The following is a 110,546-nucleotide window of genomic DNA, read 5'->3' as shown; positions in this document are numbered from 1 at the left end:
CCGCAGCGACCGTGCTAACAAAAGATTCAGTCGGCGCTGCCGATGACGGTGCGCTGATCCGAAAGCTGGGGACCGTAACGGCCATGGCTTGCGGCATTGGCAGATGCGGCGTGGCGGCGAGCAGGCGAGCGGGCGGCCTGCGTTCGAGAACGGCGGGTGCCGCAATCAAGCGCACGGCGGTTGAGACTTCGCGATGGGGCGCCTTGCTCCCGCGCAAGCCCGCACCGAGCAGCAGGGCCAGGAGCCCGCCATGCAGGACCACGGCGAAGCCAAGCGCCAGTCGATTCATAGCCGCTCTACCTACTTGCTAGCCACTCAGTAGTCCGCCCGCATCGACAGCTGCAGCTGTCGCCCCGGCGCGGTGTAGGCGTCGAGCACCGGGCTGGTGGCCGCAATGCCGCGCACATCCGACCAACGCCAGTACTTCTGGTCGGTGAGATTGCTCACATAGGCTGCGATGCGCAATCCCGGCTGGATGCGGTAGGCCGCACCGACATCAATCACGTCATAGCTGGGCGTTAGGAAGTTGCTGGCGGAGCTGGTGGCGGAAGCTTGTTTGGCCGCGCTGTGCAGCCAGGCGGCTTGCAAGTCCCAGTCGCCCAGCTCCCAACGCGCGGCCAGATTGGCGCGCAGCGGCTGCACCGTGTCCAAGGGCTTGCTGACACCGTCTCGCTCGGTCTTGCCGCTGGCCTTGGCGATGGCGCCGCTCAGATGGAGGCCACTGAGCGGTTGCCACATCAAACGCGCTTCGACACCGCGGATGCGCGCCTTGGCCAGGTTGACGTATTGAAAAACCAGCGGATCGGCCGGCGTGCCGCTGCCGCTCACCGTTTCCTGACCAATAAAGTTGCGATAGCGGTTCTCATAAGCGCTGAGCTGCCAGCGCAGGGCCTCGGCCAGCTTGCCGCGCAGCCCCATCTCCAAGCTGTTCGCATGCTCAGCCTTCAAGTTGGCATTGCCTATGCTTCGATAGCCTTGGGCGGGGTTGGCAAAACCGTTGTTGACCTGGTCGGGTGTGGGGGCGCGAAAGCCCAACGCCCATTGCGCATAGGGCTGAAAGCCAGCGCTTGCGCGCCAGATCAAACCCAAGCGAGGGGTCAGCGCCTGGTCCGAGAGCGACACCACCTGGCCGCCGCTATAGCCCGCTGTTTTGGGCTTGAGCGAGTAGTGCTCGAAACGCAGGGCCGGGATGACGCTGAAGTTGCCAGCTTCGATCTCGTCTTGCACAAAGGCGCCGCCCAGCGTGTAGTCGGTATCGGGGAAGGGCTTGCTGGGGAAGCTTTCGCCGGCCGGCGGCACGGTGCCGTCGCGCAGGCCGTTGATGCGGTTGCGGCTCAGATCGATGCCGTAGCTGAGGCGGTGCCCACTCAGCTGCGTCTGTGCTTGGCTCGACAGGCCGATCAGTTGCTCTTCATACAGCCCGTCGCGAATGCGGTCCGGCGAGACATAGCGGTCTTCGCTTGAGTACTGGCGCGTCTTGCTGCGCTGCACATAGACCTGGGTCTTCAGCGATTGCAGCCAGTCGGCGTTCAGATCCTCCCATTTGTGCTCCAGCGAGACCCGGGTGCGATCGATTTGGTCCTGCGCATCCAAGTCCACCACAGCCGTGGGCGTGCTCGGGCTGAAGCTCGCCGCCCGTGCGCTGAGCACCTCGGTGTCCACCTTGCGGCGGCGCGCGTCCACAGTGGCCAGCAAGTGTTGGCTGGCGTCAATCTTCAGCGAAGCCTTGGCCATCACGCTTTCGCTGCGAATGTCGCTGGGGTTGGCTCGCGTGCGGCTGCTGTTGGCGGCCTCGTTCTCGCCGCTATTGCGCGTCTCATGGCCGCGGCGCACGGTGGCCATCACCAGGCCCTGCCAGGCACCGGCCGCGCCGGCGAAGGCGCCCGTGAGTTTGGTCGAGCGATCGACCGACAAAGCGCTGGCGCTCAAGAAGCCGGCTTGGGTTTTGCCTTTCCCCAAGAGATCTTCGGGTGACAATGTGCGCAGGCTCAGCGCACCGGCCAGACCGTCGCTGCCAAACTGCGTCGAAGCCGGGCCGCGCAAGACCTCTGCACTGACCAGCATATCGGGGTCGATGAAGTCAACACGGCCGCTGGAGAAGGCCCCGAAGCTGAAGCTCTGCGGCATGCGGATGCCGTCAATCATCATCAGCACCTGATTGCCTTCCAGGCCGCGGATATTGATGCCTTCATTGCCGCCGCGCCCGGTGGAGGAGCCGGCAGCGGTGAAGCGCGGTGCCACGGCCCGCACGGCCAGGTCCACCTCGCCTTCCAGCAAGTCCTTCAGATCACGCGCATCGCGTTGCTGCAGGCGTTTCTTGTCGTAGACGGTGACCGTGTTGGGCACCGCGTCACCGGCCCGCTCGGTGCGGGTAGCGCTGACGGTGATTTCGCCGAGGCGTGTGGCCTCAGGGCTGGTGGACGGGGATTCTTGGGCTTGCCCGGTGATCGGGGCAAAACAGGCGACGAGCGCCAGCGCGACCGGAGTCTTGCGCAGCAGCATGAGTGAGTCCTTTGATGACTGACACGGGCTGGCAAGAGAGCTGGCTTGTGCGGGGGGAAAGAGAGTTAGAAAAACTTAGTCGATGAATCCGGGCAAGCCCGTTTCCCACTGAACACCAAAATTATAAACAAGAATCATTCTCAATTGATGCAAGTTCATCAATTTTGATAGTCAGCACGGCCAAGGCCCTGCGCTAGGGCTTGCTTGCGCTCCAGTAAGACAGAAAGTCTCGCCCGGTGGAGTTGCTCAGGCCCTCCAGTCGGCCATTCGGCATCAACACCGCCGAGTGGTGATAAGCGCCCGATTGATCGGAGGTCACAAAGGCGATTCGAACTGCGCCCCAATCGGTGTTGATTCGCGCTTGCTCAATCGGCGCGCCGTAAAAGGTTCCGCTAAAGGTCTTGTCGCGCACCGCAGTGACAACCAAGTTTTGGTAGTAGCCCGGCGCGCTCGGCAGCGGCCGCAGGTCAACCTGCCAATTGCCAATCAACTGTGCGGCGTCCACAGTCGTTTGCGCTTTCTCAGGTGCGGCCGTGCTGGCACATCCCGCTGCAAACAAGAGAGCCAGCAGCGACAAGGAAATCCGGATACGGGGGCTTGATGTGGGCATGTGAATGAGCTTTCTGCTGGGCAGAGTTGGGTGTGCGAGAACCGTGGTGTATGGAAGAATGAAATCCGTCTGAATCAATCGTTATTCAGCTGTCTCTTGACCTTGAAGCACATCTGCGATTGTGGCGTGGTCCAGCCGAGTTATGAACCCTCGATTTGCCCTGGAACGGAACGCGATCCGAGGCCATCCAATGCCCAGCTCAAAAACCAAGTTGCAGCGTTGCCAACCAGCGCTGGCCCGCGCGGCCCGCCTGGGAAAATCCTTGAGACTCGGCATTGCTGGCGATATGGCTCAGATGGCATTGCCAAGGTCCGCGCGTCCAACTCAGATCCACGCTGCCGAAGGCATAGCTGCGCGCAGGATCGCTTCGGTGCGAATAAACACCCAGGCCCGCATCGAGCGCCAGACTCAGCGGCAAGTTCTGATGCAGGCCCAGGCTGGCACTGAAGGCGGGTGCGTTGAGCAGCGAGTTTTGCGCAGTGCGTCGGCTCATCTTCGGAAACCAACTGCCACTGATGAACCAACGCCCTTGCCAAACCATTCGCCCTGAGACCTCGTCGTAATTGAAGTTGCGGCGCTGCGTGCTGCCCGGGTAAGCGGCGTGGGTGTAGCTCAGGTCGCCGCTCCAGTCTTGATCCCATTGCCAGCCCTGAGCGACACGCGCCGAGGCCTGCAGCAAGCGCCCTTCGGCGTCCTGATGCAGGGCGACTAGGCCCAGGTCCACAGCCCAGCCGCTGTTGTGGCGCCAGCCGTAGTCCAGGCTTTGGCTGCCCTGGCCCATACTGCGCGTGATGCCGCGCACAACATAGTCGCTGGACAAAGCCAGGCTCAGGCCCCAGTCATCGGCCTGCGCTGGGAGGGAAGACAAGCCTGCGGCCAGCCCAGTGATCACACAGGGCATCGAGAAGCAAAAAGCCAAGCGAGAAGCAAAAACGTCTTTTTTTCGAAAACAGGCAACCATCGTCTTCCCTCTTGGAACATACGGCCATGACTCCCAAACCCTTTGCCGTCGACACCTCGCTCGCAGCGGAAGCTTTGGACCGGCAGGAACTGGCCGCAGCAGCGACGGGGGATCGTGCCGCATTCGAGCGACTGTACCGGCGTTACTTCGGGCGACTCAGCCGCTTCCTGCGGCGCTTCAACCGCAGCCCCGAATTGATCGAGGATGTGGTGAACAAGACTTTGTGGGTCGTCTGGATTCAGGCGGCCGACTACCGGGGCGAAGCCAAGGTCAGTACCTGGATCATGGGCATCGCCTATCGAACCCTGATGAAGGCGCTGCGCGATGGCGAGCCCTTCGCCACCGAGATCGCAATTGCGCAAGCCGAGGAGCGAAGTGCCGGTTCCGCTAGGAGCGACCCACTGATGGACCCGCTGGCCCGCAGCGACCCCCGCCCCGAACAAGAGTTGCGGGACTGGCTGGCCAAAGGCCTGCAGCGCCTGCCCGAGGACCTGCGCATGACCTTGGAGCTGGCTTATTTCGTCGGCCTGTCCTGTGCCGAGATCGGCCAAGTGATGGGCTGCGCCGAAGGAACCGTCAAAGCGCGTATGTTCAATGCCCGGCTGCGCCTCAGAAACCTGATGCCAGGCTTGGGCGGTCTGGACGCCAAGTCGGCGTCCGCTATCCGAAACCAACAAGCTTGATCGCCATGGATGCTTCAACTCACTCGCAGGAATCTGCACATGTCCAAGCTTGGGAGCTGATCCCATGGGTGCTCAACGGCAGCGCTGATCCAGCTCAGCGTCAGAGCCTGGAAGCTCATCTGCATCAGTGCCCGGATTGCCGTGAAGAGATGCAGTTCCAGCAAAAGCTCCGACAGGCCATGCAGCAGGAGTCCGCGGAGCGCGACGATACCGGGGACGCGGATGCGGCGCTGCGGCGTTTCTGGGCGCAAGAGCATGCGCCCAGCGAAGCGGCCGCGCTTCCTAAAGGAGGCCGGCCTCGTTTCCTGGGTTTGGACTGGCCGCGCGCCATGGCCGCCGCGCTGCTCGTCCAGGCCCTGGGCCTGGGTCTGCTGTGGCAGCGCTACTCGGGTCTTGCCCAGGACTACCAGGTGCTGAGCCAGCCGGCAGCGCCCACCACGGGGCTGACGCCTCGCATCCGCCTGGTGCCCTCGCCGCACTTGCAGTTGGGGGAGTTGCAGTCCTTGCTGCAAAGCCATGGTTTGCTCTTGGTGCAGAGCAGTCCTGAGGGCCAATTCTTCGGCCTCGCACCACACCCGGACGCAAGAAAGTCGGTGCCCGAATTGGTGAAGGCCTTGAGGGCCGAGCCCGGCGTCTTGTTGGCCGAGCCGCTGGGGCCGACCGAGCCCGCGGCCACTCAACCATGATGCCTCGCCGTTTGCTGCAACTCTTGGTGGCGCTCTGCCTGGGATGGGTCTGCTCCTGCGCTTTTTCGGCCCCGCCTGAAGCTCCGATGGCCGAGCATGAGAGCGAGTCCCTGCTGATCGTGGCCTTGGCCGAGAAAGGCTACAGCCTGCCCGCCGTGGGCGGCACACCGCGTGCGGCCTACGGGGCCACACAGTCCTACGCCTTGAGCCCAGCCACGCAGAGGGTCGCCGCTGAAATTGCACGCAGCCATGGTTTGGAGTGGCGCGCCGCCTGGACGATTGCGCCCCTGAAGCTGCATTGCATTTTGTTCCGCATCACCTCCGGTGAAGACCGGGACCAACTGCTGGAGCGATTGAAGGCTGACGCTCGCATCGAGTTGGCCCAGCCACTCCATCAGTTCGAGACCTTGAGCGAAGCCGCTGCAAGCACCGATTACAACGACCCGTACTGGGCACTGCAGCGCGGTTTCACACGCATGGAGGTGAGTGAAGCGCAGCGTTGGACACGCGGGGAAGGCGTGAAGGTGGCCCTGATTGATACGGGCTTGGACGCCGCCCATCCCGACCTGCAAGGGCGGGTGCAAGTGCAGCGGGACTTTGTCGGCCCCAGCCATCCGGCGCCGCCCCAGGGTGAGCGGCATGGCACGCAGATGGCGGGCGTGATCGCCGCCGTGGCCAATAATCAGATTGGCATCGTCGGTGTGGCGCCGCAGGCCCGTTTGCTGTCTTACCGGGCCTGCTGGGAACGCGACTCAGCCTCCGCTCGTTGCGACAGCTTCACACTGGCCCAAGCCCTAGGCGCCGCCATCGCGGCGGACGCGGACATCATCAATCTCAGCCTGGGCGGTCCTGCCGATCCGCTGCTGAGTCTCTTGACCCGGTATGCCTTGAACCGAGGCATTTGGGTCTTGGGGGCCTTGCCGGTCAATGGCAGCTTGCAGGGCTTTCCAGCCAATGTGATGGGCGTTCAGATCGTGGCCATGGAGCCCGGCGGCTTGGATGGCCCCCTTCCCCCTTCAGCGATTTCAGCTGCACTTCTCGCGCCAGGCCGAGATGTGCTGACCTTGAGTCCCGGCGGACGTTTTGACTACGCCAGTGGCAGTTCCTTGGCCGCCGCCCATGCCACCGGCTTGGCGGCCCTGATGAGAGCCCTGCCAACGCCGAGCGGCAACGCACGGCGCCCTTTGCGTGACTTGCTCGCGCCCCAGGGAGCAGGCTCGACGCTGAATGCTTGCCAGGCTTTGAAGGCCTTGCAGCCCCAGCAACAATGCCGCGCCTTGAACACACCCCCTAGTTTGACGAGCTTGTAAGGCAACCTTTTCTAGTCCCCGGGGTACTCATCCAAAGCCAACGCATTTGGCGTCGGCTCTATCGGATATTTGTCATTCAACCGGGAACTACAAATGAAGCAAAGCGCATTGAAGAAAGCCTATGCAGCCAGTTCGGCCCTCATCCTGAGTGTGGCTGGATTGGCGGCCGCACCGGCTCAGGCGGTGACCGTGGGAGACCCCTTGGGGGACTTTTTGAGCACCTACAAAGGTGCACAGACCGGCGAGTTTGATGTCGTCGCCAGCTGGGTGAACTACGACGCCAGCCGTGACGTCTTTGAACTCTCGGCCACCATGGCGGGCAATATCTCGCCGAGCTCTTTGGCGGCCTACGTCTGGGGCTTCAATCGGGGCCAAGGCACCGCCGCCTTCGGCAGCAGTCTTGGCTTGACTCAAGTGTTGTTCGATCGAACGGTGGTGGTGAATGCCAATGGCTCTATCGTCAGTGGCGGTGCCAATGTCGGTACGGCCACCATCTTCGGCTCCACCATCTCGGCCACCATCGCAGGCTCTGTCTTGCCTGAGAACGGCTTCAGCAAGGCCAACTACACCTGGAACCTGTGGCCGCGCTTCACGGGCAGCAGCTTCAATGGCGTGTCGGTCTCGGGCGTGGCAGCGATTCCAGACTTTGCGCCCAATGCCGTCAATGCCGCGGTGACGGCCGTGCCCGAGCCCTCCTCTACGGCCTTGATGTTCCTGGGGCTTGGCGCCTTCGCCCTGCTGCGTCGTCGCCCGCTGCGCTGAAAGCTCAGCCTTGCTGAGTCAGCCGCTCGCGTAGCGGCTTGGCTCTGGCCCCTGCCTCGGGCCGGAGCCAGGGCCAGCAAAGCTGGCCCGCTTCACGCAAAATAGCCGCATGGACTGGCTACGCAAACTCCCCGGTTATCAGCAACGTGCACCTGCCGGCTTGGAATGGCGGCTGTTGAAGGCTTTGCCGCGTTCGCTGGCGGCGGGGACCTTTGGGCCCTTGCTGGCGGCCTTGCTCATGCATGGCTGGCAGGCCTTGCAAGCCAGCCCCGACACGGTACTGGCCCTGAATGCGCAGCTGCGCCAGCTGCAGCTGTTTGACTACGCCATGTGGGGCCTGGTGTTCACTGTCTGGTCCCTGGCGCTGACGGTCACCTGCGGCTGCGTCATCGTTTGGATGATGAAGGGGCCGGCCTATGTGGCCGATGGCTATGAGGTCTCGCACAGCGACCATCCGCTGCCCTGAGCGGCCCTGAGCGGCAGAATGCCAGCCCACGCTAAGGCTTAGTGCGCAACTCTCGCAAAGCGTCGGCCGCAATCCAACGGGCGCTTTTCTCCGGCCGCAGCCGCAATTGCTCGGCCAGGGCGATGGCCTCGGGGCGCAGCAGGGCCGAGCGCTTGCCGATCTGGCGCAACGCCCAGTTGACTGATTTCTTGACGAAGTTACGTTCATCATCAGCGGCTTGTGCAATCAGCGGAAGCAGTGCAATGAAGTCGGCGTCGGGCCGCTTTTTGTCATGCACCGCCATCACGGCCAGCAAAGAGAACGCGCAGCGCTTGACGAACTCGGGCTGCTGCGCCGCCCACACAGGAATGCGCGCCCAGGCTTTGGGGCTGCGCCGAAAGGCGTTCAGGCAGGCTTGGTCGCAGACATCCCAGGCTTGCATGCCTTGGGTCCAAGAATCCATCTGCGCCAGCGTCAGACGCTCAGGCTCGGCCACCAAGCTGGCGAGGATTTGCGCGTCGGGAATGGCGCTGTCCCACAAGGCCAGGGCCAGCTCATGGTCGGGCCCAATTTGCTTGCCCAAGGCACGCAAGCTGGGCACCGACAGACCCAGGCGCTGCGCGCCGGTAAGGCCAAAGCGAGCCATGGCGTCCAGCTGATCCGGGCGCGCCTGCGCCTGCAGCAGCGCCAGCACCCCGGGCAAATTCTTCGCCATAGCCCACCCTCCCGTTTTCATTTCCCACAAACGCGACTGTAGGGCTGCGCGCACTGATACAGCGCAAGTCTTGTATGCCACGCCTGTACCTTGGTCAAAACGCGCTGGGCGATGACAGTGGAGGCCTTGTTGTTGGAGCTGCCCTCATGCCTTTCTTGTCCCCCACCGATTTGCTGCCTTTGGCGAGTTATTGCTTTGTGATGTCGGGCACGCCGGGGCCTAACAATGTGCTGCTGGCCAGCTCGGGCGCCAATTTCGGCTACCGCCGCGCGCTGCCCTTGATTCTGGGCATTCAGGCGGGCGGGGCCTTGCTGACCTTGCTCACCTGTCTGGGCCTGGGCAGCTTGTTCGCCGCCTTCCCGGTCTTGCACCAAATCCTGCGGGTGACTGGCGCGCTCTATCTGATCTGGCTGGCCTGGAAGCTCAGTGCCATGTCGGTCGCCGAGGCCGGCCAGCCGATGACGATGCTGCAAGCGATCTTGTTCCAGGCCATCAACCCGAAGAGCTGGGTCAAGGCCATCACCCTGGCCTCGGTCTTCATGCCGACGGGCCTGAGTGTGCCGCTCGGCGCCCTGCTGGTGACCTTGACCTCCATCATGGTCGGCTTGCCGGTCTCGTCCACCTGGGCGCTGTTCGGCGTGGCGATTCGGCGCTTTTTGCAAGACCCGCTGAAGCGCCGCCTCTTCAATCTGAGCATGGGCGGCACCCTGGTGCTGCTGGCCATCAGCTTCTTGCGCTAATCTTGGCCTGTGTTTTCTCTCCACCGCGACTCCCCCACCCCGCTGTCTGACCAGATCGAGCTGCGCTTGCGCGAGCTGATGGCCGATGGCCGCCTGCCCGCTGCGGCACGCTTGATGTCGATCCGCCAGCTCGCCACCCAGCTGGCGGTGAGCCCCAACACCGTGGTCAGCGCCTATGACAGGCTGGTGGCACTGGGGCTGATCGAGTCGCGCGGCCGGGCCGGCTACTTTGTGTGCGAAACCCGCAGCGCTGCCCTGCCCGATGCGGCGGCGCTGGAGGCGGGCGAGGAGCAAGAAGGCGTGTGGCTGGCCCAGCAGGCCAATGACCAGCGCGCCGGCGTCTTGCTGGCCAGCAGCGGCGCGCTGCCCCCCAATTGGCTGGACGACGCCGTGCCGCTGGCTGCCCTGCAACGCGGCATGGCCCGCGCCAGCGCCGGCATGGCCACGCGCTGCCCCGCGCAAGGCGTGCCGGAGTTGCGCGAGCGGATTGCGCTGGTTTTGCGCGGCATGGGCATTGCCGCTGACGCCGGCCGCATCCTCACCACCTATGGCGGTACCCATGCCATCGACCTGATCTGCCGCGCCTTTTTGCAGCCGGGTGACACGGTGCTGGTGGAAGACCCGGGCTACTTTTTGATGTTCGACCGGCTGCGCAAAGACGGCATTCGCATCCTGCCCATCAAACGCCGCCCCGATGGCCTGGACCTGCAAGAGCTGGAGGCCGCCTGCCTGGCGCACCGCCCGCGCCTGCTGTTTGTGCAAACGGTGTTGCACAACCCAACCGGCTGGGGCAGCAGTGCCGCCAATCTGCACAAGCTGCTGGTGCTGGCCCAGCAGCATGGCTTGCTGATCGCCGAAGACGATGTGCAGGGCCACTTCCACCCCGGCCACGCGACCCGCCTGGCCAGCCTCTCGGGCCTGGACCGGGTGATCTACTACTCGAGCTTTTGCAAGGCGCTGAGCCCGGCGCTGCGCCTGGGCTATATGGCCGCCGAGCCTGCGCTGCTGAAGGCGCTGATGCGCGAGAAGATCTACTCGGTGCTGACCACCTCGGCGCTGCAGGAATATGTGATGTTGGAAGTCTTGGCCGCCGGGCGCTGGCGCAAGCACCTGGACCGCTTGAATGCCAAGTTAATGGCCGCTCGCCACAGCAGCGCCAAACAGCTGAGCGAGGCCGGCATCCGGCTGGACCACCCCGGCGAGGGCGGCCTCTTCCTGTGGGGCTCGGTGCCGCCCGAGGTGGACCTGAACCTGCTGGTGCAAGACGCCTACCGCAACAAGATCTTGCTGGTGCGCGGCGCCACCTTCTCGGCCGACCGCGCCTTTGATTCGCACATCCGCTTCAACGCCGCCTTCAGCCAGCAGCCGCGCCTGGCCAACTATCTGCGCGAGCGGCTGCAAGGAGTTGCCGGCGCCAAGGCGGCGCTGGCGCGCGCTGGGGCTGGGGCGGGGGCTGGAGCTGGGGCAGACGCCGAGCGCTAAGGCGCAGCCACCCGGACGCCCCCCCTGCCCCGCTCTTTCGGCCTCACTCCGCCGCTGAGATCTCAAACCAGTTGAGCTTCCAGCCCTCGGCCAGAGAACGGATGCGCAGCACATGGCGGCCCGCTTCCAGTCGCAGTGGCGCGGGCGCAATCACCGTTTGCCATACCTTGTTGCCACCGCTGCTGGGCGCAGCCTGGGTGGCCACGGTTTGACCGTCCAGCGACAGCTCCAAGCCCTCGCTGCCCTCCTTGCTCGCCACACGGTAGGAGAGTCGGTAATTGCCGCTGCGCGCGACATCGATGCTGTACTCGGTCCAACTGTCTTTGGCCATGCCGGTCGGGCCGGTCAGGTTCAGGCCGCCCTGACCATGGGCGTCTTCCTGGTCCTCCCCAGGCGCCACCTTGCCGACGGTGACCTGCTGCATCTGGTTGAAGTCTTCCGCCTGAATCAGGCCGGGCACCGGGTGCACCTGGTCGGCCGTCAGCACCGGAGCGCTGAAACCACTGAATCGATCGCGGTTGGCGGCCACCACCGCATAGCGGTGTTTGCGCGCTGGTGAACTTTTGTCGACATAACGTAATTCCTTGACGTCACTGGCGATGCGTGTGAAGTCGCCGCCCAGGCTGTCACTGCGATAGACGTGGTAACCCAACACCGTCGGTTCGGCGCTGGCCGACCAAGACAGCTGCACCGCGCCGGGCTTGGCCGGGTCAGCCAGGCTTTGCGTCAGCTGCAAGCCCTGCGGCGGCTGCGGGAAGGGCTGCAAACTCTTGCGCCTTGCCCGCTCCACTGCCTGGACGCGGGCCAGTTGCTTCTCGAAGGCCTGCGCCGTGGGCGATGCGTGCAGGTCGGCCGGGCCATCCAAGCTCTGCGCCAGGCGAAAGCCCTCAATCACACCCACCCAGTCAAGCGGCATCGCGCCGCGCATGGTGACGGAGTTGCCGCGCCAATGCCAGGCGCCGCCGCGCAAGACTCGCATCTGGCAGTCACCTGTTTTCCGTGCGCTGCCATCGGCGGGTGCGCCCTCGTAGTTCTCGACCCAGCAGTCCTGCAGATACTCGGAAGCATTGCCAATCAGGTCGTGAATGCCCAGAGGGTTGGGCTTGTACATGCCGACGATGCTAGCGAAGCCGGCGCCGTCATCGCAGTCCGAAATGCCCCCCATAAAGCCGGTGTAGGTGGCGCCATAACGGACCATGCCGGCGTGCTCGGCCGATTGGTCGGACACATTGGCGTACTCACAAATGCGCTTTTCGTCGAGGTCCTCGCCAAAGGGGAAGCCGGGCTTGCCACGGCCGGCACTGGCGACATATTCCCACTCGGCCTCGGTCGGCAGGCGGTAGCTCTTGCCGGTTTGCTGCGACAACCATTGGGCATAGGCATCGGCACCGGCCCAGCCGACGCACACGGTCGGCTGAAACTCACTGTCGGTCAACTCGTTCTTGTCCCAGGAGCCAGGCGTAGCGCCTTGACCAAACCAACCCTGAATTGGCTGATGTATGCATTTGTCCGGCGCTTTGTAGCCGGTGGCCTCGACAAAGCGCCTGAACTCAGCCACGGTGACTTCGTACTTGGCGAGCTTGAAGGCTTTGAGTTTGACCTTGTGAATGGGCAAGGACTCTGGGGCGGGCGAGGCATCGCCACCATAGGCTTTGCCGCCGCCCATTTGGAACTCGCCGCCCGGTACGCTGACCATGGGCGGTTCGATATAGGCAGTGGGTGCCGCGAAGGCTTGGGTGCTCAGGCCAAGGAGCGAAAAGGCCAGGATGTGGGGTGTGTTCATGCCCGCATTCTGCGAAGCGGGCTGCCGTCTCGCTGCGGCTTGCGACGAAGCCGGCGAAAGCGCGGATGAGTTCGGTCAGCGCGCGATGGAATCTGGCGCTGCGGTGGACGAATCCAGCAGCCGCTCATAGCCCGCCTCGCCGCCGAACTGCGGCAGCGCATCGGCAATCTCATGCCAGGCCGCCTTGTGCGAGACAAAGAAATGCTGGCTGGGTGCCAAGCTCAGAGGATCACCTTGAAGAATGCCGGCCGGCACGCCAAAGATCTGCGGCATGCGCAAGTCTTCGGTGAACACATGACTGCCACAGTGCTTGCAGAAGTGGCGCCGCCCATTCGGCGTGGGGCTGAACACCGCCAGCGACTCGGCGCCGCTAAAAGCACAGCTCTCACGCGCCACGCTCACCCACGTGGTGAAGGCCGCGCCACTCAATCGGCGGCACTGCCCGCAATGGCAGTGGATGACGCCTTTGGGCGGGGCGGCGGCGCGCAAGGTGACGGCGCCGCAGTAGCAAGCGCCGAACAGTTCAGCGATCAATGGCCTGTTCATCGGAGAGGCGGCCCGTTGAGTTACCGCGTCTGCGCAGATAAGAGCTCATGAATCCAAACCCGGCGCAAAACAAGATGCGCCCATAGAACCAGGCGACTTCGCCCTGCTGCAGGTCCGCGAAATAGCCCCAAACAGCGCCGACCAAGCCCGTAAGCAAGGCCGAGATCAGGTGATGTTTCATCAGGTCATGCCTCCCTCTTGTGTTCAGTCCGAACTCGATGACAGCGAGTCTGGACCTCAGCCCTGAGCTGCCACCACATGCCGGGCAAAGCTGTCGAGGATGGCTTGCCAGCCGCCGCGCTGCTGCTCTTCGGTATGTGTCTCTTCACCGTCGAAGCTGACGGTCACGGTGACGCCTTGCGCGCTTTCAGAGAAATCAACACTCGCCTGACGCTCGCCAAAGCTGTACTCAATGCGCTGCAAAGGCAGGATGCGGGTGTACTCGCCCGCAAAGTCAAAACCGAAGGAGCCGTCTTTGGCCTCCATGCGCGAGGAAAACTTACCGCCCTCGCGGAAGTCCACCGTGGAGGCCGTGGTGTGCCAATCCGGCGAGGCCGTATTCCAGACCTTGATGTCCTCGGGCGAGTTGTAGGCGCGCCAGACCTCGGCCAAGGGGGCGGCGACCAGGGTCGAAACGAAAATTTTCATGAGGCCTCCGAGTGCTTTGTTGGAGAAGTGTAGAGGCCTCGCCCGCTGCAAAAACTACGGGCGGCTGGCCAGCACCCGCCGATTTCCAAACGGCATCAAGCGGCCTCAAGCGGCAGCTGCTGCCGGCTGGGCGCCAGCCTTTTGCGTGCCGGCATCGTCACCATCATCATCGGGCAGCAACATGCGTCCAAAAATGAACTTGATGGTCAGCAGTAGCAGCCCTGCGGAGGCCACCAACACGGCATGCAAACCCCAAAACTGGGTGCCGGGCATTTCTTCCAGCAGACCTGCCAACCAGCCGACGAAGGAGTTGCCCAAGAACAGGTGCAGGTAGTACACGCCAATCATCAAGCCGGCCAGTTGCCGCGGCGCGGCGCGAGAGTACAGCGCCAAGCCGACCGGCAGGATGTTGGCAAAGCCCAGGTTGTTCAGCAAGGTATAGCCAATGGTCCAGATGAAGCTGACCTTCTGATCGGTGCCAGCAATCGAGGCGGCGGCCAGCACCAGCAGAACCGGGCCGGAGGCGGCGATCAGGGAGCCGTAGGCCATCTTGGTCAGCTCATCGGGCTCGCGCCGGCGGGTCGCCCACCAGCGCCAAAAAGCCAGCGAGGCCAGCATGGTACCGGTGCTGGTCAGCGCGTCCACCGCCTGCAGCCAGGTCACGGGCACCTGCCAGCCGAACAGCAGCAGGTCCATGTGCTTTTGCGACCAGAGCGGGAAAGCGTTGTTGTATTGCTGGTTGCCGACGATGGACAACATCAATACCGGGATCATGGCCAGCAGCAGCACCAAGCGCGCCTTTTCGGCGCGGCCCATCGGCTCTTTGGCCAGGGCCGTGGCATCGTTCTTCTTGACCAGAGGCGCCTCGGGCGGCAGATAACGGCGGCCGGCCAAATAGACGATCAGGCCAATCACCATGCCCACGCCGGCGGCACCAAAGCCCCAGTGCCAACCCACTTTCTCGCCCAGGGTTCCGCAGACGATGGGCGCGGCGATCACCGCGATCTGAATCGCCAGCATGAAGATCTGAAAGGCGCTGGCGGCGCGCTTGTCGCCCGGCCCGTACAGCGCCCCGACCTGAGCCGCGATATTGCCCTTGAAGCAACCCACGCCCAACAAGAGACAGGCCAGCGCCGCCAGGAAGCTGCTCTCAAATGCCATCAAGAAATGGCCCAAGGCCATCAAGCTGGCGCCAATGACCACGGTCTTGGTACGACCCAGCAGCCGGTCGGCCAAGAGGCCGCCAAACAAGGGCGTCAGGTAGACCAGGCCGGCATACAGGCCAAACACCACCGAGGCCAGTTGTTGTGGCGAACGTGGGCCGATCAGGCGCTCGATCTGGGCGCGCAAGGCGTCCATGCCAGCGACGTTGCCGATGTTCTCGGGCAGAAACAGGTAGTTGCTGAGGTAGATGACCAGCAGCGCCTGCATGCCGTAATAGGAGAAGCGCTCCCAGAGTTCACAGAAAGCCAGCCAGCCGAGGCCGGCCGGGTGGCCCAGAAAAGCGCGGTCACTGCGGGCGCGGACGGCATCAGAGGTCGAAGAGGTCACGGCAAGCGTCTAAATATATTAAGAAGCCGCGACTGTCTCCGAAAATGCCGTTCTCCACAAGCGGTGTTGTCCGGGGTGTCTGAAGGCACGTCAAAAAACTTGGCGCCTTGGCTTGAGCGGCACTGCGGGCGGGGCCGCCGGAGCGAAGCAGGTCTCATCGCTAGCTGCCGACAGACGCGCAGAAGGGGCGCTGCGCCCTTGCAGTCCGGCCAGAGCTACTTCAACTGCCCTAACTGCTCAATCACCTGACGCAAGCGGCCTTCGGTTTCCTGGCTCTTGGCGAGCGACTGCACCGCCGATTCCTTGTAGTTCTTGACCAAACCGCTCAGAAAGTCTTCCTGCTGCGGCATCAAGCCCAGATGGATGTAGCTGTCTTCCATGTCTTTGGCCAGCGCCTCAAACAAGAACTTGACCTCGCTGGCTTGATCTTGGTTGCGCACCGAAATATCGGTGAGCGCCAAGCGGGTCATGGCCATCATCTTGATGACTTTGTCGTTCAGCTGGCGGATGGCCACTTCATTGTCCAAGGCCACCACCTTCGTACAAGCGCCCTCGATCAGCAAAGCGACGTTGTCAATGGCGCGCCCGTAGCGCTCGGCCAGCTCGGGGTCCATGCCGGCCGGCCGCGTCATCGGCAGGTCGCGCAAAAACAAAATCACGCTGTCGAAATTGAAGCCGGTGTGCGGGCCCAACGGGCGGATATGCGGGTCCAAACCCTGCGCGGCCAAATGGTCCAGGATGGACTGCTCCAGCGCCGTGCACGTCCCCTTGCTGTTCAAGGAAATCGCGCCCACTTGACCGCTGATGCGGATGCAACCCTCCAGCCCGTAACGCTCCAGCGACTCAAACAAATTGGCGGCAATGCCGGCGTAATCCGAACAACTGTTCAACTTGCGCTGAAAGTCCAGCACCACCCCCACCTCGCCCACCATATCGGCGCTGCTCATCACCGCATTGACGGCTTCATTGAGTTGCTGGCCGAGCTCGCGCTTGGCGGCGGAGGCGGCCAACTGCCGCTCAATCTTGGCCAGCAGCTCGGGCATGTCAAAGGGCTTGCAGACGTAATCGTCGCCTCCGGCCGAGTAGCCCAAGAGCCGCTCGTCGATCGAGGTCAGGGCCGACAAGAAAATCACCGGCGTGGCCGCCGCGCTGGAGGCGCGCAGCTTGCGGCAGGTCTCGTAGCCATCCATGCCAGGCATCAAGCAGTCCAGCAAAATCAAATCCGGCGGCGTGGAACTGTCCACCAGCTCCAAGGCTTGGGCGCCGCTGGGCGCCGTCAAGATCTTGTAGCTGTCGCTGAGCAAGGCCTCCATCAAGTCCAGCATTTCGGAGGAGTCGTCCACCAGCAGGAGGGTCGGCCGGGATGCGTTGAGATTTTGCGCGTTCATGCGGGCTTTCAAGCGGAGGAACTTGAGTGGCAAAGGACTCAACAACAGCATGCGTTTGCTCACGCGCCGCGCTGCAAGCCCCATCGACGCGAATAAGCTTAGCGCAGATTGATTGAAAGCCCGCGGGCCAAGTCGGCCGCGCGCCAAGCGCGGAGATGGCTGGCGCGAAAAAAGGCCGAATCACGCGGATTCGGCCCAAGCCCAAACGGGACGAGATCAGAGATAGGTGGTCTTAGCTCACATCAAATCAAGCACCGCGACGGCGGCGCACAAGGCCCAAAGCCAAGAGCGCCACGCCGGTCAAGGCAAAGCTGGCCGGCTCGGGAACGGCATTGCCAAAGGCTTGAACGTTGATGTCGCTGACCTTGTCCCAGCCATTGCCCAGCGAGGACCACTCGCCACCCACGGCGAAGCTGCCGCCATTGATCGTGCCCCAAAGCAATTTGCCGTCGGCCCCGTCTTGCGGAGAACCGCTCAGCGCGGCGTTGGAGGCATGCGAGAAAGGCGAGGGGTAGTCACCGCCAGTGCCGTCCAGGAAGAACTGGAAGGTTTCCCCGGCGGCCAGGGTGATATCGACGGCGAAGTCGATCTGCTGGATCTTGTAGGTGTTGCCGGAGTAGCCCTGGTAATCGAGGCCGCCCACATAGCTGGTGTTCGAGATGCTGCCCGCGCCTGGTAGCAGCGACACGGTGGACCCAGCGACGCCGCCCCACAGCGAAGCCGTGGCGATGTTGGGCTCGACCGCCCAAACGCGGATGGTGGACAAGCGCCAGGTCTGCGCGCTCGTGTTGGTGAAGCTGTCGCCATCTACCCAATGTTCTCCGTTCGAGCCCGTGGGCTCGGTCCAGCTCACATTGCTGCGGTCCGCGCCGGCCACATTGTTCAGATTGATGGTCGGCAGTCCCCGGTCCACCAGCAAGGTGGGCGCAGCCTGAGCGCCTGCCGTTGCCAGCACGGCGGCCACGGCCACGCCGGCAAGTTTGAAATGCTTCATGGTCTTATCCCTTTATTGGTTCAATTCGTTCAGCAAAAAGCCAATGAACGCCGGTGGCCCTGAGGAGGGTCGCCAGCGGCGAAACAATGCTTCTCATCGCTTGCAAGGCGCTTGACGCACGATTTCAGGAACCAGAGTAAGACGAGGAGGCAAGAGCTGACCCCCTTGGTTCAGGGGGAATGCAGGTGAATCCGGGGTTAGTACCGCATTGGCAATCGCACAAATCGCCTGCTTGTGCCGTTCTGAAACAGCCCGAGATCCTCGGGCTTGACCCAAGTCAAGGCCCGCGATGCAGCATCAAGCCGGCCAAGGCGCAGCTCATGACTTCACGCTTGGCGGCCGGTAGTCGCTCGTGCAACCAGACGGTGCCGGGATAGCTCAGCCCGAGGGCGGCAACCGGGCCTGAGGGGCCGTCGACGCGGTAGCCAGCAAAGGGTTCATCGTCAGGCACGGTTCGGCCATTGGCATCAAAACGGCCCAAGGGATATTCGACCTCGTCCAGCGTGATGCTCAGGCGCACCGGGTTCGATCCGGCGGCCCCCTGCCAGCCGGAGTCGCTGGCAATGCTCAGGGTGGAGCTATGGCCATCCTGAGTGCGGCAGTCACAGCTGAAATTGACTTTGTAGCGTTGCAAGGTGACGGCGCTGAAGACCGGCAGCGTGGTTTCATTCGACTTGCTGGCGCATTGCGCCGCGACATCGGTGCGACCGGAATTGCCCCCCACCAAGTGGTAGCTGAAGGCACTGCGTCGGTTCTCCACCTTGAGCCCGCCGATCTGGAACGAGCCGCCCGTGCTGCTGTTCTTGCCTTCGATGCCGGTGACTCGATAAGCGCCGAGGTCAAAAGACTCATCCACCAACAGACCCGTGGCGCGGCTGCGATTGGCAGCCGGCAGCGTCAGGCTCTGGCCTTCAAAGCCGGCGGGTGGCCGCATCTCCATCGGTGTGCTGCTGCAAGCGGCCATGCCGCCCAAACACGCCGCGGCCAGCAACAATCCGGCGCCCGTCGCCAGCAGGGAACGCTTGTTTGAATTGAAATTTGCTTGCTTCATTGTCTTTTCGCCTGCGAGAGGCTATGCATGATGGGCCGCACTGTAGTGGCGCCGCGGCCAGGCAAGGGCTAGGCTCGACAGAGTCTCGGCTTTCAATACCCGGGGTAGCGTTTCTTGAAGCAGCCCCTTTGGAATTGCCCGGAATGGCTCCAGGTGAAAGACAAGCGCTGCTGAACGCTGACCCGCAGTTTCAGCGCATGCGGCGAAAGAAAGCGCCAAAGGTCTTAGTGCAAGTCAAGGTGGAGCGCCGCAAGCTCTGCTAAGGTGGACCCGTGACGCAGCGCCTGAAAGCCTGAAAGCGAGCCCTCATCGGAGGGGCTGGACGACTGATTCACTTGAAGCAAAGGAAAGTCCGCATCATGCAAGTTCTTCTTCATTCCGACACCCATATCGCCGCCACTCAACTGACCAGCGATCACCTGAGCGCCTTGGCCAAAGAACAGTTGGATCGTTTTGGCGACCGCATCACCCGTGTTGAAGCCCATCTGTCGGACGTGAAAGGCCATGCCAAGACCGCAGACCAGGCCGTGCTGTGCAGCCTGGAGGCTCGCCTGAAAGGCATGGAGCCGCTGGTCGTGAAAGAAGAAGCCGGCAATATCCACCAGGCCATCGACGGCGCCATGCGCAAGCTCAAACGCGCCCTGGCCACGGCGCTCGAAAAGCAGGAGCCGCGTGGCAACGGCAAGCCCGGCCTGGTCGCCGATTTGGATGCCGAGCCCAGCGCTTGAGGCTTAGCCTGGACATCCCATGTTGAACGAGGTCCCCAGCGACGTCCCCAGCCCCATCGACCTGCGCCAACTGACCGACGCGCAGGCCTGGGCGGAGACGGCCTTGGCCAAGCGGCCCGACCGGCCGCTGTTCTTTGCTCGCTTCGCCCAAGGCTTGCGCGAGGCGCCTGCCCTGCCGAACCGTCGGGTGCTGGAGTTAGGCTCAGGCCCGGGATTTCTGGCGAATCATCTGCTGCAAGCCTTGCCAGATTTGGAGTTCGGCTATGTGGCCCTGGACTTTTCCCCGGCCATGCATGCCCTGGCGCGCGAGCGTCTGGGCCCGCTGAGCGACCGGGTGCAGTTCATCGAGCGCAGCTTCAAAGCGCCGGACTGGACTGCAGGCCTGGGGCTTTTTGACCAGGTGCTGACCCACCAGGCGGTGCATGAGTTGCGCCACAAGCGCTATGCCACCGAGCTGCACGCCCAAGTCAAAAGCTTGCTGAAACCGGGCGGCAGCTATTGGATTTGCGACCATTGGGCCGGCCCTGGCGGCATGAGCAATGATCAGCTCTATATGACCGTCGCCGAGCAGGCCGCCGCCTTGCGCGAGGCGGGCTTCAATCAAGTCGAGCCCTTGCTGAACCAGGGTGGCATGGTCTTGCACCGGGCGTCCTGAGCTGTGATGCAAGACGACACCAGCAGCAAGCTGCTGGACCCATTGATCGCGCTGGAGCGCCTCTTGCACCAGCCCGCCGTCCGCGCCGACGCGGCCGCCGTGGAGCGCCTGCTGCATCCGCAGTTCCGCGAGTTCGGCCGCTCCGGGCGCAGCTACAGCCGCGCCGCCATGCTGGAGCTGCTGGCCGCCGAAGACCCGGCGGACACCTCGATCGAGGTGGTTTCGCAAGACTTCGCACTGCAAATGCTGGGCGACAACGCCGCGCTGCTGACTTACCGCAGCGCCCATCGAAGCCCGGATGGGCACTTAAGTCGCCCCAGCTGGCGCTCCTCAATCTGGCGCCTAGAAGCCCTGGGCTGGCAGATGATTTTTCACCAGGGCACGGCCACCGCAGCCTTTTGAGCGCTGCCCCCGGGCAGAACGGCCCAGGGTCGTCACACAAAGGAAACAAAGTCGGCACATCATGGGTTTGCTGCGGTGCAGCATTTCTAGTATCTTTGCTGAACCGGGGCGTGGCCCCGACAAGAGAGCCGCCCATGTTTCCCTTCCAATTGCCTCAGACCACCCTTTTGAACTTCTTTCAGCCGGCGGGACAGAGCGCATCGGCAGGGGCTGCGGCCGCTGGCGCCCCGCTGACTCCTTTGGCCCAGCAAGCGATGGACTATTGGGTGGATGCGGCGCAACGCTCCGTCTTGTTCTGGGATGTGCTGCGCGAGCGCGGCAATGTCTACGCCCAGCATGCCAAATCGGGCAAGCCGCCGGTGCTGGTGTTCGAGTTCGAAACCGTCTTGGACGCCCGCGAATTTGAGTTGCCGGCCAATTACGCGCTGGTGCGCATCAAGCCCCCGGCCGACCGGCCAAGCGACCCCAACAAGCGCGCTTTTGTGGTGATCGACCCGCGCGCCGGTCATGGCCCAGGCATCGGCGGCTTCAAGCCCGATAGCGAGATCGGCATCGCGCTGGGCGCCGGCCACCCCTGCTATTTCTTCACCTTCTTCCCCGAGCCCATGCCGGGCCAAACCATCGAGGCGGTGGCGCGCGCCGAGGTGCAATTCTTGGAGAAGGTCAATGACTTGCATCCGCAAGCCGAAGGCAAGCCCTTTGTGATCGGCAACTGCCAGGGCGGCTGGGCCTTGATGCTGATTGCGGCCGCTCAGCCCGAGTCGGTTGGCCCGATTCTGCTGGCCGGCGCGCCGGTGTCTTACTGGGCGGGCGTCGAGGGCAAGAACCCGATGCGCTACTCGGGCGGCCTGCTGGGCGGCTCCTGGTTGGCCTCGCTGACCGGCGACCTGGGCAATGGCAAGTTCGACGGCGCCCATCTGGTCAGCAATTTCGAGACCCTCAACCCCGCCAACACCTACTGGAGCAAGCTCTACAACCTCTACGCCAAGGTGGACACCGAGCGCGAGCGTTTCTTGGACTTTGAACGCTGGTGGGGCGGCCACTACCTGATGAACAAGGCCGAGATGGACTGGATCGTGCAGAACCTGTTCGTCGGCAACAAGCTCTCGCGCGGCGGCGTGCAAACCGCCGACGGCAGCCTGCAAATCGACCTGCGCGCGATCCGCTCGCCCATCGTGGTGTTTGCCTCCTGGGGCGACAACATCACCCCGCCACAGCAGGCGCTGAACTGGATCGCCGATCTCTACGACAACACCGACGAGATCCGCGCCCATGAGCAGACCATCGTCTACTGCCTGCACGAAAGCGTGGGCCACTTGGGCATCTTTGTCTCGGCCGGCGTGGCCAAGAAAGAAACCACCGAGATCGCTGGCGCGCTGGACCTGATCGACCTGCTGCCGCCAGGCCTCTACGAGATGGTGATTGAAGACACCCACCCCGAGATGGACCACAGCGAGTTGATCCACGGGCGCTATCTCTCGGTCTTCAAGCCGCGCGAGGTCAGCGACATCTTGGCTCTGGACGATGGCCGTGAAGACGAGCAAGACTTCGAAGTGGCGCGCCGTGTCGCCGAGATCAACCAGGCCAACTACGACAAGTTCCTCTCGCCGCTGGTGAAGACGGTGGCGAATGAGCCCAGCGCGCAAGTGGCCCGCGCCATCAACCCGGCGCGCATGGAGCGCTGGATGGTGTCTGACGCCAATCCGGTGGTGTGGCCGATCAAGAGCCTGGCCGACACGGTGCGCAAGCAACGCCAGCCGGTGAGCGCGGACAACCCCTTCCTGGCCGCCGAGCAAAACGCTTCCGAATGGATTGTGCGCAGCCTGGACCAGTACCGCGAGTTGCGCGATGCGGCGCAAGAGCGGCTCTTCATCAACCTCTACCGCTCGCCCTGGCTGAAGGCCGCCGTGGGCATGCATGAGCTGAGCCTGAGCCAACAGAGCAAGGTTCGAGACAAAAAGACCGGCTGGGCCCATGAAGAACTGCTGCGCATGAAACAGGCGCAGGCCGAGGCCGCCATTGAGCAAGGCACGGCGCTGGATGCCGGCATGCGCATGCTGATCCACATCGCCTCCGACGGCGCCGGTGTGGATGAGCGGCCCTTCCGCATGATTCAGCAAATGCTGCACGAAGCCCACGCCGCCGGCCAAAGCAAGCTGACGCTGGCCGACCTGAAGCAAAGCGCCAAGACGCAACACCTGGCCCTCTTGCTGGACCGACCGCGCGCTTTGGCCGCCCTGCCCAAGCTGCTGCATGACGCCGAATCTGCACGGGACGCTTTCGACCTGGTGAAGCGCATCGCCCGCGCCCAAGGCCCGCTCAGCGAGCAAAGAGCCGAGCGCCTGTGTGAGATTGCCGAGGTCTTGGATCTGCCGGTGATTGCCGACGCAGAGAGCGAAGAGCACACCATCGCCGCGACCGCCGCACCCAGCAAACCCCGCACGCCAGCCCGGCCGGCAGCTCGCCCAGCGGCCAAGCGCACCAGCCCCGCCAAGACGGCCCGACCCAGCAGCAAGAGGAGCGCCCCATGAGCGAGGCCCCAAAGAAACGCGAAAAGTACGAGCGCCTGGTTGCGGCCGTCAAAGACCTGCCGCCAGCGCTGACCGCCGTGGCTCACCCCTGCGACGCCGCCTCGCTGACCGGCGCGCTGGACGCGGCTCGGCTGGGCATCATCACGCCCATCTTCGTCGGCCCGCGCGATCGCATCCTGGCTGCGGCCGCCGAGGCTGACCTCGACATCTCGGCCTATGAGATCGTCGACGCCCCCTTCAGTCACGCCGCCGCCGAAGCCGCCGTGGCCCTGGTGCGCGCCGGCCGCGCCGAGCTGCTGATGAAAGGCAGCTTGCACACCGACGAGTTGATGGCCGCCGTGGTCAAGCGCGACACCGGCTTACGCACCGAGCGGCGCCTGAGCCACTGCTTCATCATGGACGTGCCGCACCACGCCAGCGCCCTGTTCATCACCGATGCGGCCATCAACATCTTGCCGACGCTGGAAGACAAGGTCGACATCGTGCAAAACGCCATCGGCCTGGCGCATGCCCTGGGCATCCCCTGCCCCAAGGTGGCGATTCTGTCGGCGATGGAAACGGTCAACCCCAAAGTGCCCTCGACACTGGAGGCCGCGGCCCTGTGCAAGATGGCCGATCGCGGCCAGATCACCGGCGGCGTGCTGGACGGCCCGCTGGCCCTGGACAACGCCATCAGCCCCGAGGCCGCCGCCATCAAGAAGATTGGCGGGCCGGTGGCCGGCCAGGCCGACATCTTGGTGGTGCCCGATCTGGAGGCCGGCAATATGCTGGCCAAAAGCCTGTCCTTCCTGGCCGAGGCCGACGCGGCCGGCATCGTGCTGGGCGCGCGCGTGCCCATCATCCTGACCAGCCGTGCCGATTCGGCCATTACGCGCATGGCTTCTTGCGCGGTGGCGGTGCTGCTGGCCCAGCACCGCAAGAAGCTGGCGGCCAGCACCGGTCCCAATCCATGAGCAGCACGCCCGCCCCCAGGCTGCCGCACGGGAGCAGCCACGAAGCGCTGCTGGTGCTGAACGCCGGCTCCTCGAGCCTGAAGTTCAGCGTCTACCGGCTCAGCGAAGCCGAGAACAGCGCTGAGCGTGGTGTATCCCCGCGCAAACTGCATTTATTGGCCAGCGGCGTGCTGGAAGAGTTGGGCCATGCGGCGCGCTTTCACGTCAAAGACAGCCACGGCCATCTGCTGGACGAGCTGGCCTGGCCCGAGCCTGCGGCCGCGCCTGGGCCCGGCCCGCTGGGGCATAGCGGCGCCATCGATTTCTTGACCCAATGGCTGCGCGAGCACAACGGCGGCGGACTGCGATTGATCGGCGTGGGCCATCGGGTGGTGCATGGCGGGGTCAGGTACGCGAACCCGGTCTTGATCACGCCCGAGGTGCTGGCCGAGTTGCAAGCCCTGAGCCCGCTGGCGCCGCTGCACCAGCCGCACAATTTGCTGCCGATACGGCTGATTGAGCAGCGCCTGCCCGGCCTGCCGCAAGTGGCTTGTTTTGACACCGCCTTTCACCGCACGGCGCCCGAGGTTTCGCAAGCTTTTGCCCTGCCACCCAGCATCACCCGCAAGGGCCTGCGCCGCTACGGCTTTCATGGCCTGAGCTACGAGTACATCGCCCGCGCCTTGCCGGCTTTTGATGCCCACGCGGCCACCGGCAAGACGGTGGTGATGCACTTGGGCAATGGCGCCAGCATGTGCGCGATTGAGGCCGGCCAAAGTGTCGCCAGCTCCATGGGCTTCACCGCGGTGGACGGTCTGATGATGGGCACCCGCTGTGGCACCCTGGACCCCGGTGTGGTGCTCTACCTGATGGACGAGCTGAAGATGGACGCCCGCGCCATCGAGCGCCTGCTCTACAAGGAGTCGGGCCTGCTCGGCGTCTCCGGCATCTCCAGCGATATGCGTGCCTTGAGCGAGAGCGAAGACCCGCGCGCCCAGGCCGCCATCGAGCTGTTCGTCTACCGCATCAGTCGCGAGTTAGGGTCGCTGGCCGCTGCCCTGGGCGGGCTGGATGCCATCGTCTTCACCGCCGGCATTGGCGAGCACAGCGTCAAGATCCGCGAGGCCATCTGCAAGCACGCCGCCTGGCTGGGCGTGGAGCTGGACAGCCTGGCCAATGAAAGCGGCGGCCCCTTGATCAGCCGCCTGGGCAGCCGCTGCGCCGCCTGGGTCATCCCCACCAATGAAGAACTGATGATCGCAAGCCACACCCTGGACTTGCTCCAACATCCGCAGGAGTCCGAATGAGCGCGAGCGAGCACAACAAGCACCAGCCCCTGCTGGGCAAAAAGGCCCTGGTCGTGGGCGTGGCCAATGAAGCCTCGATTGCCTGGGGCTGCGCCAAAGCCTTCCAGGAACTGGGCGCCGAAGTGGCCCTGACCTATCTGAACGAGAAGGCCAAGCCGCATGTGGAGCCCTTGGCACAGAGCATTGAAGCCGCTTTGCTGCTGCCCCTGGATGTGAGCCAGCCAGGCCAGCTCGAAGCCGTGTTCGAGCAGATCACCCAGCGCTGGGGTCAGCTGGACATCCTGGTGCACTCCATCGCTTTCGCTCCCAAAGACGATCTACAAGGCGGGCTGCTGAACTGCTCGGCCGAGGGCTTTGGCAAAGCCATGGATGTGTCTTGCCACTCCTTCGTCCGCATGGCCCGCCTGGCCGTGCCGCTGATGGCGAATGGCGGCTCCATGTTCGCCATGAGCTACTACGGCGCCAACAAAGTCGTGCCCAACTACAACGTGATGGGCCCGGTGAAAGCCGCGCTGGAAGCCAGCTGCCGCTACCTGGCCTATGAGCTGGGCCACCAAGGCATACGGGTGCATGCCATCTCGCCCGGCCCGCTGAAAACCCGCGCCGCCTCTGGCTTGAAAGACTTCGACGCCCTGCTGCACGAGACTGAAGCCCGCACGCCGCTGGGCGAGTTGGTCGACATCATGGACGTGGGCTACACCTGCGCCTATATGGCTACGCCCTATGCGCGCCACCTGTCGGGCAACACGGTCTATGTGGACGGTGGGGCCAACATCATGGGCTGAAGCCCGAGGACAAGGTCCGCCTAGTCGAGGTAAGTCCAGCTGTCCGCGCCATCAAAGCGGCGCACCGGCACGGTCTGCACCCACTCGGGATCAAAGTTATTCAGATTGACCCCGTGTCTGCTTCCGGCTTGCCCATCCAGCGGCTCCCAATGCGTGACCACGCCGCAGGTCTTGCAGCGAAGGGTGCGCAGCGTTTTGTCGCCGTGCACATAATCCATCGTGTTCTCCGGGTGGCCCTCGACGAGCACGCTACCGAACTCAAAATAGGCCCATTGCGCGCCCAGCCTGCGGCAGATCGAGCAGTTGCAGCGCAAGCTCTTCTCGGGCTTTGACGGCAAGGTGAGGCGCACCGCGCCGCAGTGGCAAGTGCCCTGAAGTGAGGAGTCTGATGAAGTAGACATGATCGTTGCTGCCTCGCTCATTGGCCAGGGGGCGGTTCCCACAACTCGACCCTATTGCCTTCCGGGTCGATCACCCAGGCGAACTTGCCATATTCGCTGTCGTCGAACTTGTCGAGCACCTGGCAGCCCTCTTCTTTCAGAACCGCCCTCAATGCCACCACGTCGGCGACCCGGTAATTGATCATGAAGGGCGCGCTGCTCGGCGCGAACTGATCGCCGTCCACAGGGCCCACAGACCAGATGGTCGTCCCGGCGCTTGGCTTGCCCTCCGCATCGGCCCAAGTGAAGGCCGCGCCGCCCCAGTCCTGCACATCAATGCCCAGATGGCGCTTGTACCAAGCATGCATGGCCTTGGGATCTTTGGCCTTGAAGAAGATTCCACCAATACCTGTGACGCGCTTCATCGGAGTGACCTCGGCTCGGGTGTTGAAAGCAAGGCGACTATAGGTTCAATGCCCTGTTCTGTGCCCTGGGGTCACTGGGGATTGAGTACGGCGGCATAACGCTGCGCATAGTGCTCGGCCCGGGCGAGATCGCCCGCCTTGCGGTAGAGCGCCTCCAACTCCTCGAACACAAAGCGATCGGGCTTAGCGGCAGCCTCTGCTGACTTCTCAAGTGCCAGCTGCATCTGCAGCGCTTCATCATCTCGGCCCAGGTAGCGCAGCGTCCGCGCCACCATCCAACGCGCGGCATGCGTGGCCTCGGCATTTGTCCCGCGTTCTCGAATCAAAAGCGCCTTCTGAAACTGGACCAAGGCCTCCTCATAGCGGCCCATTTGGTGCAAGGCGTAACCCACATTGTTCCGAATCGACGCCTCCCAGCGCTGGGCCTGCGGCTGCGTGGAAGACTCGACCAAGGCCAAGGCCGCCTCGCCCCACTTCAGCTGATCGGCGGGCGCGGTGTCGATGAAGGCGAACATATGAATCGCATCAATCGCCAGGCCATCCAACTGGGCCGCACGCGCCAAGTCCAGCGCGCGCTGAATCTCCTGCCGGGCCTGCGCCTTGGCATCCGCCGTCACCAGCGCAGCCGGGTGCGCCGCCGAGGCAAAGCTCCGCCCCAGTTCCAAATGAAAGCGAACCTGAGCTTCGGGGCCGACCGAGGCCAGGCCCGGTTCCAAATCGCGCAGGAGCTTGCGAGCCCCGTCAAAGTCTTTTCTCAGCCCCAAGGTGCGGGCGATCTGGGTGCGCAGGATGAAGGCATCCTCAGCACTGGCCGTCTCCAGCGCAGCGCGGAAACGCTGCTCGCTGAGCTCGGGCCGAGAGAAGTCCCACAAGGGGGCGAGGTCGATGGCTTGGGCCTGCGGGGCCGCAAGGCCGGTCAGCAGGGTGGCGAGGATCAAATGGCGCATGGCCGCAATTTAAGGCCTGCCCCATCTGCGGGCAAGACATCGTCTTGGGGGGAGGTGGGCTAACAGCCGCCTCAAACGGCCTGAGGCACTGGCGCGAGGCGCTCCAGATAGGCCACATCAGGCCCATAACTGCTCAGCTTCTCAGACAGTGAGGCCGCCAACGGCGAGGGCTGGAAACCCCAGCGCCCCCAAAAGTCGGACGAATTCTGCACCGCAATCAGGCAGGCGCGGTCCAGGCCGCTGGCTTCCAAGCGATCCAAGAATCGCTGCACCAAGGCCTGCGCCAGCCCACGGCCCCTCGCTTGCGGATCGACCGAAAGGTCATGCAGATACAGGCAGTCGGGTTGCGCGGGTAGGCTGCAGTCCGGCGCATCCAGCAGCGGCGGGGATTCGGCCTGCCAAGGCAGCGCGAAAAGATAGGCCGCCAAAGGGCTGGCCGGCTCGACGCTCGCCGCCGCCACCCAGCAGTGCTCTGGCGCGGCACGCAGCTTGGCCGCCAGCGAGGCCTCGGACTCGGGCACCAGTTCGGTGAAGCAAGCGGCTTGGATGCGCAGCACTTCGGCCAGATCGGCGGGCTGCATGGGGCGGATCAAACGGGACAGGGACACAAGAAGCAAGAACAACAACAAATCAATCAGGCCAGCGGCGCTGCTGCGCCGCCACGGCCTACGCGGGGGGCACTATTGTCCCCGACCGCGCCCTGCCCTGCCCTGCAGCAAGGCTGCGTCTCGAACGCCTGACTCCGGCCTGAAATGGTTTTTGTGCTCGGCGACTGGCTATCGAGGACGACTGACCGGGTCGACGAAACCAGCGGCGAGCGCCGATGCAGCACGCAGATTGCCAGCGCGAAACGCGTCTGCGTCGCCAGCGGCCAGTGCGCGGTTCTCGAAGCTGTGGTCGCCGCCCACAACGGCCACGCGCAGGGCCTTTTGCCCGCCGGCAGCCAAGGCGTAGAGCGCGACCGAATCACACAGAGGGTCCGCGTCGCCCACGATCCACAAGGACGGACGACGCTCAGACTCCAGGCCAGGATAGTTCTCTCGACCTTCCGGCATTGGCGTGGTTTCACCCTTCTGTACACGGCTACAGATGGGCGTCAGCAGCAAGGCGCTTCGCAGCTTCTGATCAGCCGTAAAAGCGCGCCACGCCACGACAGAGCCCAGCGACTTACCGCCCACCGTGATGTTCTGTGAGTCCACACGCGGATGAGCCCGTGCGGCCGCAAGCACGGCCTGCAGGTCTTGCAGCTCAAGCGCCAAATCTGGCGAGGGTTGGCCTTTGGGTTCCGCCGTAAAGTAGGTCCAGTTGAAGCGGAATACCGCAACGCCGCGCTCGCTGAGCGCTCGGGCCGTTGCCTCCATGGCCGGCAAGCTCATGTGGTAACCCTGACCCGGCGCCAACACCAGGGCAGGCACCTTCGCAGTGCCCGCAGGGAGATCCACCATGGCTGAAATCTGAGTGCCGTCCGTGCGATGCACGACCGTGGCTTGAGCCAGCGCGCCGCTTGCTGCAGAAAGCAAAAGGGCAGCAAATGTGAGCAGGGTTTGGGGATGCATATGGAGCTGCGGAGTTGCTAGCGAATGTCGAACAGAAGCTCAGATCTTGAGCTCGCAACTGTAGGTGCCTTGACCCCCAGGTTCATGACCATTGGGTTACCGGTTCGTGGAACGAGCGGGATCGAGTTTTAAGTGTTGAGTCGCTACTCGAGTCGAACGAGTGACATCTTCAAACGGTGTGCTTGACACTTGCGACCAAGCCCCGGATTTTGCGGGTTCGCATCAACGGCCTAACCCCAAGCCCGCACTACTTGATGAAGTAGCCCGAGACACGCCAGGTCCCGTCCTTGTCCTTGAGTGGCGTCACGGTCTCAAGTGCACTGGCCTTGTTCTCAAACTGGGTTTCGAACTGAACGATCACATACTCACCGTCTGGAGCGCCCGGCAGAGATCGGGTGAACTGAGTTGACTTCAATGTCCTCAACTTGATCGCACCCAGTGGGGCTCGGACACCTTGAACTGCGGCCTCCCAGCTGGCTTTGCTGACGGCCGCCTTGAATAGACCTGCCGCGCTATCCCAACTCGCCCCGTAGTTCGCCGAGTCCGTCAACGAAAGCCACTCGATGGCGGCGGTTTTGGCTTTGGCAATCGCCTCGCTTTCTTGAGCTTGGCCTTGGGCTTGGGCTGATGTGCCAATGAAGACGCTGACGACGAAGGCAACAAGTGCAAAAAGTTTCATATAGAGCTCGTGGGGTTAGACAGCTTGCGTTAGGAATTCGACGCAACTGACGTTTGAGATGAGAGGCTTAACCCGGTTTGCCGGGGCAAGGCCTCTCGATTGCAGGCTCGCCATCAAGTCGTCGAACACAGCGAACCTCTTGAAGTTGAATGCCCCCAAACTCAAAAGTCTTGCGAGAGCCATTGTCGACCGTGAAACCCGCCTTTTGATAGAACCTGATTGCGCGCTCGTTGTCTGCGAACACCCAGAGACTGACGCTTGATGCGCCACGATTCGCCGCAACGGTGCGCGATGCTTCCCATAGCTCTCGACCTAAGCCAAGTGACCAATGCGATGGGCTCAAATAAATGGCCCAAATCTCAAAGTCTGAAGAACTAGATCCTTCATCACGGCATGGACCGATGGCCGAAAAGCCAACGACCTCCCCGTCGAGCTCGGCGACAAGGACATGCGGGAGATCTTCGGCAACTGATTTGGCCCACATGGATCGCCTCTTCTCGACAGGGAGCTTGGCGAGGAATTCGGCTGGAAGAATGTGGCTGTACGCTTGCTTCCAAGTCGCGACGTGGACGCGGGCGATGGCCTCCACGTCAGAGGGAATGGCAGTGCGGATCAACATCAGGGCTAGGAAAAATGACTTCGTGACGCCGGGCGCCCCGACTCCTGCGATACCGTAGGCTGCAGGCACAAGGCCGGTAGAGCGACGCCGTTGTACCCGCTCGAGTTTGCTCAAGCTCTTGGGTGCCGCATGCGCTGGAATGACTCATTATGTCTACAACTTTGGACGATCGATCTTTGGCTTCCAGGGCGGTTGCACGATGTTGCCGCGCCGAACCGCGAGGATCAGCATTGGGGAAGCGCGAGGGCGGGCTTTGAATTTCAAGTCTTCGCGGATCCTAGTCAATTGCCTTGTGACCGATTGGGGACTTCAGATTTAAGGCCTGACCCTCTAGCGCTGGCCTTGAATTTCAAGTCTTCGTGGATCCTGGTCAATTGCTTTGTGGCCCATTGGGGGCTTCAGATTTAAGGCCTGACCCTCTAGCCCAAACTTGGCGCGCCACTTGTAGAACGTGGCATCCGAGAAGCCGCCCTTACGGCAGATCTCAGCCACCGCCATGCCGGCCTCGGCCTGCTTGAGGAACCCAATGATTTGTTCCTCGGTGAACTTGCTCCTTCTCATGTCCGCGATTCTCCTGAAAAGCGGACCCCTACCACTTTTGCATGGTACGGCTGGAGGGGTGCAGGTCAATGTCCAGCGCCGCCTTGTAGACGGGCAGGTGTTCGTGGCGGGCCATGACCGACCATCAGAAAAAATCGTGCGGTTCAGGGGCTACCACCCCTAAACCCTCGAAAGGGTCAAAGGGCTCAAAGCGTCAAAGCCTCAATGTGAACGCCTTCTGCGAGCCACCAGCGTCGCGCCCAACGCCAACAACGCCAACGCCAGCGACTGTGGCTCCGGCACAGAGGCGGTCAAATCGTCGGGGCGCACAGCCACGGCATAGCGCTCGCTGATCTGGAACATGGTGTTCTGCATACCGTAATCGGGGTGGAACTCAAACGCGACGAGACCCGGGGCGACCTCCGTACCGGACCAGTAGTGGTCGTACTGCACATTCCTGAAATTCGCCTCCGCCCGCAAATTACCGTAGGCGGTGAAGAGTGCTGCGTACTCGCTGATCTCGGGCAGCCGCCAGTCGGTGCTGCCGGCGAAACTAAAACCTTCGGCCCAGGCCCTCTGCGAGCCCCAGTCCGCCGCGCCGTTGACGTTCCAGTCCGCCAACCAGATCAGGTTGGTGTTGGTGTCCTTGACCGTGCCGTTGGCCAGGTTGACCAGCGCGGCTTGCGCCGTGCCGGTCAGCGCCACGATGGCGGCCGCGGCTGCCCAAATTTTCAAAGCCCTCATCCTCTTTGCTCCTTCGGTTGATCAAACAATCACCCGCCCAACAAGCAATTTTCGCACCACCCTTCAGCGTGCCTAAATGCCATTGAAATTCAATGACTTAGTCTTGAATCGGCGTTGCGCACCCAGAGCAGCTGTAAAAAAATCCGACAAGTGCGTCCTGGCAAGACCCGCAGCGCGCGATGCGCCAGCCTAGGTGGGCGGCTGCTTCAGGGCGGCGAGCCCATTCGATGGGCTCACCCATTTGCCCCCCCCCCGCGTGCCGCCAATCGGTGATCGGGATTAGGCGACCGACAAAGTCATGAAAATCAAGAAGCGCGGGGTCACAAGAAGCGCGGGGTCAGGCCTTGAATTTCAAGTCTTCGTGGATCCTGGTCAATTGCTTTGTGGCCCATCGGGGGCTTCAGATTTAAGGCCTGACCCTCCAGCCCCCGCAGTTGAAGCGGAACACCGCAACGCCGCGCTCGCTGAGCGCTCGGGCCGTTGCCTCCATGGCCGGCAAGCTCATGTGGTAACCCTGACCCGGCGCCAACACCAGGGCAGGCACCTTTGCTGCGCCCGCAGGGAGATCCATCAGGGCTGAAATCTGCGTGCCGTCCGTGCGTTGCACGACCGTGGCTTGCGCCAGCGCGCCGCTTGCTGCAAAAAGCAAGAGGGCAGCACATGTGAGCAGGGTTTGGGGATGCATATGAAGCTGCGGAGTTGCTAGCGTATGTCGGACAGAAGCTCAGATCTTGAGCTCGCAACTGTAGGTGCCTTGCCCCCCAGGTTCATGACCATTGGGTTACCGATGCATGGAACCAGTTGGGGTTGGGTGTTATTTCGCCAATCGAGCCGAACGAGTGAACTCTTCAAAAAGTGTGCTAACTATTAAAGACCTGACCCCCGGAGTTTCCCCGGAGTTTCCGCCCCCCGAGTTTCCCCTGAGCCTGAGTCTGCTGTAAGCTATGGATACAACTCTCAGGGACGGGATTTTCGAATGATTGTTACGGGACATATCAATTTCTTCTCCATCAACGAATGCGGACTCTATAAACAAGGTAGCGACAAGCCTCACGACCTAAAGCTCGTAGAGACATTGTCATTGGTAGCGAAGTGGTTTCATGGAAAGCCACTCACTGACACACTACCGTGGGCACCAGACCAAACAAAAACTGGGCTTTCCAAGTGCTACTGCAGGGATTTGTATCACGATGAAGAAAGTGGCGAATACCTATTCGTCCTATGGAAATCGGATACTGATGCGGCTGGTTCTCTTCTGGGGGCACCAGAAGACCAACCTGCAGGAAAAGGCACAGTTGTTGAATACACAAACAACTACCAGGGAAATAAGGTGATTTGGGGGCGCCCCTGCTATTACTGGTTCATCCCCAATCAAAATATCGTCGCATCAATCAAATTTGACCATTCAGTTTGTGATTCCAACTTGATGCAAGAGTGGATGTTGCGGGTGATGACAAACAAGATTGACCATCCTACTAAGCGCAAAGAGAGAACCGAATCCGGTCAAGTTCGCTTTTCTTACACCGACAAGATCAGTGCACTGCTAGGGCGGTTTTCTTACCGTTTCTCAGCCAAGCTTATTGCGATAGATACAGCCTCCTCCGAATTGGCCGCACTCGCCTCGCGGGTAGTCGGAATTATTCATCGGGAGACCATTCGATTGGACAAGCCTAAGGACGAGCGCGCTCGTTGGCTCAAGCTGTTTGACCACATCGAATATTTAAACCCTAAACCTCAAACAAAAACTCGACAAATCGAAATTCGGGCTGAGGCGAAACCCACGGTCGTTGAACTGAAACGGATTATTGAGAAATTCGCCAAAGAAAATCGCAAACGCAGCGAATGGGACAACGTCGGATTTCAGACTGAAGACGGTGCGATGGTCTGGGCTGACCGCTATCGCTTACATGAACAAATCAACATGAACCAAGAAAGCACTAAAGTCTTCGCAGCAGCCGAGCTTCATGAGCGTCTCTCGAAGAATAGAGCCCGTTTGCTCAAAGGCCTAACAGCTGCGAAGAAGCCAGGGGTAAGTCAAGTTGCGAAGTCCGTAGGCCAAAGTACGCCCTTAAAGAAGAGTGCTTAACGAGGCCAGCATGTTAGTAAGAACACTCATCTACCTAGGTTTTTACTCCACAATGGTGGGCGCCGCCCATACATTAAAAATAGAATATAAATACGATGATCTAAAAGATTTTATTGGACTATTAATTCAAATTGCTGGGATGGTCTTTACCATAATGGGAATATGGATTGCCTTCCTTTATCCTAATGCCCTGAGTCGACTAGTAAATCCAGAAAAAATTGAAACCGCCGACTTTAGCGAAACGCTCTCGGAAACTAGAAGACTGGAGAAAATTGTTGCTGCAGTATTAATGTCAGCCGCAGTAGCAGTCGGATTATCACTGGTTATTTTTTTCAAGGTAGTACTATGGAAGACTGGCATATACTTTGAACACCGATTAGCAATCAAGAGCGCGGCATTGGCCTTCGTTGGACTTTGTACGATTATTCAACTAGAGGCTGTAGGAAGCGTTATTCTTGCCAATGTCATATTCATTAATGATCTGCATCGCAAACGTCAAGATCGGAAGGCAGAGGTAGATATATAAATTACTTATCTGAGCAAGCTATTTCATCCAGCATTGGCACTTTGATTGGTAACCTGCTGCAATCAAGCCTGTTTAGCCACCTGCGAACCCTTTGTCTTTGCCGGAAAAACCAAATTAACTGCATTGGTAGATTTTAGAGCACCACCGGGCACAAATTTCTGCGGCGAAGCAAGTTCATTATTGTTGAATATGGGGGTGGATTAAAAGAGAGGACAACACATTTGGCGAGGATACTTACTATTTCAAATGTGATGCCGGTTTGATTTGCAGAACAATACGGAATACAAGTCAGATCCAAACTTACTTCCGCAAACCATCAAGCGGAATCGAGCGCAACTCTTGAATGCTCTCCCCCTCCCACAGCCAAGCCCGGTCAGTTCGCACCGAATCAAAGACCCCGAGCCCAAGTCATAAGCTCAGTTATCTTCCTCATATCGCCGCCTTTGACTTGGCCGCACAATGCGGCACCGCCATTTTTTGAAATTCAGCCTCACTCGGGCTGAACCGAGACCGGAACGACGCTCACCATGAAGAAACCGAACCGCACTGCTTTCACCATTGCCACCTTGAGCTTGGCTGCCGCTCTTTCTATGGGCCTGCCGCACGCGGCGTTTGCAGCCAGCGCCACGGCCAGCGTGGCTTGGCAGGCGGCCAGCGCCGATGCGGATATCGATAAAGCTTTTGCCCAGGCCAAGGCCGAGAAGAAGCCGGTGCTGCTCTACTGGGGCGCTAAGTGGTGCCCGCCTTGCAATCAATTGAAGGCCACGCTATTCAACCGCCAAGACTTCATCGAGCAAACCCAGGCCATCGTGCCGGTGCATATCGACGGCGACTCGCCCGGCGCGCAAAAGCTGGGCACCCGCTTCAAGGTGCGCGGCTACCCGACCATGATTTTGTTCAGCGCCGATGGCCGCGAGATCACCCGCCTGCCGGGCGAGATCGATGCGCCGCAAGTCATCAAGGTGCTGCAACTGGGCCTGGCCGGTGGCCGCCCGGTGGGCGATGTCTTGGCCGACGCCAAGGCCGGCAAGAAGCTGAGCGCCAATGAATGGCGCTTGCTGGGCTTCTACTCCTGGGAAACCGGTGAGTCGCAGCTGGTGCCCGCCGCCGAGTTGCCCGCCCTGCTCTCGCAGCTGGCCGGCGCTTCGCAAGGCGTGGATGCCGAAACCACCACTCGCTTGTGGCTCAAGGCAGTGGCCGCCAATAACGATGGCAAGGGCGGCTTGAAGGTGGACGCCAAGCTGAACGAGCTGGTGCACCAGGTGCTGGCCAGCCCGGCCGAGTCGCGGGCGCAGATGGATGTGTTGACGAATGGCGCTGGCGATATCGTCAAGACCCTAACGCCTGAAGCCGGCGCAGCACGCAGCAAGCTGATTGCAGCGTTTGAAGTGGCGCTGAAGCGCTTGGAGGCGGACGCCAGCTTGTCGCGCGCCGACCGTTTGGGTGCCCTGGGTGCCCGCGTTGATCTGGCGCGTTTGGACGTGGCCAAGACCGAGCTGGCGCCTAAGCTGAACCCAGCCCTGGTCAAGGAAGTGAAAGACGCTGCCGCCAAGGCTGACCGCGAGATCACCGATGGCTACGAGCGCCAAGCCGTCATCAGCTCGGCCGCACATTGGCTGGGCCAAGCCGGCCAGTGGAAGGACAGCGACGAGCTGCTGAAAAGCAGCTTGGCCAAGAGCCACTCGCCCTACTACCTGATGAGCCAGCTGGGCGGCAACGCCAAGAAGCAAGGCCGCAAGGACGAGGCTCTGCGCTGGTACGAAGACAGCTTCAACAAGAGCGAAGGCCCGGCCACGCGCTTGCAATGGGGTTCGGGCTATGTGGCCGCGCTGACCGAGCTGGCACCGCAAGACGCCGCCCGCATCGAGAAGACCGCCGCCCAACTGTTCAGCGAAGCCGCGCAAGACAAGGGCAGCTTCTACGAGCGCAGTGCCCGTTCGCTCCAACGCGTGGGCAGCTCGCTGCAGAAGTGGAACGCCGATGGCAAGCATGACGCCTCCATCGCTCGCCTGAAGACGCAGCTGGACGGCATCTGCAGCAAGGTGGACACCGCCGACAAGCAGCGCGCCACTTGCGAAGGCTTGCTGAAGGCGCCGGGCAAGAAGGCCTAATCCTGAGGCTGAACGGCGGGGCTGGACTCAGCCTCGTTCTTCAACCCAAGGCGCCCATCAAGGTCTCGACCGACTCCTGGCTCAGGTCTGGCGCACGCCAGGCCTGCAGCCAGGCGGCCAGCTGCTCTTGCGGCATGGGCTTGGCGATGAAGTAACCCTGACCCTCATCGCAACCCAGTTCGGCCAGCATCTTCCAGGCCTTGCCGGTTTCCACACCCTCGGCCACCACGCTGAGGCCCATATTGTGGGCAAGCTCGATGGTGGAGCGCACGATCTTGGCGTCGCCCACATCGCTTTCCATCGCCAGCACAAAGCTCTTGTCGATCTTCAGCTCATCGACCGGCAGGCCCTTCAAATACGCCAGCGAGGAGTAGCCGGTGCCGAAGTCGTCAATCGACAGCTTGAAGCCCATGGCGTGCAGCTCATTGAGGGTGTCGAGCGCGCGCTGTGGGTCGTCCATGATGGCGCTCTCGGTGATCTCCAGGCACAGCGCCTCGGTGGGCGCTTCATGCGCGGCCAGCAAGGCGGCGATCTTGGCCGGCAGGTCGATGTCCATCAAATCGCGGGTGGAGAGATTGACGCTGATGCGCAGCGCCAGCTCTTGCTGCCGCAGCTGTGCCCAGGCGCGCACCGACTCGGCCATGACCCAGCGGCTCAGCTCACGGATAAAGCCGGTCTGCTCCGCAAAGGGGATGAACTGCATGGGCGGCACCAGGCCGCGCTCGGGGTGCTGCCAGCGCACCAAGGCCTCGGCGCTGATGACGCGGCCGCTTTGCAGGTCCACCTTGGGCTGCAGATACAGACGCAGCTGGCCGCCCTCCACCGCGCGGCGCAAGTCACCCAGCAGCGACAGCGATTCTTGGCTGCCCACATCCAGCTGCGCGGTGTAGACCACACAGCCGCTTTGCCGCTTCTTGGCGGCATACATGGCCAGCGCGGCGCGGCTCAGCAGCTGTTTGCCTTCTTGCCCATGCTGTGGAGCCAGCACGATGCCGATGCTGGCACTGAGGTCCACCATCTGGTCTTGCAAGGACACAGCGGTTTCAAAGTCTTTGCGGATCTGCTCGGCTGCGGCCCGCGCCGCCGCTTCATCGGCCTGGGTGAGCAGCAGCACAAACTCATCGCCGCCCAAACGCGCCAAGGTGTGGGAGCGGCCCGCGAACAGGCGCTGCAAGCGCGCGGCCACCGCACACAAGAGCTGGTCGCCGAAGTCATGGCCCTGCACATCGTTGACATGCTTGAAACGGTCCAGGCCCAGCAGCAAGACGGCCAGCGGCTGCGCTTCGCCGCGCAAGCGCTGTTGCAGGCCTTCGCTGAAGCCGGAACGATTCGGCAAGCCGGTCAAGGCGTCGGTAAACGCGAGTTTGTTCAGCCGCGCATCGCGGGCCTGAATGCCTTGGCGCATGGCCTCAAAGGCGGCGGCCAGGTCGCCCACCTCATCGCCCGAGGCGCGCTGCACCGGCGTTTGATAGTCACCCCGGCCGAGTTGTTCGGCGGCGCGTGCCAGGTCTTTGACCGGCCCGCTGATGCGCCGCGCCATCAGCACCGAGCCGAGCGCGAACACAGCCACGCCAATCAGGGTCAGGGCCAGCAGGGTCAGCTGCAAATCACGGTAAGGCGCCACCGCCTCGTCAAAAGAGCGCAGCAGCAGCACGCCCAGGCGCTGCTGAGCGCCTTGCACTGGGTCCAGCAAAGGCGCCAAAAAGCCGCGCATGTTTTCGCCACCGGCGGAGGCGGCAAACAAGCCGCTTTCAGCAGGGATCTGCGCCACCAGTGTTTGCGCCATCTCGGCGGGCAGCAGGCTCAGCAAGCGCAGCCAATGGCCAGGTTGGTCTTGTCGCACCAGCACCGCTTGCAGCTCGGAGAGCTGCTGCAAGTCCTGCAGCACCACGTTCTCCAGCGCAAAGCCCATCAGAATCCAGCCGACCTGGGCCGGCGTTTTCACCGGCGCCCAAGCCAGCTGATAGACCTGGCCGCCCAGCAGCGCCAGCCTTGCGGTTTCGGCATCGGGCTTGGCTTCTGGCTTGGCTTCTGGCTTGGCTCCGGGCTTGAGCTCGGTCTGCAACTCGGAAATCAAGGCCGCATCGTCGCGGGTGGCGGCCACCAGCTTCAGATCATTGTCAAAGTAAGCCACCAAGCTGGCGCCGATGCGATCGCCTTGGTTGGCCAGCGCGTCTTTGATGGTCTCGACCGTGCCTTGCTCGGCCAGCGGCAGGCCCACCGCGTCGATGAAGCCATAGTCCTTGGCCAGCAGCTCGGCGGCGTCATGCAGCTTGTCGGCGCGCTGGCTCAGCAGGCGGCGGAAGATGCGCTCGCCGGTCTTCAACTCGGAGGCAATGGAGGCATCGGCATTGCGAGCGATGCTGGAGCGAATCAGTCCAAAGCTGGCGAACTGCACCACCAGCAGCAAGGCCAGGAACAGAGCGACGATGCGGCCCTCAAGCCGGCGCAGGTTCAGGTAGTCAGGCATCTTCCGTTCGATCTTCGGTCTTTGGTCCTAGGCCTTTCGCGCCAGCTCTTCATTCGCTTAACACCAGCTTGCTGGCCGCGCCGCTGGCCTGGGCCTCTGAGCCCACGCTCAAGGGCTGCGGCAAGGCCTGCAAGCTGGGCGTCTTCAGGCTGGCATGCCAAGCCTTGATGCGGTGCTCGCCGGCCGGCAGCTCAAACTTGGCCAGGCCATTCGCGTCGGTCACGGCAAAGACCGGGGTGTCCACCACCACGATGTGAGCGCTCATGCGGTCATGGATATTGCAGCCTAGGGTGGCCACGCCGGGCTTGTCAAAAACAATAGGCTCGGCCGGCGTGCCGGAATACAGCTTCAGGTCGATGACTTTGATCGGCGAGAAGGAATAGACATGGTGGCGCACCACGTCAAAGTTAGGAAACGACACCGCCGTGCCGGTCTGCACCACCAGCACCGCCGGCTGAAACTGCCGCTCGCGCTGGCCCATCTCGGCCTTGGCCGTGCTGGTTTTGCTGCTGCGCCCCGAGACCTCCACCGCCACGGCGGCGCCGGCCAGCGGCTTGCCGGCGGCGTTGGTGAGCTGCACGGTCCAAGGCAGGGCTTGCAAGGCCGGGCTGCCCAGGGCGGCCGCCATACAAGCACCGCCTTGCAGCAAGCGCAAAACTGATGTTTTCATCGTCTTCCGTTCCAGCAGGCCGGGCGGCTTGCTCAAGGCTTGACGATAGCCGGTTTCATCGGCGCCAGCAGGCGCAGCAGCTCATTCTTCTCGCGGGCAGCGACGCCAGCGGCGTCCATTTCCTGGCGCAAGATCTCCACAAAAGCGTCGAATTCCGAATGGCTGATGCGCAGATCACGGTGCACCGGCTCCATGGCCTGGCCCTGGTACTTGCAGCCGCCGCCGGCCAGCGCGCAGATCTGCTCGGTCAGGCTTTCTTCCAAGGCCGCCAGCTTGATGCCGTCAAAGCTGCGCTGGGTGCGGGCGTCCTTGGCGGCGCGGCTGAGGGTCTTGCCCATCAAGGCCGACACGCCGGTCTGGCCGCCCAGGCGCTCGTACAAGCTGCCGGCAGGTGGCGTCAGCGCACAGGCCGACAGGGCGAAAACAGCAAAGCAAAGCAGCAGGCGTTGGCAGATGGCGAACATGGCAAGAACCGTGAATTGAGCTGAAGTGGATTTTTAGCTTCAGCCGCGTAGAAAAAGTCCGATGACGGAGGAGGCGCGGGGCTGACGATGGTGGCCCATCACCCCCCAGCCCCCTCTTATCGACCTTCGCCCCCTTGACTTGAGACATGCGAGCCATGCTTGTGACTTCTGCCCTTCCCCTCCGCCTCCTCAGCGCTTTGAGCCTCACTCTGCTGGCCTTGCTCCCCCAAGCCAGCCGTGCAGGCGACCGCTTGCTGGGCAGCTCCGGCGTCAGCCAGGTGGAAGGCGCGGCCGGCGGGGGACTCAGCCCCTGGGCGGTGATTGCCGGCAGCGGCAGCCGCGACCAGATCGGCGCCTCGGCCTTTGTCACCCGGGTGGAGACCCGCGGCGGCTATGTGCTGGAAGCCGGCGGTGCTGCCGTGGGTTTTTATGACCGGCTGGAACTGTCGCTGGCGCGCTGGCGCTTTGGCCTCTCGGACACCGTACCCGGCCAAAGCCTGGGCCTGGAGGTGCTGGGGCTGAAGTGGCGCGTCTTGGGCGACGCGGTGTATGAGGCCGACAGCTGGCTGCCGCAAATTGCCCTGGGCCTGCAACACAAGCGCAACCGCGACCCGGCCGTGCCGCGTTTGCTGGGCGCCCGGCAAGACCAAGACACCGAGCCCTATATCGCCGCCACCAAGCTCTGGTTGGGTGCGGCCGGTGGCTTCAATCTGCTGGGTAATCTGACGCTGCGCGGCACGCGGGCCAACCAAATGGGCTTGCTCGGTTTTGGCGGCGACCGCGGCCAGTCTCGCCAGCTGCATGCCGAGGGCTCACTGGTCGTGCTGCCGCGCGACAACCTGGGCTTGGGGCTGGAGTGGCGCAGCAAGCCCAGCCTGCTGAGCGCCGCGCCCGAAACCCGCGCACTGGATCTTTTTGTGACTTGGTGGCCCCAAGCGAACCTGAACCTGACCGTGGCCTATCTGGACCTGGGCCAGATTGCCAACAAGACCCAGCAGCGCAGCAGCTACGTCTCACTGCAAGCGCAGTTCTGAGCGCAGCGAATAAAACCCTTCTGGCGGCGTTGGCCCGGCTTGCCGTACGCCAGTACTGTCTACGCCGGGCCGCCTAGGCAGAATCGCTTAGCTGGGTTTTCTTCGCTGCTTTCAAGTCGTTACTTGTTACCAGCGGGTATCGACCGTCAGCGCCAGCAGGCGGCCGGGTCGCTCGGCATAGCTGCCGCTGCCGCGCAGCTCATAGCTGCGGCGATTCAGCGCATTGCTGAGCAGCAGACGCAGGGCCGAGGGCTGGGCGCCTAACTGGAAGGGCCAACGCAGGCCCAGATCCAGCTCGGTGATGGCAGGCAGCTCGACGCGGTTGTCGCGTGTGGCGGGCATGGCGCCGTTGTGCGTCAGGCCGGCATCCAGGCTCAAGCCGCCCAGAGCCGCGGGCCGCCAGACGGTGTTGAGCTTGAAGACTCGTTCCGGCTGGCCCACAGGCTTGGCGCCAACACGGCCCAGGCTCACGCCCTCGCCCAGCACGCGCGGCTGCATCAGCACAGCGCCGCCCACCAGCTGCCACTCGGGCGCCGGCTGGCCGTTCAGCGAAATCTCAATGCCGCGGTGCTGCACATCGCCCAGCTCGCTGTAGAGCTGCTTGGCGTCGAGGTTGTAATAGGGCTTGCGCACCTCAAACACACCGGCCACCAGCTTCATCTTGGGGTGCAACTGCCAGCGCAGACCGGCATCGTGTTGCGAGGTCTTGATGGCCGGCATGGCTTGATTGCGGTTGCTGGCGTTGCCCGGGGCCACGCCGCTTTCTTCCAGGCCATGGGTCAGGCCGGCGTAGAAAGCCAGCGTCGGGCTCCAATGCCAGGCGGCGCTGAGGTTGTAGAGCAGCGGCGCGTCGCTGGTTTCGGCCATGGGCTGATCGGGGCGGCTGACGCGCTTGCGGTAATGGGTTTGCTGCACGCCGAGGTTCAGCTCCAGCTGCTGCGCCCAGCGCAACTCATAAGCCAGGCCCAGCCAGGACTGGCGCACCTCGTCCAGGCTTTGGCGTGGGTCGAAGCTGAACACCGGCTCGGGCGGCTGGAAGGTCTCGGTCTGACTGACGCGACCGTAATCAAAGGTCTGCGAATCGCCCAAACGCCGATCGCGCGCGCGGCCGGCCAACTGCAGATGCACCCGCTGCGCCCAGGGCGCCGGGCTGAAGGCCCAGCTCAGGCGGAGCTCGCCGCTGTCAGACGCCACTTTGCTGGGCGCATCGGCAATGATCAGGCGCTGCGCCGTGCCGTCCGGCCGCATATTCAAGAGCAGATTACTGAAGCCCGACCGGTCATCGGACTCCGAGTGGAAGAGCCCAGCGCGCAGCTGCCATTGCGCATCAAAGGCATGGCGCAACAAGCCGCCATAGTTGCGGCCGGTACCACGGTAGCTGGCCCAGTCGGGCCCTTGGAACTTGCGCTGCTCGCCCAAAGGCGGCAGCTCGGCGTCGGCGCTGGAGACCTGCGGGCCGGTGCGGTCAAAAGGCGTGTCGATGGCCGAGACGAAGACCATGGCTTCGGTGCTGGCCTGCGGCCGCCACCAGAAGGCCAAGCTGCCAGTGCCGTACTGGCCCTTGGTGCCGTTGGTGTACTCGGGCAGGCCCAGCGACAGGCCACCGGTCACGGCGGCCTTGCCCTCGGCCAGGCTTTGGTTGAAGTCCAGGTCCAGAAACTGGCCGCCCCAGCTGTCGGTGGTCAGCATCAACTGACCATTGCTGCGGCCCTCGTCGAGCGGACGACGCAGGCTGTGGTCCACGATGCCGGTCGGTGCGGGGAAAGCAAAGCCTTGTGCCGACAGGCCGACACGCACCTTGCTGGACTCGCGCAAGCGTGCGCTGATGCCCCAGACCTGGTCGAAATACAAACCTTCGAGCCGCACATTGCCTGCCGCCGTGGGCGAAAAACCGCGCACGCTGCTGCTGGTGTAGAGGCCAATGGTCTCGCGGCCGATGCTGGTGCCAAAGGCATCGCTGGCGGCTTGTACAGCGGCGTCATTGGCCTGGGCGGAGCCCAGTGCGGCCAGGCACAGAGCGAGAGTCGTCGGCAAAGCCGGGGCTGAAAATCGAAGCTTCATGTCTGCGAGGCCGCTCTTGAGATGGCCGCCCTGAGGTCAAGCGCGCCGCTCGTGCAAAAGCAAGCAAGAGCGCGCAAAGCCGCGCAGTCTAGGCGATCCAAATGACCCAAGCGAAAGTCAGGGGGCGGTGGTGAGCCCCAAGCGCGACAGCTTCTCCCCCAGAAGCCGCATGCGCTGATCCGGCAGCTGCGCCAGCTCGGCCAAGGGCAGCCAGGCCGCCGCATGCACCTCGGCGATTTGCGGGCTCAGACTCTGCGCCGCATCGGCCAAGAGCAGATAGGCATAGTCATGATGCCAATGCGGGCCTTCTTGCTTGCGCGGGTTGGCCGGAATCGGATGGCTGTCGATGTCAAACGGCAGCGCCAAGCCCGAGACCGGGTCGCGCCACTCGGGGTGCGGCAGCAGCTGGCTGACGCCCGTTTCCTCGCTCGCCTCGCGCTGGGCCGAGGCCAGCAAAGGGTCGGCCGCCTGATTCGGCTCGAAATGCCCGCCGGGCTGCAACCAGCGGTCCAGGGTCTTGTGGTGAATCAACAAGAGCTGCTGCGCCGCCGGGTCCAGCACCACCGCGCTGGTGGTGATGTGGCCGCGCAGATTGCTGCGGCAAAACGGGTCTTGTGCATCTTCAGCGAGTTGTTGGGACAGGGCCTGCAAACGCGCAGACTCATCGGGGAATGCTCGCGCCAAATAGACAGTCAGGATCTGCTGCGCCTGCGCTCGAAGTGAAGGGGTCGACATGCGCCGGATTCTCCCAGCAAGCCCAGGCTCACCTGGGACCGATGCGCCAAAACAGCAAGGCAGGGGCACGGCTTGGGCCACTGCGGCAGGCTTGATCTAGCGCAAGACGCGGCCAGCCGCACGCGCCGAGACTGACTGCAAATTCACCATGGGCTGCCTTGCATGAAATTGAACCCCGCGACCTGGCTTCACGGCCTGGGATGGAAGTCCCGCTGGGCGCTGGTGGCCGTGTTGCTGGGCGGCCTGCTGATCGGCTGGCGGCGCTGGCAAGGGCCGGAGGTTGCCACCGAGCAGGTGCTGCGGCGTGATTTCGTGCAGTCGGTGGTGGCCAGCGGCCGGGTCGAAACACCGCACCGGGTGGACATTGCCGCGCAGATCACCGGCACCGTCGCTCGCGTGCCCGTGGCCGAAGGGCAAATGGTCGAGGCCGGCGCCGTCTTGGTGGAGCTGGAGTCCACCGAGTTGCGCGCCAGCCAACGCCAAGCCGAGCTGGCCGTGCGCCAGGCCCAAGCGCGTGTGAGGCAGGTGGCCGAATTGCAAGCGCCCGTGGCCGAACAGCAGCAGCGCCAAGCCCAAGCCAACTGGACGAATGCGCAAGCGCAGCTGCGCCGCCAACAGGCCTTGTTCGAGCAAGGTTTCATCGGCGAGGCCGCGCTGGACCAAGCCGGCACCGCCCTCGTGCTGGCCGAGTCGCAGTGGCGTCTGAGCCAAAAACAAAGCGAATCGCTGCGCCCCAGCGGCAGCGACCATGCCCTCGCCGAAGCCGCGCTGGCCCAGGCCCAAGCCAGCGCCGAGGCCGCCGCTGCGCGCAGCCGTTATGCCCGCATCCTGGCTCCCAGTGCCGGCACCTTGATCACCCGCGATGTGGAGGTGGGCGATGTGGTGCAAGCCGGCAAGCGCTTGATGACCCTGTCGCCCAGCGGCCGCAGCCAATTGGTCTTGAGCATCGACGAGCGCAATCTGCGCCTGATCGCGCCGGGCCAAAAAGCGCTGGCCTCAGCCGACGCCTTCCCCGAGCAGCGCTTTGCCGCCGAGTTGGTCTTCATCAACCCCGGCGTGAATGCGCAGACCGGTGCCGTCGAAGTGAAGTTGGACGTACCCCGCCCGCCGCCGCAGCTGAGCCAGGACATGACGGTTTCGGTAGACATCGAGGTGGCTCGCAAGCCGAAGGCCTTGCTGCTGCCGCTGATTGCGGTGCATGAGGCCAACAGCGCCACGCCTTGGGCACTGCGAGTCGACGCCGACCAGCACCTGAGCCGCCGCGAGCTGCGTCTCGGTTTGCGCAGCGGCGGCTATGCCGAGCTGCTCTCAGGCCTGGCCGAGGGCGACACCGTGGTGCTGAGCCATGAGCCGGTGGCCGCTGGCGCGCGGGTGCGTGTCAAACCGACAGCAGCCCAGGCCGGCGCGCCGTCGTCTGTGGGCAGCAGCGCCAGCGCCGCGCCTCAAGCCACCCTGCCCTGATGCGCCGTATGAGCAGCAAATTGCCGCCCTACCTGCCCTTCGAGTGGATCGTCGCCCTGCGCTTTTTGCGCGAAGGGCGCTTGCAAACGCTGTTCATCATCGTGGGCGTGGCCATCGGCGTGGGCGTGATTGTGTTCATGTCGGCCCTGCTGTCGGGGCTGCAAGGCAATTTCATTCGGCGCGTTTTGTCGGCGCAAGCGCACATCCAATTGCTGCCGCCGCAGCAAGTGACCCGCGCCCTGCGAGCGGCCACAGCGCTCGAGCAGCCGGGCGCCATCGTCCAGCCGCCGCTGCAAAAACTCAAGTCGATCGACCAGTGGCAGGCCGTGGCCGCGCAGGCGCGCAGCACGCCCGGCGTGGTGGTGGTGTCGCCGCTGGCCAGTGGCTCGGCCCTGCTGCTACGCGGCAATGCCAGCCGGGCGATCTCGGTCAATGGCATCGAGCCCGAGCTCTACTACCGCATCGTGGACCTGCAAGACAAGCTGGTGCGCGGCCAAGGCCAGATCAATGCCACCGACATCTTGATTGGCCTGGACCTGGCCCATGACCTTGGCGTAGCTGTGGGCGACAAGCTGCGCCTGACCACGGCCAGCGGCGGTGGTAGCAATGGCAATAGCAATGGCAACAGCGCCGCCACACCCGCCAGCGTCAGCACGCTGAGCATCGCCGGCATCTTCGACCTCGGCAACAAAGGCGCCAATTTGCGCAGCACTTTTGTCACCTTACACACGGCCCAGAGCCTGCTGGGCCTGCCCGGCGGCGTCACCAGCCTGGATGTGACGGTGGCCGATGTTTACGCGGCCGAACGCATCGCGCAGCTGATTGCCGCCAGCACCGGCGTTGAGGCGGACAGCTGGATCAAATCGAGCGCGCAGTTTTTCTCAGCGGTGAGCGCGCAGACCACGGCCAATACCGCGATCCGCTTCTTTGTTGGCCTGTCCGTGGCCTTTGGCATTGCCAGCGTGCTGGTGGTGGTGGTGGTGCAGAAGTCGCGAGAGATCGGCATTCTGCGGGCCATGGGTATTTCACAGGCCCAGATCCTGCGGGTGTTTTTGCTGCAAGGCGGCCTGCTGGGCCTGGGCGGCTCGCTGGCAGGCAGCGCGATCGGCGCCCTCGCCTTAGGCTTGTGGCAGCGCTATGCACGCAATGCCGATGGCACGCCGCTGTTCCCGCTGGTGTTCGACCCGCGTTTGTTCGCCGCCGCCCTGCTGCTGGCGACGCTGACCGGCTTGATCGCCGCCTTTGCGCCGGCGTTGCGCGCGGCGCGGCTGGACCCGGTGGTGGCGATCCGTGCTTGAGATGCAGCCCCTAAGGCGCACTGTGGATGCCGCCACAGCGCCAGCCCGCGAGGAGATCGTGCGCCTGCACGAGGTGCGCAAGGTCTTCAACCCCGGCACCTCCATCGAGGCCGAGATCCTGCACGGCATCGACCTGACGCTGCACCGCGGCGAATTCTGCGCGGTGATGGGCCCCTCGGGCTCGGGCAAAAGCACGCTGCTCAATATCGTCGGCTTGCTGGACCGGCCCAGCAGCGGCACCTTGGCCATCTGCGGCGAAGAGACCACTCAGCTGGACGACCCGGCCTTGACCCGCTTGCGCGGCCACAACATCGGCTTTGTGTTCCAGTACCACCACCTGATCACCGCCTTCACCGCGCTGGAGAACGTGATGATGCCGATGCTGGGCGCGGCGGGATTCCCGAATGCTGAAATGTATGAGCGAGCCCAGACGCTGATCGCCAGCGTCGGCCTGACGCCCTGGCAAGACCATCTGGCCGGCAATCTCAGTGGCGGTCAGCAGCAGCGCGTCGCCGTGGCCCGCGCGCTGGCCATGAAGCCGGCGCTCTTGCTCGCCGATGAGCCCACCGGCAATCTCGACACCAAGAGCGCCGACGCCGTCTTTGAGCTGCTGCGCCGCGTCAACCAAGAGCAGGGCACGGCCATCCTCTTCGTTACCCACAACCCCGAGTTGGCGCAGCGCTGCGACCGCACCATTCAGGTGATTGACGGCATGGTCAGCGGCTGAGCACGCAGCACCGCGCAATTAGGGTAAACAAGCATGCCAAGGATGGCGTGGTCTCTTAACGTTAGACCATTCATGCGCCACATCGCCCAGCCCCCCTTTTTCATCCCGGGAGCCCTCATGTATCGAAGCCTCGCATTGAAGTCCGCCATGACGGGCGCTGCTTTGGCTCTCGGCTCAATTGCCGCCGTGGGGACACTGGCTCATGCCGCCAACCCGGCCGCCAGCGAGGAATCGGCCGCACAATGGTTTCAGTTGCAAATCCGCGGCGATGACCACCGCTTTGAGCTGCGACTGAAAGAGGGCGAGCCGGCCTCCCTGGCGTTTCAAGAAACCGGGATTCAAGGGCCGGAGCGGCGTTACACCTTTCGCGTCAGTCGTCCGCTACCAGGGAAGCTCCCCGCTGCCGCCCAGCGCCTGAACGACCCAGTGGCGGTGGCCGTACGACTTGATTCAAAAACCAGCCCGCAAGACTGGCAGCTGGAGTTTGAACAAAACTATCTGATCCCCAACGGAACTTCAATTGCCGTGGAGGCGCAGTCCCCGGACAAGGCCATCAAGTTCAACCTTGGTGTTCGCGGCCTAACGCCCGAGGCTACCGCGCCAACTCATAAGCAAGCCGCCATCTGAGGCTCAGCGGGCGGCCTACGATCCGCCGCTTCAGCGAATCAGGCCTTCCGCCTTCATCGCCTCGACCACCGCCGGGCGCGCAGCCACACGGGCACGGAATGCCACCAGATTCGGATAAGCGGCCACTTCCACGCCAACGTATTGGCCCCAGTTCGACACCACGAACAGGTAGGCGTCAGCCACGCTGAACTGTTCGCCCAGCAGATAAGTCTTGCCCTCGAGTTGCGCGTCCACCCAAGCGAAACGCTCGGCCAGCTTGGCGCGCACTTGTGGCTTGTACTCTTCAGTCGTGGCCGGGTTGAACAGTGGCGAGAAGCCTTTGTGCAGCTCGGAGGTGATGAAGTTCAACCACTCTTGCAGACGGTAGCGGGCAAAAGTGCCGTTGGCCGGCGCCAGGTTTGAAGCCGGGGCCTGGTCGGCGATGTATTGCACGATGGCCGGGCCTTCGGTCAGGCGCTCGCCATTGTCCAGCTCCAGCACAGGCACCGAGCCCTTGGAGTTGATGGTGAAGAAGTCGGTGCCGTCTTGCAGCTTCTTGGTCTTGGTGCTGGCCAGCACCAGCTCGAAAGCCAAGCCCGCTTCGCGCAGCGCGATGTGGGGAGACAGGGAGCAAGCGCCGGGGCTGTAATAGAGCTTCATGGTTCAGGGTTCCTTGCAAACAGACAAGCGCGCAAGCCTACGCGCATTTGCAAAAGTCCGCGTGACAACGGCTTATTGGTCTTCGGGTACGAAGATCCACAGCAAGACGTAGACGAACAAGCCCGTGCCCACACACAAGACCAGCAAGGTGAACAAGAGACGCCAGATCCAGGCATCGATGCCGGTGATGCGCGAGATGCCGCCGCACACACCGCCCAGCCAACGGTCCTCGCGGCTGCGGCGCAGTTCGTTGATGGCGGCCATGCCCGGAATCTCGCCGGAAGCCGCATGGGGCTTGGCGGTTGAGCCACTCAGCAAGCGCTCTTTGGCGCGGGCGAACTCTTCCGCGCTCAAAACGCCGCGCTGGTGCAGTTCGGCCAGTTTTTCCAATTCGATGCTGTCTGACATGGCAATTTCCTCCGGCTTTGAGTTTGCGGCGTATCCCGTAAACACGGTCACGATGCTGAGAGCTTAACCCGGTACCTGCACGCATTCACGGCCTTGCGATGAAGCGGCAAATGAGCCGCCTGAAGGTGGCACTTGCCGTGATGGTTGGCCAAGGCTTTTGTCCGCCGTGCCCTTGAGCGACTGACTTGACTCGCTGGGCTGACTTTCAGCATCCCGCAGCTCAGGGAGTGCCGTATCCGACTGAGCTAGGTATAACCCCGAGCCTTGTTGCCACTCTTTTGAATCGGACGCCCGTGACTCCTACCCAAGTCTGCCTTGCTGCCCTGTTGAGCTGCGCCGCCCTGAACGCCCAAGCAGCGGCCTCGCTGCAGTTCGGTGCCAGCGCCGAGAACCAAGCCACCCAGCAGTTTGTCTACAACTTCCCCGACAGCGTGACGAGCGGCAACTTCAGCAGCCAGGGGCCGATCAGCGCCGTGGCCGGCGGTGTGGCCGCCACGCTCAATGTTTGGGCCGACCCCAGCACCGGCATGTTCAAGTCGATCACTCAGGTCCAGATGAGCGGCTTCACCGAGCAAACCAATATTGCCGATGCCTACACCCGCCTGGACATGAGCGACCGCCTGCGCTTTGAAGGCCCGGGCGATCATGTGGCCGTCAAGTGGACCTTGAACTACGACACCGTGTTCGCCGGCCTGGGTTTTGAGGCCTTTGCCCGCGTGGGCGGTTTGTCTCACTTCATGCAGGCCAACTCTTTCCGCGACTTGTCGCTGAGCTACGAGGTCGCCAACCCCACTTACGACCCGGGTGCGACCTGCACCAATCTGGGCAGCGACGGCATGTACTGCCCACCGGAAACGCAGCAGTTCATCACCCAGCGCGAGAACTTGTCCAAGTACTTGTTCCGTGAGGTTGCCCTGGGCGGGCCGGACGGCATCTACACCAATGGAAACGAAGACAACGGCCGCTACACGGGCTCGCTGGAGTTGTCACTGCTGCTGCCGACGCGCACCGATATTCAGCTGAGCTACACCGCTTACAACAGCGTGCGCTGCTTCCATCTGGCCAATTGCTCGCTGAGCAGCGATGCCTCGCACTCGGACTATCTGGGCCTGCAAGTGGCCGATGGTGCCAGCTTCAGCTCGGACAGCGGCTATCAGTACCTGGGCGTGGCGGCAGCCGTGCCCGAGCCGGCCAGTGCTTTGCTGGCCTCGCTGGGTCTGATTGGTCTGCTGGGCTGGACGCGCCTGCAAAAGCGCGGCTGAAGTGAAGGGCCGGGCCGAATCGGCTCAGATCGCGCGGTAAAACAAGGTGGTGCCGCAAGCACCACCTTCCGGCCAGAGCGCAAAGCCCGGGATGACGCCCACCGGCGTCCAGCCCAAGCGCGTGTAGAGCCGCTCGGCCTCGCCGCCGGTGGCGGTGTCCAGCACCACGAGCGTCTTGCCGCAGTCGCGCGCCAGATCTTCGGCGGCCCGCATCAAGGCGGCGCCCAGGCCCTGCCGGCGCGCGCGGCGGTGCACCAGCATCTTGGACAAATCGGCCCGGTGCGGCTGGTTGTCCGGCTGATCCAGCACCAGATGCACCGTGCCGACAATGCCTTGCGCGTCCTCGGCCACCAGCAAGGCACGGGCACCCGTTGACACGTCGGCGGCAATGCGGCGCCAGAAGGCGCGTGCTTTTTCAGGGGCCAAGGGCTGCATAAAGCCGACCGAAGCGCCGCCGGCCACACAGTCCAGCAGGACTTGGGCCAGTTGCTCGATCTGGGCGTCTTCCACGGCTTCAAGCCGGCGAATCGTCAATGGGGGGGTCGATACGGTGGCGTTCATTTACTTCTTCCCTGGCTTGGTTTCAGCCACGATGACCACGGCATAACGAGCGCTGTGTTCGCCCGGGTTGTAAAAGAAGGTCGGCCGGTCCAGCGTGAAGGCCAGGCAGTCACCCGCCTTCAGACGATGGCTGGCCTCACCGATGCCAAACTCCATCTCGCCGGCCAACATCCAAATTTGCTGATGCTGGGCCAAGGCGCCGGGCGCGTTCTCAAACGCCACCCTTTGGCCGGCCGGAAACTGCACCTCCACGATCTGAATCGGCGAGCCCACAGCGGCCGGCGAGACGCTGCGCCGCAAATAGCCGGTGAGCGGGTCTTGCCAAACAAATTGTTCTTCTAGGCGGGCCAGCGGAGAAGCCGGTACTGACTTCGCAGTGTCAGCGGCGTCCAAAGTCTCTTCTTCCAGCAAGGAAGACAAGGTCACGCCCAAGCCTGCGGCCAGTTTGTTCAAGACCACCGCCGTGGGGCTGCTCTCGGCCCGCTCGATCAAAGACAGGGCGGAACGGCTGACGCCGCAGCAGGTCGCCAAGGCCTCCAAGGACAAACCCCGCTCGGCCCGCAGCTTGCGCAAGCGGGTGGCAATGCGTTGGTTGATGGGACTGTTTTCGGTTGATTCCAGCATGATGGAATCAGTATCCATAAAAATGGATGGCATGACAAGTGCTGCAATCTCTGGCGACCACCCCGATCAGTGCCCCAAACGACGTTTCGCCCAGCCTCCAGGCAAAATCCAGCTGATCGGGGCGAGCCTGGCAGCAGTCCTGCCGGCAAGCCCCCCTTGAAGAATGGAGCAGCATCAATGGCACTGACGAAAAAGGGCGAGTTCTGGTACGGGACGACGTCGGGCGACACCCAAGCCGAGCTGCGCAGCTACAGCCTTGCGAATCGCCATGAGGCCGTCCGGTTTGCCGCGTCCAAATGCGACTGCGGCTGCCGGACCTTCGCGCTGCAGAGCGATGAAGAAGCCGGCGTGGCGATCCGCACCTGCACCGACTGCGGGCAGGAACACCTGATGGGCAATAGCGCGGACCACCTTGAAGGATCCGTGCCCGAGACGCACGAGTGCGTGTGCGAGAACGAGGTGTTTGAGCTGATGTCCGGCGTCTCCGTGGTCGAGGGCACCCACAAGGTGCGCTGGTACTACATCGCTTGCCACTGCGTGGAATGCAATCTGGTCGGGGTCTTTGCCGATTGGAAGTGTGAAGCGGATGATGCGGCGGCCTTCCTCGCCAAGGCATGAAGAAGGGCTGATCCCCGCAAAGAAGTGGTCGGGGGACTGGGCTGTATCAAGGACCGCAGTGGCCGAGCTGCGGGGTGATGGGCCATTGAGTCAGGGGCCAGCCTCCCCCTAGATTGAGAGCGCGACCTGCGGTGGCCAGGCCAGGTCGGCTCCTAGAATCCGGCCCCAGACTCGCTCAACAGGAATCGCTTCATGCTTCGTTCGTGGCACCTCTCGGCCCTGGCCCTCGCTGCTTTGTACAGCGCTTCGCCCGCCGCCTCTGCTCAAGTCAGCGTACCGGGATTTCTGCCGGGCAGCTTCGCGCCCTACCTGGCCACCGGCGCAGTACCCGATGGTTGGTATCTGGGCAGCAACTTGGCCACCGCTGGCACGGCGATCGATGCGATCTACGACACCCAGCAGCAGTTCCATGCGGTCCCCAACCCGGCCCAGTTTGATCTGCGCGCCGAAAGCACGCTCATGTCGGGAGGCAGAACAGCCTCAGCGCTGGGGTTGACCCACATCGACGGCGTGGGCGCCGCCGCCAGTGCCATCGACCGACTGGATCCCGGCAGCACGCTCACTGCCGCTGTAGCGCAGGCCCAGGTCTGGTACTGGGGCTATTCCTCGAGCAACTTGCCGGTGAGCTTCGACATCCGCCTCAGCGGTCATCTCGGAGCGACAGGCTCACGCGGCCTGGGTGTTGATCCTTCGGGTGCCGCCGTGGCTGCGCTTGCCATGGGCTCCCTCAGCAATGGCAGCACGGAGGGCTACAACAGCCTCGTCAGCGGCGCAGGCCTGAACCCTGCAGCCGAAGGCGCGGCGCTGCTGGCCGAGCTGCAAAGCATGCCGGTCACCCATCAGCGCAATCTCGCGACCTTTGGCGCGCAGGCCTCGGTCTTGGACACCACCAAGAGCGTGGACACCGTGCTGCACGTGACCGCCGACCCCACGCAGATCACTTGCGAAACCCTGGTGTCGCCCATGTGCGGCAAGTACTTCTACTTCCTGTCGGTCTACCTCTTCAACGGCGCCGAGAACGGCGGCTTTGCCGATTTCTCGCATTCGTTGAAGGTCGAAACCTTCAGCGTCGGCACTGGCGCTCCTCAGGTGTTTTCGGCCCAGACCTTGTCGGCCGTGCCCGAGCCGACCAGCGCGCTCCTGCTAGCGGCCGGTCTGAGCGTGCTGGCCGTCGCGCGTAGAAAGCGCGGCTGAGCCCCGGCGCCTGCAAAGCTTGGGCCTGCCGGGGCTGCCCGGCACCGCCATAGCCCTGGCATTGGCGCCCTCAGGCTTCTCTATAGTCCTCACCCATGAGCGACTCGCACAAAACCTACGCCTTCGAAGACTTCAGCCCCGGTCGCGTGTTCGACCTGGGGAGCAAGCAGGTCAGCCGCGAAGAGGTGCTGGCCTTTGCCGCCGCCTTCGACCCGCAGCCCCTGCATTTGGATGAAGTCGCCGCCGAGGCCTCGGTGCTTGGCGGCTTATCGGCCAGCGGCTGGCACAGCTGCGCGATGCTGATGCGCATGATGTGCGATGCCTATTTGCTGGATTCGACCAGCCAAGGCTCGCCCGGCATCGACAGCCTGCGATGGCTCAAGCCAGTGCGGCCGGGCGACACGCTGCGTGCCCGCATGACGGTGCTGGCCGCGCGCGGCAGCCAGAGCCGACCTCAGATCGGCCTGGTGCGCTCCGAATGGGCGGTCTTCAACCAGGCTGATGAACAGGTGCTGAGCATGGAGGGCTGGACCATGTTCGCCCGCCGCAGCAGCTCCTCAGCGGTTTAGTACCAGGGCGCGCTTAAGCGCTCGGTGGCCATCATGCGCTGTAAGGCCGGGCGTGCCGCCATGCGCTGCAGATAAGCGCCGATTTGGGCAAAGTCACGCGCCGGGCGGCTGGCAAAACCGCGCGTCCAGCGGCACAGCATGAAGGCCAGCGCATCGACGGCACTGTAGTTCGCGCCCAGCACCCAGGCTTGGCCATGCGCCGCCAGCTGCGCTTCTAACTGCGCCAACAAGCTGACCACCCGCGCCTCGGCCTGTGCCTTGACCTCAGCAGCGCCGCTGCTATTGCCCTCGCTCACCCAGCGCTCGGGGTAGAAGTAGGCCAGCAAGGCCGGCTGCAAGGTGTTGGTCAACCAGACCATCCATTTGTAGAACTGCGCCCGCTCGGCGCTGCCCAGGGCCGGCGCCAATTGCGCGTTCGGGTGGGTGTCGGCCAGGTGCATCAGGATGGCGGCGGTCTCGTACAGCACGATGTCGCCATCGACCAGCACCGGGATCAGCCCATTCGGATTGAGCTTCAAGTACTCGGCCGACTTGTGCGCATTGTTTTCGCGGTCCACCTTCTTCAGCTCGAAGGGCTGGCCGATTTCTTCCAGCAAGAGGTGCGGGGCCATGCTGGCATTGCTGGGGTAGTAGTGCAGTTGAATCATGATGAGAAGCGGGTTGAAAGACGTACAGGCAGCACGTTAGAGCTGGGGCCTCAAATCGAAAGAAAGTACCCTGTGATCGCTGCGGGTGGCGGTGGCGGGGTCCAGGCGGAGTTAAGGCGCCTTCACGGCAAGGCCTTGCGCATTTTGCTGGTCCAACCAGAGCTTCAAGGGTTGGAAGTATTCAATCAGCGCGCTGCCGTCGAGCTGCCTTTCGCCCGTCATGGCGTAGAGGGCTTCCGGCCAGGGCTTGCTGGCGCCCAGCTTCAGCATGGCTTGGAATTTTTCGCCTGCTTTTTGATTGCCGTAGATCGAACAGCTGTGCAGCGGGCCGGTGTAGCCCGCCTCACGACACAGGGCCCGCTGAAACTGGAACTGCAGCAGGTGCGCCACAAAGTAGCGCGCATAAGAGGTGTCAGCCGCCACGTGGTACTTGGCCCCGGCATCAAATCCGTCCGCCTGCAGTGGCACCGGTCGCGAGATGCCCTGATAGGTCTCGCTCAATGACCACCACGCCTGGTCATAGTCCTGCGGCTTGACTTGGCCGGCATAGACCTGCCAGCGCCACGCATCGACCTTGTAGGCAAAGGGCAGGAAGGCCACCTTGGCGAGCGCCTGCTTGAGCAGGTTGTCGATGTCATCACCCGGGCGATCGTCGGCCTTCATCAGGCCCACCGTTCGCAGATAGTTTGGGGTGATGGAAAGCGCCACGGTGTCACCAATGGCCTCATGAAAGCCTTCATTGGCACCGTTGCGAAACAGCATGGGCTGGCCGCGATAAGCCAAGTCATAGTAGATGTGGCCCAGCTCATGGTGGATGGTGATGAAGTCCTCTTCATTCGGGCGGATACACATCTTCACCCGGACATCCTGCTGCTGATCGATGTCCCAAGCGGAGGCGTGGCACACCACTTCACGGTCTTGCGGTTTGATCAAGAGCGAACGCTCCCAGAAGGTCTCCGGCAAAGGCTCCATGCCCAGTGAGGTGTAGAAGCCCTCGGCAACCTTCATCATCTCCTTGGCGGAGGTCCCGCGCTGGGCCAAGACCTGGCTCAGGTCGTAGTCGCCCGCTTGCGTGCCGGGCTTGACCAAGGGATAAATGTTCTCCCAGCTCTGGCTCCACATATTGCCCAGCAGGTGCGCAGGGATGGGGCCGGTGGCCGGCACCAAGTCTGGCCCATAGGTCTGGCGCAGCTTGAGGCGCACATAGCTGTGCAGCGAGTCGTACAAAGGCCTCACTTGCTGCCACGCCCGTTCCAAGTCACTCGTGAAGGCATCCGGCGTCATGTCATAGGCCGAGCGCCACAGGGCACCGGTGTCAGCAAAACCCATGGCGCGAGCGCCCTTGTTCGAGAGGGCAATAAAGCTCACATAGTCCTGCTTGTACGCCTTGGCCTGGGCATGCCATCCGATCCAAGCGTCTTTCAGCTGCGCCGGATCGCGGCTTTCAGCCATGATTTTTTCCAGCGCGTCCAGCGATAGGCAGCCACTCTTGGACCCGTCGGTCGGCTGCGGACAGTATTTCGCCATGCCATAGGCGCTGGTCATGCTGCTGGCCAGACGGGTGAAGCGGGCGCGCTCCTGGTCGTCTGGAATCATCAGCGTCAGCTGCATCAGCTTGAGCTTTCGGGCGGTATCAGCGGGCAGCTTCAGACCCTTGTAGCGCCTGGCCGCCAGCGCGAATTCACCATTGGCTTTCAGCAAGGCTTCATTGGCTTCGGCCGTGATTTGCTGGGTATCGTCGGTGATGAAGTTCTGCGACACCCATTCGGCACGCTGAGCCTTGATCAGCAGCGCCTCCAGACGCAATTCCGCCTCCCGGACAAAGCGCTCCGCTTCTTGGACCGTCGGGGCCTTGCGCTTGTCAGCCTGAGGCAGCGTGGCGGCAACAGCCGCAGCACCCTGCGTGCTGGCAAAGATGAACACGGTCGTGGCCAGAAGCCACCCGCGGACGGACAGGCTTGAACATTGCATAAGACTCCTCGATCGGTTCGCTTCGGTTTGGTTTGGTTTGCTTGGGTCGAAATTTCCAGCCTTGCGACTGCCGGGCTCTGCCCGAGTCTCCAACAGGCCGCCTTCGGGCTGATTTGCACAAAGCAAGGCGGATTGTGATCGCTCCGTCCTCAAAGCACTTCGCGACTCAATGGCCTCATTGGCAAAGAGCTTGGGCGCCCATTCGCCACTCCAAGCATGTGAGGCCCGATGCCCGTGGATGAGCCCGGCCCCCGGCGAAACGCCCCTCACGCGTGAGTTCAAGCCCCCATATCAAGCATTCATGTAAAGCACCCTTTACATTCAAATCAAATTCCCCTACATTGGAAAGCATGCTTTACACCCCAAGGAGAAAACAAGCATGAAGCACACGCAATATTTCAAGGAACTCGGCCTGTCCCTGCTGGCCTACACCGGCGTTTTGGTCGGCTCCATCAGCTGGCTGAACAGCCAGAAAGACATGGCCACGCCCTGGCGTGATTTGCTGGCGCTCAGCCCCATGCTGCCGGGTGCCCTGGTGGTCTGGGCAATCTTGCGGCAGCTCAGCCGCTTGGACGAACTGCAGCGCCGCGTTCAGTTCGAAGCGCTGGCCATGGCCTTTGCTGGCACTGCGTTCATCAGCTTCAGCTACGGTTTTCTGGAAGGCCTGGGCTACCCGCGCCTGAGCATGTTTGTGATCTGGCCCTTGATGGCGGGGCTGTGGATGCTCGGCTTGGTGCTGGCTTCAAGGCGCTACAAATAATGAAGAACCTCTTGCGTGAACTGCGCGCCCAGCGTGGCTGGTCGCAGACCGAACTGGCCGAGCGCTTGAAGGTCTCGCGCCAGACCATCAACGCGATCGAAAACGAGCGCTACGACCCCAGCCTGCCCCTGGCATTCGACATTGCCAAGGTGTTCGAAATGCCGATCGAGGCCATCTTCTCGGCCGACTGAAAAAGGCAGAGCAAAGAAAGAAGAGGCATGCCGGGACCTTGTTCCGGCCAAAAAGCCGAGGAGGCTGGTGTAAATTGGGCTCGTGTTTCCTGTGCCCTCCTCGCTTCCCTCCGCCAAGCGCTGCCCGATTCGGCGCACTCTGGCCGCCCTGCTGCTCTGCGCGGCCCTGCCCTGCGCGAGCGCCGCGGAATTCAAGGTCGATCTGATCCAGTTCGACCCCTGGGCCAAGCCCAACCCGGACCCTGCGCTCAGCGCCAAAGAGCCCTATGTCGGCATCATCGTCGACCTGCTGAAAGAGTTTGAGCGACGCAGCGGCCACAGCACCGTGCGCATGCTGACCCCCTACGCCCGCGTGGAGCGCGATCTGCAGGTGGGCGACATTGATTTTTCCATCATGGCCTGGGGCGATGCCCGCGCTGCCTATGCCAGCCGCGGCACGGCCCTCGTACCGCTGGAATTCGGCGTCAGGGCGCGCCAAGGCGTGCCACTCAAGAGCTATGAGGACCTCAAGAATATCGTCACCGCGGCGCCGCGCGGGCTGAAGGTGGACCCGCGCTTTGACGTCGACCCGACGGTGCGCAAGGAGCTGGTGCTGGACTACACCCAGGCCATCCGCATCTCGGTGGCGAACCGAGACGCCAAGGCGGTCGCAGGATCGCTATCCACCTTAGGTCATCTGATTCACAAATTCGGCCTGGAGGCCGAGTTCGGCGATGTGCTGGTGCTCAACACCACCCATCTGACCGTCGCGTTCTCCAGAAAGTCCACCCAGCTGGCGGCCGAGGCGCAGGTGAATGCCGTCTTCAAGACCATGGTCGAAGACGGCACGGCCAAGAAGATCTACGAGCGCTGGATGTTCCCGCCCAAGCACTGAGCCGGGCAGGACTGCAAATCAGGAACCCTCGCCCCGCTGCAGCGACACCGCCAGCGCTCCATCGGCCCGGCGCAGCTCCAAACGCGAACCCTCGATCTGCAGCGTGGCGACCGACTCCAGCGCCTGCAGAAAAGCCCGCTCCTGCTCGGCCACGTCCTCACTTGGACAGGCCATACGGGTGCTGACCAGCGGGCCAATCGCGAGCTTGTTGCCGCCTTCGCGCCGATACGCCCCATTGAACTGATTGCAGCCGGCAAAGCCATGAACCCGGCCCTCAGCGCTGAAGTTCAGGCTGACGCTGCTGCCGCCCACCAGACTCACCACGGCCTGCTTGCCATTGTTGATGCCCATCGCATTCCAGGCATTGCCCACCAAGGACAGCGGCTGCGGCGCCAAGGCTTGCAGCAGCTTGCCGTCAGCCGCCAAAAACTCCAGCTGACCGCCGGCATTGACGCGATAGGACTTGGCACTGCTCAAGGCACTGACAAAAGCTTCGGCGCGGGCCATGACTTCGGGCGGGCAAGCCATCAAGGTCGAAGGGCCGCGTGGACCCAACTCGAAGCTGCTGCCCTGCGTTTTGTAAGGCGCCGAGAAGCGATTGCAACCATCGCTGCCAAGCACACGCCCGCTCTCAAACCGAATCGTGGCGCCCTGCTTCTGGCCGGCTGCTTCACCCGCGGATTGAATCCAGGCTGAGCCTTCCAAGGCGACCGGCACGCTCACCGCTTCACTTGGCTTGGCCGCGCTCACCGCAGTACATCCGCTGAAACTGAGCGTCAGCAACAAGCCGGCGGCGGCCAGCGCCACACGCCGTGGATTCAACACAAGACCGTTCATGCACATCCTCCTGATTCGAGATCAACATCTGGAGGCCTACCCTAACACCAAAAAGCCGGGCTTCTGAGAGTCAGGCAGGATCGATGTTCTGCCGCAGCTGGAACACATTGCCCTCGGGGTCATAGGCATTGCGTACGGTGAAGCCCGGGCCTGGGTAGCTGGGGCCAAAGACTTCGCCCCCGAGGGCACGCACCTGCTCGGCCGCAGCGGCAATGCTGGGCACGGTAAAGAAAAGCTTGATCGCCTGCTCCTCGCGAACCGCCGGCGGCGTGCTGATGCTGAAGGTGGACGCGATCGCCTCGGGCAAGGCGTGAATGATGAGCTGCAAGTCCGCTGACTCGATCACATGGTGCTCGGAGCTGGCGTGCAAGCGCTTCATGCTCAAGACCCGTTGATAAAAGTCTGACAAGCGCGTCAGGCTGTGGGCATAAATCATGGCGCCGGCGCGGGCGGGTCCTGGCATAGCACTAACTTTCAAATCAAAGACCTGGCCATTATGCGGCGCAGCGCCTGGGTAAAGCTTCACAGGCGCGCCGCTTCAGATCGGTATCGAGGGTTCAATCCTCGGTGACCGCCGACCAAAAGCACTGGGTCACGGCGGGCAGCGAGCCCAGTACGGTGATGACCTTGTCCAACTCATCCGCGTCGATGGAGGTGGCATAAAGCTTGGCCTCAATCTCGGTTTCATCATGGCCAAAGGCATGCTGTTCCAGATCGCGCACCGGGTAATTGGCCTGCTCCAGCAGCGCCACCAGCCGCTCGCGTACCTTGGACTGATGGGCGCGCTGGCAGACGGTATAGACGGTGTAACTGGCTTCGCCAAACTCCTCCTTCACCGGCTGCCGATTGATGCGGTTGACCACCGGGCGCAACAAGGTGTTGCTGGCCAGCACAAAGAGCGTCGCCATCAAAGCCTCGCCGATCATGTCGGCCCCGCAGCAAGCGCCTACCGCGCCCGAGCCCCAGAGCGTGGCCGCCGTGTTCAAGCCGGTGACATTGGCGCCCTCTTTCATGATGGCCCCTGCACCCAAAAAACCGATGCCCGAGACCACATAAGCCACCACATGCACGGCACCCTCAGCGCCATGCAATCGGTTGGCCAGATCGACAAAAACCGCCGCGCCCACCGCCACCAAGGCATTGGTTCGCAGGCCCGCCGTGCGCTGCCGCACCTGGCGCTCCAGCCCGATCGCACTGCCCAGCACAAAGGCAGAGAACAAGCTGACGAAGGAGTCCAGCAACGAGGCCAGATTGATATTGTTCAGCGCTTCCATGCTTTGGATTGTCTAGCGATTGCGCCTTCCCTCAAGACCACTCAATCCCGTAGAGCAGCAGTTTGCGGTCACCGTCCGGGTGATCGATCTCGCGCAAGCAGCGCAGGCCCAGCTTCTCCAGCAAGCCTTGCGAAGCCTGGTTGTAATGCCGGGTGGTGGCCAGCACGCGGCTCAAACCCAAGTCTTGTTGAGCAAAACGCAGCACGGCTGAAGCAGACTCAAAGGCATAGCCCTGGCCGCAGAACTGCGGCAGAAAAGCAAAGCCAATATCGGGGTCGTCCAGATAGTCGCGCTGGGCCAGGCCGCAGATGCCTATGAGCTCGTCAGGAGCTTCGCCACTTGCCTTGAGCTCCACTGCGCAAAAACCAAAGCCCAGACGGCCATACATCTCGACCGGTCCCTTGAGGATGTAGTGCTTGGCATCCTCCAGCGTCCTGACACCCCGGTCGCCGATGTAGTGCAGCCAGCTCGCGTCATTCAGCAAGCGCAGCATGAAAGCCGCATCGGCTTCGGTCAGCGGGCGTATCGTCAAGCGTGGGGTGTCCAGGGTTTTCATCGGCATGCTAATGTTCAGTATCCGCAGCATAGCGGCGCCTGCCGACCAAGTGTCGGACCCTAAGGCTTGGTTTTGACTTCGCCTTCCATTCGAGCACAGACAAAGGTAGTCAGCGATGAGAAAAGCATCCAAATCTCGCTTCGTCCCCAAGACCCTCAGCGGCCTCGCCGCTGTCGCAACGGTGGGCGCGCTGTTGGCACATTCCAACGCCTTCGCCATCAACGCGAAGTACGCACAGCAACTGGAGCGTTCCGGCTGCACCCAAGTGTCGGAAGCGCAGGGCTGCGACATCCACAAGACCAAGGCCGAGAATGCCAAGGCCGGCTTTGGCAGTGACGCCGTCAAGCCTGCGCCAGCCGCCAGTGCCTCCCCCGCAGCGCCTGCGCCCAAGGCCAGCCCCACGGCCGCCAACCCCTATGCCGGGCAATGGACGGCCAAGGCCGACTCCGGCGCCACCGTGGCCACCATCCGCATCGACGCCAAAGAACATGTCTGGGTGAATGGCAAGTCCGTCAAAGCCAAGCGCAGCGACGGCGGCCTGAGCTTCAAAGCCGGCACCATCAGCTACCGCATCCAGGGTGACCGCCGTCTCAAGGGCGAAGACACCTGGACCGACAGCGATGCCGGCACCAAGGGCTTGATTCACGCCGACTGAGCTTCGGTCACAGGGCTTAGTTCCTGAGCCATCCGGCTTACGCCCACTGAATGGCTAGCCCCGCACGAGCATCCCAGTCCGAAAGCGAAAACAAGAGCCAATCTCCGCGCTCACCTCAAGCCACTTGTCCCAGTCACAAGAGCTTCTTGAGAGCCGCGTCGAGCTCTGCTTGTTGGATGGTCTTGCTAGCCAGCGGCCCCTCTTTGTTGCGCAGCGATAGGCGCAACTCTGCGCCCTCTCGTGTGATCGTGAGTTCCGAACCGTCGACTGCCGAGACGACCACCGGTTGCTCTGAGGCGGTCTCATTGCCGGGTGCAGCGCCGACAGGCCGGCTCAGCACGGTGGTTCTGCGGATCTTCAAGGCTTGCGCGAAGTTGATGTTTGAAACCGAGGACTGGATCTCGATGAAGCTCTGCTCAAGGCCACCCTGCGCAACGAACTTCTGGTCATGGCGCAGATTTCTATGGACGTCGATGTACAAACTCTCCCGGCTGAAAAACAAACTGTCCCGGTTGAGCCTATAGGTGGATATCTGTTCATACACTCCGCTGGAAGACGTTCGAAAGACGCTACCGCCGTTGAGCACCGGCGCGTCCGCGCCCATGAGCCCCACATCTGACAAAAAGTTGTAGGAGGATTTCCAATTTTTGTAGTCTGCGAACGCACTCTCTTCGCCCGCATTCGCCTGCCTGCCCATCTGCATGTCACCGGATGTCAGCACCAGCTCCCTACCGCTGAAGCTGTGCTTACAAGCATCGGGCGTGAGACTGAATTCAACATCACTCTGCTTATAGGCGACCGAACCCGAAGTCGAACACTTCTTCGTACCGGCCCCATTCGCCCCGTTTGAGAACTCGTTCTGCAAGAACATCGCAGCACTGACGTAGCCGCTTTGCCAGTTTTCGAATTCACTCAAGGCCGCGACCTCCACCATGTTCTCGGCCGTGATGCGCGAGGCTTGCGCCGGGTCTTCTGAGCTCCCTCCGCCGCAAGCCGTCAAAGCGAGGCTGAAACTCAAGCCAAGCGCGCTACCGAGAAGACGCTTGCGAAAGCAAGCGTCGATCTGAAGGATTCGAATCATGCGGAACTCCCTGTTGGTATGAACAGGGGGAGTTTCTTGGCCGGGCTCTAGAGCGTCAAAGCACCTGGGCGAGGTAGCGTTGCAAGCGCCCAAAGAGTCAACTTGGCGCTACTTTGCCTGGACAAGCCATCCGGGGCGGCCGGCCTAACGCCGCATTTTATCGGTTCAATACCGGGGCAATGATCACTGAACCCAGCGGGGGTTCAGCGCCTGTCTCACGCCCACTGCACTGCGCGCCCGGCCGTGTACCAGGCCTCAATCCGCTCGGCCACTTCGGCCTCGATGCGGTTGCGGCGGATCTTCATGGTCGGGGTCAGGCAGCCGTTTTCAATCGTCCAGGGCTGCTGGGCGATCACCAGCATGCACAACTTTTCATAGTCGGGCAGCGCGGCGTTGACGGTTTGCAGATGCGCGCTCAAAGCTTGCTCCACCTCGGCATGCAGGGCCGAGCCGGGCGCGGCCTGCTTGAGCTTGACGCGCCAGTCTTCACTCAGCACCACCAAGCCAAAAGCGGCCGCCTGGCCCACGCCCGAGACCAAGGTGATCTCGATCATGGGGTGCGCGTTCAGCCGGTTTTCCACTGGCGCCGGGGCCACGTATTTGCCCTTGGCGGTTTTGAACAATTCCTTCACCCGCCCGGTCAGCTTGAGCAGACCGTCGCCGGCGCGGCGCTCGCCCTTGTCGCCGGTGCGAAAGAAGCCATCGGCGGTGAAGCATTCGGCGTCCAAATCGGGCCGCTTGTAGTAGCCCACCAACTGGCCCGGCGACTTGATCAGGATCTCGCCCTCCTCGCTGAGCTTGCATTCCACGCCTGGCATGGGCACGCCCACATAACCGGTTTCTTGCAGGGTGTTGGTGGAGCTGTGCGAGTAGGCAAAGTCCTCGGTCATGCCATAGCCTTCGAGCAGATTCAGGCCGAGGCGCCGGTACCAGGCAATCAGCTCCGGCGGGATCGGCGCCGAGGCGCTCATCGCCGCCTTCACCTGATCCAGGCCCAAGCCCTTGAGTACCTTTTTGCGCACGATGCCGCCCAGCAGCGGGATCTTCAGCAAGCGCTCCAGCTTCTGCGCCGGCATTTTGCTGAACACGCCTTGCTGGAACTTCAGCCACAGGCGCGGCACCGAGCAAAACAGCGTGGGCCGGGCGCGCTGCAGGTCTTGCACAAAAGTGTCCAGCGACTCGGCGAAGAACACATGCGTCTTGCCTTCCATCAGCGTGGTGCACTCCAGGCAGGCCCGCTCATAGACATGGGCCAGCGGCAGATAAGACAAGACGCGCTGCTCGGGCAGTTCGCCGCTGAGGCTGCGGATGAAGGCCACCGCGCCGGCCGTGGCCGCGCTGACGCGCCCAAAGCTGTGCATGGCACCCTTGGGTTGACCGGTGGAGCCCGAGGTGTAGATCAGCATCGCCAAATCTTCGGGCCGGCGCTGCGGCCGCCCCGCCAGCGGCGCGCTGCGGGCGACGATGCCGTCCCAAGACTCAAACGCAGGATTGGCCTTGGCCTCGGCGGGCGCCAAGGGCAGCGTGATGCAGGGCAGGTGGGCGGGCACACCCGAGGCCTGGGCCAACCAGGTGTCGAGCTTGCCGACGAACAAGAGGCTGGCCTCGCTGTGCTCCAGCACGAAGCGCACCGTCTCGGCTGTTTCGGTCGGGAAGATGGCCACCGTGGTGCCGCCCGCCATCCAGATGGCCAGCTCGGCCATGATGAAGTGAGCGCAATTCTTGGACAGGATGGCGACCCGCGCACCGGGTGCTAAATGCAGGCTTTGCAGATGCGCGGCCATGCGCCGCGCCTGGTCCAGGGTCTGGCCCCAGCTGTAGTCCTGCACCTGCCCGCCGCCGATCGGCTGGGTCAGGTAGACCTGATTCGGCTGTGCTGCTTCATGGTCATAAACATGGTCAAGAATCAGCTTGGGGCTAGAACTCATGGCGCGCGCACTCCAGGGGGTGGGGATGCCAAATTATGGGCAGCGCCCTCGCAGCCCGCCGATAGGCTTCACCCTAGGTCACGTGGTTTTTGAAGCGACAAAAATCGAAGCCAAGGACCACGCGATAGCCCCACTCATTCCCCCAACCAGCGGCGCAGCAAATCGCGTTCCAAGGCCGGCAGTTCATGCACCGAGATCCAGCTCGACTTGTCGGCGCGGTACAGATACTCGGGCGGCGCGCCGGCCGCAATGCGCTGCCGCAAAGGCGCCACCGTGACCTGGGCATCCGCCTCCTGGCTTTGCGCCCGCAGCGCCGCCGCCTTGACTATCAAGGCCAGATCGCACCAAGGGCCCTGCTTCAAGGCCGCATCGGCCAGACGCGCCGCGCCGGCCGCATCACGCTCGGCCAAGGTCAACCAGGCCTGCAGCGCCAGCAGACGCGGTTCTTGCGGGTCCAGCAAGCGCGCTTCCTTCAGCTGCGAGCGGGCCTGCGGCAGGCGCCCGGCGCGCAGCAGGTCTTGGATCAGGTCGGCGCGCAACTCCAGCACACCGGTGCGCAAGCGCAGCGCCTTCTCGTACACCGCGAAGGCCTCGTCCCAACGCTCGGCCAGGCCCAGCGCCGCGGCGCGGCCCCAAAGCGCCTCGGGGCTGTCGGATTGGTAGCCCAGCGCGGCATCAAACGCAGCCAGCGCACGCGGCGCATCGCCCAGTTTTCGGTAGGCCTCGCCCAGACTCAGGTCCACGCGGTAGCGGTCTTCGCCCGCCAAGCGCTCGCGGCTGGCGCTCAAAGACTGGCTCAGCTCGGCCAAGGGCTGGCCACCATGCCAGCCGGCATCCAAGGCGCCCACCAGCAAATGCCCGCTGCGCGGGTAGCGGCTCAGGGCCTTGGCCGCCACGGCACGAGCCTCAGCCTTCTGGCCCAGGATGGCGTGGCCGCTCAAGAGCGAAGCCAGCACCTGCTCATCGTCCGGCGCCGCTTGGGCAGCGCGCGCAAACAGCGCTTGCGCCGCCGTTGCATCACCTTCTTCCAACTTTTGATTGCCGGCATTCACCAGCGCTATCGGTAGGCTGGCGCGCACATCGGCCTGTTCCAAATGGCGCTTCACCAGGGCCATCAAGGCCGGGTCCATGGCTTGCAGACGCTCGCGCACGATCTCGCGGTTGTCATAAGCGTCGCGGCGCGGCGAGTCATAACTGTTAGCGCCCTCGGCAAAATACTCCCACACCGAGCCGCCGGCGTAACGCGACAAAAAGCCATCGCGGCTGGCTTCGTCGCGAGTCTTGGCCTGACGGTACAACTCTTGAATCTCGCGCGCCTGATCGGCCGTCATGATGCCGTGCACTTGGTGCGTCAGCTCATGCAGCACGGTGTTGTACTGGTTGAAGATGGAGCGTTCCACATCCTCGATGCCGGTGACGGTATTGAAGCCGCCGGCGCCGCGCACATCGTCCCAAAGCCGCGAGTCGTAATTGATGCGGGCGTCCTTCAAGGCTTGCGCACCCGGCGTTTCCGACAGCTTCATATGCAGCGGCTTGATGAAGTGCGTCAGCCCGCCCTCCAGTAGAACCGGGATGTAAGCCTTCCAGGGCGCCACCGACAGCGCCACGCGCTTTTGGTGACGCGGCGAGAGCTCGGCCCAGTTCAGCACATAGCGCTCGATGCCGGGTACTTCGGGCATGGGCGTGGCGGCGAATCGGGCTTCGGCGGCGGCGCGGTGCATGTCCATGGCCATGCGTTGCGACTCGATGGCCTTGGCCAGCACCGCATGCGCGCGGCCATAGCCGGGCTGCTGGCGCAAGGCCTGGAAGCTGAGCGCCTCAGCCGCCTTGAAGTCGCCGCGCACAAAGGCCTCGGAAGCCTGCCGCGTCAGGTCTTGGGCGGCGACAAAAGCCTTGGGATTGAGCTTGGCCAGTTCGCTGTAGTTCTTGCGTGCGTAGCCGTTGCCAAGGTGGTAATGCGCCATCTCATGAAGCGGGTTCAAGGCGACCGCGCGCTCCGAGGCGCTGATGGCCTCATCGGTGCGCCCCAGGCGGATCAAGGTGTCGGCCATGGCCATCAAGCCATCGGCGCGCGGGTAGGTCTTGACGCTGCTCTCCAGCAGCTTCAGCGAGCCCTCATAGTCGCGCTGCTGCAAGGCAATCTGGCCCTGGCCCTGCAAGGCGGTGGCGCGGTCTTGCGGGCTGGGGCTCAGCTGCAAGGCACGCTCAAAGCAGGCCTTGGCGCGCTCGAAATTGCGCTGCTCCAGCGCCAGGCGACCAGCGGCCTGGAAGTCGGCCGCCATGAAACCCTTGGCCGCAGGCTCCAGCACCTCGCGGGTCTGCGCGTCGACCGTGGCCATGTCTTCGCGTATAAAGTGCCATTGGTAGAGTTGGCTGCGCTCGGCATTGCTCAGCAGCGGCTTGCTCTGCAGTGCCTCGATCAGCGGCGCGGCGGCGCGGTAGTCTTGCTGGATCAACAAGCGCTCGATCTTCAAAGCCGCGTCGGCCTGCTGCGGCGCTGCGGCCTTGGCCGCGCCTTTCTTGGGCGCCGGCTTGCTGGTCTTGGAGGCGGATTTGGGAGCGGGCTTGGCCGTCGACTTAGCAGCGGGCGCGGTCTTCTTGACCGGGGCCGCCAGGGCCGAGGGGGCGGCGGTGCTGCCAAAAGCCAGCATCAAACTCAGCCAGAGACTGCAGGCCGGGCCTGCCTTGCGAAACTTGTGCATGGGGTGAACAAAGCGCTTGTGAAAAGACAACATAGGCCTGAGCCTAAGCGGGCCCACGCACTGTGCCAGAAGAAAGTTGAAACAATCCTTAGGGAGGGTTCGGAGGCAGTCCATTGGCCGCACGGCAGCGCTGAATATCGCAGGCCGTGGGCAAGGTGCTGCGGTACTCGGCCACCGTGTTCAGCAGCGAGCGGTCGCGCGCATTGCACTGCGCGCCCTTGCCATCGTGGTAGTAAGAGGTGACGTCCACACAGCGGCGTGAATGCGCCATCAGGCCGAAGAAATGGCCCATCTCATGTGAGATCACCATCTGCAAGGTCTGCGCGGCCGGGTGCTTGGGGTTGCGGGTTCGCAGCAGCTGAAAGGCCGCCGCGCTCAGCGCCAGCGTGCGTTGGCTCAGATTCGCCAGGCCGAAGTTGCCCATGCTGCCCGGCTCACTCCATTGCACGACGATGGCCCCGGCCGGCACATCCTCCTGCGCGCCGAGCTGCTGAACCCGGCTCCCCACCCCGCAGGCTGACCAGGCCTGAGAAGCAAGCCGCAAACTATTGAGTACATCGGTCGCACTGAACCAGGCCGGCGCGCCCGCATGCCAATACACAAAGCGCAGCGGCTTGCTCAGGGCCGGGCGGTCGCGGCCATCGCCCCAGGTGGCGATCTCGCCGGGCCGGCATTCGGCAATCTCTTGCTCGCGCACCGAAGGAAGCGTTTGGGCCACGCTGGCGCCGGCCATCCCGCCCAGCGCACAAGCCAAGAGCGCTCGACTAAATCGCACAACCACTCTCGGCGCCCGAGCGCAGCTGCGAACTGCTCAATTGCACGCCGTAGCGTTCCGCCGTCATGTGCGCCAAGATGGCCAGCGCGATCTCAGGCGGCGTGCGCGCGCCGATGTTCAGGCCCACCGGCCCATGCAGGCGCGCCAGTTGCTCGGCGCTGAGATCGAAATGCTCGGCCAGCCGCGCCTTGCGCTTGGCCTGATTGACCCGCGAACCAATCGCACCGACATAAAAAGCCGGGCTCTTCAGCGCCTCCATCAGCGCCAGATCGTCCAGCTTGGGGTCATGGGTGAGCGCCACCACGGCGCTGTGGCCGTCGGGCGCAAAGGCGCTGACCACATCGTCGGGCATCTCGCGGGTCAGCACGCAGCCGGGCACGAAGAAGCCCTCGGCGTATTCCTCGCGCGGGTCGCAAATCAGCACCTGGTAGTCCAGGCCCAAGGCCATGCCGGCCAGGTACTGGGTCATCTGCCCGGCGCCAATGATGAGCAAGCGCCATTGCGGGCCATGGTGGGTGATCAGCTGTTGCTCGCTCAAGCTCAAGAGATCGGCACCGGCCACCGGCACGCTCAATTGCACCGCGCCGCTGGCCAGATCCAGGCTGCGGCAAACGCGCTCACCGCGGTCCAGCCGCGCCAGCAATTCACTGATTTGCGAGGCGGGGCCCAAGGGCTCCAGCATCAGCTCCAAGGTGCCGCCGCAGGGCAGACCAAAGCGGGTGGCCTCCTCGGCGCCGACACCGTAACGCAGCAACTCCGGGCCTTGCAGCTTCAGCGCGCCCTCGCGCACTTTGGCGATCAAATCGTCTTCAATACAGCCGCCCGATACCGAGCCGGCGATCTGCCCGTCGTCGCGCACCGCCACCACCGAGCCCACCGGGCGCGGCGCCGAGCCCCAGGTGCGGGTGATGGTGCCCAAAACCACCCCGTGGCCCTGCCCCTGCCAGGCCGCCACTTGGCGCAAAACATGAAGATCGACGTTATCCATGGCGCCATCCTAAGCGCATCAGCGGGCCGTTTGGGGCGGCTTCTGGCGATCAGGCCTGGTAACGCAAAGCCGCATCAAGCTGGTCCACCAGTTCGGCCCAATCGGCGTCGTCCAGACGCTGACGGCACAGCATCTCCGACTGCGAGGGCGACCAGAACGGCGCCTCCGCCAAGCGGATCTCCGGCGCCAGCGGCGCATGCCGGGTCAAAAAGTCATGAATCCCGGCCGGGTCATTGGGCAGGCCCAGCTGAGCGAACAGTTCGTTGAAGCGGTGATGCGACTTGTCCATGAGGGTTCTACTCCGATTGAGAGGGCATGGTCGCATGTTCCGCTTGCCCGCGTGATGACGGAATAGGCCCGCCCCCTGTCTTGTATCAACTCGAAACAAAACCAGCAGCGGCAAGCCACCCATGTATGGGCATACATGGGGGTAAACGGCGGGTGGCGCCGGTCTTGAGCAGCGGCGACGATGCCGCTGGCCCCAGCGCCGCACAGCACAGCACAAGCACCACTCGAGTGCCGCCCACCAGGAGACAAGCCATGAGCCCGCAAAAGATCACGCTCAAGATCAACGGCAAAGCGGTCACGCGCGAGGTCGCGCCGGATCGCCTGCTTTCGCAACTGCTGCGCGAAGACCTCGCGCTCACCGGCACCCATATCGGCTGCGACACCGGCCAATGCGGCGCCTGCACCGTGCATCTGAACGGCCGCGCGGTGAAGAGCTGTGTGGTGCTGGCCGTGCAGGCCAGCGGCGCCGAGCTCACCACCATCGAAGGCCTGGCCGCCGCCGACGGCACTTTGCACCCGATGCAAGCCGCCTTCAAGGAGTGCCATGGCCTGCAATGCGGCTTTTGCACCCCTGGCATGGTGATGAGCGCGGTGGACCTGGTGCAGCACCATGGCTACCACTCCGAGGCTCAAGTCCGCGAAGCGCTGGAAGGCAATCTCTGCCGCTGCACCGGCTACCAAAACATCGTCAAGGCGGTGCAGCTAGGCGCCACTGGCATGCAAACAGGGAGCAAGTGATGACAACGACCAGCACCCCTCAAGCCGGCCTGATCGGCCAAAGCGTGCGCCGCCGCGAAGACGGCCGCTTTCTGACCGGGCGCGGCCAGTACACCGACGACATCGTGCTGCCGCGCCAGACCTATGCCTATTTCCTGCGCTCGCCCTATGCCCACGCCAGCATTGGCCGCATCGACACCACGGCCGCCGCTGCGGCCGAGGGCGTGCTGGCTATCTATACCGGCGAACACTTCCGCGCCGTGGGTGGCCTGCCCTGCGGCTGGCTGATCAACAGCCTGGACGGCTCGCCGATGAAAGAGCCCAAGCACCCCATCCTGGCCGATGGCAAGGCGCGTTATGTGGGTGACCAAGTCGCCCTGGTGGTGGCCGAGACTTATGAGCAGGCCAAGGCCGCGGCCCAGCTGATTGAAGTTGATTACGAAGAGCTGGTTCCGGTGGTGGACACCGCGCGGGCCAAGAACTTCTCCAGCAGCGTGCACACCGAGGCGCCCGACAACGTCTGCTACACCTGGGGCTGCGGCGATGCGGCCGCCACGGATGCCGCCTTCAAAGGCGCTGCTCATGTGACGCGGCTGGAGTTCCGCAACAACCGGCTGATTCCTAACGCGATTGAGCCGCGTGCCGCGAATGCCAGCTACAACCCCGGCGACGAGAGCTACACGCTCTATGTGGCGAACCAGAACCCGCATGTCGAGCGCCTGCTGATGTGCGCCTTTGTGCTGGGCATCCCCGAGCACAAAGTGCGGGTGGTGGCGCCCGATGTGGGCGGCGGCTTCGGCTCCAAGATCTTTCTCTACGCCGAAGAAACCGCGCTGACCTGGGCCAGCAAGCAGATTGGCCGGCCGATCAAATGGACCGCCGAGCGCAGCGAGAGCTTCCTCACCGATGCCCATGGCCGCGACCACGCCACCGTGGCCGAACTGGCCATGGACGCGAGCGGCAAGTTCCTCGGCATGCGGGTGCACACCACCGCCAATCTGGGCGCTTATCTGTCCACCTTTGCCTCTAGCGTGCCGACGATTCTGTACGCCACGCTGCTGGCCGGCCAGTACACCACGCCGGCCATTTACGCCGAGGTCACCGGCGTGTTCACCAACACCGCGCCGGTGGACGCTTACCGCGGCGCCGGCCGGCCCGAGGCGACTTATGTGGTGGAGCGCCTGGTGGAAACCGCCGCGCGCGAGCTGAAAATCGACCCGGCCGAGCTGCGCCGCCGCAACTTCATCCGCAGCTTCCCCTACGCCACACCGGTGGGCCTGAGCTACGACATTGGCGACTACGACGCCACCTTGAACAGCGTGATCGAGCTGGCCGATGTGGCCGGCTTTGCCGCGCGCCGCGCCGCCAGCGAGGCCAAGGGCTTCAAGCGAGGCATCGGCTACTCCACCTATATCGAGGCCTGTGGCCTGGCACCCAGCAATATCGCTGGCGCACTCGGCGCTCGCGCCGGCTTGTTCGAGGCCGGCGAGGTGCGGGTGCACCCCACCGGCAAGGTCACCATCTTCACCGGCAGCCACTCGCACGGCCAGGGCCATGAAACCACCTTCGCTCAGGTGGTGGCCGACAAGCTGGGCATTCCCTTTGAAGACGTGGACATCCAGCATGGCGACACCGGCAAAGTCTTGTTCGGCATGGGCACTTACGGCAGCCGCTCGCTCTCGGTGGGCGGCACCGCCATCGTCAAGGCGGTGGACAAGGTGATTGCCAAGGGCAAGAAGATCGCCGCTCATTTGCTCGAAGCGGCCGACACCGACATCGAATTTGAAAACGGCGTCTTCAAGGTGGCCGGCACCGACAAGAGCGTGCCCTTCGCCTCCGTCTCGCTCACGGCTTATGTGCCGCACAACTACCCACTGGCCACGCTGGAGCCGGGCCTGAACGAGAACGCCTTCTACGACCCCACCAACTTCACCTACCCCGCCGGCAGCTATGTCTGCGAAGTGGAAGTGGACCCTCTGACCGGCCAAGTGCGGGTGGACCGCTTCAGCGCGGTGGACGACTTCGGCAATATCGTCAACCCGATGATTGTCGAAGGCCAGGTGCATGGCGGCATCGCCCAAGGCATTGGCCAGGCGCTGCTGGAGCATGGCATTTACGACGTGGACAGCGGACAGCTGCTGACCGGCAGCTATATGGACTACGCCATGCCGCGCGCCGACGACCTGCCCAGCTTCCAGGTCCAAACCGCCAAGGGCACGCCCTGCACACACAACCCGCTGGGCGTGAAGGGCTGCGGCGAGGCCGGCGCCATCGGCTCGCCGCCGGCCGTCATCAACGCCATCTGCGACGCGCTCGGGCTGAAAAACCTGCCCATGCCGGCCACGCCCCACACCGTGTGGCAAGCCATCCAGGCCAGCCGCTGAAATCGCTGACAAGCCCTTGACGAGGAACATCCCATCATGAGCAGCTTCAACTTCATTCAAGCCGCCAGCGTGGCGGAGGCCGCCAAGGCCGCGGCCGCCTCGGAGGCCAAGATCATTGCCGGGGGTCAGTCCTTGCTCGGCGCCATCAAGCTGGGCCTGGCCACGCCAGAGTCGCTGGTCGATCTGAGCGCCCTGGCCGACCTGAAAGGCATACGCCTGGACGGCGCCAAGCTCACCATTGGCGCGATGAGTACCCATGCCTCGGTAGCCGCCTCGCGCGAGGTGCAGCAGGCCATCCCCGCGCTGGCCGACTTGGCTGGCCACATCGGCGACCGCCAGGTGCGCAACCGCGGCACGCTGGGCGGCAGCCTGGCCAATAACGACCCCGCCGCCTGCTACCCCGCCGCGGTGCTGGGCCTGGGCGCCACGGTCTACACCGACCGGCGCAGCATCCCCGCCGACGCCTTCTTCACCGGCATGTTTGAGACCGCCTTGCAGCCCGGCGAAATCATCACCTCGGTGAGCTTCCCGGTGCCGGAAAAGGCCGCTTGGCAAAAGTTCAAACAGCCGGCCTCGCGCTTTTCCATCGTCGGCGTCTTCGTCGCCAAGACGGCCGGCGGCGTGCGCGTGGCCGTCACCGGCGCTGGGCCGGTGGTGTTCCGCGCTGATGCGGTGGAAGCCGCGCTGAGCCAAAACTGGAGCCAAGCCGCCACCCAGGGCCTCAGCATCAGCGCCGACGGACTGAACAGCGATCTGCACGGCTCGGCCGAGTACCGCGCGGCGCTGATCCCGGTCTTGGCCGGGCGGGCGGTGGCGGCGGCGCGGTGAGTGCGCTGCCGGCCTCCATCGACGAAACCGCAGCTGGGCTGCTGGGCCAAGGCTATGTGGCGCCGCGTGAGCTGAGCACGGCAGTGTTTCTGGCGCTGCGCTTGCAGCGGCCGCTGTTTCTGGAGGGCGAGCCCGGCACCGGCAAGACCGAGATCGCCAAGGCGCTGGCCGCCCTGCTCGGCCGGCCGCTGATTCGCCTGCAGTGCTACGAGGGCCTGGACCTGGCCGGCGCCGCTTACGAATGGAATTACGCCCGCCAGATGCTGGAGATCCGCATGGCCCAGGGCGAGGCCCGGCAGGCGCTGGCCGATGATTTGTTTGCGCCGCGATTTCTGATTCCGCGCGCCTTGCTCAAGGCCATAGACCCCGCGCAACCGGTCGCGCCGGTGCTCTTGATCGATGAGCTGGACCGCGCCGACGAGCCTTTTGAGGCCTATCTGCTGGAAGTCTTGAGCGACTACCAGATCAGCATCCCCGAGCTAGGCACCATCGCCGCGCCGGCGGGCCGCCCGCCCATCGTCATCATCACCTCGAACCGCACCCGCGAGATTCACGATGCGGTGAAGCGCCGCTGCCTCTACCACTGGGTGGACTTTCCCGATGCGGCCCGCGAGCTGGAGATCTTGCGCCAGCGCGTGCCGCAGGCGCCCGAGGCCTTGGCGCGCCAAATCGTCGCCTTCATCCAGGGCTTGCGCGGGCTGGACCTGTACAAGCTGCCCGGCGTGGCCGAAACGATTGAATGGTCGCGCGCACTGCTGGAGCTGAACGCCCTGGTGCTGGACCCGACCACGCTGCAGTCCACCCTGGGTGTGCTGCTGAAGTACCAGGACGATATCGCCCGGGTGCAGGGCTCCGAGGCGGCCCGGCTGCTGGAGCAGCTGCGGGTGGCAGGTCGTGATTGAAGCTGATACGGCGCTTCCGTCCGCTGAGGCTCACGGTTACTTGGCGGAGAACGTCATGCACTTCGCCCGCGTGCTGCGCCAGGCCGGTATGGCGGTGGGCAGCGACCGAGTCCTGCTGAGCCTGCAGGCCTTGCAGCTGGCGGGGCTGACTTCGCGGCAGGACTTTCACGCCACGCTCGCCGCCTGCTTGATCGACCGAGCCGAACACCGAGCCTTATTCGACCAGGCCTTTCACATCTTCTGGCGCGAGCCCGATCTGCTGGGTCGGGTGATGCGCATGCTCTTGCCGCAGGCGCAGGCCAAGCCCGGCATGCCGGCGCTGCCGGAGAACCGGCGCTTGGCTCAGGCGCTGTTTCCGCATGCACCCGCGCAAAGCCCAGCGCCCGAGCCCGAGCAGCAAATCGAGATTGACGCCCGCCTGAGTTGGAGCGCCCGCGAGCTCTTGCGCCAGCAAGACTTCGACACCATGACGGCGCAAGAGTGGCTCGCCGCGAAGCGCCTGCTGGCGCAGCTGCAACACAGCCTGCTGTTTGAGCAGCGCCCCACCCGGCGCTGGGCCCCGGCCGTGCGCGGCCGCCTGGACTGGCGCGCCAGCCTGCGTGCCCAGGCGCGTGGCGAACGCTTGGCCCTGCCGCGCCAGGCACGCAAGACCAAGGTGGCGCCGCTGCTAATCTTGGCCGATATCTCCGGCTCCATGGGCCGCTACTCGCGCATGCTTTTGCACCTGGCCCATGGGCTGGCCAACCCGATGCAGCACAGCGGCAGTAGCCATGTGCCCAAAGTCGAGAGCTTTGTCTTCGGCACCCGGCTCACCCCTATCACCCGCCTGCTGAAGCAGCGCGACCCAGACCTGGCCGTGGCGGCGGTGTCGCGCCGCGTGCAAGACTGGTCCGGCGGCACCCGCATCAGCGCCTGCCTGCAAGAGTTCAACCACCGCTGGGCGCGCCGCCTCTTGCACAGCGACAGCACCGTGCTGCTGATCACCGACGGCCTGGAGCAAGGCAGCGAGGCTGACCCAGTCTGCGCCGCCCTGGCCTTTGAAGCCGAGCGCCTGCGCCTGAGCTGCCGCCGCCTGGTCTGGTTGAATCCGCTCTTACGTTTTGAAGGCTTCGAGCCCAAGGCCGCCGGCGTGCGGGCGCTGCTGCCCGAGGTCAGCCTGCACCTGCCGGCGCACAATCTGGCCAGCTTGGAAGCGCTGGCGCAGCTGCTGGCCTCGCACCCAAGAAAGCCAAACTCATCAGGCTCATTCACATCATCATGAAGCTCACCGGCCAAGAAACACTGCCCGTCTCGCAAGCCCAAGCCTGGGAGGCGTTGAACGACGCCGCCCTGCTGCAAGCCAGCATCAGCGGCTGCGAAAGCCTCACGCTGATCGGCGAGCATGAGTTCGAAGCCTTGATGACCGTGGCCATCGGCCCGGTCAAAGCCAAGTTCAAAGGCAAGCTCAAACTCGCCGATCTGCAGCCGCCCGAGAGCTACAGCCTGGCCTTTGAAGGCAGCGGCGGCGCTGCCGGCCACGGCAAAGGCACGGCCCAAGTGCGGCTCGAGCCTCAAGGCCCCAGCCAGACCCTGCTGCACTACGAAGTGCAAGCCAGCGTCGGCGGCAAGATCGCCCAAATCGGCTCCCGCCTGGTGGACATGGCCGCGCAGAAGATGGCCGGCGATTTCTTCTCAGCTTTCAATACCGCTTTGCAAGCGCGTTATGGGGTGGCGGCTGCTGCGCCTGTTCCGGCAGAAGACGGAGCGGATGAGGTGGAGAAGAAGAGCCTGTTCCAGCGGGTGCTGGATTGGTATTTGGGGTGGTTGGGAAGGGTGTTTACGGGGAAGGTGTGAGGCAATCGCGGCGTTGGGTGCAAAGCTTGAGCTCCAAAGCAGACTTCGACCACTCGCCATCGGTGCAATTGACGGTGCGCTACTAAAGTCTGAACGGGACCTAACTCCACGCCGATTAAGCATTGCCGATAATGCCCGATTCTTCAATATCGCTCACCAGGGTCTCCCCATGCGATTAGAGCAACTCCATATCCGCAACTACCGCTGTTTTAGGGACCTCACCATTGAGCTCCACCCGGAACTCACAGTGCTGATCGCGCCAAATGGCGCGGGGAAAACTACCGTCTTGGACGCTGCCAGGGTCGCTTTGTGGCCCTTTGTAAAGGGCTTTGATCTGGGCAGCCAAACGGGTAAAGCGGCCAACATTGATCCATCGGATGTACGCCTGTCCAAACAAGCGGAAGGAAACATGGAGCCACAGCTTCCCAGCATGATTGAAGCTGGGGGTCGATGGGCTTCAGCAATGTCGGAAGTGGGATGGGTTCAAACACGTGAAAGCATCAAGACCAGTACCAAAACCCTTGGTGATCAGAGAACCAAGCAGCTAACTGCTTTCGCGGAAGAACTGCAGAAGCTGGTTCGCGAGGGAACAACTCCTGTCACCCTGCCTTTGATTTCTTACCTTGGCACTTCGCGTTTGTGGTTTGAGGGGCGATTTACATCTAATGCGGCAGACACCACACTAGACAAAAATGAATATTCCCGTACGTCAGGCTATCTGAACTGCTTGTCGTACTCGTCTAGCTTCAAGGCATTCACCGCTTGGTATGGCTGGGTATACCGGTCTTACTTAGAGAGTCAAATCGACGCATTTCAACGAAATGCGCCGCTGGATGGAACTGGTCAGCGTTTCGCTCAAACTGTTGAAGTCATCAAGACAGCCGTGGACGCGCTGGTGAAAGAAACTACCGGTTGGCATAGTCTGGAGTACAGCCAGCGCCATAACCAACAGTTGGTGATGCAGCATGACAGCCACGGAATCATGCCCGTTGACAAACTAAGCGATGGTTTGCGGAACGCCATTGCCATGGTGGCTGACCTTGCATTCCGTGCATACAAGCTCAATCCTCATCTAGGCGCCAAGGCAGCACTGGAAACGCCGGGCGTAGCGTTGATAGATGAAGTAGATATGTTCCTGCATCCGTCTTGGCAGCAAACAATCCTAGGCTCTTTGCGCAAAGCCTTTCCAATGTTGCAATTGATTGTCTCGACGCACAGCCCCCAGGTATTAACCAGCGTTGATGCTTCTTGCATTCGAAAACTACATCAACGCGTGAATCCTGAATCAAGTGCTGAAGAGACCCAGATCATGGGAGTAACTCAACAAACCCGAGGTGTGACCAGCGCTGATGTACTGTCATCCATCATGGGCGTAGATCCAATCCCTGACGTCCCCGAAGCTCGCATGGTGTCAACATACCAGGCGCTGATCCAACAAAATCTGCACGACAAAGATGCAGGCTTAAGCTTGCGCCATAAGCTGGAGAAACATTTTGGCAATGAACACCCGGTGATGCTCGAGTTTGAGCGCATGATCCGACTGCAAGCATTCAAGCTCAGGCTGCCTTCGCAATCACTGCCAAGTTTCGATGGGAATGGTTGAATGCAAAAGCTTAATCGGCCATTGGAGATACCCGGGGGCTTAGATCGTTACACCCCTCAAATGCACACATGGTGCATGGCTAGCCCGACGCCAGATGAACGCCAAGCCATCTGGGAAGCGCTCAATACCATGCAAGGACAAAGGTGTGCTTATTGCGAAACCGCACTCAAGACTGACAGCAGCCAAAGACACATTGAACACTTTCGCCAGCGAAGCCGATATCGACTGGGCACTTTTGATTGGAACAACTTGTTCGGCTCGTGCAACCGCATAGAAACTTGCGGCGATCACAAAGATAAGTGCGGTGACTACAACCACAACGACTTGATCAAGCCTGACATTGAGAACCCTGACACATTCTTGGTTTTTGATGCCCATGGTGGCGTTTCTCCAGGAGCAAGGCTTGATGTTGAAGCACAACGCCGCGCCAAAGAGACTATCCGCATCCTCAATCTGAATGGTGGAGGCCTCAGGCAGATTCGAGAAACTGCAGCTAAAGGTTATCTACAGACTCTCGAAAGCTGGGAGCAGATAAGCCAGAGTTTCCCCGAATCAGAATGGCGCCCCTTAGTCGAAGCTGAATTAGTTAATGAATTAGCTATGACGGATCAACTCCCTCACGCAACAGCGATTCGCCACGTACTGTCTCGTGTTGTCGCATAGAACATGAGCTGGTCAGTAGTGTTTATTTGAGCGCATTGTCATTGGGCAATCACGATTCCCCCTCTTGAGGTTCTTGGAAGAAACCCGGGGCAGGCCTTAAATTTTGAAGTCAAACCCTCGCCCTGCATCCAGCCGCCCACAGCCGCTTGGCCCCATGCCAAGTCACCTCCGCCAAGCCCTGCTGAGCCAGCAAGTCTTCAATCGCAGCTTCCTCCAGCGCTTCAGCGGTGAAGCTCTGCGTCCAGCGTTGCCCAAAGGCCTGGTAAGCCAGCGTCATGCTGACCAAGTCCGCTTGCCGCCGCTCCACGGCTTCGGCGATGTACTCGACCCCCGCTCGCTCGCCCAGGTGACCGGGCTTCACGTCGCGCAGCCAAGCCGGGTCATGGCGCTTGAGCCAAAACACGCCGCCAACCGCGAGATGGCGCGCGGCGCAGCGCACAAAGGCGGCGCGCACTTGCGCGTCCGGGTGGTTGATCAAATGGCTGGGCAAGAGCACCACATCGAAGCGCTGCGCCAGCGCCAGTTGCTCGATCGAAGACTGAACGCCGATGACCTCGGCAGGCAGATGGCTCAGCATGGCCGCGGATTCGTCCACACCCACCACCTGATGGCCGCGCGCGGCCAACTGCGCAGCCAGTCGCCCGGTGCCGCAACCTAACTCCAAGACCGAACAGCGCGCGGGCAAGAGCGGCAGGATCTCGTCCAGCTCACCCTGGTAAGGCAAGCGTTGATAAAACTCGACCGAGCAGCCGTCCGGGGTCTGCTCGCCAGGGCCGGAGCCATGAAATTGCGGCATAAGAGCTGCGAAAAGCCAGGAATCAGCGGATGCTAACGCCAGAATGCTGCTGACCCGAGCACACATCTCTCCAGCACAGCTTAGGCCTGACGTTTGAGTTCACCAAGATCCCGGACCCGTTGCCACGGACGGGCGAGGTCAGCGGCCATCGCCCGATACTCAGCGCCCACTCTGACCCAGACCAAGCCCTCCCAAGCCTTGTGCGAGAACTCTTGCCGAATTCGCGCCATGGCACCGCTAAGTGCCCCGCCATGACAGCGGGAATTTTTGGCACATTTGGGGCATGGTCACTCAACAGCCCTCCCTGGTGATGGGCTGAAGCATCATGAGCTCACCCAATTTCCAGCCCTCCATTGCCGTACGCGCCACAACGCGTCTGGTCAGCGTCTTCGCCCTCGTGGTTGGGGCTGGCTGTGGGGGCGGCGGAAGTGGTGGCAGCAGCGCAGCCGGGGGCGCCTCTTCATCTACGACACCTGCGCCTACAGCCCAAGTTCCAGGTGCACCCACCGGTGTAACGGCCAGTCCTGGCAATGCCCAAGTCAGCCTGGCCTTCACGGCGCCGGCCTCTGATGGTGGCGCGGCCATCAGCGGGTACCGGGCCACCTGCACGTTGGGAGCGGTGAACGTCAGCGCCACCAGCACCGCAAGCCCTGCCGTGGTGACCGGCTTGGTCAACGGCAGCAGCTACAGCTGCAACGTAGCGGCCACCAATAGCGTAGGCACCGGGGCGGCATCGAGCGCAATCCAGGCGTTGGCTTCGGCGGTGCCAGCGGTGTTGACCATCACGATGGATACGCCGGCCAACTACATATCGCCCAGCCTGCCGCTGCACTACGACACCGACCTGGCGGCGCAAGACAACAGCCCACGCAATGACCCCGCAACCGACCGCATCGCGACGCTGGGCCGGGTGCTGTTTTACGACAAGGCCTTGAGCATCAACGACAGCGTGTCTTGCGCCTCTTGCCATCAGCAAGCGCAAGGCTTTAGCGATACAAATCGTTTCAGCAGCGGCTTCGCCGGCGGACTGACCACAGCCCATGCCATGCGCCTGGGCAATATCCGCTACTACCGTCCCGGCACCATGTTTTGGGACAAGCGCGCCGCCACCGTGGAGGTGCAGGCGGGCCAGCCAGTACAGAACAGCGTCGAGATGGGCTTTGACAGCGCGCATGGTGGCTTGGCCGCCGTGGAGACCAAACTGCAAGCCCTGCCCTACTACCCCGAACTGTTTCGCGCCGCGTTTGGCGACGTGAACGTGACCGAGGCGCGCGTTCGGCGGGCAATTGCTCAGTTCGAGCGGGCCATGATCAGCAGCAGCAGCCGCTGGGACACGGCCTATGCCACGGTGTATGACGCAGCCCTGCCTGACAAAGGCATCTCCTTGCCGCTGGCCAGCTTCACCGCGCAAGAAGAACGTGGCCGCGCGCTGTTCATGCTGCCGCCGCCGCAAGGTGGACTGGGCTGTGCGGGCTGCCACCAGCCGCCCAGCTTTGCCTTGTCACCGGGTTCGCTCGGCAATGGGCTGGATGCCGGCGAGACGGTGATCTTCAAGTCGCCCAGTTTGAAGAGCGTGGGGCGCTCGGGTGCCTTCATGCACGACGGCCGCTTCAGCAGCCTAGCGCAGGTGGTCGAGCACTACAACGGCGGCGTGCAACTGGGCCCGGCCTTGGACAACCGGCTCATCGCAGGAAACGGCCAGCCGCGCCGCCACAATCTGAGCGGCAGCGACAAGGCGGCCTTGGTGGCCTTTTTGTTGACGCTGGACGATAGCTCATTGGCCACTGATCCCAAGTTCGCGGACCCGTTCCGGCGCTGAGCAGCGCCAGCCCTGCGGGCTATCAGTTCGCAGCCTGCACCCGCCCCGCCAGCCATTCCGGCCGCAAGATGCCAAACACAGCGCCATCCACATAAGCGCCACGAATAAAGATCACGTCGCGCAGCAGCCCTTCGTATTGCAGGCCGGCTTTTTCGGCGATTCGGCGCGAGGCGATATTGGCCGGGTCGGTGTTGCAGCAGATGCGGTGCACCGCCTCGAAGTTTTCGAACAGATAGTCCACCAGGGCGCGCGCCGCTGCGGTGCCGTAGCCCCGGCCGCGCAGCGCCGGGTCGTGGATGCTCCAGCCGATCTCGCGCGCTGTGGAGTAGCAATGGGCAGGGAAGTGCGAGACGCTGCCAATCACCGCCCCGCTCTCATCGCACACCATCAGCCGCTCGCCCGCTTCGCTGGAGCGGCCATCCTCGGCAAAGCGCTTCTTGACCGACTGCTCTCCGCTCAAGCGGCCCGATTCAAACTCGCTGCGCCATTCAGGGCTGCCCGCCAGTTGGATCAGCAGAGGCAGATCGGATTCGCGCACGGGGCGCAGGCTGACGATGCGGCCGGGAGTGGTGGTGGCGGTGTTCATGCGCCCCACCCTAACAGACAAATGACGCGCATCGTCGTGCTTTGATCAGCGCGCCACAAAGCGGTACTCATGCTGCGCATCGCGCATCACCAGCGTGGGCTTGGCGGCCTTGTCGTCGCGCACCAGCTCGAAGCCGGCCTCGCCCGGGTCGATGGAGAAGTAGCTGTGCGTGCCGTCTTCGTTCTTGCGCAGCGCGACTTCGCTGTCCCAGTGGGCGAACTTGAAGATCAGCTTGCCGCCCTTGGCCTTTTTCAGCACTTGCAACGAACCGAGTTCGGGGCTGTGGTAGCGGGCGGCCAGCGGCTTGATGGCCTCAGCCGGCACCGGCAAGGTCAGCAACTCGCGCTGCTTGTCGTTCTCCGCCTTGCGGTTGGCGATGGCGACTTGCAGGCGCTCGTCGGCCTCGGGCTTGCCGTCAAACACCAGTTCCAGCAGCTTGCGTTGCAGCGGGCCGCGCAGCAACACGCCGGCGTCTGAGTTGGTCAAGATAGTCACGCCGATGCCGTATTCGGGCAGCCAGATCATATTGGAGTGAAAGCCCAGCATGTCGCCGCCGTGCGAGGCGACGGTGATGCCGTATTGCTTGTCGATGAAGAGGCCCATGCCGTAATAGGTGTCCTCACCCACCATCACTTGCGGCTTGTAGCGCTCGGCCCAGTTGGGCTCGCTGATCACCACCTTGCCATCGGGGGCGCGGCCCTTGCCGAGTTCCATCAGCACCCATTGGCTGAAGTCACGCGGGCTGGTCCACACCGCACCGGCCGGGCGGGCCGGCACGATGGTGTAGTTGACGTCCATGCTGGCGCGGCGGGTGCTGCCGTCGAAGGCGTCGCCGTGCGGTTCGGCGTGGTTGCCGCTCAGCGCTTGCTTGTAGTCAAAGGTGGTGCGGTTCATGCCCAGCGGCTTGAACAAGAGCTCGCTCATGGCCTGGTCATAGGCCTTGCCCACTTCCAAGCCCGGCTTCAGCGTGGCGGCGGCGATATAGCCGCCCGCGCCCACCATCAGATTGCTGTACTGAAACACCTCGCCGAACTTGGAGGTCGGCTTCATGCCGCTGAGTTGGTCAAAGGTGCTCTTGGCCGGCGCCGCGCCATTGGCGAAGATCCAGTCCAGGTCTTGGCGCGGCATGCCGGTGCAGGCGCAAACCAGGTGCTTGATCAGCACGCTCTGGGTCACCTCAGGGTCGGCCAGCTTGAAGCCGGGATAGGCCTTGGCGGCGGGTTGGTCCCAACGCAGCTTGCCGGCGTCCACCGCCTTGGCGAGCAAACCAGTGGTCATGGACTTGGTGTTGCTGGCGGCCATGAACAAGGTGTCGGCGTCCACCGGCTCGGGCTTGCCTAAAGCGCGCACGCCCAGGCCGCCGGCCCAGACCAGCTTGTTGCCGTCAATAAAGCTCAGGCCCACGCCGGGCACGTCCAGCTTCTTCATGCCATCGGCGACAAAGGCCTTGAGCTGCTCGACCCGCTCGGGCGTGAGCGGCTTGGCGCTGCGGCCGGCAAAGCTCTCGCGCTCATAGCCCTTGGGCCGCAGGCTGGTGTAGAACTTGCCAATCGGTGAGCCGCGTTTTTCCAAAGTGGCTTGCGAGGCTTGCAGCAGCAAGACCACCCAGCCGCCATCGATGCTGGAGCGCCGCGCCAAAGCCTGGATCACCAGCTTCTCATTCGGCGAGGTCTCATAGTCAAACACCGACTGGTCCACCCAGCCATTGCGCTTGGGCCGCGGCGTGGCCAGCAACAAAGTGCGTTTGAAGTCAGGCTGCACCTGCTGCCAGGCCTGCGCCACGGCGTCCGCGGCGTCCTTGGCCTGGTCCTTGCCCAGCTCCACCACGTTGACCGTGGCATCGCCCTCGGGCGCGGTGAGGCGCAATAGCGAGCCGGTCTGGCTGATCGCAAACGCCTCCGGCGGTGTGTAGCTATGGCCGGCCGAAGTGGTTTCGGCCTGAGCCCCCAAAGCGAAACAAGCGGCCAAGGCCGACACGATTAGCAAACGACGCATCAGAAGAGCTCCCATTGTTGGATGCGGCGATGTTAGAGCGAGGTGGCTGGGGGTGGCAGTGGTCATACCCTGAGGACCTTGGGGCCAGCACTCGAACGGACATCAACCCCGATTGCCTTTGCACTCAGGCCCTGCTACACCCCTCCCCCATGCAACGCTTCTTCACCACTACCTTCCGCCCCTTCTTCCTGCTGACCGGCGCCATCACCGCTGGCGCGGGAGGCTTGGCCTTTTTGCCCGAGTGGACGCTGAAGACGATTTTTCAGCTGGACTATGTGCCGGCCTACACGGTGCTGGCGCAGCACTGGGGCGCGATGGTGGGCCTGGTCGGGTTGGCGATGTTGCTGGCGGCGCTGCGCAGCGAGTGGAGAGCGCCCATCCTGGTCTTCGTGGGGCTGGAAAAAGCCTGCATGGTGCTGCTGGTGCTCTTGCACTGGGGCGAGCCGGCCAGCGCGGGCTTTGTGGGCGGCGCGCTGATGGATGCGCTGGTGTCGCTCTACATCTTGGGCTACTTCTGGAGCCAGCAGCGCCGCTGATTCAGCATTCGCCCCCAGCAGCGCAAGGCCTTGAAGTGCGCCCCTATACTGCCGCCCATGTTGCGCCGCTGGTTCATCGTTGTGCTCTTGGCAATCTGCCTGCCGCTCCAGGGCTCTTTGGCCATGGCGCTGGGCTATTGCTTGCATGAAGACGATACCAGCACCAGCACGCAACAGCCCGTGCATGCCGGTCACCATGAGCATCAGCATGCACAGCCCAGCAAGGCCAGCAAGCCGCTAGACCAAGGTCAACAAGGCCAAAAGAAGGCCGCGGCCGAAGCCGCCTCGCTGGACCATGGCGACTGCGCGCAATGCCATTTCGCCTGCAATCTGGGTGTGCCCAGCGACTGCGCCTCGCAGTTTGCGCTGCTGCGCGAGACCCTGCGCCCGCAAGACGCACCGCCGCGTGCCGGCGTGGCGCCCGATGCGATCGAGCGCGTGCCGCTTGTCGCGCCGACTTCAGCCTCGTTCTGAAGCCGGCCACGCGCAGCTCTCCATTCAGTTTCTTTTTGTGATTCGTCCGCCTTCGACTTGAGGCGGAGCACTTCCTGCGTGTTTGTTTCGCTCGCCGGCTTCTCCCGTTTCGACGTTCACGGAGAAGTCCATGTCTTTACGACGACCTGTTTTTTTGAAGCAGCCCTGGCCGGCCCTGGCCTTGGGCTTTTGTCTGGCGCTGCCCAGCCTGCCGCTGCGCGCCGCTGAAGCACCCGCAGCCCCTGAAGCCACGGCAAACCAAGCCGCGATCAACACCTTGGCCGAGGCCCTGGCCCAGGCTTGGCCGCGCCATCCGGCAGCACGTAGCGCCAGCGCGGCGCAGGCGCTGATCGCCCAGCAAACAGAAACCGCCGAGCGCTGGCTGGCGGCCCCGCCCAGCCTGCAACTGTCACGCCGCAGCGATGGCTGGGGCGGTGCAGCGCAAGGCCTGCGCGAGGACGAAGCCGCGCTGGAGTTGCCACTGCGCTGGCCGGGTGAGCGCCAGGCCGAGCGCCGCAGTGCCGAGGCCCAAGGCCATCAATGGAGCCGCGCCCAAGCCGCTGCCCGTTGGGCCTTGAGTGGCGAGCTGCGCGAGGCCTGGTGGGCGCTACGCCTGGCTGCCACCGAGCAGACGGCGGCCGAGCAGCAGCTGGCCAATCTGCAAGCACTGCGTGCCGATGTAGAGAGGCGCCTGAAGGCCGGCGACCTGGCCCGCTTGGACCTGAACCAGGCCTTGTCGGCCGAGCAAAGCGCTCAAGCTGCGCTGGCCGAGGCTCAGGCGGCAAGGGCTGCAGCGCAAAGCGCCTGGGCCTTGCTGGTGGGTTCCGCCAGCACCGGACCAGAGTCGCCGGACTCGGCCTTTGACCCCGCCAGCGCTGAGACGCCCGCTGCGACGTCGACCTCGACCTCGACCCAAGAGCATCCGGCCTTGAGCCTGCTGCAAGCCCGATATGCGCTGCTGAGCGCCCAGCTGGCGCGCGCCCGAGCGGGCAGCTACGCCGGCCCCACCGTGGGCCTGGCCTTGCTGCGCGAACGTGGCTCCAGCCTGGAGCCCGCCGCCAATAGCGCACGGTTGACGCTGCGCCTGCCGCTGGGGCGCCAGCCAGAAGCCGGGCTGCAAGCGGTCCAGCTCGCCGCCGAACGGGCCGAACTTGAGGCCGAGATCGCGCTCTTCAGCGAACGCCAAGCCGCTGCCATCGCGCAAGCCCAACAGCAGATGGCGCGCAGCGCCGAGCAGGCCGCGCTGGCCCAAAGCCGCCAGGCCTTGGCTGCCGATAGCTTAGGCCTGCAGCGCCGCGCCTTCAGCCTGGGCGCCATCGACCTGCCCACCCGGTTGCGCGCCGAAGCCGACAAGGCCCAGGCCGAGCTGGCCCTGGCCCGCGCCCGCATCGAACAAGAGCGCAGCGCCTCGCGCCTGAGCCAAGCCCAAGGCATGACGCCATAAAGCCATAAAGCCATGAAGCACGCCGACCTTTTCAAAAAATTTCCCATTGCCATGAAACCCACTCGCGCCGCCGGCCCGCTGCTGGCCACCCTGCTTTTTTCTCTGACACCGCTGCTCTCGCAAGCCCATGGAGACGGCGACCATGATGACGAGCCAAAAACCAAGAAGCCCGTTGCGGCCGCCGCTGCCCCCAGCGACAAACCCAGCCGCCAGCCCGATGGCAGCGTGCATCTGCCCACCGCCACGCAAACACAGCTGGGCATTCGCAGCGAAGTCGCCGAGCTGAAAAGCCTGCCGCGCAGCGTCAGCCTGAATGGCCGGGTGCTGATGGACCCGAACGCCGGCGGCAAGGTGCAAGCCTTGTTCGCCGGCCGCATCGAAGCCGGGCCACGCGGCCTGCCCGCCCTGGGCCAAACGGTGCGCAAGGGCGAAACCCTGGCCTGGGTGCGCGCCAGCCTGAGCCCGTCAGAAAAGGCCAGTCTGAGCGCCACCTTGGCCGAGCTACGCTCGCAAGAAGCCCTGGCGCAAAACAAGCTGGCACGGCTGCAGCAGCTCGAAGGCAGCGTGCCGCAGCGTGAGATCGAGGCCGCCCGGCTGGAGCTGGACGGTCTGCGCCAACGCCTGAAGGCCCAGGCCCAGGCACCACAAGGTGGCGAGCCGCTGCTGGCCCCAGTCAGCGGCGTGATTGCGGCCCGCCATGTGGTGGCCGGCCAGGTGGTCGATGCCAAAGAGGCGCTCTTTGAGATCGTCGACCCGGCGCGATTGATCGTCGAAGCCGATGCCTTTGATGCCGCACTGGCTGGGCAGGTGGGCGGCGCCCATGCCTTGTTCGGCAGCGGTGACAGCGCCAGCAGCCTGCCGCTGCGCTTTGTCGGCGCGGGCCTCAGCCTGCGCGAAGGCGCCCTGCCCCTGCAGTTCCGCACCAGCGCGCAGCCAAGCCAGAACGCGACACCCTTGGCCCTGGGCCAGACGCTGAAGGTGCTGGTGCAAACCCGCCAGAAGCTGGACGGCATTGCCGTGCCGCAAGCCGCCGTGGTCAAGAGCCCCAGCAATCTGGACATGGTCTGGGTGCAGTCCGGGCCGCAGCGCTTTGAGCCACGGCCGGTGCGCTGGGCGCCGCTGGATGGCGCCCGGGTGAGCGTGCAAGAAGGCCTGAAGGCCGGCGAGCGCGTGGTCGTGCAAGGCGCATCGCTGTTGCGCCAAGTGCGCTGAAACCAGGAGTCAGGACGATGTTTGCTTGGCTTTTGAATTTCTCTTTGCACAAGCGCCTGATGGTGCTGGTGGCGGCCTTGGCCCTGATGGGCTTGGGCATTTTGGTTCTGCAGCGCACGCCGGTGGATGTGTTCCCCGACCTGAATCGGCCGCAGGTGACGCTGCAGATCGAGGCCGGCGGCATGGCCCCCGAGGAGGTGGAGCAGCGCATCACCTTGCCGCTGGAGGCGGCCATGGGCGGCCTGCCCGGGGTGGAGTCGGTGCGTTCGGTTTCTTCGGTGGGCTTGGCCTTTGTCTACATCAGCTTTGGCTGGGACACCGAGATCTACCGCGCCCGCCAGATGGTGTCGGAGCGACTGGGCAGCGTGCGCGAGCAGCTGCCGGCCGGCATCAGCCACGCCGGCATGGGGCCGGTGAGCTCCATCATGGGCGAGATCATGCTGATCGCGATTCCCTACGAATCCAAACCCTCATCCCCCGGGACCACTGACGCGATCAAGCCGGAATTCGCCACCCGCGAATACGCCGACTTCGTGCTGCGCCCGCGTCTGCTGGGCCTGCCCGGCGTGGCCCAGGTGATCCCCATCGGCGGCGAGCTGCGCCAGTACCAGGTGCAGCCGGATGCCGCGCGCATGGCGGCGCTGGGCGTGTCGCTGGATGCGCTAACGACAGCCCTGCGCGGCTTCTCAGGCAATAGCTCGGGTAGCTATGTGGAGCTGGGCGGCCGCGAGGTGCTGATCCGCCACATCGGTCGCGATGGCGGCGCCCAAGGCCGGCTGCAAGACCTGCAGCGCCTGCCGGTGGCTTATGCCAACGGCCGGGCGATTCTGCTCGAGCAAGTCGCCCAGGTCGGCTTTGCACCGGCCCTGAAACGCGGCGACGCCGGCTTCGGCGGCCGGCCGGCGGTGATTCTGGGCGTGCAAAAACAGCCCGGCGCCGACACGGTGGCACTGACGAAGCAGATCGAGCGCGCGCTGGAAGAAATGAAGCCGGGCTTACCCGCCGGCATCTCGGCGCCGCAAGTGAGCTTTCGCCAGGCCAGCTTTATCGAAGCCTCGATCGGCACGCTGCAGGGCAAGCTGATCAGCGCGGCCGTCATCGTGGCGGTGGTGCTGTACTTCTTCTTGGCGAATGCGCGCACCACGCTGATCTCGCTGGCCGCGATTCCGGTCTCGCTCTTGATCACCGTGCTGGTGCTGCGTTACTTCGGCTTGTCCATCAACACCATGACGCTGGGCGGCCTGGCGATTGCGCTGGGCGAGCTGGTGGACGACGCGGTGGTGGGGGTGGAAAACACCTTGCGCCGCTTGAAGGAGAACCGCCAGTTGGCGCGGCCACAGCCAGCACTGCCGCTGATCCTGAAAGCGACGCTGGAGGTGCGCTCGGCCATCGTGTTAGCGACGCTGATCATCGTGCTGGTATTCCTGCCGCTGTTCTTCTTGCCCGGCATTGAGGGGAGACTCTTCATGCCGCTGGGCCTGGCCTATATCGTCGCCATCTTGGCCTCGATGTTGGTCAGCGTGACGCTGACGCCGGTGCTGGCCTTCTACCTGCTGCCGCAGATGAAGAGCCTGGACCATGCCGAGCCCAGCGCGGTACGCTGGATCAAGCGCCACTACGAGCGCGCGCTGAGCTGGGCCTTGGGCCATGGCCGTTTGATGCTGGGCGTGGCCGGGCTGGCGGTGCTGCTGGCCGCGGCCAGCGTGCCCTTCTTTGCCCGCACTTTTTTGCCGCCCTTCAATGAGGGCGCGGTGCTGGTCGGCTTGCGCCTGAACCCCGGCACCACGCTGGAGGAATCGGTGCGCATCGCCAAGCAGGCCGAACTGGCGCTGGCCGAGGTGCCGGAGGTGGCGCATGTGGGGCGCCGCTCGGGCCGGGCCGAGTTGGACGAGCATGCCGAGGGCGTGCACACCTCCGAGTTGGACCTGAAGATGCGGCCCAGCCAGCGCAGCAATGAGGCGGTGTACGCCGATATGCGCGCGCGTTTGGCGCCCTTGCCGGCCTCGGTCAGCATCGGTCAGCCGATCAGCCACCGCATCGACCACATGCTCTCGGGCGTGCGCAGCCAGATCGCGCTGAAGCTCTATGGCGAGGACCTGGACCTCTTGCGCGCCGAGGCCGAACGCCTGCGCGCGGCGCTGGCCGGCATCCCTGGCCTGGGTGACTTGGAAATCGAAAAGCAGGTGCTAACGCCGCAATTGCTGGTGCGCGTGGACGCAGCTGCCGCCGAGCGCCACGGCTTGGCCCCCGCTCAGTTGCTGGAGCAATTGCAGACCCTGGTGGCCGGTGAGCAGTTGGCCCAGGTGGTGGAGGGCAAGCGCAGCTTTGGCCTGGTCTTGCGCCTGCCCGAGTCGGCGCGTGGGCCGGAAGCACTGGCCGGGCTGATGATTCAGACCCCGGCAGGCGCGCTGCCTTTAGCCAGCTTGGCGCGCATCGAAGAAAGCGATGGCCCGAACCAGATCCTGCGCGACGAGGGCAAGCGCCGCATCGTGATCTCGGCCAATGCTTCGGAGCGGCCTTTGTCCGAGGTGGTGGCCGATATCCGCCAGGTGTTGGCCGCGCAGACCTTGCCGCCGGGCTACTTCACCGAGCTGGGCGGGCAGTTCGCCGCGCAGGAAGAAGCCAGTCGTTTGATCGGGCTCTTGTCCATTGCCTCGGCGGCCCTGGTCTTGATGCTGCTGTACAGCCGCTACCAAAGCATGGCGCTGAGCCTGTTGATTATGGCGAACGTGCCTTTGGCCCTGGTCGGCTCGGTCTTGGCGCTGTGGATCTCGGGCCAGCCGATGAGCGTGGCGGCGCTGATCGGCTTCATCACCCTGGCCGGCATCTCCACCCGCAACGGCATTTTGAAGATCAGCCACTACGTCAATCTCTGCGCCTTCGAGGGCCAGCGCTTTGGCACGGCCATGCTGCTGCGCGGTTCGCTGGAGCGGCTGACGCCGGTCTTGATGACGGCGCTGGTGGCGGCCCTGGCGCTGGCGCCGCTGTTGTTTGAAGCCGAGCGGCCCGGCACCGAGATCTTGCACCCGGTGGCGGTGGTGATCTTCGGCGGCCTGATCAGCTCGACGCTGCTGGACAGCTTCTTGACGCCGGTCTTGGTGGCGATGTTCGGTCGCCCTGCGATTGAGCGCCTGGTCGGCCAGATTGCCGATGAGGGCGCGCAAGGCAAGGCGGTGGAGGCCTTCTAATCCCCCATCTCAGCGGGTGGGTTGGCGGCCAGCAGCACTGGCCGCCACGCCCGCCCCAAGGCCTGGGTGGCCCGGCGAATCTCCGCCGGGCCTACGGTGGCAAAGCCCAGCGTCAAGCCGGCTAAGGCGCTGTGCGCCGGTAGCCCGCCCACCTGGGCCAGGCTGCCGATCTCAATCCCGGCGGCCAGCGCAGCGCGGTGCAGCTGCACTTCCATAGCGCGGCTGGGCAGCGGCAAAAAGGCCTGCAGCCCGGCATCCACCGGCTGCAGCTTCAGCTGCGCCGCCCAAGCCGGCGGCAGCTGTGGCAACAAGAGCTGGCTCCAGGCCTGCATCAAGGCATCACGCCGCTGCCGCGCACCGCGCCGCATGCGCCGCACATGGCGCAAGAAATGGCCCTCGGCCATGAAGTCGGCCATCACCACCTGATCGGCAATCGACGACTGCCGATCCAACATCGAACGCAGCCGCGCCAGCTTGGGCACCCAGGCTTTGGGGGCCACCAGATAGCCCAGGCGCAGGCCCGGAAACAAGAGCTTGGAGAAGCTGCCGATGTAGAGCGTGCGCTGCTGCGCGCGGGCATCCAGCGCAGATAGAGGCGCCAGCGGCAGGCCGCTGAAGCTGTACTCGCCGTCGTAATCGTCTTCCAGAAGCCAGGCCTGATGCCGCTCGGCCCAATCCAGCAAATCGAGCCGGCGCTGCAAAGGCATAGCGACGCCGGTCGGGTATTGGTGCGAGGGCGTGATGTAGAGCAGCTTGAGGGCCTGAGCAGTGCCGGCACGGCCCAAGGCCTCCAGCGCGCCGACCCGCAGGCCTTGCTCGTCCACGGGCACGGGCAGCACGGTGGCACCACTCAAACCCAAGGCCGCTGCCGCAGCGCGATAGCCGGGCGACTCCATGCCGACCCGGTCGCCCGGCTGCAGCAAGGCCAGCGCCGCCATGGCAATGGCCTGTTGCGAACCGGCGGTGACGATCACCTGCTCGGCGCTGCAGGGCAGGCCGCGCGAGTGGCTCAAGTAACTAGCGATCAACTCGCGCAGGCGTGGCAGACCGGCGGCTTCCGAGTAGCTGAGGCTGGCAAGTTCATGCTCAGGCGCGCCCTGCCGAATGCCGCGCGCCTGACGGCGCCAGAAGCGCGCTTGCAGCCGCGACCACAGCGGATGCGGGAACAGGTCCAACGCCGGCAGGCCATAGCGAAAGGCACGCGGTGTGGGCGGCGCCACCGGGGTGGGTTCGTAGTCCTGCAGGCGCTGCCAGAGCGGCGTGCTGGGCTCGCTGGCGGCGGGTGGCTGTTGCCGCTGCGATGCCCCGCTCAACTTAGCTGCGGTCGCCTGCGGCAAGCCCTCGATCGCCGCCACAAAGCAGCCCGCGCCCAGTCGGGTCAGCAAGCAGCCTTCGCTGCTCAGTTGCTCATAGGCCCGCACGACCGTGTTGCGCGAGACGCCGAGTGCGCGCGCCAAATCACGGCTGGTTGGCAGCTGGGCGCCGGCCGTCAACTCGCCTTGCAAGATCTTGGCCTTGAGCTGTGCATGAATCTGCTGGCTCAAGCCCCCGCCCGCCACCAAGCGCAAGCCGGTCGCGTCAAAAGGCAATGGGGCATGTGCCGGCGCGTTTGAAATTGGATCCATTGAATTGATCAAAATTGGATCTTTCATCGTACCAAGGCCGGGCCTATGCTTCGAGCAGGCAATTGCCCTCGCCCACCGAAAGCGCCCTCCACATGTACCAACCCGCTCATTTCGTTTCGAAAGAATTGGCCCAGGCCAAGCGCTTGATGGCCGCCTACCCCTTGGCCTTGCTGCTGGGCCCCGACGCCCAGGGCCAGAGCTTTGGCACCCATGTGCCACTAACCGTCATCGAAGGTGAAGATCTGGTGATCGAAGGCCATATGGCGCGCGCCAACCCGCATTGGGCCTGGCTGGCGGCTTTGCATGAGAAGGGCCTGGAGGTACACGCTGTCTTCAATGGCCCCGGCGCCTATGTGTCGCCCAGCCACTACGACAGCGCGCTGAATGTGCCGACCTGGAACTACGCCGCGGTGCATCTGTATGGCCGCTTGGAGTTGGTGCAAGAGCCCGAGGCCAAGGACGCCTTGTTGAAACGCCTGATCGCCCAGCACGAGCCCGGCTATGCCGCGCAATGGCGCGCCTTGCCTGCGGACTTTCAGCAGAAGTTGTTGGGCGCCATCGTCGGCTTTCGCCTGCATGTGCAGCGCTGGGAAGGCAAGTTCAAGCTGAGCCAAAACCGCAGCGCCGCCGAGCGCGCCCGTATTCAAACCGCCCTGGCCAGCGGCACGCCCAGCGAGCAAGATGTGGCGGCTTGGATGGCGCATCTGGGGATTTGAGAAACATGCTTATCGGGCAGGCACTGCAGCCCGGGCAGCCGCCGGGCTCATGGCTCGGGGGTCTCCCCTCGCGGGTCGACTTCCCTGCGCTGCTCTCAGCTTGGGGCCGGCGCAGAACTCACTGCACTCGCTGCGCTCGTTTCGTTCAAACATGCTGCGCCAAGTCAGAAGTTGGAGCGCGCTGCGCGCGCCCCAAGCTGCTGCGCTGCTCGGCCCCTCACAAATCGCCCAGCAACTGCCCGGGCCGCAGTGCGCTTGCATGGCAAACGGTTGGCGTCCTCAACGAGGATGAACGCCCAGTCCGCAGGTGGCTCGGCCCGCCGACCGGCGATTTGTGCACGGCCGAGCGCGCAGCGGAGCGGGTCAGGCGCGCGCAGCGCGCTTCAACTTCTGACTTGGCGGCACTTGTTTGAGCGCAGTGAGCAGCGCGAACGTAGCGAGTTTGCCGCCGCTGACCCGCGCAGAGAGCAGCGAGGGAAGTCGGCTCGAAAGAGCCGACCCGAGCACCATGAGCACGACGGCGGGCCGGGCCACCGAAGCGAACCAGCCCAGACATCAGATTTCCACTCTTCACATTTTGGCAAACACCATGACGCCCATCATCCCCATGCAAGTGACCCCACTCACGCTTCAAGGCCCACATCTGCGCCTGGTACCTCTATCACTCGAGCATTTGCCGGGTTTGACCGAAGTCGGCCTGGACCCAGACTTGTGGCGCTGGGTGCCGAATCAAGTGCGCAGTGCCGCCGATATGCGGGCTTATGTGGAACAAGCGCTGGCCGAGCAAGCGAGCGGCAGCAGCCTGCCTTTTGCCCTGGTGTTGGCGGGGCCGGATCAGAAAGACGGCCCCATCATCGGCTGCACCCGCTTCGGCAATATCTCGCTGCGTGACCGCCGGCTGGAAATCGGCTGGACTTGGGTCGCCAAAGCCTGGCAGCGCAGCTGCGTCAACACCGAGGCCAAGACGCTCTTGCTGACTCATGCTTTTGAGACGCTGGGGGCACACCGGGTTGAGTTGAAGACCGACTTTCTGAACGAGAAATCGCGGGCCGCCATCGCCCGCATCGGCGCGCAGCAAGAAGGCATCTTCCGCCGCCATGTGCAGACCGACACTGGCCGGGTGCGCGACACCGTCTACTTCGCCATCATCGACAGCGAGTGGCCCGAGGTGAAACAGCGCTTGCAGCAACTGGCTGCGCGCCAAAGCGCATGAAGGCCGAGGCAGACAAGCCCTCGCCTAGCGAGGGTCAGGTCTTGCTCAAGCATGAGCTGGACGAGGTGGATTGGCTCGCGCTGGTCGATGTGTTTGAGCGTGCGCCGCTGGGCACCCGCGACCCCAAGCTCTTGGAGCAGAGCTTTCGCAACAGCAGCGTGTCTTGCTTTGCCTATCGCGAGGGCCAGATCGTCGGCGCTGGGCGGGCCTTGAGCGACCGGCTGACATGGACGGTGATCTTTGACGTGGCGCTGGCGCCCGAGGTCCAAGGTCTTGGCTTGGGCCGCGCCATCATGCAAGACCTGCAAACTCGCGCGGGTGGCGCCCATGCGATGCTGTATGCGGCCCCGGGCAAGGAGCCGTTTTATGAACACCTGGGCTTTCGCCTCATGAAAACCGCCATGGCCCAGTTCGCCAACCCTGAGCTCGCCCGAGATCGAGGCTTCACCGACTGACTGAGCTTGCAAGGGCGCACTGGCAGCCAACGACGCTGCACCAGCAACCATTCAGCCGCGCAATCCGCCACTCGCCGCTTTTTCTCCAAAAGGTGGCATGGCGCTGCCCATAATCCGCCCCAGTCCATAACAACAAGACTGGAGCTTGCAATGTCAGACCGACACCGGACCCGGCTGGGTGCCATAGCGGGCATCGCCTTGGCGGGGGCGCAGCTAGGCGCATCGGCCATCGCAGCGCCCGCCCCGCTCAGCAGCACGGAGTTGACCCGGCCCTGCCGCATCGAGGGCGTGGCCAATGAGCTGCAATGCGGCAGCATCAAGCGGCCCTTGAATCCGGCCGAAGCGCAGGGCACGCAGATCGACATCCACTTCGTGGTGGTGCCGGCGATGGCGCGCAACAAGCAGCCCGACCCGGTGCTGGTGCTGGCCGGCGGGCCCGGCCAGAGCGCCATCAACATCGCGCCGACGATGATCAGCCGCCTGGCGCGGCTCAACAATCGCCGCGACCTGGTCTTCATCGACCAGCGCGGCACCGGCAAGTCCGCGCCGCTGCAATGCGCGGACGAAGAGCAGCTGCCCATGGCCGAAGGGCTGGACGCGAACGCCCAGTTCCAGCGCCTGGAGCGCTGCCGCCAAGACCTGAGCAAACTGCCCTATGGCGATCTGCGCTACTTCTCCACAACCGTCGCGATGCAGGACTTCGAGGCCGTGCGGGTGGCGCTGGGCGCCCCGGCCTGGAACCTGATCGGCGGCTCCTACGGCACGCGGGCCGCGCTGGAATACCTGCGGCTGTTCCCGGCCCAGGTGCGGCGCACGGTGATCGACGGCGTGGCGCCGTCCGATATGGCCTTGCCGGCCAGCTTCTCCACCGACGGCCAAGCCGCGCTGGAAGCCAGCTTCAAGGCCTGCGAAAAAGAGCCCACTTGCGCCTCGCAGTTCCCACAGCTGCGCCAGCAATGGGCCGGTCTCTTGCAAAGCCTGCCGCGCAAAATCAGCGTACAGCATCCGCTGACCGGCTTGCCGGAAAGCTTCACGCTCAGCCGCGAGATGCTGCTGCGCGCGGTTCGTCTGCCGCTCTATGCTCCACCGCTGGCCTCCGCCCTGCCCTCGGCCATTGCGGCCGCCAGCCAAGGCCGCTTTGAAGGCTTGCTCGGACTGTCCAGCGCCTTTGGCGGCGGCCGCGCCGGCAAGCTGGCCCAGGGCATGCACTTCTCGGTGGTCTGCGCCGAAGATATGCCGCGTTTGGCTGACAGCAAAGACGCCGCTGGCGCGGACTTTGGCCAAGACCAGGCGCAGTTCTACACCCAGGCCTGCAAGAACTGGCCACGTGCGTCCATTGCCCCCGACTTCTACAAGCTGGCGCCGGCCCCTTCGCCGGTGCTGCTGCTCAGCGGCGGTGCCGATCCGGTGACTCCGCCTCGGCATGGCGAACGCGTCGCTAAAGCCCTGGGCGCCACCCAAGCCCAGCGGGTGCAACACATCGTCGTGCCCGAGGCCGGCCACGGGGTGATGGGTCTGGGCTGCATGCGTGATCTCTTGTTCCGCTTCATCGACGCCAAGAGCGATGCGCAGGCCCTGCCGCAAGACGCCAGCTGCGCCAGCAAGATCCCGCGCCCCACCGTCTTCCTGCCGCCGCAGCCCGCGGCCTCGACCGGCGCCGCCAACAGCAGCGCCAAGCAAGGGCAATAACCATGATTCAGATTGAAAACGTCAGCAAACACTTTGTCTCGCGCAGCGGCGGCTCGCTGCTGAAGCGGCCGAGCAAGCAAATCGTGCACGCCGTGCAAAACGTGACGGTGCAGGCGCCCAGCGGCCGCATCACCGGCCTGCTCGGCCCCAACGGCGCCGGCAAGACCACCACGCTGCGCATGTTGGCGGGCCTGTTCCCGCCCGACAGCGGCCGCATCAGCGTGGACGGCATCGCCGTGGCCGAGCAGCCGCGCCAGGCGCTGGCACGCATGGGCATCCTCGGTGATGCCCATGGCCTGTACCCACGTTTGTCGGCACGCGAAAACATCATCTACTTCGGCAAGCTGCAAGGCATGGAGGCCGACGCCGCCAGCGCCCGCGCCGAGGAGTTGGCGCGTTTGCTGGACATGCAGGCCATCCTCGACCGCCGCGCCGAAGGCTTCAGCCAGGGCGAGCGGATGAAGACCGCGCTGGCCCGCGCTCTGGTGCATGACCCGGCGAACATCGTGCTGGACGAGCCCACCAACGGCCTGGACGTGCTGGCCACCCGCTCGCTGCGCGAGGCCTTGCGGCATCTGCGCTCGCCCGCCGGCGGGGCCAAATGCATCGTCTTCTCGACCCACATCATGCAAGAGGTGGAGCAGCTCTGCGAACACGTGGTGATCGTGGCGCATGGCCGCAGCGTGGCCGAGGGCACGGTAGAGGAGTTGCTGGCCCTGGCCGGTGAACACAAATTCGAAGATGCCTTCGTCAAGCTGGCCTTCGGGCCGCAGACGGCTGCACAGAACAAGAGCCTGGAGGTGGCCGCATGAGCCAAGCAAACACGACGATGCTGCGGCATTTTTGGACTGTGCTGAGCAAGGAAGTGGTCGACGCCTTGCGCGACCGCCGCACCCTGCTGCGCTTGACGGTGCCGGCGGTGCTGATGGGGCCGCTGCTGCTCTTGGCCTTGTCGGGCCTGATCAGCTCGCTGGAAGAGCGCGCCGACAAGCGCGAGATCATGGTGGCCGGCATCGAGCATGCGCCAACGCTGCAGAACTATCTGCAGCGCCAGACCTACACCATCAAGACAGCGCCGGCAGACTACGAAAAGCGCTTGCGCGACAACAAGCTGCTGGAACCGGTGCTGGTCTTGGACAAAGACTTCGAGCCCAAGCTGCGAGCCGGCCAGCAGCCCACCGTGGAGCTGGTCAGCGACAGCGCCAACCAGCGCGCCAACAGCGGCGTCGGCAGCTTGAACCGATTGATGAACGGCTTCAACCGCGAACGGGCCTCGCTGAATCTGGCCTTGCGCGGCGTATCGACCGAGCTGCTGCAGCCGGTGCAGGTGGAAGAGCGCGACTTGGCCAGCGCCCAGGCCCGCGCCACCCGCATCACCAGCATCATCCCGATGTTCATCATCATGGCCGTGCTTTACGGCGCGCTCACGGCGGCACTAGACAGCACCGCCGGTGAACGCGAGCGCGGCTCGCTGGAGCCCTTGCTGATGAACCCGGTGCAACACCTGGCCCTGGTGCTGGGCAAATGGGGCGCGGTGGCCTTGCTGGGCATGTTGGTGGCGGTGCTGTCTTGCCTGAGCTTCATCCCGGCGCAGTGGCTGCTCAGGAGCGACAGCTTGCAAGCCATGTTCCAGTTCGGCGGGCGAGAGGTCGTGGCCTTCTTGTTGCTGCAGCTGCCGCTGGCGGCGGGCTTGGGCGCGCTCTTGATGGCGTTTGCGATTCGCTCCAAGACTTTCAAAGAGGCCCAAGCCGGCAGCGCCCTGGTGATCACCTTGGTGGGCATGGCGCCCATGGTCAGCATGCTCAACCCTGGCGGCGACGCACCTTGGTATTTGTGGATGCCAGGTCTGGCCCAGAACACTTTGATGATGCTGGTCTTGAAAGGTGAGCCACTTGGCTTGATGCAAGTGCTGCCCAGCGTGCTGGTGGGCTTGGGGCTGACCGCCGGCTGTCTCTTGTTTGTGGCGCGCTCGATGCGCGGCGCTGTGTCTCGCTGAAACGCAAGACCCGGCTGGCCTGAACAGTCTGGCGGGCCGGGCCTTGCCGTGCGGCGAATGCACGGAAATGCCGCCCAACTTTATTGCAAGGCTTGCGAGGCGATCGCTATGATCGATCGCACTCAAGCCGGAGTTGGTCGCGTTTTTGAAAACAAGCTCCGGCGCCCCTCGGGAGACCCGCATGTGGCATGGCGAATTGAGCTTTGCGCCGGACGAGACAGATGAGCCCAGGCCCGCATCGACCGATGACTGCCTCGCTGGCAGTGCGGCATCCATCCCAGCGGCCTGCGGGCAGGACTGAGCCGACCCCATGCGCCTGTGGCCGCGCACCTTCAAGCATCAGCTCAGCCTGATCTTCGGCCTGCTGCTCTTGCTAGCCCTCGGTGTGCTGAGTGCCTTCAGCGCGCAGCAGCAACAGTCACGCGCCCGCCAAGCGGTCGAAAGCGAGGCTCGCATGCTGGCCCGTGGCCTCAGCGAAGCCAGCACCAATCTGATCATCACCAGCAACCCGGAGGCACTGCAGGCGCTGGCTTTGTCCTTTGCGGACATCGAACCGGTGCGTCGCATCGGCATCTTTGGTCCTCAAGGCCAGAGCCTCAGCGAGGTGCAGCACGAAGCCGGGCAAGCCGCCCAGGTGGTGCTCAAGCCGCAAGAGAACATGCCCAGCGCCTTGTTGCCGCAAATGGCGACCTCGCCCGATGGCTCGCGGCTGATCGCCTGGCAACCGGTGCTGGCGGGCGAACGGCTGTTGGCCTGGATCTGCATTGAGTTTGACCTGACAGCGCTGCGGCAACTGGGCCACAGCATCTGGCTCAACACCTTCTTCGTGGCCGTGATCGCGGTGCTTTTGTGCCACTGGCTGCTGCGGAGCTTTTTGCGCCGCCCCATGGCCAGCCTGGACGAAGCGCGCCGCTTTGCCACCGAGTTGGCCGACGACTTGGGCCACGCCAAGCTGGAGCTGAGCGGCCCGCAAGAGTTTCTGGAACTGCGCCGGGCCTTGAACGACACCTCGGTGCTGCTGCAGCAACACATGATCTTGCTGCACGACAGCGTCGACACCCATCTGGCCCAAGTGCGCCAGCTGGCGGCTCAAAACGACCAGCTCGGCGCCATCTTTGCCAACAGCCCCGATGGGCTGCTGACCTTCAACCGAGCCGGCAAGATCGAGTTCAGCAACCAGGCTTTTCTGCGCCTGACCGATCTGCGCGAAGACGAGGTGCTGGGCCTGGACGATCTGGGTCTGGACGCCAAGCTGCGCGAACGCGCCCTCGACGCCCATGAGTTCTCGGGCCTGGCCGCCAGCTTTGGGCCGGAGGGGCAAAGCCTGACCCTGCGCGGCGACCGGCCTCGCGTGCTGGCCATCAGCGGGCGCCAGCCGACGGCCTCGGCGGTCAGCCTGGTGCTCTATGTGCGGGACGAGACCCGTCAGCATGAACTTGACCGGATGAAGTCCGAGTTCCTCTCACTGGCCGCGCATGAGTTGCGCACGCCCATGGCCAGCATCTTCGGCTTCGTCGAGCTGCTGCTGAACCGCGAGTTCAGCGAGGCCAAACGCCTGGATTTGCTGAACCGCATTCATCGGCAGAGCAAGCTGATGATCAACATCTTGAACGAGTTGTTGGACCTGGCCCGCATCGAGGCGCGCGGCGCAGCGGACCTGCACTTTGAGCTGCTGGATCTGGGCGAGTTGCTCCACCATGTGCTGAGCGACTACAAACCGCCGCAGGGCCGTGCAGCGCCCGAAGTGGGGCCGGCGCCCGGACCGATGCCGGTCTCGGTGGACCGGCAGAAGATGCAACAGATTCTGCTCAACACCCTCTCCAATGCTTACAAGTACTCGCCCGGCGGTGAGCCGGTGAGCATCCGGCTCTTGGCGGCGGCATCGAGCGGGCCGGACGAGGGCCGCAGCCGTTATGGCATCGAGATTCGCGATCAGGGCATCGGACTGTCGGCCGAACATCTGGCGCGCATGGGCGAACGCTTCTTCCGCGCCGACACCTCGGGCCATATCCCGGGCACCGGCCTGGGCGTCAGCATCGTCAAAGAGCTGCTCGAACTGATGGGCGGACGGCTAGAGATCAAGAGCACGCTCGGCCAGGGCAGCAGCTTTGGCCTGTGGCTATGAGCGCATAGCTAGCCGCTTGCCATTCAATGCAGGCCGAGGGCGCGCTGCACCTCATGCTGCCAAGGCAAAGCGTGGACGATTTCATTCAATTGCAGCACCGACTCCATCGGAGCCAGCACCTCGCCATCGGCATTGAGGAACTGCAAATTGGTGATCAAGGCCATGGGATCGACCATGGCCACCACGCCGGGCGGCAGGCTGATCCAATCCCAGGCTACACCGGCCACGGCCTGACCCTCGGCCCCTTGCCACAGGGTTTGCCCCAGGGAAGGCCGCCGGCCGTCGCCTGCCACCAACACTTGCGTACTCAAATGCGCGAACTGCAGATTCGGCGCACGTTGCGCCTCGCACAAAACTCTAGGCCAAGCGTACACAATCCAGGCTGGGGTCATATCTAAAAATAGTGGTTGAGGGGGTGGAAGCAGCAGTCTTCGGCCGTTCGTCTAAAGTTCACTCAGTGTGCAGACGAGCGGCTCGGCTTGCTAGCTGTAAACCTTGTCAGGGATGCAACGGTGGAGTCGCTCGTCCTAGCCTGGACGCGACAGCCTTTGGACGAAAGCGGAGTGATGCTGCAGGGGGGATACCAGTCGGTGCTTGAAGCCCGTAGCCGGGATGCGTTTTTCCAAGAGGTTGAACGCTTCACCAAGGCTATGGAATTCGAGACCTTCAATGCCATGACCGTGGTAGACCACGCCCTGGGCCGGTCTGAGTTCATCAGCGTGGATAACTGCCCCCCAGGATTCTCTGAAGCTTGGAATGATCCGGCGCTGGGTATGCGTGATCCCGTCATGCAGCACTGCAAAAAGCAAAGCGTGCCCATCGTATGGAATCAAAAGACCTATGTGGACCAAGGGGCCGGAGAACTGTGGGAAGTCCAGGCTCGATACGGATACCGAACGGGGATTTGCCTTGCTTTACACCTGCCAGAAGGTCGCCACTTCCTGCTAGGTATGGATCGAAGTGATGATCTGCCAAGCGATCCAGTGCAGCTCACTCGCATGGTGGCAGACATGCAGTTGTTCGCAGTGCACGCGATGGATACGGCCTTGCGCGTTTTGCTACCCCCCGAACAACAACTCGAACGCCCCCACCTAACCCCCCGAGAGTTGGAAGCATTGCGTTGGACCATGGATGGCAAGACGGCCTGGGAAGTCGGCACCATCATGAGCATCACTGAGCGAACCGCTGTTCTTCACATCAGCAACGGCATGCGTAAGCTGGGATGTAACAACAAGCATCAAGCGGTTCTGAAGGCCTTGCGCTTGGGCTTGATACGCTAGAGTTCTGCCTGCTGTTTTTCTGCACACTGTAAGAGTTGACAGTTACCTGTTTGGGTCTGGCTTGCTGAAATGCCTTTGTGCACCTCACCGCACGCCAACCCTCGGAATCAGCCATGCAGAACCATCAATCGACACTGAACGATCAACAGAAACCTAACCACGCAGGTCCAGTTGAGTTAGACGCCAGCTTGCTCAAGTTGGTCAGTGGAGGCGGATCTCCTAAAGGTACCTGGGGTGCGGCTAGTGCTCCGATTTCAACCGAGCCCTCGCCAAAGGGATCTTGGTAATTCAGTTGTATTCGCTGTCATCGCTTTTGCATGGGGAGGCTAGAGGCTGACACGGCCTCAGACCGGCCCCATGCTTTTTCGTTCTCAAGCCCTCCTTGGCCAGCAACAAGCTTGGCTGGGCAGCATTCAATTGCTGCGCCCTTTGTCACTCCGACTGCTGAGTGCCCTGGCCATCACGGCCGTCATCGGCGTTGGCGCCTTTTTGACGCTGGCAGAGACCACCCGCAAGGCCCGCATCAGCGGCAGCCTCGTGCCCGATCGCGGGGTGCTGCGCATTCAAAACAGCAGCGTGCAGCCGGCCACCGTCTTGCAGCGCGAGGTCAGCGAAGGCCAGTCGGTGAAGGCCGGCGATGTCTTGTTTGTGCTGAGCCTGGACAGCACCAGCCAGAGCAATGAGGGCATCGCCCGCAATCTGACGGCCAGCCAAGACAGCCTGCAAAACACCGCCGAACAAGAGCGCCAGTTAGCGCACACTCAGCAGCAAGCGCTGAATCAGCGCAGGCTGGGGCTGGAGCGAGAGCTGCAGTTGCTGAAGGCGGAAAGCAGCCTGCAGGCCGAAAGACTGGCGCTGGCGAGCGAGACTTTGGCGCGCCAGGAGCAACTCAGCCGAGACAACTTCATCTCTGCCGCACAGCTGCAAAGCAAACGCGAAGATCTCTTGGCCTTGAAGGCCCAGGGCCAAGCGCTGGAGCGGCAGCGCGAGTCGCTGCAGCGCGACTTGCAGGCCACGCAAAGCGAGGCGCGCCAATTGCCGCTGCGAGCCGAGGTGCTGCAGGGCGAGATTGCCCGTGACCGGGCCGAGCTGGGCCGCCTCGGCCTGGAAACCGAGAACCGCCGCCGCCTGGTGCTGCGCGCGCCCAGCGATGGCATCGTGGCCACCTTGCTGGCCGAACCCGGCCAAAGCGTGGCCAGCGGTGCCGCCCTGGCCAGCCTTTTGCCGGCTCGCACCGAGATGCAGGCGCAGCTCTATGCGCCCTCTAGCGCGGTGGGCTTCTTGCGCCCCCAGCAGTCGGTGCATCTGCGCTACCAGGCCTTTCCCTACCAAAAATTCGGCCTGCAATACGGCCGGGTGCTGCAGGTCTCGCGCACACCTTTGCTGCCGGCCGAGCTGGCCACCTTGCACCTGCCGGCCGCGCTCAGCCAGAGCCAGCAGAGCGAACCGCTGTATCGTGTCACCGTCGGCCTCGACGCCCAAACGGTCCAAGCCTATGGCGAAGCCCAGCCGCTGTCGGCCGGCATGCAGTTGGAGGCCGATGTGCTGCTGGAGCGGCGCCGGCTGATCGAGTGGATTTTTGAGCCGCTCTTGAGCCTGGCCCATCGTGTCTGAACTGAGCTTGTTTCAACGCTTGCATCTGGGCTGGCGAGGCCCGCGTTCGCGCACGCCGCTGCTATTGCAGACCGAGGCGGCCGAATGCGGCCTGGCCTGCTTGGCGATGGTGGCGCATCGCCACCGGCTGCATCTGGATCTCGCCCAGCTGCGGGCGCGCTTTTCGCTCTCGCTCAAGGGCGCCACCATGGCGGACTTGGTGCGCATGGCGTCCGATTTGGGCCTGAGCAGCCGGGCCTTGCGGGCCGAGCCCGAACATTTGGCGCAGTTGCAATGGCCGGCCATCTTGCACTGGGACTTCAATCATTTTGTGGTGCTGGTCGAGGTGCGGGGCGAACAGGCCTTGATTCACGACCCGGCCCATGGCGCCCGGCGCATGAAGCTGAAAGAGCTATCAGCGCATTTCACCGGCGTAGCGATGGAGCTGCGCCCGGCGGCGAATTTCAACCCGCAGCCCCCTGCCCCACGCCTGCGCTGGCGGCAGTTGTTCGGCCCCATCATCGGCCTGAAACGCTCGCTGCTGGAGATCTTGGGCCTGGCGCTGGCTCTGGAGACGCTGGCCCTGCTTTCGCCCTTTTTCCTGCAATGGGTGGTGGATGGCGTCTTGGTCAGCGCCGACCGCGACCTGCTGGTCACACTGGGCCTGGGCTTTGGGCTCTTGGTCGGCTTGCAAGTGGCGGTGGGCGCTTTGCGCTCCTGGGCGGTGCTGTATCTCTCAGCCAATTTGAATGTGCAGTGGCTGACCCAGGTTTTCGGCCATTTGCTGCGCCTGCCCCTGGCTTGGTTTGAAAAGCGCCATCTGGGCGATATCTGGTCGCGCTTTGGCAGCGTGCAGCAGATCCAACGCACCCTCTCCACCCGCTTCGCCGAAGCGGTGTTGGATGGCCTGATGGTGCTGATCACCCTGGCCATGATGGCGGTCTACAGCCCGAGTTTGAGCGCGGTGGCGCTGCTGGCGGTGGCTGGCTATGGCCTGCTGCGCTGGGCCTTCTTCAGGCCGCTGCGCGAGGCCTCGGAAGAAGCCTTGGTGCATGAGGCCAAGCAGAACAGCCATTTCCTGGAATCGCTGCGCGGCGCTCAAGCCATCAAGCTCTTCAATGCCGAGGCCGAGCGCAGCGCCAGCTTTGCCAATCGGGTGGTGGAGCAAATGAACGCCGGCGTGGCGGTGCGGCGCTTGGACTTGTGGATGGATGTGGGCCACAAGCTGCTCTTCGGCATCGAGCGCGTGGCCATCATTTGGTTGGGCGCCTTGCTGGTGCTGGACCGGCAGCTTTCGGTCGGCATGCTGTTCGCCTTCTTGGCCTACAAAGAGCAGTTCACCCTGCGCCTGGCCGGCCTGATCGACAAGACCGTGGAGCTGAGCATGCTGGGCCTGCAGGCGCAGCGGCTGGCGGACATTGTGCTGAGCGCGCCAGAACAAGACGCCGCTGCGGCTCGTCCACAGCCCAATCCCAAGGCCTCTGCAGCGCCCGCTGCCCTGGTGCTGAAGGACTTGAGCTTCCGCTATGCCGACGGCGAGCCCGAGGTCCTCCAAGGCTGCTCCTTGCGCATCGAACCGGGTGAGTCGGTCGCCATCGTCGGCAGCTCGGGCTGCGGCAAAACCACGCTTTTGAAGCTGATGCTGGGCATACACCCCGCGCAAAGCGGCCAGATTCTGCTGGGCCAAGAGCCGCTGCAAACGCTGGGCCTGGAGGCCTGGCGGCAGCGCATTGGCACGGTGATGCAAGACGACCAGCTCTTCGCCGGCAGCATTGCCGACAACATCAGCTTCTTTGACCCCGACGCCGACCCAGCCTGGGTGCGCGAGTGCGCCCGCCTGGCCTGCGTGCAAGAGGACATCGAGACCATGCCCATGGGCTTTCAAAGCCTGATTGGCGATATGGGCAACAGCCTCTCGGGCGGCCAGCGGCAACGGGTGCTGTTGGCCCGCGCGCTCTACAAGCGGCCGCAGTTTTTGTTCTTGGACGAGGCCACCAGCGCCCTGGATGTGGAGCGCGAACGCGAGGTCAACGCCTCACTCAATAACTTAAAGATCACACGGATACAAATCGCCCACAGGCCAGAGACCATTGCCTCGGCGCAGCGGGTGATTCGGCTGGAACAAGGGCGGGTGCAGGACTGAGCCCGTTTGAACAGCGGCGGCGCTTCGCTATCGCCGTGATCAAAAGTCTCAAATAGACCCGCAGCGCGGGTCTGCGTAGCATGAGCAGCTCATCACAGGAACACGCTCATGGCCAAGACCGCCAGCTTCGGCATTCTTCATCTCTGCACCTCTTTCGGGGTGACCTATGCCTTGACCGGCAATGTGGCCATCGCCGGCGCGGTGACTTTTGTGGAGCCGCTGGTCAACACGGTGATGCATCACTTCTTCGATAAATACTGGGCGCACCCCAAGTTGCAGGCCGTCTGGGCCCAGCTGCGAGGCCGCAGCCGGGCTGCGGAGCAAGTCCCTTCAGCAATGCTCAATCAGGCTTGACCTTGGCGCGCGCCAACACCGGCTTCCAGCGCTGCTGCTCCTGAGCAATAAAGGCCGCGAACTGCGCCGGCGTGTTGCCCACGGCCTCGGCCGCATCGGTGCTGAGTCGCTCGGCCGAGCTCTTGCTTTGAATGGCCTTGGCGGCCTCGGCCGCGAGCTTGTCGGCATGCGCCGGCGCCAGATTGGCCGGCGCCATCAGCCCGTACCACTGCGTCATCTCAAAGCCCGGGAAGCCCTGCTCCGCCACGGTGGGCACATCGGGCAACTGCGGCAAACGGTTTTTCGAACCAGTGGCCAGACAGCGCAATTTGCCGGCCTTGATGAACTGAAGAATGGCGGGGGCGCCGACCGAAGCGGCGTCGAGCCGCCCGGCCAACAAGTCGGTCAGCTGCGGCCCCGTGCCCCGGTAAGGCACGTGCACCATGAAAAGCTCGGCGGCCATTTTCAGGTACTCCATGGCCAGGTGGCCCGCGCTGCCATTGCCGGCCGAGCCGTAGTTGTAGCGGCCCGGTTTGCTGCGCACCAGGGCGACAAACTCCTTCAGGTTTTTGACCGGCAGGTCCGGATGCACCACATAGAGACTGGGCACCTTGGCCAACAAGGTGATGGGCTTGAAGTCCTTGACCGGGTCATAGGGCAGCTTGTCGTAGATGTAAGGGTTGACGGCCAGCGTGCCGATATGACCCAGCACCAAGGTGTGCTGGTCTTCGGCGCGGGCCACCTCGGCCATGGCGATATTGCCGCCACCACCGGGCTTGTTCTCGACATAGACGGTTTGGCCCAAGGTCTTGCTCAGCTCATAGGCGGTGGCGCGGGCCACGATCTCGGAGCTGCCACCGGGTGCGAAGGGCACGACCAAGCGGATGCTGCGGTTGGGCCAGGCCGCGCCTTGGGCGAAGGCGGGCAGGCCCAGCAAGCCAGCGCCACCCGCTGCCAAGCCTGCGAGGCCGGCCCTGAGAAAGTCGCGGCGCTCGGCCGAGTCTGGGTCTGCGTCGAGAGACTGAAATAGGTCCGTTGGCGTGGGCATCATCGTGGCTGTCTCCTGCTGGCTTGGTTTCCAAGCAGTCTAGACCTCGCCACCCGGCCGGGGCTACGTGCTGCCCACAAGCGGGTAAACCTGCAGGCTCAATCCTGCAAAGCGGGTCCAGCGGACCCACTGGGCTGGGTTTCGCGCTCCATCCAACCCAGCCAGCGCATCGCCTGCTCGCGGTTCTCGCCGCACATCAGGGCCGAGGGCTGCAGCGAGCCGCAGACTGCCGGGCGCTCGGGCTGGCCAAAAATCTTGCAGCGGTCTTGCTCGTCGAGCTGAATGCAGCGCACGCCGGCCGGCTTGGAAATGCCATTCACCACCGGCATGCCAGGGATGGGAGAACTGATGGAGGGGGCGATGCAACAGGCGGCGCAATGATCACGGCATTTCATGGCGCAATTGTCCTTCGAGAGCGGCAGCAAAGCCCGCACTTATCCACAGGCCCGCGTAAAATTCAAGGTTTGCCCGCGCTGGATTTTCACAGGCGCTGCGGCCCGTGTTTTCAAGGCGAATCAGCTCATGCAATACCCCAAGGAATTTGATGTCATCGTGGTCGGCGGTGGACATGCCGGCACCGAGGCCGCGCTGGCCGCCGCCCGCATGGGCTGCGCCACCCTGCTGCTGACGCACAACATCGAGACCCTGGGGCAGATGAGTTGCAACCCCTCGATCGGCGGCATCGGCAAGGGCCATTTGGTCAAGGAAGTCGACGCCCTGGGCGGCGCCATGGCGGCCGCCACCGACGAGGCCGGCATTCAGTTCCGCATTTTGAATGGCTCCAAGGGCCCCGCCGTGCGCGCCACCCGTGCTCAAGCCGACCGGGTTTTGTACAAGGCCGCCATCCGCTACCGGCTGGAAAACCAGCCCAATCTCTGGCTCTTCCAGCAGGCGGTGGACGATCTTTTGGTGGAGTCCGATGGCACGACTGAGCGCGTGGTCGGCGCCGTCACTCAGATGGGCTTGCAGTTCCGTGCCCGCGCAGTAGTGCTGACCGCCGGCACCTTTCTCGATGGCCGCATCCACGTCGGCCTGCAGAACTACGCCGCCGGCCGCGCCGGTGATCCGCCGGCCATCAGCCTCTCGGCCCGGCTGAAAGAACTGAAGCTGCCGCAAGGGCGCCTGAAGACCGGCACGCCGCCGCGCATCGACGGCCGCTCGATCGACTTTTCCAAATGCGTGGAGCAAGACGGTGACCTGGACCCGCTGCCGGTCTTCAGCTTCATGGGCCAGGCTTCGCAGCACCCGCGCCAAGTGCCTTGCTGGATCACCCACACCTCGGAGGCCACGCACGCCATCATCCGCTCCGGCTTTGACCGCAGCCCGATGTTCACCGGCGTGATCGAAGGCGTGGGCCCGCGCTACTGCCCCAGCATCGAAGACAAGGTGAACCGCTTCGCCGACAAGGACAGCCACCAGATCTTTCTGGAACCCGAGGGCCTCACCACCCACGAGTACTACCCCAACGGCATCTCCACCTCCCTGCCCTTCGACATCCAACTGGCCGCCGTGCGCTCGATTCCGGGCCTGGAGAACGCCCACATCATGCGGCCCGGCTACGCCATCGAATACGACTACTTCGACCCGCGTGGCCTGAAGTCCAGCTTCGAAACCCGCGACATCGCCGGCCTCTTCTTCGCTGGCCAGATCAATGGCACGACCGGCTACGAAGAAGCCGCCGCTCAAGGCCTGTTCGCCGGCTTGAATGCCGCCCTGCAAGTGCGCGGCCAAGGCCCCTGGTTGCCCGGCCGTGACCAAGCCTATCTGGGCGTGTTGGTGGACGACCTGATCACCAAGGGCGTGACCGAGCCCTACCGCATGTTCACCAGCCGCGCCGAGTTTCGCCTGCAGCTGCGTGAAGACAACGCCGACATGCGCTTGACCGAAGCCGGCCGCGAACTGGGCTTGGTGGACGACGCCCGCTGGGAAGCCTTCAACCGCAAACGCGATGCTGTTTCACGTGAAACAGAGAAGCTGAAGTCGACCTGGGTGCACCCCAGCATCCTGCCGGCAGCCGATGCCGAGCGCCTGGTCGGCAAAGCGCTGGAACGCGAATACAACTTCATCGACCTGCTGCGTCGCCCGGGCGTGGTCTACGACACCCTGGCCGAAGTGGCCAGCATCGCTCGGCCCAATGCCGGTGTTTCACGTGAAACACTGAAGGCCGAGTTGGGCGAGACTTTGGCTGAAGCCGTGATCGAGCAAGTCGAGGTCAGCGTCAAATACGCCGGCTACATCAACAAGCAGACCGAAGATGTGGCCCGCGCCTCGCACTACGAGAATATGCGCTTGCCGGAAGACCTGGACTACTCGCAAGTCAGCGCCCTCTCCTTCGAGGCGCGCCAAAAGCTGGGCAAGCACAAGCCCGAAACCCTGGGCCAGGCTTCGCGGATTTCTGGCGTCACACCCGCATCCATCTCTTTGCTGCTGGTGCATTTGCGCAAGCACCGCTTCAAGGGTTTTGGCACCGATGGCCAAACTCAAGCCCAAACCAGCACCCAAGACAGCGCAGCCTGAATCTCAAAGCGCCACCGCGTCACCCAAAAGAAGAATCCCAAGATGACCGATCTCGCCCCTCTGCGTCAGCCCCTGGCAGACGCCGCCGCCCGTTTGCAACTCGACTTGAGTGCTCAGCAGCAAGAAGCCCTGCTGGCCTATCTGGCCTTGATCGCCAAGTGGAACAAGGTCTACAACCTGACCTCGCTGCGCGACCCGCAAGCCATGCTGACCCATCACCTGATCGACAGTCTGAGCTTGCTGCCGGCCCTGCGTCGACACGCGGCGGGCAAGCCGCTGCGCTTGATGGACGTGGGCAGCGGCGGCGGCCTGCCGGGCGTGGTCATCGCCATCTGCAACCCCGAGATCGACGTCACCTGCGTGGACGCCGTGGCCAAGAAAGCCACCTTCATCAAGCAAGTGGCGGCGGAGCTGCGTCTACCCAATCTGCATGGCGAGCATTCGCGGGTCGAGGCGCTGAAGACGGCGCCCTTTGACTTGATCACCTCGCGCGCCTTTGCTTCGCTGCTGGACTTCACCACCCTCACCCGCCAGCACCTGAAGCCGGGGGCTGAATCAGGTTCCATCTGGTTGGCCATGAAGGGCCAACACCCGGCCGAGGAAATCGCCGCCCTGCCGGCCGACCTGGATGTGTTTCACGTGGAACAACTGGAGGTTCCGAACCTGGATGCCCAGCGTTGTTTGATCTGGATTCGACCAAAAAACTAAGGCGGCATCACGCCAGCCAAGCCCTCAGCGTTTAAGCTGTCGACGTTCACCTATTCCCGAGCAAATGGCCAAGATTTTCTGCGTTGCAAACCAAAAAGGCGGGGTCGGCAAGACCACCACCACCGTCAACCTCGCCGCCGGCTTGGCCAAGGTCGGCCAACGCGTGCTGGTTGTGGACCTCGACCCTCAAGGCAATGCCACCATGGGTTCGGGCATCGACAAGCGCCAGTTGGAGCTGAGCGTCTATGACGTGCTGTTGGAATCCTGCAGCGTGGCCGAAGCCAAGCAACACAGTGAAAAAGCCGGCTACGACGTCTTGGGCGCCAACCGCGAACTGGCCGGGGCTGAGGTGGAATTGGTCGACCT

109 protein-coding genes (2 of these 109 running past the window's edge) are annotated in these 110,546 nt (G+C 63.6%); 58 read left to right on the top strand and 51 right to left on the bottom strand.

What is annotated here, in order from left to right:
• From LNV06_RS11960 to LNV06_RS11945, 4 genes are all read right to left on the bottom strand, one after another.
• Window position 1 carries a 1-nt sliver of an energy transducer TonB gene (locus LNV06_RS11960; protein WP_263538516.1) on the bottom strand. 380 nt of this gene lie to the left of the window's left edge, so only 1 of the gene's 381 nt is visible here; its start codon straddles the left edge of the window (only 1 of its three bases is visible, at window position 1); the stop codon falls past the left edge of the window.
• A gap of 314 nt (window positions 2-315) precedes the next feature.
• Complete coding sequence (locus LNV06_RS11955; RefSeq protein WP_263538515.1) at window positions 316-2,502, bottom strand: TonB-dependent hemoglobin/transferrin/lactoferrin family receptor; 2,187 nt, start codon at window positions 2,500-2,502, stop codon at window positions 316-318.
• A 193-nt stretch (window positions 2,503-2,695) separates the two neighbouring features.
• Complete coding sequence (locus LNV06_RS11950) at window positions 2,696-3,112, bottom strand: hypothetical protein (protein WP_263538514.1); 417 nt, start codon at window positions 3,110-3,112, stop codon at window positions 2,696-2,698.
• Between the two features lie 199 nt (window positions 3,113-3,311).
• Window positions 3,312-3,980 (bottom strand): hypothetical protein, encoded by a 669-nt coding sequence (locus LNV06_RS11945; RefSeq protein WP_263538513.1) that lies wholly within the window; start codon window positions 3,978-3,980, stop codon window positions 3,312-3,314.
• A gap of 119 nt (window positions 3,981-4,099) precedes the next feature.
• Here LNV06_RS11945 and LNV06_RS11940 point away from each other — a divergent pair, with 119 nt between their 5' ends.
• From LNV06_RS11940 to LNV06_RS11920, 5 genes are all read left to right on the top strand, one after another.
• Window positions 4,100-4,756 (top strand): RNA polymerase sigma factor, encoded by a 657-nt coding sequence (locus LNV06_RS11940; RefSeq protein WP_263538512.1) that lies wholly within the window; start codon window positions 4,100-4,102, stop codon window positions 4,754-4,756.
• A gap of 5 nt (window positions 4,757-4,761) precedes the next feature.
• A complete protein-coding gene (locus LNV06_RS11935; protein WP_263538511.1) occupies window positions 4,762-5,442 on the top strand; it encodes an anti-sigma factor family protein in 681 nt (226 codons plus the stop codon).
• On the top strand, window positions 5,439-6,752 hold the full coding sequence (locus tag LNV06_RS11930; protein WP_263538510.1) for a S8 family peptidase: 1,314 nt from the start codon (window positions 5,439-5,441) through the stop codon (window positions 6,750-6,752). The genes LNV06_RS11935 and LNV06_RS11930 overlap by 4 nt, the downstream gene beginning before the upstream one ends.
• Window positions 6,753-6,845: 93 nt before the next feature.
• The gene (locus LNV06_RS11925) at window positions 6,846-7,514 is read left to right on the top strand and encodes a PEP-CTERM sorting domain-containing protein (protein WP_263538509.1); all 669 of its coding nucleotides are present in this window, start codon (window positions 6,846-6,848) and stop codon (window positions 7,512-7,514) included.
• A gap of 109 nt (window positions 7,515-7,623) precedes the next feature.
• On the top strand, window positions 7,624-7,980 hold the full coding sequence (locus LNV06_RS11920; protein ID WP_263538508.1) for a hypothetical protein: 357 nt from the start codon (window positions 7,624-7,626) through the stop codon (window positions 7,978-7,980).
• 31 nt (window positions 7,981-8,011) lie between these two features.
• Here the strand turns inward: LNV06_RS11920 and LNV06_RS11915 are convergent, their stop codons facing one another.
• Window positions 8,012-8,674, bottom strand: coding sequence for a DNA alkylation repair protein (locus tag LNV06_RS11915; protein ID WP_263538507.1), 663 nt, complete (start codon window positions 8,672-8,674; stop codon window positions 8,012-8,014).
• 146 nt (window positions 8,675-8,820) lie between these two features.
• On the opposite strand from LNV06_RS11915, the gene LNV06_RS11910 reads away from it, so the two are divergent.
• Both LNV06_RS11910 and LNV06_RS11905 read left to right on the top strand, forming a co-directional pair.
• On the top strand, window positions 8,821-9,414 hold the full coding sequence (locus LNV06_RS11910) for a LysE family translocator (protein ID WP_263538506.1): 594 nt from the start codon (window positions 8,821-8,823) through the stop codon (window positions 9,412-9,414).
• 9 nt (window positions 9,415-9,423) lie between these two features.
• The gene (locus LNV06_RS11905; RefSeq protein ID WP_263538505.1) at window positions 9,424-10,896 is read left to right on the top strand and encodes an aminotransferase-like domain-containing protein; all 1,473 of its coding nucleotides are present in this window, start codon (window positions 9,424-9,426) and stop codon (window positions 10,894-10,896) included.
• A 43-nt stretch (window positions 10,897-10,939) separates the two neighbouring features.
• Here LNV06_RS11905 and LNV06_RS11900 read toward each other — a convergent pair whose 3' ends face one another.
• From LNV06_RS11900 to LNV06_RS11865, 8 genes are all read right to left on the bottom strand, one after another.
• Complete coding sequence (locus LNV06_RS11900; protein ID WP_263538504.1) at window positions 10,940-12,679, bottom strand: SUMF1/EgtB/PvdO family nonheme iron enzyme; 1,740 nt, start codon at window positions 12,677-12,679, stop codon at window positions 10,940-10,942.
• A 75-nt stretch (window positions 12,680-12,754) separates the two neighbouring features.
• Complete coding sequence (locus tag LNV06_RS11895; protein WP_263538503.1) at window positions 12,755-13,225, bottom strand: GFA family protein; 471 nt, start codon at window positions 13,223-13,225, stop codon at window positions 12,755-12,757.
• Window positions 13,203-13,406: a hypothetical protein gene (locus LNV06_RS11890; RefSeq protein ID WP_263538502.1), complete on the bottom strand. Its 204-nt coding sequence runs from the start codon at window positions 13,404-13,406 to the stop codon at window positions 13,203-13,205. Before LNV06_RS11890 ends, LNV06_RS11895 begins: the two co-directional genes overlap by 23 nt.
• 56 nt (window positions 13,407-13,462) lie before the next feature.
• Window positions 13,463-13,873, bottom strand: coding sequence for an SRPBCC domain-containing protein (locus tag LNV06_RS11885; RefSeq protein ID WP_263538501.1), 411 nt, complete (start codon window positions 13,871-13,873; stop codon window positions 13,463-13,465).
• A 105-nt stretch (window positions 13,874-13,978) separates the two neighbouring features.
• Complete coding sequence (locus tag LNV06_RS11880; RefSeq protein WP_263538500.1) at window positions 13,979-15,424, bottom strand: peptide MFS transporter; 1,446 nt, start codon at window positions 15,422-15,424, stop codon at window positions 13,979-13,981.
• Between the two features lie 215 nt (window positions 15,425-15,639).
• Window positions 15,640-16,812: a response regulator transcription factor gene (locus LNV06_RS11875; RefSeq protein ID WP_263538499.1), complete on the bottom strand. Its 1,173-nt coding sequence runs from the start codon at window positions 16,810-16,812 to the stop codon at window positions 15,640-15,642.
• A gap of 247 nt (window positions 16,813-17,059) precedes the next feature.
• Window positions 17,060-17,806 (bottom strand): PEP-CTERM sorting domain-containing protein, encoded by a 747-nt coding sequence (locus LNV06_RS11870; RefSeq protein WP_263538498.1) that lies wholly within the window; start codon window positions 17,804-17,806, stop codon window positions 17,060-17,062.
• 277 nt (window positions 17,807-18,083) lie between these two features.
• On the bottom strand, window positions 18,084-18,857 hold the full coding sequence (locus tag LNV06_RS11865) for a hypothetical protein (protein WP_263538497.1): 774 nt from the start codon (window positions 18,855-18,857) through the stop codon (window positions 18,084-18,086).
• Between the two features lie 359 nt (window positions 18,858-19,216).
• Between LNV06_RS11865 and LNV06_RS11860 the strand changes: the two genes are divergently transcribed.
• The 7 genes from LNV06_RS11860 to fabI all read left to right on the top strand — a co-directional run bounded on the left by LNV06_RS11860 (window position 19,217) and on the right by fabI (window position 26,197).
• The gene (locus tag LNV06_RS11860; RefSeq protein WP_263538496.1) at window positions 19,217-19,585 is read left to right on the top strand and encodes an HPF/RaiA family ribosome-associated protein; all 369 of its coding nucleotides are present in this window, start codon (window positions 19,217-19,219) and stop codon (window positions 19,583-19,585) included.
• Between the two features lie 19 nt (window positions 19,586-19,604).
• Window positions 19,605-20,240: a class I SAM-dependent methyltransferase gene (locus LNV06_RS11855; RefSeq protein WP_263538495.1), complete on the top strand. Its 636-nt coding sequence runs from the start codon at window positions 19,605-19,607 to the stop codon at window positions 20,238-20,240.
• Between the two features lie 6 nt (window positions 20,241-20,246).
• Window positions 20,247-20,642: a nuclear transport factor 2 family protein gene (locus LNV06_RS11850; protein WP_263538494.1), complete on the top strand. Its 396-nt coding sequence runs from the start codon at window positions 20,247-20,249 to the stop codon at window positions 20,640-20,642.
• 134 nt (window positions 20,643-20,776) lie between these two features.
• Window positions 20,777-23,173, top strand: a complete 2,397-nt coding sequence (locus LNV06_RS11845) for a DUF3141 domain-containing protein (protein ID WP_263538493.1) — start codon at window positions 20,777-20,779, stop codon at window positions 23,171-23,173.
• Window positions 23,170-24,126 carry a phosphate acetyltransferase gene (locus tag LNV06_RS11840; protein WP_263538492.1) on the top strand — a complete coding sequence of 319 codons (957 nt, stop codon included), beginning with the start codon at window positions 23,170-23,172 and terminating at the stop codon, window positions 24,124-24,126. The genes LNV06_RS11845 and LNV06_RS11840 overlap by 4 nt, the downstream gene beginning before the upstream one ends.
• The gene (locus LNV06_RS11835; protein WP_263538491.1) at window positions 24,123-25,412 is read left to right on the top strand and encodes an acetate/propionate family kinase; all 1,290 of its coding nucleotides are present in this window, start codon (window positions 24,123-24,125) and stop codon (window positions 25,410-25,412) included. Before LNV06_RS11840 ends, LNV06_RS11835 begins: the two co-directional genes overlap by 4 nt.
• The gene (gene fabI, locus LNV06_RS11830) at window positions 25,409-26,197 is read left to right on the top strand and encodes an enoyl-ACP reductase FabI (RefSeq protein WP_263538490.1); all 789 of its coding nucleotides are present in this window, start codon (window positions 25,409-25,411) and stop codon (window positions 26,195-26,197) included. Before LNV06_RS11835 ends, fabI begins: the two co-directional genes overlap by 4 nt.
• Window positions 26,198-26,217: 20 nt before the next feature.
• Here fabI and LNV06_RS11825 read toward each other — a convergent pair whose 3' ends face one another.
• The 10 genes from LNV06_RS11825 to LNV06_RS11780 form a co-directional block, all read right to left on the bottom strand.
• The gene (locus LNV06_RS11825) at window positions 26,218-26,598 is read right to left on the bottom strand and encodes a GFA family protein (protein WP_263538489.1); all 381 of its coding nucleotides are present in this window, start codon (window positions 26,596-26,598) and stop codon (window positions 26,218-26,220) included.
• Between the two features lie 17 nt (window positions 26,599-26,615).
• On the bottom strand, window positions 26,616-27,002 hold the full coding sequence (locus LNV06_RS11820) for a VOC family protein (protein ID WP_263538488.1): 387 nt from the start codon (window positions 27,000-27,002) through the stop codon (window positions 26,616-26,618).
• 71 nt (window positions 27,003-27,073) lie between these two features.
• Complete coding sequence (locus LNV06_RS11815) at window positions 27,074-27,949, bottom strand: tetratricopeptide repeat protein (RefSeq protein WP_263538487.1); 876 nt, start codon at window positions 27,947-27,949, stop codon at window positions 27,074-27,076.
• Between the two features lie 71 nt (window positions 27,950-28,020).
• The gene (locus LNV06_RS11810) at window positions 28,021-28,572 is read right to left on the bottom strand and encodes a GNAT family N-acetyltransferase (protein WP_263538486.1); all 552 of its coding nucleotides are present in this window, start codon (window positions 28,570-28,572) and stop codon (window positions 28,021-28,023) included.
• A 153-nt stretch (window positions 28,573-28,725) separates the two neighbouring features.
• Window positions 28,726-29,469: an alpha/beta family hydrolase gene (locus tag LNV06_RS11805; protein WP_263538485.1), complete on the bottom strand. Its 744-nt coding sequence runs from the start codon at window positions 29,467-29,469 to the stop codon at window positions 28,726-28,728.
• A gap of 283 nt (window positions 29,470-29,752) precedes the next feature.
• On the bottom strand, window positions 29,753-30,184 hold the full coding sequence (locus LNV06_RS11800) for a DUF4019 domain-containing protein (protein ID WP_263538484.1): 432 nt from the start codon (window positions 30,182-30,184) through the stop codon (window positions 29,753-29,755).
• Window positions 30,185-30,251: 67 nt separating this feature from the next.
• On the bottom strand, window positions 30,252-30,803 hold the full coding sequence (locus tag LNV06_RS11795) for a GNAT family N-acetyltransferase (RefSeq protein WP_263538483.1): 552 nt from the start codon (window positions 30,801-30,803) through the stop codon (window positions 30,252-30,254).
• 330 nt (window positions 30,804-31,133) lie between these two features.
• Window positions 31,134-31,364, bottom strand: coding sequence for a transposase (locus LNV06_RS11790; protein WP_263538482.1), 231 nt, complete (start codon window positions 31,362-31,364; stop codon window positions 31,134-31,136).
• Between the two features lie 201 nt (window positions 31,365-31,565).
• Entirely contained in the window at window positions 31,566-32,087 is a 522-nt protein-coding gene (locus LNV06_RS11785; RefSeq protein WP_263538481.1) for an Lcl C-terminal domain-containing protein, read from the bottom strand.
• Between the two features lie 406 nt (window positions 32,088-32,493).
• Entirely contained in the window at window positions 32,494-32,772 is a 279-nt protein-coding gene (locus LNV06_RS11780) for an alpha/beta hydrolase family protein (protein WP_263538480.1), read from the bottom strand.
• Window positions 32,773-33,063: 291 nt separating this feature from the next.
• Here LNV06_RS11780 and LNV06_RS11775 point away from each other — a divergent pair, with 291 nt between their 5' ends.
• From LNV06_RS11775 to LNV06_RS11765, 3 genes are all read left to right on the top strand, one after another.
• Complete coding sequence (locus tag LNV06_RS11775) at window positions 33,064-34,173, top strand: hypothetical protein (protein ID WP_263538479.1); 1,110 nt, start codon at window positions 33,064-33,066, stop codon at window positions 34,171-34,173.
• A gap of 10 nt (window positions 34,174-34,183) precedes the next feature.
• Window positions 34,184-34,699, top strand: a complete 516-nt coding sequence (locus LNV06_RS11770; protein WP_263538478.1) for a hypothetical protein — start codon at window positions 34,184-34,186, stop codon at window positions 34,697-34,699.
• 527 nt (window positions 34,700-35,226) lie between these two features.
• The gene (locus LNV06_RS11765; RefSeq protein WP_263538477.1) at window positions 35,227-36,810 is read left to right on the top strand and encodes a thioredoxin family protein; all 1,584 of its coding nucleotides are present in this window, start codon (window positions 35,227-35,229) and stop codon (window positions 36,808-36,810) included.
• A 40-nt stretch (window positions 36,811-36,850) separates the two neighbouring features.
• On the opposite strand, the gene LNV06_RS11760 is transcribed toward LNV06_RS11765, so the two are convergent.
• The 3 genes from LNV06_RS11760 to LNV06_RS11750 are packed head-to-tail and all read right to left on the bottom strand — an operon-like array spanning window position 36,851 to window position 40,414.
• Complete coding sequence (locus LNV06_RS11760; RefSeq protein ID WP_263538476.1) at window positions 36,851-39,280, bottom strand: bifunctional diguanylate cyclase/phosphodiesterase; 2,430 nt, start codon at window positions 39,278-39,280, stop codon at window positions 36,851-36,853.
• A 49-nt stretch (window positions 39,281-39,329) separates the two neighbouring features.
• Window positions 39,330-39,950, bottom strand: coding sequence for a methylamine utilization protein (locus LNV06_RS11755; protein ID WP_263538475.1), 621 nt, complete (start codon window positions 39,948-39,950; stop codon window positions 39,330-39,332).
• 32 nt (window positions 39,951-39,982) lie between these two features.
• Window positions 39,983-40,414 (bottom strand): group I truncated hemoglobin, encoded by a 432-nt coding sequence (locus tag LNV06_RS11750; RefSeq protein WP_263538474.1) that lies wholly within the window; start codon window positions 40,412-40,414, stop codon window positions 39,983-39,985.
• A gap of 197 nt (window positions 40,415-40,611) precedes the next feature.
• Between LNV06_RS11750 and LNV06_RS11745 the strand changes: the two genes are divergently transcribed.
• On the top strand, window positions 40,612-41,448 hold the full coding sequence (locus LNV06_RS11745) for a DUF3034 family protein (protein ID WP_263538473.1): 837 nt from the start codon (window positions 40,612-40,614) through the stop codon (window positions 41,446-41,448).
• Between the two features lie 126 nt (window positions 41,449-41,574).
• Here the strand turns inward: LNV06_RS11745 and LNV06_RS11740 are convergent, their stop codons facing one another.
• Both LNV06_RS11740 and LNV06_RS11735 read right to left on the bottom strand, forming a co-directional pair.
• A complete protein-coding gene (locus LNV06_RS11740) occupies window positions 41,575-43,509 on the bottom strand; it encodes a TonB-dependent siderophore receptor (RefSeq protein ID WP_263538472.1) in 1,935 nt (644 codons plus the stop codon).
• A 117-nt stretch (window positions 43,510-43,626) separates the two neighbouring features.
• Window positions 43,627-44,244, bottom strand: a complete 618-nt coding sequence (locus LNV06_RS11735) for an NUDIX hydrolase (protein WP_263538471.1) — start codon at window positions 44,242-44,244, stop codon at window positions 43,627-43,629.
• A 162-nt stretch (window positions 44,245-44,406) separates the two neighbouring features.
• On the opposite strand from LNV06_RS11735, the gene LNV06_RS11730 reads away from it, so the two are divergent.
• From LNV06_RS11730 to LNV06_RS11715, 4 genes are all read left to right on the top strand, one after another.
• Window positions 44,407-45,705: an efflux RND transporter periplasmic adaptor subunit gene (locus LNV06_RS11730; RefSeq protein ID WP_263538470.1), complete on the top strand. Its 1,299-nt coding sequence runs from the start codon at window positions 44,407-44,409 to the stop codon at window positions 45,703-45,705.
• A gap of 8 nt (window positions 45,706-45,713) precedes the next feature.
• The gene (locus LNV06_RS11725; protein WP_263538469.1) at window positions 45,714-47,003 is read left to right on the top strand and encodes an FtsX-like permease family protein; all 1,290 of its coding nucleotides are present in this window, start codon (window positions 45,714-45,716) and stop codon (window positions 47,001-47,003) included.
• 22 nt (window positions 47,004-47,025) lie between these two features.
• Entirely contained in the window at window positions 47,026-47,730 is a 705-nt protein-coding gene (locus LNV06_RS11720) for an ABC transporter ATP-binding protein (protein ID WP_263538468.1), read from the top strand.
• A gap of 117 nt (window positions 47,731-47,847) precedes the next feature.
• Window positions 47,848-48,357 carry a hypothetical protein gene (locus tag LNV06_RS11715; RefSeq protein WP_263538467.1) on the top strand — a complete coding sequence of 170 codons (510 nt, stop codon included), beginning with the start codon at window positions 47,848-47,850 and terminating at the stop codon, window positions 48,355-48,357.
• A 30-nt stretch (window positions 48,358-48,387) separates the two neighbouring features.
• Here LNV06_RS11715 and gstA read toward each other — a convergent pair whose 3' ends face one another.
• Together gstA and LNV06_RS11705 are read right to left on the bottom strand one after the other, a co-directional pair.
• The gene (gstA, locus tag LNV06_RS11710; RefSeq protein WP_263538466.1) at window positions 48,388-48,996 is read right to left on the bottom strand and encodes a glutathione transferase GstA; all 609 of its coding nucleotides are present in this window, start codon (window positions 48,994-48,996) and stop codon (window positions 48,388-48,390) included.
• A 72-nt stretch (window positions 48,997-49,068) separates the two neighbouring features.
• The gene (locus LNV06_RS11705; protein WP_263538465.1) at window positions 49,069-49,404 is read right to left on the bottom strand and encodes a PspC domain-containing protein; all 336 of its coding nucleotides are present in this window, start codon (window positions 49,402-49,404) and stop codon (window positions 49,069-49,071) included.
• A gap of 293 nt (window positions 49,405-49,697) precedes the next feature.
• Here LNV06_RS11705 and LNV06_RS11700 point away from each other — a divergent pair, with 293 nt between their 5' ends.
• A complete protein-coding gene (locus LNV06_RS11700; protein ID WP_263538464.1) occupies window positions 49,698-50,666 on the top strand; it encodes a PEP-CTERM sorting domain-containing protein in 969 nt (322 codons plus the stop codon).
• 24 nt (window positions 50,667-50,690) lie between these two features.
• Here LNV06_RS11700 and LNV06_RS11695 read toward each other — a convergent pair whose 3' ends face one another.
• Window positions 50,691-51,227 (bottom strand): GNAT family N-acetyltransferase, encoded by a 537-nt coding sequence (locus tag LNV06_RS11695; protein WP_263538463.1) that lies wholly within the window; start codon window positions 51,225-51,227, stop codon window positions 50,691-50,693.
• The gene (locus LNV06_RS11690) at window positions 51,228-51,851 is read right to left on the bottom strand and encodes a helix-turn-helix domain-containing protein (RefSeq protein WP_263538462.1); all 624 of its coding nucleotides are present in this window, start codon (window positions 51,849-51,851) and stop codon (window positions 51,228-51,230) included.
• A 177-nt stretch (window positions 51,852-52,028) separates the two neighbouring features.
• On the opposite strand from LNV06_RS11690, the gene LNV06_RS11685 reads away from it, so the two are divergent.
• The 3 genes from LNV06_RS11685 (at window position 52,029) to LNV06_RS11675 (ending at window position 54,232) form a co-directional block, all read left to right on the top strand.
• Window positions 52,029-52,469, top strand: a complete 441-nt coding sequence (locus tag LNV06_RS11685) for a hypothetical protein (protein ID WP_263538461.1) — start codon at window positions 52,029-52,031, stop codon at window positions 52,467-52,469.
• 192 nt (window positions 52,470-52,661) lie between these two features.
• Complete coding sequence (locus LNV06_RS11680) at window positions 52,662-53,663, top strand: PEP-CTERM sorting domain-containing protein (RefSeq protein WP_263538460.1); 1,002 nt, start codon at window positions 52,662-52,664, stop codon at window positions 53,661-53,663.
• Between the two features lie 95 nt (window positions 53,664-53,758).
• On the top strand, window positions 53,759-54,232 hold the full coding sequence (locus LNV06_RS11675; RefSeq protein ID WP_263538459.1) for a MaoC family dehydratase: 474 nt from the start codon (window positions 53,759-53,761) through the stop codon (window positions 54,230-54,232).
• Here LNV06_RS11675 and LNV06_RS11670 read toward each other — a convergent pair.
• Together LNV06_RS11670 and LNV06_RS11665 are read right to left on the bottom strand one after the other, a co-directional pair.
• Entirely contained in the window at window positions 54,229-54,879 is a 651-nt protein-coding gene (locus LNV06_RS11670; protein ID WP_263538458.1) for a glutathione S-transferase family protein, read from the bottom strand. The two genes, LNV06_RS11675 and LNV06_RS11670, sit on opposite strands and share 4 nt — an antisense overlap.
• Window positions 54,880-54,990: 111 nt before the next feature.
• Window positions 54,991-56,802, bottom strand: a complete 1,812-nt coding sequence (locus LNV06_RS11665) for a M2 family metallopeptidase (RefSeq protein ID WP_263538457.1) — start codon at window positions 56,800-56,802, stop codon at window positions 54,991-54,993.
• A 427-nt stretch (window positions 56,803-57,229) separates the two neighbouring features.
• On the opposite strand from LNV06_RS11665, the gene LNV06_RS11660 reads away from it, so the two are divergent.
• From LNV06_RS11660 to LNV06_RS11650, 3 genes are all read left to right on the top strand, one after another.
• Window positions 57,230-57,610: a hypothetical protein gene (locus LNV06_RS11660; RefSeq protein ID WP_263538456.1), complete on the top strand. Its 381-nt coding sequence runs from the start codon at window positions 57,230-57,232 to the stop codon at window positions 57,608-57,610.
• Window positions 57,610-57,801, top strand: a complete 192-nt coding sequence (locus LNV06_RS11655) for a helix-turn-helix transcriptional regulator (protein ID WP_263538455.1) — start codon at window positions 57,610-57,612, stop codon at window positions 57,799-57,801. The genes LNV06_RS11660 and LNV06_RS11655 overlap by 1 nt, the downstream gene beginning before the upstream one ends.
• A gap of 91 nt (window positions 57,802-57,892) precedes the next feature.
• Window positions 57,893-58,675 carry a substrate-binding periplasmic protein gene (locus LNV06_RS11650; RefSeq protein WP_263538454.1) on the top strand — a complete coding sequence of 261 codons (783 nt, stop codon included), beginning with the start codon at window positions 57,893-57,895 and terminating at the stop codon, window positions 58,673-58,675.
• A gap of 18 nt (window positions 58,676-58,693) precedes the next feature.
• On the opposite strand, the gene LNV06_RS11645 is transcribed toward LNV06_RS11650, so the two are convergent.
• From LNV06_RS11645 to LNV06_RS11630, 4 genes are all read right to left on the bottom strand, one after another.
• Complete coding sequence (locus tag LNV06_RS11645; RefSeq protein ID WP_263538453.1) at window positions 58,694-59,512, bottom strand: META domain-containing protein; 819 nt, start codon at window positions 59,510-59,512, stop codon at window positions 58,694-58,696.
• Between the two features lie 70 nt (window positions 59,513-59,582).
• Complete coding sequence (locus LNV06_RS11640) at window positions 59,583-59,975, bottom strand: VOC family protein (protein WP_263538452.1); 393 nt, start codon at window positions 59,973-59,975, stop codon at window positions 59,583-59,585.
• 94 nt (window positions 59,976-60,069) lie between these two features.
• A complete protein-coding gene (locus LNV06_RS11635) occupies window positions 60,070-60,786 on the bottom strand; it encodes an MgtC/SapB family protein (protein ID WP_263538451.1) in 717 nt (238 codons plus the stop codon).
• A 31-nt stretch (window positions 60,787-60,817) separates the two neighbouring features.
• Window positions 60,818-61,348 (bottom strand): GNAT family N-acetyltransferase, encoded by a 531-nt coding sequence (locus LNV06_RS11630; protein WP_263538450.1) that lies wholly within the window; start codon window positions 61,346-61,348, stop codon window positions 60,818-60,820.
• 109 nt (window positions 61,349-61,457) lie between these two features.
• On the opposite strand from LNV06_RS11630, the gene LNV06_RS11625 reads away from it, so the two are divergent.
• Window positions 61,458-61,997, top strand: coding sequence for a hypothetical protein (locus LNV06_RS11625; protein WP_263538449.1), 540 nt, complete (start codon window positions 61,458-61,460; stop codon window positions 61,995-61,997).
• A gap of 133 nt (window positions 61,998-62,130) precedes the next feature.
• Here the strand turns inward: LNV06_RS11625 and LNV06_RS11620 are convergent, their stop codons facing one another.
• The 6 genes from LNV06_RS11620 to LNV06_RS11595 form a co-directional block, all read right to left on the bottom strand.
• A complete protein-coding gene (locus LNV06_RS11620; RefSeq protein ID WP_263538448.1) occupies window positions 62,131-63,078 on the bottom strand; it encodes a hypothetical protein in 948 nt (315 codons plus the stop codon).
• Between the two features lie 215 nt (window positions 63,079-63,293).
• Entirely contained in the window at window positions 63,294-65,006 is a 1,713-nt protein-coding gene (locus tag LNV06_RS11615; RefSeq protein WP_263538447.1) for an AMP-binding protein, read from the bottom strand.
• A gap of 134 nt (window positions 65,007-65,140) precedes the next feature.
• The gene (locus LNV06_RS11610) at window positions 65,141-67,708 is read right to left on the bottom strand and encodes a tetratricopeptide repeat protein (protein ID WP_263538446.1); all 2,568 of its coding nucleotides are present in this window, start codon (window positions 67,706-67,708) and stop codon (window positions 65,141-65,143) included.
• An 88-nt stretch (window positions 67,709-67,796) separates the two neighbouring features.
• Window positions 67,797-68,483, bottom strand: coding sequence for a zinc metalloprotease (locus LNV06_RS11605; RefSeq protein ID WP_263538445.1), 687 nt, complete (start codon window positions 68,481-68,483; stop codon window positions 67,797-67,799).
• On the bottom strand, window positions 68,473-69,471 hold the full coding sequence (locus LNV06_RS11600; RefSeq protein ID WP_263538444.1) for an XdhC family protein: 999 nt from the start codon (window positions 69,469-69,471) through the stop codon (window positions 68,473-68,475). Before LNV06_RS11600 ends, LNV06_RS11605 begins: the two co-directional genes overlap by 11 nt.
• 49 nt (window positions 69,472-69,520) lie before the next feature.
• Window positions 69,521-69,760, bottom strand: a complete 240-nt coding sequence (locus tag LNV06_RS11595) for a DUF2789 domain-containing protein (protein ID WP_263538443.1) — start codon at window positions 69,758-69,760, stop codon at window positions 69,521-69,523.
• Between the two features lie 251 nt (window positions 69,761-70,011).
• Between LNV06_RS11595 and LNV06_RS11590 the strand changes: the two genes are divergently transcribed.
• From LNV06_RS11590 to ptuB, 8 genes are all read left to right on the top strand, one after another.
• Entirely contained in the window at window positions 70,012-70,497 is a 486-nt protein-coding gene (locus LNV06_RS11590; RefSeq protein WP_263538442.1) for a (2Fe-2S)-binding protein, read from the top strand.
• A complete protein-coding gene (locus LNV06_RS11585) occupies window positions 70,497-72,860 on the top strand; it encodes a xanthine dehydrogenase family protein molybdopterin-binding subunit (protein ID WP_263538441.1) in 2,364 nt (787 codons plus the stop codon). The genes LNV06_RS11590 and LNV06_RS11585 overlap by 1 nt, the downstream gene beginning before the upstream one ends.
• A gap of 36 nt (window positions 72,861-72,896) precedes the next feature.
• Window positions 72,897-73,688: an FAD binding domain-containing protein gene (locus tag LNV06_RS11580; RefSeq protein WP_263538440.1), complete on the top strand. Its 792-nt coding sequence runs from the start codon at window positions 72,897-72,899 to the stop codon at window positions 73,686-73,688.
• Window positions 73,689-73,693: 5 nt separating this feature from the next.
• Entirely contained in the window at window positions 73,694-74,590 is an 897-nt protein-coding gene (locus LNV06_RS11575) for an AAA family ATPase (protein ID WP_263539128.1), read from the top strand.
• A gap of 55 nt (window positions 74,591-74,645) precedes the next feature.
• Window positions 74,646-75,851 carry a vWA domain-containing protein gene (locus LNV06_RS11570; RefSeq protein ID WP_263538439.1) on the top strand — a complete coding sequence of 402 codons (1,206 nt, stop codon included), beginning with the start codon at window positions 74,646-74,648 and terminating at the stop codon, window positions 75,849-75,851.
• Complete coding sequence (locus LNV06_RS11565) at window positions 75,848-76,423, top strand: SRPBCC family protein (protein WP_263538438.1); 576 nt, start codon at window positions 75,848-75,850, stop codon at window positions 76,421-76,423. Before LNV06_RS11570 ends, LNV06_RS11565 begins: the two co-directional genes overlap by 4 nt.
• A gap of 169 nt (window positions 76,424-76,592) precedes the next feature.
• Window positions 76,593-78,026 (top strand): AAA family ATPase, encoded by a 1,434-nt coding sequence (locus LNV06_RS11560; protein ID WP_263538437.1) that lies wholly within the window; start codon window positions 76,593-76,595, stop codon window positions 78,024-78,026.
• The gene (ptuB, locus tag LNV06_RS11555; protein WP_263538436.1) at window positions 78,027-78,689 is read left to right on the top strand and encodes a retron Ec78 anti-phage system effector HNH endonuclease PtuB; all 663 of its coding nucleotides are present in this window, start codon (window positions 78,027-78,029) and stop codon (window positions 78,687-78,689) included. It begins immediately after the preceding gene.
• Between the two features lie 109 nt (window positions 78,690-78,798).
• Here ptuB and LNV06_RS11550 read toward each other — a convergent pair whose 3' ends face one another.
• Entirely contained in the window at window positions 78,799-79,485 is a 687-nt protein-coding gene (locus LNV06_RS11550) for a class I SAM-dependent methyltransferase (protein ID WP_263538435.1), read from the bottom strand.
• Between the two features lie 325 nt (window positions 79,486-79,810).
• Between LNV06_RS11550 and LNV06_RS11545 the strand changes: the two genes are divergently transcribed.
• Complete coding sequence (locus tag LNV06_RS11545) at window positions 79,811-81,304, top strand: cytochrome c peroxidase (RefSeq protein WP_263538434.1); 1,494 nt, start codon at window positions 79,811-79,813, stop codon at window positions 81,302-81,304.
• 22 nt (window positions 81,305-81,326) lie between these two features.
• Here LNV06_RS11545 and LNV06_RS11540 read toward each other — a convergent pair whose 3' ends face one another.
• Together LNV06_RS11540 and LNV06_RS11535 are read right to left on the bottom strand one after the other, a co-directional pair.
• On the bottom strand, window positions 81,327-81,890 hold the full coding sequence (locus LNV06_RS11540; protein ID WP_263538433.1) for a GNAT family N-acetyltransferase: 564 nt from the start codon (window positions 81,888-81,890) through the stop codon (window positions 81,327-81,329).
• A 45-nt stretch (window positions 81,891-81,935) separates the two neighbouring features.
• On the bottom strand, window positions 81,936-83,885 hold the full coding sequence (locus tag LNV06_RS11535; protein WP_263538432.1) for a serine hydrolase domain-containing protein: 1,950 nt from the start codon (window positions 83,883-83,885) through the stop codon (window positions 81,936-81,938).
• A gap of 149 nt (window positions 83,886-84,034) precedes the next feature.
• On the opposite strand from LNV06_RS11535, the gene LNV06_RS11530 reads away from it, so the two are divergent.
• The 5 genes from LNV06_RS11530 (at window position 84,035) to LNV06_RS11510 (ending at window position 90,739) form a co-directional block, all read left to right on the top strand.
• On the top strand, window positions 84,035-84,421 hold the full coding sequence (locus tag LNV06_RS11530; protein WP_263538431.1) for a hypothetical protein: 387 nt from the start codon (window positions 84,035-84,037) through the stop codon (window positions 84,419-84,421).
• Between the two features lie 57 nt (window positions 84,422-84,478).
• Window positions 84,479-84,895: a hypothetical protein gene (locus LNV06_RS11525; RefSeq protein WP_263538430.1), complete on the top strand. Its 417-nt coding sequence runs from the start codon at window positions 84,479-84,481 to the stop codon at window positions 84,893-84,895.
• A gap of 130 nt (window positions 84,896-85,025) precedes the next feature.
• Window positions 85,026-86,339 (top strand): TolC family protein, encoded by a 1,314-nt coding sequence (locus tag LNV06_RS11520; protein WP_263538429.1) that lies wholly within the window; start codon window positions 85,026-85,028, stop codon window positions 86,337-86,339.
• A gap of 51 nt (window positions 86,340-86,390) precedes the next feature.
• Window positions 86,391-87,551, top strand: coding sequence for an efflux RND transporter periplasmic adaptor subunit (locus LNV06_RS11515; protein WP_263538428.1), 1,161 nt, complete (start codon window positions 86,391-86,393; stop codon window positions 87,549-87,551).
• Window positions 87,552-87,568: 17 nt separating this feature from the next.
• Window positions 87,569-90,739 (top strand): efflux RND transporter permease subunit, encoded by a 3,171-nt coding sequence (locus LNV06_RS11510; RefSeq protein WP_263538427.1) that lies wholly within the window; start codon window positions 87,569-87,571, stop codon window positions 90,737-90,739.
• Here the strand turns inward: LNV06_RS11510 and pdxR are convergent.
• A complete protein-coding gene (gene pdxR, locus LNV06_RS11505) occupies window positions 90,736-92,364 on the bottom strand; it encodes a MocR-like pyridoxine biosynthesis transcription factor PdxR (RefSeq protein WP_263538426.1) in 1,629 nt (542 codons plus the stop codon). The two genes, LNV06_RS11510 and pdxR, sit on opposite strands and share 4 nt — an antisense overlap.
• Before the next feature lie 92 nt (window positions 92,365-92,456).
• Here pdxR and LNV06_RS11500 point away from each other — a divergent pair, with 92 nt between their 5' ends.
• The 7 genes from LNV06_RS11500 (at window position 92,457) to LNV06_RS11470 (ending at window position 100,558) form a co-directional block, all read left to right on the top strand.
• Window positions 92,457-93,080 carry an FMN-binding negative transcriptional regulator gene (locus LNV06_RS11500; RefSeq protein WP_263538425.1) on the top strand — a complete coding sequence of 208 codons (624 nt, stop codon included), beginning with the start codon at window positions 92,457-92,459 and terminating at the stop codon, window positions 93,078-93,080.
• A gap of 589 nt (window positions 93,081-93,669) precedes the next feature.
• Entirely contained in the window at window positions 93,670-94,293 is a 624-nt protein-coding gene (locus LNV06_RS11495) for a GNAT family N-acetyltransferase (protein ID WP_263538424.1), read from the top strand.
• A complete protein-coding gene (locus tag LNV06_RS11490) occupies window positions 94,290-94,748 on the top strand; it encodes a GNAT family N-acetyltransferase (protein ID WP_263538423.1) in 459 nt (152 codons plus the stop codon). Before LNV06_RS11495 ends, LNV06_RS11490 begins: the two co-directional genes overlap by 4 nt.
• A 150-nt stretch (window positions 94,749-94,898) precedes the next feature.
• Window positions 94,899-96,437 carry an alpha/beta hydrolase gene (locus tag LNV06_RS11485; RefSeq protein ID WP_263538422.1) on the top strand — a complete coding sequence of 513 codons (1,539 nt, stop codon included), beginning with the start codon at window positions 94,899-94,901 and terminating at the stop codon, window positions 96,435-96,437.
• Between the two features lie 2 nt (window positions 96,438-96,439).
• Entirely contained in the window at window positions 96,440-97,249 is an 810-nt protein-coding gene (locus LNV06_RS11480) for an ABC transporter ATP-binding protein (protein ID WP_263538421.1), read from the top strand.
• A complete protein-coding gene (locus LNV06_RS11475) occupies window positions 97,246-98,433 on the top strand; it encodes an ABC transporter permease (protein WP_263538420.1) in 1,188 nt (395 codons plus the stop codon). Before LNV06_RS11480 ends, LNV06_RS11475 begins: the two co-directional genes overlap by 4 nt.
• A 310-nt stretch (window positions 98,434-98,743) precedes the next feature.
• A complete protein-coding gene (locus tag LNV06_RS11470; RefSeq protein ID WP_263538419.1) occupies window positions 98,744-100,558 on the top strand; it encodes a sensor histidine kinase in 1,815 nt (604 codons plus the stop codon).
• Window positions 100,559-100,581: 23 nt separating this feature from the next.
• On the opposite strand, the gene LNV06_RS11465 is transcribed toward LNV06_RS11470, so the two are convergent.
• The gene (locus LNV06_RS11465) at window positions 100,582-100,869 is read right to left on the bottom strand and encodes a DUF4902 domain-containing protein (RefSeq protein WP_263538418.1); all 288 of its coding nucleotides are present in this window, start codon (window positions 100,867-100,869) and stop codon (window positions 100,582-100,584) included.
• A gap of 237 nt (window positions 100,870-101,106) precedes the next feature.
• On the opposite strand from LNV06_RS11465, the gene LNV06_RS11460 reads away from it, so the two are divergent.
• The 4 genes from LNV06_RS11460 (at window position 101,107) to LNV06_RS11445 (ending at window position 105,928) form a co-directional block, all read left to right on the top strand.
• Window positions 101,107-101,838, top strand: a complete 732-nt coding sequence (locus tag LNV06_RS11460) for a helix-turn-helix transcriptional regulator (RefSeq protein WP_263538417.1) — start codon at window positions 101,107-101,109, stop codon at window positions 101,836-101,838.
• A 357-nt stretch (window positions 101,839-102,195) separates the two neighbouring features.
• Window positions 102,196-103,452, top strand: a complete 1,257-nt coding sequence (locus LNV06_RS11455) for an HlyD family secretion protein (RefSeq protein ID WP_263538416.1) — start codon at window positions 102,196-102,198, stop codon at window positions 103,450-103,452.
• Complete coding sequence (locus tag LNV06_RS11450) at window positions 103,445-105,574, top strand: peptidase domain-containing ABC transporter (RefSeq protein ID WP_263538415.1); 2,130 nt, start codon at window positions 103,445-103,447, stop codon at window positions 105,572-105,574. Before LNV06_RS11455 ends, LNV06_RS11450 begins: the two co-directional genes overlap by 8 nt.
• 108 nt (window positions 105,575-105,682) lie before the next feature.
• Entirely contained in the window at window positions 105,683-105,928 is a 246-nt protein-coding gene (locus tag LNV06_RS11445; protein WP_263538414.1) for a DUF2061 domain-containing protein, read from the top strand.
• On the opposite strand, the gene LNV06_RS11440 is transcribed toward LNV06_RS11445, so the two are convergent.
• Window positions 105,915-106,958 carry a Bug family tripartite tricarboxylate transporter substrate binding protein gene (locus LNV06_RS11440; protein ID WP_263538413.1) on the bottom strand — a complete coding sequence of 348 codons (1,044 nt, stop codon included), beginning with the start codon at window positions 106,956-106,958 and terminating at the stop codon, window positions 105,915-105,917. The genes LNV06_RS11445 and LNV06_RS11440 overlap by 14 nt on opposite strands.
• 95 nt (window positions 106,959-107,053) lie before the next feature.
• A complete protein-coding gene (locus LNV06_RS11435) occupies window positions 107,054-107,350 on the bottom strand; it encodes a YkgJ family cysteine cluster protein (RefSeq protein ID WP_263538412.1) in 297 nt (98 codons plus the stop codon).
• 127 nt (window positions 107,351-107,477) lie between these two features.
• Between LNV06_RS11435 and mnmG the strand changes: the two genes are divergently transcribed.
• The 3 genes from mnmG to LNV06_RS11420 form a co-directional block, all read left to right on the top strand.
• Window positions 107,478-109,472, top strand: coding sequence for a tRNA uridine-5-carboxymethylaminomethyl(34) synthesis enzyme MnmG (mnmG, locus tag LNV06_RS11430; protein ID WP_263538411.1), 1,995 nt, complete (start codon window positions 107,478-107,480; stop codon window positions 109,470-109,472).
• A 42-nt stretch (window positions 109,473-109,514) separates the two neighbouring features.
• Window positions 109,515-110,180 carry a 16S rRNA (guanine(527)-N(7))-methyltransferase RsmG gene (gene rsmG / locus LNV06_RS11425; protein WP_263538410.1) on the top strand — a complete coding sequence of 222 codons (666 nt, stop codon included), beginning with the start codon at window positions 109,515-109,517 and terminating at the stop codon, window positions 110,178-110,180.
• 64 nt (window positions 110,181-110,244) lie between these two features.
• Window positions 110,245-110,546: the 5' portion of a ParA family protein gene (locus tag LNV06_RS11420; protein ID WP_263538409.1), read on the top strand. It continues 469 nt past the right edge of the window; only the first 302 of its 771 coding nucleotides appear in the window; it begins with the start codon at window positions 110,245-110,247; its stop codon lies off the right edge, out of view.

It is taken from the genome of Paucibacter sp. Y2R2-4 (genome assembly GCF_025717535.1).
Taxonomy (GTDB): Bacteria; Pseudomonadota; Gammaproteobacteria; order Burkholderiales; family Burkholderiaceae_C; genus Paucibacter_A.
The sequence above is the reverse complement of the archived record's forward strand: the minus strand, read 5'-3'. Positions and strand labels throughout refer to the sequence as shown.

Excerpts from the sequence above, each read along its gene's own strand:
- LNV06_RS11825 (WP_263538489.1), bottom strand. The coding sequence starts at position 26,598 with ATGTCTACTTCATCAGACTCCTCACTTCAGGGCACTTGCCACTGCGGC.
- LNV06_RS11540 (WP_263538433.1), bottom strand. The coding sequence starts at position 81,890 with ATGAACACCGCCACCACCACTCCCGGCCGCATCGTCAGCCTGCGCCCC.
- LNV06_RS11770 (WP_263538478.1), top strand. The coding sequence starts at position 34,184 with ATGTTAGTAAGAACACTCATCTACCTAGGTTTTTACTCCACAATGGTG.
- LNV06_RS11900 (WP_263538504.1), bottom strand. The coding sequence starts at position 12,679 with ATGAACACACCCCACATCCTGGCCTTTTCGCTCCTTGGCCTGAGCACC.
- LNV06_RS11680 (WP_263538460.1), top strand. The coding sequence starts at position 52,662 with ATGCTTCGTTCGTGGCACCTCTCGGCCCTGGCCCTCGCTGCTTTGTAC.
- LNV06_RS11955 (WP_263538515.1), bottom strand. The coding sequence starts at position 2,502 with ATGCTGCTGCGCAAGACTCCGGTCGCGCTGGCGCTCGTCGCCTGTTTT.
- LNV06_RS11795 (WP_263538483.1), bottom strand. The coding sequence starts at position 30,803 with ATGTTGATCCGCACTGCCATTCCCTCTGACGTGGAGGCCATCGCCCGC.
- LNV06_RS11470 (WP_263538419.1), top strand. The coding sequence starts at position 98,744 with ATGCGCCTGTGGCCGCGCACCTTCAAGCATCAGCTCAGCCTGATCTTC.
- LNV06_RS11925 (WP_263538509.1), top strand. The coding sequence starts at position 6,846 with ATGAAGCAAAGCGCATTGAAGAAAGCCTATGCAGCCAGTTCGGCCCTC.
- LNV06_RS11635 (WP_263538451.1), bottom strand. The coding sequence starts at position 60,786 with ATGGAAGCGCTGAACAATATCAATCTGGCCTCGTTGCTGGACTCCTTC.
- LNV06_RS11590 (WP_263538442.1), top strand. The coding sequence starts at position 70,012 with ATGAGCCCGCAAAAGATCACGCTCAAGATCAACGGCAAAGCGGTCACG.
- LNV06_RS11530 (WP_263538431.1), top strand. The coding sequence starts at position 84,035 with ATGCAACGCTTCTTCACCACTACCTTCCGCCCCTTCTTCCTGCTGACC.
- mnmG (WP_263538411.1), top strand. The coding sequence starts at position 107,478 with ATGCAATACCCCAAGGAATTTGATGTCATCGTGGTCGGCGGTGGACAT.
- LNV06_RS11455 (WP_263538416.1), top strand. The coding sequence starts at position 102,196 with ATGCTTTTTCGTTCTCAAGCCCTCCTTGGCCAGCAACAAGCTTGGCTG.
- LNV06_RS11535 (WP_263538432.1), bottom strand. The coding sequence starts at position 83,885 with ATGCGTCGTTTGCTAATCGTGTCGGCCTTGGCCGCTTGTTTCGCTTTG.
- LNV06_RS11705 (WP_263538465.1), bottom strand. The coding sequence starts at position 49,404 with ATGTCAGACAGCATCGAATTGGAAAAACTGGCCGAACTGCACCAGCGC.
- LNV06_RS11600 (WP_263538444.1), bottom strand. The coding sequence starts at position 69,471 with ATGGATAACGTCGATCTTCATGTTTTGCGCCAAGTGGCGGCCTGGCAG.
- LNV06_RS11485 (WP_263538422.1), top strand. The coding sequence starts at position 94,899 with ATGTCAGACCGACACCGGACCCGGCTGGGTGCCATAGCGGGCATCGCC.
- LNV06_RS11480 (WP_263538421.1), top strand. The coding sequence starts at position 96,440 with ATGATTCAGATTGAAAACGTCAGCAAACACTTTGTCTCGCGCAGCGGC.
- LNV06_RS11715 (WP_263538467.1), top strand. The coding sequence starts at position 47,848 with ATGTATCGAAGCCTCGCATTGAAGTCCGCCATGACGGGCGCTGCTTTG.
- LNV06_RS11760 (WP_263538476.1), bottom strand. The coding sequence starts at position 39,280 with ATGCCTGACTACCTGAACCTGCGCCGGCTTGAGGGCCGCATCGTCGCT.
- LNV06_RS11740 (WP_263538472.1), bottom strand. The coding sequence starts at position 43,509 with ATGAAGCTTCGATTTTCAGCCCCGGCTTTGCCGACGACTCTCGCTCTG.
- LNV06_RS11690 (WP_263538462.1), bottom strand. The coding sequence starts at position 51,851 with ATGCTGGAATCAACCGAAAACAGTCCCATCAACCAACGCATTGCCACC.
- LNV06_RS11730 (WP_263538470.1), top strand. The coding sequence starts at position 44,407 with ATGAAATTGAACCCCGCGACCTGGCTTCACGGCCTGGGATGGAAGTCC.
- LNV06_RS11695 (WP_263538463.1), bottom strand. The coding sequence starts at position 51,227 with ATGAACGCCACCGTATCGACCCCCCCATTGACGATTCGCCGGCTTGAA.
- LNV06_RS11840 (WP_263538492.1), top strand. The coding sequence starts at position 23,170 with ATGAGCGAGGCCCCAAAGAAACGCGAAAAGTACGAGCGCCTGGTTGCG.
- LNV06_RS11645 (WP_263538453.1), bottom strand. The coding sequence starts at position 59,512 with ATGAACGGTCTTGTGTTGAATCCACGGCGTGTGGCGCTGGCCGCCGCC.
- LNV06_RS11920 (WP_263538508.1), top strand. The coding sequence starts at position 7,624 with ATGGACTGGCTACGCAAACTCCCCGGTTATCAGCAACGTGCACCTGCC.
- LNV06_RS11435 (WP_263538412.1), bottom strand. The coding sequence starts at position 107,350 with ATGAAATGCCGTGATCATTGCGCCGCCTGTTGCATCGCCCCCTCCATC.
- LNV06_RS11935 (WP_263538511.1), top strand. The coding sequence starts at position 4,762 with ATGGATGCTTCAACTCACTCGCAGGAATCTGCACATGTCCAAGCTTGG.
- LNV06_RS11855 (WP_263538495.1), top strand. The coding sequence starts at position 19,605 with ATGTTGAACGAGGTCCCCAGCGACGTCCCCAGCCCCATCGACCTGCGC.
- LNV06_RS11775 (WP_263538479.1), top strand. The coding sequence starts at position 33,064 with ATGATTGTTACGGGACATATCAATTTCTTCTCCATCAACGAATGCGGA.
- LNV06_RS11780 (WP_263538480.1), bottom strand. The coding sequence starts at position 32,772 with ATGCATCCCCAAACCCTGCTCACATGTGCTGCCCTCTTGCTTTTTGCA.
- LNV06_RS11550 (WP_263538435.1), bottom strand. The coding sequence starts at position 79,485 with ATGCCGCAATTTCATGGCTCCGGCCCTGGCGAGCAGACCCCGGACGGC.
- LNV06_RS11765 (WP_263538477.1), top strand. The coding sequence starts at position 35,227 with ATGAAGAAACCGAACCGCACTGCTTTCACCATTGCCACCTTGAGCTTG.
- LNV06_RS11660 (WP_263538456.1), top strand. The coding sequence starts at position 57,230 with ATGAAGCACACGCAATATTTCAAGGAACTCGGCCTGTCCCTGCTGGCC.
- LNV06_RS11620 (WP_263538448.1), bottom strand. The coding sequence starts at position 63,078 with ATGATTCGAATCCTTCAGATCGACGCTTGCTTTCGCAAGCGTCTTCTC.
- rsmG (WP_263538410.1), top strand. The coding sequence starts at position 109,515 with ATGACCGATCTCGCCCCTCTGCGTCAGCCCCTGGCAGACGCCGCCGCC.
- LNV06_RS11625 (WP_263538449.1), top strand. The coding sequence starts at position 61,458 with ATGAGAAAAGCATCCAAATCTCGCTTCGTCCCCAAGACCCTCAGCGGC.
- LNV06_RS11750 (WP_263538474.1), bottom strand. The coding sequence starts at position 40,414 with ATGTTCGCCATCTGCCAACGCCTGCTGCTTTGCTTTGCTGTTTTCGCC.
- LNV06_RS11565 (WP_263538438.1), top strand. The coding sequence starts at position 75,848 with ATGAAGCTCACCGGCCAAGAAACACTGCCCGTCTCGCAAGCCCAAGCC.
- LNV06_RS11875 (WP_263538499.1), bottom strand. The coding sequence starts at position 16,812 with ATGAACGCGCAAAATCTCAACGCATCCCGGCCGACCCTCCTGCTGGTG.
- LNV06_RS11655 (WP_263538455.1), top strand. The coding sequence starts at position 57,610 with ATGAAGAACCTCTTGCGTGAACTGCGCGCCCAGCGTGGCTGGTCGCAG.
- LNV06_RS11850 (WP_263538494.1), top strand. The coding sequence starts at position 20,247 with ATGCAAGACGACACCAGCAGCAAGCTGCTGGACCCATTGATCGCGCTG.
- LNV06_RS11790 (WP_263538482.1), bottom strand. The coding sequence starts at position 31,364 with ATGAGAAGGAGCAAGTTCACCGAGGAACAAATCATTGGGTTCCTCAAG.
- LNV06_RS11845 (WP_263538493.1), top strand. The coding sequence starts at position 20,777 with ATGTTTCCCTTCCAATTGCCTCAGACCACCCTTTTGAACTTCTTTCAG.
- LNV06_RS11835 (WP_263538491.1), top strand. The coding sequence starts at position 24,123 with ATGAGCAGCACGCCCGCCCCCAGGCTGCCGCACGGGAGCAGCCACGAA.
- LNV06_RS11475 (WP_263538420.1), top strand. The coding sequence starts at position 97,246 with ATGAGCCAAGCAAACACGACGATGCTGCGGCATTTTTGGACTGTGCTG.
- LNV06_RS11560 (WP_263538437.1), top strand. The coding sequence starts at position 76,593 with ATGCGATTAGAGCAACTCCATATCCGCAACTACCGCTGTTTTAGGGAC.
- LNV06_RS11630 (WP_263538450.1), bottom strand. The coding sequence starts at position 61,348 with ATGCCGATGAAAACCCTGGACACCCCACGCTTGACGATACGCCCGCTG.
- LNV06_RS11890 (WP_263538502.1), bottom strand. The coding sequence starts at position 13,406 with ATGAAACATCACCTGATCTCGGCCTTGCTTACGGGCTTGGTCGGCGCT.
- LNV06_RS11895 (WP_263538503.1), bottom strand. The coding sequence starts at position 13,225 with ATGAACAGGCCATTGATCGCTGAACTGTTCGGCGCTTGCTACTGCGGC.
- LNV06_RS11815 (WP_263538487.1), bottom strand. The coding sequence starts at position 27,949 with ATGCGCCATTTGATCCTCGCCACCCTGCTGACCGGCCTTGCGGCCCCG.
- LNV06_RS11910 (WP_263538506.1), top strand. The coding sequence starts at position 8,821 with ATGCCTTTCTTGTCCCCCACCGATTTGCTGCCTTTGGCGAGTTATTGC.
- LNV06_RS11640 (WP_263538452.1), bottom strand. The coding sequence starts at position 59,975 with ATGCCAGGACCCGCCCGCGCCGGCGCCATGATTTATGCCCACAGCCTG.
- LNV06_RS11930 (WP_263538510.1), top strand. The coding sequence starts at position 5,439 with ATGATGCCTCGCCGTTTGCTGCAACTCTTGGTGGCGCTCTGCCTGGGA.
- LNV06_RS11610 (WP_263538446.1), bottom strand. The coding sequence starts at position 67,708 with ATGCACAAGTTTCGCAAGGCAGGCCCGGCCTGCAGTCTCTGGCTGAGT.
- LNV06_RS11950 (WP_263538514.1), bottom strand. The coding sequence starts at position 3,112 with ATGCCCACATCAAGCCCCCGTATCCGGATTTCCTTGTCGCTGCTGGCT.
- LNV06_RS11515 (WP_263538428.1), top strand. The coding sequence starts at position 86,391 with ATGAAACCCACTCGCGCCGCCGGCCCGCTGCTGGCCACCCTGCTTTTT.
- LNV06_RS11885 (WP_263538501.1), bottom strand. The coding sequence starts at position 13,873 with ATGAAAATTTTCGTTTCGACCCTGGTCGCCGCCCCCTTGGCCGAGGTC.
- LNV06_RS11510 (WP_263538427.1), top strand. The coding sequence starts at position 87,569 with ATGTTTGCTTGGCTTTTGAATTTCTCTTTGCACAAGCGCCTGATGGTG.
- fabI (WP_263538490.1), top strand. The coding sequence starts at position 25,409 with ATGAGCGCGAGCGAGCACAACAAGCACCAGCCCCTGCTGGGCAAAAAG.
- LNV06_RS11865 (WP_263538497.1), bottom strand. The coding sequence starts at position 18,857 with ATGAAGCAAGCAAATTTCAATTCAAACAAGCGTTCCCTGCTGGCGACG.
- LNV06_RS11525 (WP_263538430.1), top strand. The coding sequence starts at position 84,479 with ATGTTGCGCCGCTGGTTCATCGTTGTGCTCTTGGCAATCTGCCTGCCG.
- LNV06_RS11800 (WP_263538484.1), bottom strand. The coding sequence starts at position 30,184 with ATGAAACTTTTTGCACTTGTTGCCTTCGTCGTCAGCGTCTTCATTGGC.
- LNV06_RS11545 (WP_263538434.1), top strand. The coding sequence starts at position 79,811 with ATGAGCTCACCCAATTTCCAGCCCTCCATTGCCGTACGCGCCACAACG.
- LNV06_RS11445 (WP_263538414.1), top strand. The coding sequence starts at position 105,683 with ATGGCCAAGACCGCCAGCTTCGGCATTCTTCATCTCTGCACCTCTTTC.
- LNV06_RS11755 (WP_263538475.1), bottom strand. The coding sequence starts at position 39,950 with ATGAAAACATCAGTTTTGCGCTTGCTGCAAGGCGGTGCTTGTATGGCG.
- LNV06_RS11490 (WP_263538423.1), top strand. The coding sequence starts at position 94,290 with ATGAAGGCCGAGGCAGACAAGCCCTCGCCTAGCGAGGGTCAGGTCTTG.
- LNV06_RS11940 (WP_263538512.1), top strand. The coding sequence starts at position 4,100 with ATGACTCCCAAACCCTTTGCCGTCGACACCTCGCTCGCAGCGGAAGCT.
- gstA (WP_263538466.1), bottom strand. The coding sequence starts at position 48,996 with ATGAAGCTCTATTACAGCCCCGGCGCTTGCTCCCTGTCTCCCCACATC.
- LNV06_RS11915 (WP_263538507.1), bottom strand. The coding sequence starts at position 8,674 with ATGGCGAAGAATTTGCCCGGGGTGCTGGCGCTGCTGCAGGCGCAGGCG.
- LNV06_RS11725 (WP_263538469.1), top strand. The coding sequence starts at position 45,714 with ATGAGCAGCAAATTGCCGCCCTACCTGCCCTTCGAGTGGATCGTCGCC.
- LNV06_RS11670 (WP_263538458.1), bottom strand. The coding sequence starts at position 54,879 with ATGATTCAACTGCACTACTACCCCAGCAATGCCAGCATGGCCCCGCAC.
- LNV06_RS11580 (WP_263538440.1), top strand. The coding sequence starts at position 72,897 with ATGAGCAGCTTCAACTTCATTCAAGCCGCCAGCGTGGCGGAGGCCGCC.
- pdxR (WP_263538426.1), bottom strand. The coding sequence starts at position 92,364 with ATGGATCCAATTTCAAACGCGCCGGCACATGCCCCATTGCCTTTTGAC.
- LNV06_RS11820 (WP_263538488.1), bottom strand. The coding sequence starts at position 27,002 with ATGAAGCGCGTCACAGGTATTGGTGGAATCTTCTTCAAGGCCAAAGAT.
- LNV06_RS11585 (WP_263538441.1), top strand. The coding sequence starts at position 70,497 with ATGACAACGACCAGCACCCCTCAAGCCGGCCTGATCGGCCAAAGCGTG.
- LNV06_RS11785 (WP_263538481.1), bottom strand. The coding sequence starts at position 32,087 with ATGAGGGCTTTGAAAATTTGGGCAGCCGCGGCCGCCATCGTGGCGCTG.
- LNV06_RS11570 (WP_263538439.1), top strand. The coding sequence starts at position 74,646 with ATGCACTTCGCCCGCGTGCTGCGCCAGGCCGGTATGGCGGTGGGCAGC.
- LNV06_RS11520 (WP_263538429.1), top strand. The coding sequence starts at position 85,026 with ATGTCTTTACGACGACCTGTTTTTTTGAAGCAGCCCTGGCCGGCCCTG.
- LNV06_RS11735 (WP_263538471.1), bottom strand. The coding sequence starts at position 44,244 with ATGTCGACCCCTTCACTTCGAGCGCAGGCGCAGCAGATCCTGACTGTC.
- LNV06_RS11860 (WP_263538496.1), top strand. The coding sequence starts at position 19,217 with ATGCAAGTTCTTCTTCATTCCGACACCCATATCGCCGCCACTCAACTG.
- LNV06_RS11675 (WP_263538459.1), top strand. The coding sequence starts at position 53,759 with ATGAGCGACTCGCACAAAACCTACGCCTTCGAAGACTTCAGCCCCGGT.
- LNV06_RS11870 (WP_263538498.1), bottom strand. The coding sequence starts at position 17,806 with ATGAAGCATTTCAAACTTGCCGGCGTGGCCGTGGCCGCCGTGCTGGCA.
- LNV06_RS11685 (WP_263538461.1), top strand. The coding sequence starts at position 52,029 with ATGGCACTGACGAAAAAGGGCGAGTTCTGGTACGGGACGACGTCGGGC.
- LNV06_RS11440 (WP_263538413.1), bottom strand. The coding sequence starts at position 106,958 with ATGATGCCCACGCCAACGGACCTATTTCAGTCTCTCGACGCAGACCCA.
- LNV06_RS11500 (WP_263538425.1), top strand. The coding sequence starts at position 92,457 with ATGTACCAACCCGCTCATTTCGTTTCGAAAGAATTGGCCCAGGCCAAG.
- ptuB (WP_263538436.1), top strand. The coding sequence starts at position 78,027 with ATGCAAAAGCTTAATCGGCCATTGGAGATACCCGGGGGCTTAGATCGT.
- LNV06_RS11615 (WP_263538447.1), bottom strand. The coding sequence starts at position 65,006 with ATGAGTTCTAGCCCCAAGCTGATTCTTGACCATGTTTATGACCATGAA.
- LNV06_RS11495 (WP_263538424.1), top strand. The coding sequence starts at position 93,670 with ATGACGCCCATCATCCCCATGCAAGTGACCCCACTCACGCTTCAAGGC.
- LNV06_RS11595 (WP_263538443.1), bottom strand. The coding sequence starts at position 69,760 with ATGGACAAGTCGCATCACCGCTTCAACGAACTGTTCGCTCAGCTGGGC.